This is a genomic window from Stenotrophomonas sp. YJH_SMC_8 (assembly GCF_059371315.1).
Genome location: NZ_JCAFUL010000002.1, coordinates 113,223 through 226,347, shown reverse-complemented (window position 1 = coordinate 226,347; position 113,125 = coordinate 113,223). Strand labels below are relative to the sequence as shown.

General features: G+C 67.2%; 98 protein-coding genes and 5 tRNA genes (2 of these 103 only partly in view). 51 read left to right on the top strand and 52 right to left on the bottom strand.

What is annotated here, in order from left to right:
• The 5 genes from AC5P88_RS02955 to AC5P88_RS02935 form a co-directional block, all read right to left on the bottom strand.
• Positions 1 to 1,224, bottom strand: partial view of an acyl-CoA dehydrogenase C-terminal domain-containing protein gene (locus AC5P88_RS02955; RefSeq protein ID WP_106548805.1) — the 5' portion only. The gene continues 567 nt to the left of window position 1, outside the view; the window shows 1,224 of its 1,791 coding nt (coding positions 1-1,224); it begins with the start codon at positions 1,222 to 1,224; its stop codon lies off the left edge, out of view.
• A gap of 65 nt (positions 1,225 to 1,289) precedes the next feature.
• Positions 1,290 to 1,766, bottom strand: a complete 477-nt coding sequence (locus AC5P88_RS02950; protein ID WP_049430351.1) for an LEA/WHy family protein — start codon at positions 1,764 to 1,766, stop codon at positions 1,290 to 1,292.
• Between the two features lie 169 nt (positions 1,767 to 1,935).
• On the bottom strand, positions 1,936 to 2,487 hold the full coding sequence (locus AC5P88_RS02945; RefSeq protein WP_106548804.1) for a lipocalin family protein: 552 nt from the start codon (positions 2,485 to 2,487) through the stop codon (positions 1,936 to 1,938).
• Between the two features lie 194 nt (positions 2,488 to 2,681).
• Positions 2,682 to 2,757 (bottom strand) — tRNA-Phe (locus tag AC5P88_RS02940).
• 72 nt (positions 2,758 to 2,829) lie between these two features.
• Positions 2,830 to 2,905: transfer RNA gene (locus AC5P88_RS02935), tRNA-Phe, on the bottom strand.
• 367 nt (positions 2,906 to 3,272) lie between these two features.
• On the opposite strand from AC5P88_RS02935, the gene curA reads away from it, so the two are divergent.
• Entirely contained in the window at positions 3,273 to 4,298 is a 1,026-nt protein-coding gene (gene curA / locus AC5P88_RS02930) for an NADPH-dependent curcumin/dihydrocurcumin reductase (protein WP_495224270.1), read from the top strand.
• A gap of 61 nt (positions 4,299 to 4,359) precedes the next feature.
• Here the strand turns inward: curA and AC5P88_RS02925 are convergent, their stop codons facing one another.
• Positions 4,360 to 5,202: a bifunctional transcriptional activator/DNA repair enzyme AdaA gene (locus AC5P88_RS02925; protein WP_049429319.1), complete on the bottom strand. Its 843-nt coding sequence runs from the start codon at positions 5,200 to 5,202 to the stop codon at positions 4,360 to 4,362.
• Positions 5,203 to 5,334: 132 nt separating this feature from the next.
• On the opposite strand from AC5P88_RS02925, the gene AC5P88_RS02920 reads away from it, so the two are divergent.
• Positions 5,335 to 6,096: an SDR family oxidoreductase gene (locus AC5P88_RS02920; RefSeq protein ID WP_495224269.1), complete on the top strand. Its 762-nt coding sequence runs from the start codon at positions 5,335 to 5,337 to the stop codon at positions 6,094 to 6,096.
• A gap of 6 nt (positions 6,097 to 6,102) precedes the next feature.
• On the opposite strand, the gene AC5P88_RS02915 is transcribed toward AC5P88_RS02920, so the two are convergent.
• Positions 6,103 to 6,588, bottom strand: a complete 486-nt coding sequence (locus tag AC5P88_RS02915) for a hypothetical protein (RefSeq protein WP_495224268.1) — start codon at positions 6,586 to 6,588, stop codon at positions 6,103 to 6,105.
• A 160-nt stretch (positions 6,589 to 6,748) separates the two neighbouring features.
• Here AC5P88_RS02915 and AC5P88_RS02910 point away from each other — a divergent pair, with 160 nt between their 5' ends.
• Complete coding sequence (locus tag AC5P88_RS02910) at positions 6,749 to 6,922, top strand: hypothetical protein (protein WP_495224267.1); 174 nt, start codon at positions 6,749 to 6,751, stop codon at positions 6,920 to 6,922.
• Positions 6,923 to 6,984: 62 nt separating this feature from the next.
• Here AC5P88_RS02910 and AC5P88_RS02905 read toward each other — a convergent pair.
• The 4 genes from AC5P88_RS02905 to AC5P88_RS02890 form a co-directional block, all read right to left on the bottom strand.
• Positions 6,985 to 7,060, bottom strand: a tRNA-Ala gene (locus AC5P88_RS02905).
• 94 nt (positions 7,061 to 7,154) lie between these two features.
• On the bottom strand, positions 7,155 to 8,081 hold the full coding sequence (locus AC5P88_RS02900; RefSeq protein ID WP_495224266.1) for an alpha/beta hydrolase: 927 nt from the start codon (positions 8,079 to 8,081) through the stop codon (positions 7,155 to 7,157).
• Entirely contained in the window at positions 8,071 to 8,964 is an 894-nt protein-coding gene (locus tag AC5P88_RS02895) for an alpha/beta fold hydrolase (protein ID WP_495224264.1), read from the bottom strand. The genes AC5P88_RS02900 and AC5P88_RS02895 overlap by 11 nt, the downstream gene beginning before the upstream one ends.
• Before the next feature lie 21 nt (positions 8,965 to 8,985).
• The gene (locus AC5P88_RS02890; protein ID WP_457805454.1) at positions 8,986 to 10,041 is read right to left on the bottom strand and encodes a sugar phosphate isomerase/epimerase family protein; all 1,056 of its coding nucleotides are present in this window, start codon (positions 10,039 to 10,041) and stop codon (positions 8,986 to 8,988) included.
• A gap of 101 nt (positions 10,042 to 10,142) precedes the next feature.
• Between AC5P88_RS02890 and AC5P88_RS02885 the strand changes: the two genes are divergently transcribed.
• Both AC5P88_RS02885 and AC5P88_RS02880 read left to right on the top strand, forming a co-directional pair.
• The gene (locus AC5P88_RS02885; protein ID WP_495224263.1) at positions 10,143 to 10,724 is read left to right on the top strand and encodes a TetR/AcrR family transcriptional regulator; all 582 of its coding nucleotides are present in this window, start codon (positions 10,143 to 10,145) and stop codon (positions 10,722 to 10,724) included.
• 208 nt (positions 10,725 to 10,932) lie between these two features.
• Positions 10,933 to 13,263 carry a TonB-dependent receptor gene (locus AC5P88_RS02880; RefSeq protein WP_495224262.1) on the top strand — a complete coding sequence of 777 codons (2,331 nt, stop codon included), beginning with the start codon at positions 10,933 to 10,935 and terminating at the stop codon, positions 13,261 to 13,263.
• An 88-nt stretch (positions 13,264 to 13,351) separates the two neighbouring features.
• Here the strand turns inward: AC5P88_RS02880 and AC5P88_RS02875 are convergent, their stop codons facing one another.
• Together AC5P88_RS02875 and rnd are read right to left on the bottom strand one after the other, a co-directional pair.
• Positions 13,352 to 15,391 (bottom strand): DUF4034 domain-containing protein, encoded by a 2,040-nt coding sequence (locus AC5P88_RS02875; RefSeq protein WP_258179429.1) that lies wholly within the window; start codon positions 15,389 to 15,391, stop codon positions 13,352 to 13,354.
• Positions 15,392 to 15,541: 150 nt separating this feature from the next.
• Positions 15,542 to 16,621, bottom strand: coding sequence for a ribonuclease D (rnd, locus tag AC5P88_RS02870; RefSeq protein ID WP_106548795.1), 1,080 nt, complete (start codon positions 16,619 to 16,621; stop codon positions 15,542 to 15,544).
• Positions 16,622 to 16,705: 84 nt separating this feature from the next.
• Between rnd and AC5P88_RS02865 the strand changes: the two genes are divergently transcribed.
• Both AC5P88_RS02865 and AC5P88_RS02860 read left to right on the top strand, forming a co-directional pair.
• Positions 16,706 to 18,598 (top strand): formylglycine-generating enzyme family protein, encoded by a 1,893-nt coding sequence (locus AC5P88_RS02865; protein ID WP_106548794.1) that lies wholly within the window; start codon positions 16,706 to 16,708, stop codon positions 18,596 to 18,598.
• A gap of 89 nt (positions 18,599 to 18,687) precedes the next feature.
• Positions 18,688 to 19,584, top strand: a complete 897-nt coding sequence (locus tag AC5P88_RS02860; RefSeq protein WP_100443791.1) for a M48 family metallopeptidase — start codon at positions 18,688 to 18,690, stop codon at positions 19,582 to 19,584.
• Between the two features lie 540 nt (positions 19,585 to 20,124).
• Here AC5P88_RS02860 and xseA read toward each other — a convergent pair.
• Together xseA and queG are read right to left on the bottom strand one after the other, a co-directional pair.
• Positions 20,125 to 21,456: an exodeoxyribonuclease VII large subunit gene (xseA, locus tag AC5P88_RS02855; protein ID WP_495224260.1), complete on the bottom strand. Its 1,332-nt coding sequence runs from the start codon at positions 21,454 to 21,456 to the stop codon at positions 20,125 to 20,127.
• 44 nt (positions 21,457 to 21,500) lie between these two features.
• Positions 21,501 to 22,571: a tRNA epoxyqueuosine(34) reductase QueG gene (gene queG / locus AC5P88_RS02850; RefSeq protein WP_495224259.1), complete on the bottom strand. Its 1,071-nt coding sequence runs from the start codon at positions 22,569 to 22,571 to the stop codon at positions 21,501 to 21,503.
• A 23-nt stretch (positions 22,572 to 22,594) separates the two neighbouring features.
• On the opposite strand from queG, the gene AC5P88_RS02845 reads away from it, so the two are divergent.
• The 6 genes from AC5P88_RS02845 to AC5P88_RS02820 all read left to right on the top strand — a co-directional run bounded on the left by AC5P88_RS02845 (position 22,595) and on the right by AC5P88_RS02820 (position 30,238).
• On the top strand, positions 22,595 to 24,079 hold the full coding sequence (locus tag AC5P88_RS02845; protein WP_495224258.1) for an NAD(P)H-hydrate dehydratase: 1,485 nt from the start codon (positions 22,595 to 22,597) through the stop codon (positions 24,077 to 24,079).
• Positions 24,076 to 24,558 carry a tRNA (adenosine(37)-N6)-threonylcarbamoyltransferase complex ATPase subunit type 1 TsaE gene (tsaE, locus tag AC5P88_RS02840; protein ID WP_099497572.1) on the top strand — a complete coding sequence of 161 codons (483 nt, stop codon included), beginning with the start codon at positions 24,076 to 24,078 and terminating at the stop codon, positions 24,556 to 24,558. The genes AC5P88_RS02845 and tsaE overlap by 4 nt, the downstream gene beginning before the upstream one ends.
• Positions 24,559 to 24,640: 82 nt before the next feature.
• Positions 24,641 to 26,203 (top strand): N-acetylmuramoyl-L-alanine amidase, encoded by a 1,563-nt coding sequence (locus AC5P88_RS02835; protein ID WP_049428585.1) that lies wholly within the window; start codon positions 24,641 to 24,643, stop codon positions 26,201 to 26,203.
• Between the two features lie 222 nt (positions 26,204 to 26,425).
• Positions 26,426 to 28,339, top strand: coding sequence for a DNA mismatch repair endonuclease MutL (gene mutL / locus AC5P88_RS02830; protein WP_495224257.1), 1,914 nt, complete (start codon positions 26,426 to 26,428; stop codon positions 28,337 to 28,339).
• Positions 28,340 to 28,350: 11 nt separating this feature from the next.
• A complete protein-coding gene (locus tag AC5P88_RS02825; protein WP_495224256.1) occupies positions 28,351 to 29,280 on the top strand; it encodes a DUF1684 domain-containing protein in 930 nt (309 codons plus the stop codon).
• Between the two features lies 1 nt (position 29,281).
• Positions 29,282 to 30,238, top strand: a complete 957-nt coding sequence (locus AC5P88_RS02820) for a TraB/GumN family protein (RefSeq protein WP_164146667.1) — start codon at positions 29,282 to 29,284, stop codon at positions 30,236 to 30,238.
• A gap of 74 nt (positions 30,239 to 30,312) precedes the next feature.
• On the opposite strand, the gene phaR is transcribed toward AC5P88_RS02820, so the two are convergent.
• From phaR to gluQRS, 3 genes are all read right to left on the bottom strand, one after another.
• The gene (phaR, locus tag AC5P88_RS02815; protein WP_049428593.1) at positions 30,313 to 30,852 is read right to left on the bottom strand and encodes a polyhydroxyalkanoate synthesis repressor PhaR; all 540 of its coding nucleotides are present in this window, start codon (positions 30,850 to 30,852) and stop codon (positions 30,313 to 30,315) included.
• A gap of 185 nt (positions 30,853 to 31,037) precedes the next feature.
• Entirely contained in the window at positions 31,038 to 31,778 is a 741-nt protein-coding gene (gene phbB / locus AC5P88_RS02810; RefSeq protein WP_111202896.1) for an acetoacetyl-CoA reductase, read from the bottom strand.
• Between the two features lie 17 nt (positions 31,779 to 31,795).
• Positions 31,796 to 32,716, bottom strand: a complete 921-nt coding sequence (gluQRS, locus tag AC5P88_RS02805) for a tRNA glutamyl-Q(34) synthetase GluQRS (RefSeq protein WP_495224255.1) — start codon at positions 32,714 to 32,716, stop codon at positions 31,796 to 31,798.
• A gap of 93 nt (positions 32,717 to 32,809) precedes the next feature.
• Between gluQRS and htpX the strand changes: the two genes are divergently transcribed.
• On the top strand, positions 32,810 to 33,676 hold the full coding sequence (htpX, locus tag AC5P88_RS02800; protein ID WP_106551375.1) for a protease HtpX: 867 nt from the start codon (positions 32,810 to 32,812) through the stop codon (positions 33,674 to 33,676).
• Positions 33,677 to 34,345: 669 nt separating this feature from the next.
• Here htpX and AC5P88_RS02795 read toward each other — a convergent pair.
• Positions 34,346 to 35,173, bottom strand: coding sequence for an inositol monophosphatase family protein (locus AC5P88_RS02795; protein ID WP_005417749.1), 828 nt, complete (start codon positions 35,171 to 35,173; stop codon positions 34,346 to 34,348).
• Between the two features lie 120 nt (positions 35,174 to 35,293).
• On the opposite strand from AC5P88_RS02795, the gene AC5P88_RS02790 reads away from it, so the two are divergent.
• The 3 genes from AC5P88_RS02790 to AC5P88_RS02780 are packed head-to-tail and all read left to right on the top strand — an operon-like array spanning position 35,294 to position 39,166.
• Positions 35,294 to 36,064: an RNA methyltransferase gene (locus AC5P88_RS02790; protein ID WP_049426846.1), complete on the top strand. Its 771-nt coding sequence runs from the start codon at positions 35,294 to 35,296 to the stop codon at positions 36,062 to 36,064.
• A gap of 46 nt (positions 36,065 to 36,110) precedes the next feature.
• The gene (locus tag AC5P88_RS02785) at positions 36,111 to 37,043 is read left to right on the top strand and encodes a phosphate/phosphite/phosphonate ABC transporter substrate-binding protein (protein WP_111202894.1); all 933 of its coding nucleotides are present in this window, start codon (positions 36,111 to 36,113) and stop codon (positions 37,041 to 37,043) included.
• Positions 37,040 to 39,166, top strand: coding sequence for a putative bifunctional diguanylate cyclase/phosphodiesterase (locus AC5P88_RS02780; protein WP_106551232.1), 2,127 nt, complete (start codon positions 37,040 to 37,042; stop codon positions 39,164 to 39,166). Before AC5P88_RS02785 ends, AC5P88_RS02780 begins: the two co-directional genes overlap by 4 nt.
• 68 nt (positions 39,167 to 39,234) lie before the next feature.
• On the opposite strand, the gene epmB is transcribed toward AC5P88_RS02780, so the two are convergent.
• Positions 39,235 to 40,275 carry an EF-P beta-lysylation protein EpmB gene (gene epmB / locus AC5P88_RS02775; RefSeq protein WP_106551231.1) on the bottom strand — a complete coding sequence of 347 codons (1,041 nt, stop codon included), beginning with the start codon at positions 40,273 to 40,275 and terminating at the stop codon, positions 39,235 to 39,237.
• 96 nt (positions 40,276 to 40,371) lie between these two features.
• Here epmB and efp point away from each other — a divergent pair, with 96 nt between their 5' ends.
• The 5 genes from efp (at position 40,372) to AC5P88_RS02750 (ending at position 44,595) form a co-directional block, all read left to right on the top strand.
• On the top strand, positions 40,372 to 40,938 hold the full coding sequence (gene efp, locus AC5P88_RS02770) for an elongation factor P (RefSeq protein ID WP_014037874.1): 567 nt from the start codon (positions 40,372 to 40,374) through the stop codon (positions 40,936 to 40,938).
• A 163-nt stretch (positions 40,939 to 41,101) separates the two neighbouring features.
• Positions 41,102 to 42,445 carry a TRZ/ATZ family hydrolase gene (locus AC5P88_RS02765; protein WP_286073919.1) on the top strand — a complete coding sequence of 448 codons (1,344 nt, stop codon included), beginning with the start codon at positions 41,102 to 41,104 and terminating at the stop codon, positions 42,443 to 42,445.
• A 25-nt stretch (positions 42,446 to 42,470) separates the two neighbouring features.
• Positions 42,471 to 43,187: a bifunctional 2-polyprenyl-6-hydroxyphenol methylase/3-demethylubiquinol 3-O-methyltransferase UbiG gene (ubiG, locus tag AC5P88_RS02760; protein ID WP_049429626.1), complete on the top strand. Its 717-nt coding sequence runs from the start codon at positions 42,471 to 42,473 to the stop codon at positions 43,185 to 43,187.
• A complete protein-coding gene (locus AC5P88_RS02755) occupies positions 43,184 to 43,879 on the top strand; it encodes a phosphoglycolate phosphatase (RefSeq protein ID WP_495224254.1) in 696 nt (231 codons plus the stop codon). Before ubiG ends, AC5P88_RS02755 begins: the two co-directional genes overlap by 4 nt.
• An 11-nt stretch (positions 43,880 to 43,890) precedes the next feature.
• Positions 43,891 to 44,595 (top strand): squalene/phytoene synthase family protein, encoded by a 705-nt coding sequence (locus tag AC5P88_RS02750; protein ID WP_106551228.1) that lies wholly within the window; start codon positions 43,891 to 43,893, stop codon positions 44,593 to 44,595.
• A 175-nt stretch (positions 44,596 to 44,770) separates the two neighbouring features.
• Here AC5P88_RS02750 and AC5P88_RS02745 read toward each other — a convergent pair whose 3' ends face one another.
• Genes AC5P88_RS02745 through yidD form a run of 3 tightly spaced genes read right to left on the bottom strand, consistent with a single transcriptional unit; the run spans position 44,771 to position 47,221 of the window.
• Complete coding sequence (locus AC5P88_RS02745; RefSeq protein ID WP_495224253.1) at positions 44,771 to 45,619, bottom strand: M23 family metallopeptidase; 849 nt, start codon at positions 45,617 to 45,619, stop codon at positions 44,771 to 44,773.
• Positions 45,619 to 46,965: a dihydroorotase gene (locus AC5P88_RS02740; protein WP_111112349.1), complete on the bottom strand. Its 1,347-nt coding sequence runs from the start codon at positions 46,963 to 46,965 to the stop codon at positions 45,619 to 45,621. Before AC5P88_RS02740 ends, AC5P88_RS02745 begins: the two co-directional genes overlap by 1 nt.
• Before the next feature lies 1 nt (position 46,966).
• A complete protein-coding gene (yidD, locus tag AC5P88_RS02735; RefSeq protein ID WP_005417723.1) occupies positions 46,967 to 47,221 on the bottom strand; it encodes a membrane protein insertion efficiency factor YidD in 255 nt (84 codons plus the stop codon).
• A gap of 271 nt (positions 47,222 to 47,492) precedes the next feature.
• On the opposite strand from yidD, the gene dksA reads away from it, so the two are divergent.
• Positions 47,493 to 48,722, top strand: a complete 1,230-nt coding sequence (dksA, locus tag AC5P88_RS02730) for an RNA polymerase-binding protein DksA (RefSeq protein WP_495224252.1) — start codon at positions 47,493 to 47,495, stop codon at positions 48,720 to 48,722.
• 561 nt (positions 48,723 to 49,283) lie between these two features.
• Here the strand turns inward: dksA and AC5P88_RS02725 are convergent.
• Genes AC5P88_RS02725 through cysS form a run of 3 tightly spaced genes read right to left on the bottom strand, consistent with a single transcriptional unit; the run spans position 49,284 to position 52,412 of the window.
• A complete protein-coding gene (locus tag AC5P88_RS02725) occupies positions 49,284 to 50,531 on the bottom strand; it encodes an MFS transporter (RefSeq protein WP_005414014.1) in 1,248 nt (415 codons plus the stop codon).
• Positions 50,528 to 50,980 carry a SufE family protein gene (locus tag AC5P88_RS02720; RefSeq protein ID WP_049435092.1) on the bottom strand — a complete coding sequence of 151 codons (453 nt, stop codon included), beginning with the start codon at positions 50,978 to 50,980 and terminating at the stop codon, positions 50,528 to 50,530. The genes AC5P88_RS02725 and AC5P88_RS02720 overlap by 4 nt, the downstream gene beginning before the upstream one ends.
• A 55-nt stretch (positions 50,981 to 51,035) precedes the next feature.
• Positions 51,036 to 52,412 carry a cysteine--tRNA ligase gene (gene cysS, locus AC5P88_RS02715; RefSeq protein ID WP_111202880.1) on the bottom strand — a complete coding sequence of 459 codons (1,377 nt, stop codon included), beginning with the start codon at positions 52,410 to 52,412 and terminating at the stop codon, positions 51,036 to 51,038.
• Between the two features lie 188 nt (positions 52,413 to 52,600).
• Between cysS and AC5P88_RS02710 the strand changes: the two genes are divergently transcribed.
• From AC5P88_RS02710 to AC5P88_RS02660, 11 genes are all read left to right on the top strand, one after another.
• Entirely contained in the window at positions 52,601 to 53,164 is a 564-nt protein-coding gene (locus AC5P88_RS02710) for a hypothetical protein (protein ID WP_495224336.1), read from the top strand.
• 319 nt (positions 53,165 to 53,483) lie between these two features.
• Positions 53,484 to 54,494 (top strand): N-acetylornithine carbamoyltransferase, encoded by a 1,011-nt coding sequence (locus AC5P88_RS02705; protein WP_111202879.1) that lies wholly within the window; start codon positions 53,484 to 53,486, stop codon positions 54,492 to 54,494.
• Positions 54,495 to 54,557: 63 nt separating this feature from the next.
• Positions 54,558 to 55,754: an argininosuccinate synthase gene (locus AC5P88_RS02700; protein WP_111202877.1), complete on the top strand. Its 1,197-nt coding sequence runs from the start codon at positions 54,558 to 54,560 to the stop codon at positions 55,752 to 55,754.
• 109 nt (positions 55,755 to 55,863) lie between these two features.
• Positions 55,864 to 56,952: an acetylornithine deacetylase gene (locus AC5P88_RS02695; protein ID WP_111202875.1), complete on the top strand. Its 1,089-nt coding sequence runs from the start codon at positions 55,864 to 55,866 to the stop codon at positions 56,950 to 56,952.
• Between the two features lie 25 nt (positions 56,953 to 56,977).
• Positions 56,978 to 58,306, top strand: a complete 1,329-nt coding sequence (locus AC5P88_RS02690; RefSeq protein ID WP_286073914.1) for an acetylglutamate kinase — start codon at positions 56,978 to 56,980, stop codon at positions 58,304 to 58,306.
• A gap of 3 nt (positions 58,307 to 58,309) precedes the next feature.
• Positions 58,310 to 58,912 (top strand): GNAT family N-acetyltransferase, encoded by a 603-nt coding sequence (locus tag AC5P88_RS02685; protein ID WP_111112343.1) that lies wholly within the window; start codon positions 58,310 to 58,312, stop codon positions 58,910 to 58,912.
• Positions 58,909 to 59,862 carry an N-acetyl-gamma-glutamyl-phosphate reductase gene (gene argC, locus AC5P88_RS02680; RefSeq protein ID WP_495224250.1) on the top strand — a complete coding sequence of 318 codons (954 nt, stop codon included), beginning with the start codon at positions 58,909 to 58,911 and terminating at the stop codon, positions 59,860 to 59,862. The genes AC5P88_RS02685 and argC overlap by 4 nt, the downstream gene beginning before the upstream one ends.
• 20 nt (positions 59,863 to 59,882) lie before the next feature.
• Positions 59,883 to 61,178, top strand: a complete 1,296-nt coding sequence (gene argH / locus AC5P88_RS02675) for an argininosuccinate lyase (protein WP_106550064.1) — start codon at positions 59,883 to 59,885, stop codon at positions 61,176 to 61,178.
• A complete protein-coding gene (locus AC5P88_RS02670; protein WP_103281852.1) occupies positions 61,178 to 61,441 on the top strand; it encodes a YciI family protein in 264 nt (87 codons plus the stop codon). Before argH ends, AC5P88_RS02670 begins: the two co-directional genes overlap by 1 nt.
• Before the next feature lie 11 nt (positions 61,442 to 61,452).
• Entirely contained in the window at positions 61,453 to 62,610 is a 1,158-nt protein-coding gene (proB, locus tag AC5P88_RS02665; RefSeq protein WP_495224248.1) for a glutamate 5-kinase, read from the top strand.
• Positions 62,607 to 63,878 carry a glutamate-5-semialdehyde dehydrogenase gene (locus tag AC5P88_RS02660; RefSeq protein ID WP_495224247.1) on the top strand — a complete coding sequence of 424 codons (1,272 nt, stop codon included), beginning with the start codon at positions 62,607 to 62,609 and terminating at the stop codon, positions 63,876 to 63,878. The genes proB and AC5P88_RS02660 overlap by 4 nt, the downstream gene beginning before the upstream one ends.
• A 135-nt stretch (positions 63,879 to 64,013) precedes the next feature.
• Here AC5P88_RS02660 and pgaD read toward each other — a convergent pair whose 3' ends face one another.
• The 10 genes from pgaD to AC5P88_RS02610 all read right to left on the bottom strand — a co-directional run bounded on the left by pgaD (position 64,014) and on the right by AC5P88_RS02610 (position 74,703).
• Positions 64,014 to 64,484, bottom strand: a complete 471-nt coding sequence (pgaD, locus tag AC5P88_RS02655) for a poly-beta-1,6-N-acetyl-D-glucosamine biosynthesis protein PgaD (protein ID WP_106550061.1) — start codon at positions 64,482 to 64,484, stop codon at positions 64,014 to 64,016.
• Positions 64,481 to 65,737 carry a poly-beta-1,6-N-acetyl-D-glucosamine synthase gene (gene pgaC, locus AC5P88_RS02650; RefSeq protein ID WP_111202860.1) on the bottom strand — a complete coding sequence of 419 codons (1,257 nt, stop codon included), beginning with the start codon at positions 65,735 to 65,737 and terminating at the stop codon, positions 64,481 to 64,483. Before pgaC ends, pgaD begins: the two co-directional genes overlap by 4 nt.
• A gap of 1 nt (position 65,738) precedes the next feature.
• The gene (gene pgaB / locus AC5P88_RS02645; protein ID WP_495224246.1) at positions 65,739 to 67,625 is read right to left on the bottom strand and encodes a poly-beta-1,6-N-acetyl-D-glucosamine N-deacetylase PgaB; all 1,887 of its coding nucleotides are present in this window, start codon (positions 67,623 to 67,625) and stop codon (positions 65,739 to 65,741) included.
• 1 nt (position 67,626) lies between these two features.
• Complete coding sequence (pgaA, locus tag AC5P88_RS02640; protein WP_495224245.1) at positions 67,627 to 69,654, bottom strand: poly-beta-1,6 N-acetyl-D-glucosamine export porin PgaA; 2,028 nt, start codon at positions 69,652 to 69,654, stop codon at positions 67,627 to 67,629.
• Positions 69,655 to 69,998: 344 nt separating this feature from the next.
• A complete protein-coding gene (locus tag AC5P88_RS02635; protein ID WP_049429605.1) occupies positions 69,999 to 71,204 on the bottom strand; it encodes a CynX/NimT family MFS transporter in 1,206 nt (401 codons plus the stop codon).
• Positions 71,205 to 71,426: 222 nt separating this feature from the next.
• Positions 71,427 to 71,503: transfer RNA gene (locus tag AC5P88_RS02630), tRNA-Pro, on the bottom strand.
• 140 nt (positions 71,504 to 71,643) lie between these two features.
• A tRNA-Pro gene (locus AC5P88_RS02625) sits at positions 71,644 to 71,720 on the bottom strand.
• A gap of 55 nt (positions 71,721 to 71,775) precedes the next feature.
• A complete protein-coding gene (gene cydX, locus AC5P88_RS02620) occupies positions 71,776 to 71,892 on the bottom strand; it encodes a cytochrome bd-I oxidase subunit CydX (RefSeq protein ID WP_005410354.1) in 117 nt (38 codons plus the stop codon).
• Between the two features lie 54 nt (positions 71,893 to 71,946).
• Entirely contained in the window at positions 71,947 to 73,098 is a 1,152-nt protein-coding gene (cydB, locus tag AC5P88_RS02615; RefSeq protein ID WP_005410353.1) for a cytochrome d ubiquinol oxidase subunit II, read from the bottom strand.
• A gap of 15 nt (positions 73,099 to 73,113) precedes the next feature.
• Positions 73,114 to 74,703 carry a cytochrome ubiquinol oxidase subunit I gene (locus AC5P88_RS02610; RefSeq protein ID WP_049431332.1) on the bottom strand — a complete coding sequence of 530 codons (1,590 nt, stop codon included), beginning with the start codon at positions 74,701 to 74,703 and terminating at the stop codon, positions 73,114 to 73,116.
• A 228-nt stretch (positions 74,704 to 74,931) separates the two neighbouring features.
• Between AC5P88_RS02610 and cydD the strand changes: the two genes are divergently transcribed.
• Together cydD and cydC are read left to right on the top strand one after the other, a co-directional pair.
• Entirely contained in the window at positions 74,932 to 76,677 is a 1,746-nt protein-coding gene (gene cydD / locus AC5P88_RS02605; protein WP_111202855.1) for a thiol reductant ABC exporter subunit CydD, read from the top strand.
• Positions 76,674 to 78,347 carry a thiol reductant ABC exporter subunit CydC gene (gene cydC / locus AC5P88_RS02600; RefSeq protein WP_495224243.1) on the top strand — a complete coding sequence of 558 codons (1,674 nt, stop codon included), beginning with the start codon at positions 76,674 to 76,676 and terminating at the stop codon, positions 78,345 to 78,347. The genes cydD and cydC overlap by 4 nt, the downstream gene beginning before the upstream one ends.
• Positions 78,348 to 78,447: 100 nt before the next feature.
• Here the strand turns inward: cydC and AC5P88_RS02595 are convergent, their stop codons facing one another.
• The 11 genes from AC5P88_RS02595 to ccmA form a co-directional block, all read right to left on the bottom strand.
• The gene (locus tag AC5P88_RS02595) at positions 78,448 to 78,792 is read right to left on the bottom strand and encodes a DUF1294 domain-containing protein (protein WP_495224242.1); all 345 of its coding nucleotides are present in this window, start codon (positions 78,790 to 78,792) and stop codon (positions 78,448 to 78,450) included.
• A complete protein-coding gene (gene metX, locus AC5P88_RS02590; protein WP_495224240.1) occupies positions 78,793 to 79,905 on the bottom strand; it encodes a homoserine O-acetyltransferase MetX in 1,113 nt (370 codons plus the stop codon).
• A gap of 136 nt (positions 79,906 to 80,041) precedes the next feature.
• Entirely contained in the window at positions 80,042 to 81,031 is a 990-nt protein-coding gene (locus AC5P88_RS02585) for a tetratricopeptide repeat protein (protein ID WP_495224238.1), read from the bottom strand.
• A complete protein-coding gene (locus AC5P88_RS02580) occupies positions 81,025 to 81,474 on the bottom strand; it encodes a cytochrome c-type biogenesis protein (RefSeq protein ID WP_106550050.1) in 450 nt (149 codons plus the stop codon). Before AC5P88_RS02580 ends, AC5P88_RS02585 begins: the two co-directional genes overlap by 7 nt.
• Positions 81,475 to 81,478: 4 nt before the next feature.
• A complete protein-coding gene (locus AC5P88_RS02575; protein WP_049430564.1) occupies positions 81,479 to 82,096 on the bottom strand; it encodes a DsbE family thiol:disulfide interchange protein in 618 nt (205 codons plus the stop codon).
• A gap of 8 nt (positions 82,097 to 82,104) precedes the next feature.
• The gene (locus AC5P88_RS02570) at positions 82,105 to 84,024 is read right to left on the bottom strand and encodes a heme lyase CcmF/NrfE family subunit (protein ID WP_111112330.1); all 1,920 of its coding nucleotides are present in this window, start codon (positions 84,022 to 84,024) and stop codon (positions 82,105 to 82,107) included.
• Positions 84,025 to 84,486, bottom strand: a complete 462-nt coding sequence (gene ccmE, locus AC5P88_RS02565) for a cytochrome c maturation protein CcmE (protein WP_049430568.1) — start codon at positions 84,484 to 84,486, stop codon at positions 84,025 to 84,027.
• A complete protein-coding gene (gene ccmD, locus AC5P88_RS02560; RefSeq protein WP_106550047.1) occupies positions 84,483 to 84,671 on the bottom strand; it encodes a heme exporter protein CcmD in 189 nt (62 codons plus the stop codon). Before ccmD ends, ccmE begins: the two co-directional genes overlap by 4 nt.
• Positions 84,668 to 85,438, bottom strand: coding sequence for a heme ABC transporter permease CcmC (gene ccmC / locus AC5P88_RS02555; protein WP_111202842.1), 771 nt, complete (start codon positions 85,436 to 85,438; stop codon positions 84,668 to 84,670). The genes ccmD and ccmC overlap by 4 nt, the downstream gene beginning before the upstream one ends.
• A 43-nt stretch (positions 85,439 to 85,481) precedes the next feature.
• A complete protein-coding gene (gene ccmB, locus AC5P88_RS02550) occupies positions 85,482 to 86,177 on the bottom strand; it encodes a heme exporter protein CcmB (protein ID WP_049430573.1) in 696 nt (231 codons plus the stop codon).
• Positions 86,174 to 86,926 carry a heme ABC exporter ATP-binding protein CcmA gene (ccmA, locus tag AC5P88_RS02545; protein WP_428993033.1) on the bottom strand — a complete coding sequence of 251 codons (753 nt, stop codon included), beginning with the start codon at positions 86,924 to 86,926 and terminating at the stop codon, positions 86,174 to 86,176. Before ccmA ends, ccmB begins: the two co-directional genes overlap by 4 nt.
• A 57-nt stretch (positions 86,927 to 86,983) precedes the next feature.
• Between ccmA and AC5P88_RS02540 the strand changes: the two genes are divergently transcribed.
• The 3 genes from AC5P88_RS02540 (at position 86,984) to AC5P88_RS02530 (ending at position 89,491) form a co-directional block, all read left to right on the top strand.
• Positions 86,984 to 88,132, top strand: coding sequence for a pyridoxal phosphate-dependent aminotransferase (locus AC5P88_RS02540; RefSeq protein WP_495224236.1), 1,149 nt, complete (start codon positions 86,984 to 86,986; stop codon positions 88,130 to 88,132).
• Positions 88,133 to 88,146: 14 nt separating this feature from the next.
• Positions 88,147 to 88,953, top strand: a complete 807-nt coding sequence (locus tag AC5P88_RS02535; RefSeq protein ID WP_495224234.1) for an amidohydrolase — start codon at positions 88,147 to 88,149, stop codon at positions 88,951 to 88,953.
• A 103-nt stretch (positions 88,954 to 89,056) separates the two neighbouring features.
• Positions 89,057 to 89,491, top strand: a complete 435-nt coding sequence (locus AC5P88_RS02530; RefSeq protein WP_295548648.1) for a hypothetical protein — start codon at positions 89,057 to 89,059, stop codon at positions 89,489 to 89,491.
• On the opposite strand, the gene AC5P88_RS02525 is transcribed toward AC5P88_RS02530, so the two are convergent.
• Positions 89,478 to 90,608, bottom strand: coding sequence for an MFS transporter (locus AC5P88_RS02525; RefSeq protein WP_495224232.1), 1,131 nt, complete (start codon positions 90,606 to 90,608; stop codon positions 89,478 to 89,480). The two genes, AC5P88_RS02530 and AC5P88_RS02525, sit on opposite strands and share 14 nt — an antisense overlap.
• Before the next feature lie 90 nt (positions 90,609 to 90,698).
• On the opposite strand from AC5P88_RS02525, the gene AC5P88_RS02520 reads away from it, so the two are divergent.
• A complete protein-coding gene (locus AC5P88_RS02520) occupies positions 90,699 to 91,487 on the top strand; it encodes an AraC family transcriptional regulator (RefSeq protein WP_495224230.1) in 789 nt (262 codons plus the stop codon).
• 116 nt (positions 91,488 to 91,603) lie between these two features.
• Here the strand turns inward: AC5P88_RS02520 and AC5P88_RS02515 are convergent, their stop codons facing one another.
• The 3 genes from AC5P88_RS02515 to AC5P88_RS02505 are packed head-to-tail and all read right to left on the bottom strand — an operon-like array spanning position 91,604 to position 95,037.
• Positions 91,604 to 93,250: a pseudouridine synthase gene (locus AC5P88_RS02515; protein ID WP_495224228.1), complete on the bottom strand. Its 1,647-nt coding sequence runs from the start codon at positions 93,248 to 93,250 to the stop codon at positions 91,604 to 91,606.
• Complete coding sequence (scpB, locus tag AC5P88_RS02510; RefSeq protein WP_286073892.1) at positions 93,243 to 94,118, bottom strand: SMC-Scp complex subunit ScpB; 876 nt, start codon at positions 94,116 to 94,118, stop codon at positions 93,243 to 93,245. The genes AC5P88_RS02515 and scpB overlap by 8 nt, the downstream gene beginning before the upstream one ends.
• Before the next feature lie 13 nt (positions 94,119 to 94,131).
• Positions 94,132 to 95,037, bottom strand: coding sequence for a segregation and condensation protein A (locus AC5P88_RS02505; RefSeq protein ID WP_495224226.1), 906 nt, complete (start codon positions 95,035 to 95,037; stop codon positions 94,132 to 94,134).
• Positions 95,038 to 95,411: 374 nt separating this feature from the next.
• Between AC5P88_RS02505 and AC5P88_RS02500 the strand changes: the two genes are divergently transcribed.
• The 10 genes from AC5P88_RS02500 (at position 95,412) to AC5P88_RS02455 (ending at position 109,265) form a co-directional block, all read left to right on the top strand.
• Entirely contained in the window at positions 95,412 to 95,711 is a 300-nt protein-coding gene (locus AC5P88_RS02500; RefSeq protein WP_005410329.1) for a YciI family protein, read from the top strand.
• 20 nt (positions 95,712 to 95,731) lie between these two features.
• Positions 95,732 to 95,983: a BolA family protein gene (locus AC5P88_RS02495; protein ID WP_049430589.1), complete on the top strand. Its 252-nt coding sequence runs from the start codon at positions 95,732 to 95,734 to the stop codon at positions 95,981 to 95,983.
• 149 nt (positions 95,984 to 96,132) lie between these two features.
• Positions 96,133 to 97,170: a LacI family DNA-binding transcriptional regulator gene (locus AC5P88_RS02490; protein ID WP_012480808.1), complete on the top strand. Its 1,038-nt coding sequence runs from the start codon at positions 96,133 to 96,135 to the stop codon at positions 97,168 to 97,170.
• Between the two features lie 76 nt (positions 97,171 to 97,246).
• A complete protein-coding gene (locus AC5P88_RS02485) occupies positions 97,247 to 100,303 on the top strand; it encodes a TonB-dependent receptor (RefSeq protein WP_106550036.1) in 3,057 nt (1,018 codons plus the stop codon).
• Positions 100,304 to 100,553: 250 nt separating this feature from the next.
• A complete protein-coding gene (locus AC5P88_RS02480) occupies positions 100,554 to 102,158 on the top strand; it encodes a glucoamylase family protein (RefSeq protein ID WP_049430595.1) in 1,605 nt (534 codons plus the stop codon).
• Positions 102,159 to 102,162: 4 nt separating this feature from the next.
• Entirely contained in the window at positions 102,163 to 103,503 is a 1,341-nt protein-coding gene (locus AC5P88_RS02475; protein ID WP_495224223.1) for a sugar ABC transporter substrate-binding protein, read from the top strand.
• On the top strand, positions 103,500 to 104,381 hold the full coding sequence (locus tag AC5P88_RS02470; RefSeq protein WP_005410323.1) for a carbohydrate ABC transporter permease: 882 nt from the start codon (positions 103,500 to 103,502) through the stop codon (positions 104,379 to 104,381). Before AC5P88_RS02475 ends, AC5P88_RS02470 begins: the two co-directional genes overlap by 4 nt.
• Positions 104,378 to 105,214 (top strand): carbohydrate ABC transporter permease, encoded by an 837-nt coding sequence (locus tag AC5P88_RS02465; RefSeq protein WP_049430599.1) that lies wholly within the window; start codon positions 104,378 to 104,380, stop codon positions 105,212 to 105,214. The genes AC5P88_RS02470 and AC5P88_RS02465 overlap by 4 nt, the downstream gene beginning before the upstream one ends.
• A complete protein-coding gene (locus AC5P88_RS02460; protein WP_495224221.1) occupies positions 105,211 to 108,378 on the top strand; it encodes a discoidin domain-containing protein in 3,168 nt (1,055 codons plus the stop codon). Before AC5P88_RS02465 ends, AC5P88_RS02460 begins: the two co-directional genes overlap by 4 nt.
• 2 nt (positions 108,379 to 108,380) lie before the next feature.
• Positions 108,381 to 109,265: an endonuclease/exonuclease/phosphatase family protein gene (locus tag AC5P88_RS02455; protein WP_495224219.1), complete on the top strand. Its 885-nt coding sequence runs from the start codon at positions 108,381 to 108,383 to the stop codon at positions 109,263 to 109,265.
• A 144-nt stretch (positions 109,266 to 109,409) separates the two neighbouring features.
• On the opposite strand, the gene AC5P88_RS02450 is transcribed toward AC5P88_RS02455, so the two are convergent.
• A complete protein-coding gene (locus tag AC5P88_RS02450; RefSeq protein WP_495224218.1) occupies positions 109,410 to 112,679 on the bottom strand; it encodes an Rne/Rng family ribonuclease in 3,270 nt (1,089 codons plus the stop codon).
• A gap of 407 nt (positions 112,680 to 113,086) precedes the next feature.
• Here AC5P88_RS02450 and AC5P88_RS02445 point away from each other — a divergent pair, with 407 nt between their 5' ends.
• A protein-coding gene (locus AC5P88_RS02445) for an RluA family pseudouridine synthase (protein WP_029550681.1) crosses the window boundary here: on the top strand, positions 113,087 to 113,125 show its start. 936 nt of this gene lie beyond the right edge of the window; only the first 39 of its 975 coding nucleotides appear in the window; it begins with the start codon at positions 113,087 to 113,089; the stop codon falls past the right edge of the window.

Genomic DNA, 113,125 nt, shown 5'->3' with positions numbered 1-113,125 from the left:
CTCGATACCCCACTCGGTCTGGCAGGCCTTGGAGATCGGGGTGAGGAAGCTCACCAGGGTGTCGGCGCGCTCGCGCTCGGCGGCGTCCTCGGCGTGGTGGGCGACATCGATCAGGGTGGCGGCGTGCAGGGCCAGCAGGCGGCTGCCCTCGACCAGCGACTTCACCGTCAGCAGCATGCGGCGCACATCCGGGTGGACCAGGATCGGGTCGGCCGGCTTGTCCGGGAACTTGGCGCCGCTGAGGGCGCGCGACTGCAGGCGTTCACGGCTGTACTTCAGCGCGTTCTGGTAGGCGCGCTCGGAGAGGCCGATGCCCTGCAGGCCGACACCCAGGCGTGCGGTGTTCATCATGGTGAACATCGCCTGCAGGCCCTTGTGCGGCTGGCCGACCAGGTAGCCTTGTGCGCCATCGAAGTTCATCACGCAGGTGACCGAGCCCTTGATGCCCATCTTGTGCTCGATCGAACCGCAGCGCAGCGCGTTGCGCTCGCCGACGTTGCCGTCGCGGTCGACCTTGAACTTGGGAGTGACGAACAGCGAGATGCCCTTGGCGCCCGGAGGGGCGTCGGGCAGCTTGGCCAGCACCAGGTGCACGATGTTGCCGGTCAGGTCGTGCTCGCCGGCGGTGATGAAGATCTTGGTGCCGGTGATCGAATAGCTGCCGTCGGCGTTCGGCTCGGCCTTGGTCTTGAGCAGGCCCAGGTCGGTGCCGCAGTGCGGCTCGGTCAGGCACATGGTGCCGGTCCAGCGGCCCTCGATCAGCGGCTTGAGGAAGGCCTCGTGCTGCCAGGCCTCGCCGTGCTGCTTCAGTGCTTCGATGGCGCCGTGCGAGAGCAGCGGGAAGTTGCCCCACGCCAGGTTGGCGGCGTTGATCATTTCGTTGAGCGGCACGCCCAGGGTGTGCGGCAGGCCCTGGCCACCCAGTTCCGGCGAGGCGGTCAGGCCGGTCCAGCCGCCATCGACGAACTGGTCGTAGGCCTGCTTGAAGCCGGGCGGGGTGGTCACTTCACCGGTGGCCTGGTCGAGCACGCAGCCGATCTCATCGCCAACGCTGTTGAGCGGGGCCAGCACGGTGGCGCTGAAACGGCCGGCTTCTTCCAGCACGGCATCGACCACGTCGGCGGTGGCGTCGGTGAAGCCCAGGCGGGCGAACAGGGGTTCGACCTTGAGCACGTCGTGCAGGGCGAAACGGAGGTCGGAAAGCGGGGCGGTGTAGCTGCTCATCGGTACGTCTCGATTTGATCAGGGCAGGGGAGAGCGGCGCCAAGCGCCGCGACGGAGGGTGGGAATCAGCGCAGCACGCCCGGCAGGCCCGGGGCCTGGTTGAGGGTGCTGCGGCTGCTGATATCGAAGCTGCGCTGCTTCTTTTCCTGCGGCGTGGCCGCGACTGTTCCCTTCAGGCCATAGGCCAGGGTGCGGTTGCCGGCCAGTGCATCGGCCACCACCAGGCGTGCGGCCGAACTGGGTACCAGGTCGACGTTGATGACGTCGGCCGAGGTGCCGCCGATGGAAATGCCCGGCTTGGCCTGCAGGGTGCCGGCGTCGCTGTCGCCGACGGTCAGCGCCAGCGAGACATCGTCGAAGGTCATCGGCATCGAGCTGAAGTTCTGCAGGCGCAGGGCCACGGTCCAGTTGCCGTCGGCGCGCACGGTCAGCTGCTGCAGGCTGGCCGCCGGTTCCGAAACACGCTTGACGATGCCGTTGCCACAGGCGGCAAGGGCGAGGGTACTCAGGACGATCAAGGCGATACGGAAACGGTGGAGCATGGGCGCAGGTCCTCTGGAGGCGGTGCGTTGGAATAAGCATACTACGGCGTATGGTCGTTTGGATCGCCTGTGGCGACCCGTCGCAGAGGGTAGCGCGTGAAGATGGCGGCTGGGCGTGCGCAGCGCTGGATCTTCGGGCGAACTGTGCGCGTGCGGATTGAATTGCAGTTCAATCGGCAGGCGTATCGCGAAGCGGGGCCATCAGGCGCAACGGGCCCAGGTCGTAGCCCATGGCTTCGGCTTTTTCTTTCAACTGTTCGAACCGGGCGCGCTCCATTTCCGGCAGGCGCGAGAGAATCCACAGGTATTTCCGGCCCGGTTCACCAACCAGCGCCCACTGGTAGTCCGGGTCCAGCGCCAGCACCCAGTAGTCGGCCCAGACCAGCGGCACCCAGCTCAGCCAGTCCGGAACGAAGCGCACCTGCAGCTGGCCGGGATGGCCGGCCACCGGGCGTGCCACGCCTTCAGCGACCACGCGTTCGCCGTCGCCGTTGCGGCAGGCATTGGTGACACTGATGCGGCCATCGCGGCGCAGCCCGTAGTTGGCGGTGATCTCGCCGACGCATTGCTTCTGGAACGACACCGGCAGGTGCGCGATCTCGTGCCATTGGCCTGCGTAGCGATCGATGTCCAGACTGTCGACCGCCCGCAATGGCTCGGCGGCGATCACCGGGGCGGCGGCCAACAGCAGGCAGGCGAGCAGGGTGGGGCGCAGTTGCATCGGCAGGCTCCGGCAGGAATCTGCAGCGTAGGTGCCGCGCCGGCTACCGGTGTAAATGTTTCGTCAACCAAACGGCGGTGGCCTGGCATGGATCGACGCCATGGAAGGGGCCAGCGCCAGGTAGATCCACGCCATGCGTGGATGGCAGGTCGCAGGCAAAAAAAAAGACCTGCATTTCTGCAGGTCTCTGAAGATGGTGGCCGAAGACGGAATCGAACCGCCGACACGGGGATTTTCAATCCCCTGCTCTACCAACTGAGCTACTCGGCCAAATTGTGTGGCGACCGCGGTGAATGCGGTTTCCGGAAAAAAAAGACCCGCATTTCTGCAGGCCTTCGAAAGTGGTGGCCGAAGACGGAATCGAACCGCCGACACGGGGATTTTCAATCCCCTGCTCTACCAACTGAGCTACTCGGCCACATGTTTCGTAGCAGCGAGGTCGCTGCCAAGGAGGCGTATATTACGGAGGTCGGCAGTCTTCGGCAAGCGTTTTGCCAAGAATTCTTCACATTGCCGTCTGCGCGCCTGCAAGTACTTGATCCGCCGTCGCGGTGCAGGGCGGGAAGGGCCTGGAATCGATCCGGGCGCCCCGGCGCGATCCTGATCATCCCCTGTGGCGGAAATCAGCAGGCCGCGGTGATCGGCAATGCCGCAACGGCAAGGCCTTTGTCGGTGCCGCGTCTGGGCGGGCGATGGAACGCTGTTTTCGTGGCCGTTTCCGGCGATCGTTGCGGCGTAGTGTCGGCATTCCTTTCCTGATGCTGGCAACAGCAGAGCCGGTCACCATGTCCGATTCCCTCGTTACCTCCCGTATCGTGCTGGCCTCGCGTCCGCAGGGCGCGCCCACGGCAGCCGACTTCCGCCTTGAACAGGCGACACTGCCGGCCTTGGCGAAGGGCGAGGTGCTGCTGCGCAACCGCTACCTGTCGCTGGACCCGTACATGCGTGGACGCATGGACGAGGGCCCCTCGTATGCCGCGCCGGTGGCCATCGATGCGGTGATGGAAGGCCAGACCGTGGCCGAGGTGCTGCAGTCGAAGGCAGACGGCGTGTCGGTGGGTGACCTGGTACTGGCGCCAGGCGGATGGCAGACCCATGCGGTACTGCCGGGCAAGGCACTGGGGCGTCGCCTCGATCCGGCCGGGCTGCCACTGAGCACGGCGCTGGGCGTGTATGGCATGCCCGGATTCACTGCGTATTCCAGCCTGCATGAGATCGCCCGCCTGAAGCCGGGCGAGACGCTGGTGGTCGCGGCCGCGACCGGTCCGGTGGGCGCAACTGTTGCGCAGCTGGCGAAGCTGCAGGGCGCGCGCGTGGTCGCCATCGCCGGTAGTGAAGCCAAGCGTGCCTACCTGCAGACGCTGGGCGTGGACGTGGCGCTGGATCATCGTGCGGCCGACTTTGCCGAACAGCTGCGCGCGGCGGTGCCCGCGGGCATCGACGTGTATTTCGAGAACGTGGGCGGGCACGTGCTGGATACGGTGCTGCCGCTGCTCAACGACTTCGCCCGCATTCCGGTGTGCGGCACCATCGCCACCTACAACGAACGCGGCGTTGAACAGCCCGGGCCGGACCGGCTGCCAGCGCTGTTCAGCCAGATCCTGCGCCAGCGCCTGACCGTGCGCGGTTTCATCGTGCACGACTTCAACCATCTGTGGCCGGACTTCGAGCGCGAGATGCCGCAGTGGCTGCGCGAGGGCCGCATCCAGTACCGCGAGGATGTGGTGGAAGGGCTGGAGAATGCGCCGGAGGCGTTCTTCGGGCTGCTGAAGGGGCAGAACTTCGGCAAGCTGGTGGTGAAGCTGGATTGAGTGTCCGCCGGGCATGGCCCGGCGCTACCTCCGGGCGTGCCGACCAAGGTCGGCACCCACTTCAGGCAGTCGAGGCCTTCTCCCGGCGCAGCAGTTCGCGCTTGCGCGCCACGCCCCAGGCGTAGCCGGACAGGTCGCCGTCGCGGCGTACGACGCGGTGGCAAGGGACGGCCACCGCCAGTGGATTGCTGGCGCAGGCGCGAGCCACCGCGCGGCTTGATCGCGGGGCGCCGATGCGCGTGGCGATGTCGGCATACGAGGCGGTCTGCCCACGTGGGATCTGCTGCAACGCCTGCCACACGCGCTGCTGGAAGGCGGTGCCGCGGATATCCAGCGGCAACGTGGCGCCCCGCGTCGGGTCCTCGACCAGACCTACCACCTGTGCCACCAGTTGTTCATAACCGCTGTCGGCACCGACCAGCTTGGCCTGGCGGAAGCGGTGCTGCAGCGATTGCAGCAGCGCTTCCGGATCGTCGCCGAGCAGGATCGCGACCACGCCGGTGGCACTGCTGGCCACCAGCACGCTGCCCAGTGAGCTTTCGGCAAGCGCGAAGTGGATGACTTCGCCGCGCCCCCCTGCGCGCCATTGCTTCGGGGTCATGCCCAGCAACTTCGGTGCGTTCTCGTAGAAACGCCCGCTGGAACCGAAGCCGGCATCGTGGAAGGCATCGGTGATGCGTTCCTGCTGTTGCAGCCCAGTGCGCAGGCGGTCGGCTCGCAGTGCCGCAGCGTACTGCTTCGGGGTCAGCCCGGTTGCCTCCTTGAACAGGCGATGCAGGCGGGTCGGGCTGCAGCCTGCGATGTCGGCCAGTTCCTGCAGCGAGGGTTCGTCGAGGCTGGCCTGCAGGTGGCGGCAGACCCGTTCGACGCGGGCGTCGGTGGTGGGGGAGGCGGTGCTGTCCATGGGCGGATTCTGGCACGTGCCGCAGCCACGAAAACTCCGTTTCCTGCACTTGCCAGCGAGGCCCGGAAACGGAGTGTTGGCAGGCGAGAGGCGCGGCATCGTGGCGGCCACTTCACAACGGATGCCACGATCATGCGCTTGAACAACAAGATTGCACTCATCACCGGAGCCAGCGCCGGTATCGGCCGCGCCAGCGCGCTGCGCTTCGCTGCCGAAGGGGCAAAGCTGGTGCTCAACGCACGGCGGCCGGAGCCGCTGCAGGCGCTGGCCGAGCAGATTCGCGCCGCCGGTGGCGACGCCGTGGTGCGTGCCGCCGACGTCGCCGACCCGGGCACGGCGCAGGCGCTGGTCGATCTGGCCCAGCAGTCGTTCGGCGGCTTGGACATCGCCCTCAACAATGCCGGCATGCTCGGCCCGGGCGTGCCGGCGGCGGAGTTCCCGGTGGACGCCTGGCGCGAGGTGATGGCGACCAATCTGGATGCCGCCTTCCATGCTGCACGCGCGCAGTTGCCGGCACTGCTGGCGCGCGGCGGCGGCTCGCTGGTGTTCGTTGGCACGTTCGTCGGCCATACCGTGGGCTTCCCGGGCATGGCGGCCTATGCGTCGAGCAAGGCAGGGCTGATCGGCCTGAGCCAGGTGATCGCTGCCGAGTATGGCGCGTGCGGCGTACGCAGCAACGTGTTGTTGCCTGGTGGCACCGATACCGAAATGGGACGGCAGGCCGCACCGACCGGCGATGCCCGCGACTTCGTGCGCTCGCTGCACGCGCTGAAGCGGATGGCCGAGCCGGAGGAGATCGCCAACGCGGCGCTGTTCCTGGCCAGCGATGAAAGCAGTTTCGTTACCGGTACCGCGATGCGCGTGGAGGGTGGAGTGTCGATCACCCGCACCTGAGTGGGGTCATGAGCGCGGAACGTAGCGGATTCCGCTGCTGGCCATGAAGCCCTTCGGATCGAAACGGGCCCAGGCTTCACCCCAGTCGAACCGCGCGCGGCCACCCGCCAGCTTGCGGCCCAGTGCCGCGCTGAGCGTGCGCTTCATGAAGGCGACTTCGGCGTCGATGGCCGCCTGGGTCGGCCAGCCGTCTTCCAGCGTCGCACCGGGCAGATTGACACCCATTGTCACCATGTCCAGCTGTTGCCCGTGGAAACACAGGCTGATGTCGGCGGGCGCGCCGCCCAGGCTGAGCCGGCGCAGGCTCAGCCAGTGATAGCCGGTGCCGACATCGCGCTCTTCCCGCACAAGTGTGGCAAAGGCGACACGCGCCTCATCCCGTGACAGGGCGGGGCCGATCAGCGTCGGCAGGTTGCCGAGGCGGATGCTGCCGTCGGTCGCATCGAGGAGCATCGGCAACGCCTGGGCTGCGTGCTGGGGAGGAGAGGGCATGGCATACCGGTGAAACGGGTGCATCGGATTCTGGAGCCGTGGGGACAGTGTCGGCAAGCCGAGGCTGCACGCTGCGTTGGCGGCAGGTTGACCTGCGGCTTACCCGGCAGTCTCTAGCGTGGAGGCAAGCGCGGGCTTTCCGCCGGCGAGGGAGTGTTCGATGAGCGTGCGCAGCAACGACCAGAACGATCCGAAGCAAGGCGTGCAGGAAAGCCGCCAGGACAGGAAGCAGGACGATGTGGCCAAGCATCGGCCGGGGCACCGCGATCAGCAGGTGCGCGACGCGCATTCGCGCACTCCGCAACGTAAGGATGGCAGTCAGGAGTCCGTCTGAGGCGGAACCCAGAAAAGAAAAAACCCGCAGATCACAGAGATCTACGGGTTCTTTCCTAATAGTGGTGGAGCCAAGGAGGATCGAACTCCTGACCTCGTCATTGCGAACGACGCGCTCTCCCAGCTGAGCTATGGCCCCACGGCAGGGTTTCAGTGTAGCGCTGCCTGCCGGGCTTGCCAAGCGCCGGGCCGGGACGGTGGTCGCGTCGCGTCGGCTACCGCCCCTGACCGGTTCAGGACAGGGCCCGGCGCAGCAGCGCGCCGGCACGTTGTGCTGCCACGTCGGTGCTGGCACTGACCGCGTGCAGATGGATGCAGGCGTGGATCATCCCCGGCAGCCGTTCCAGCGTGCAGTCGACACCTGCCGCCTGCAGCCGCAGCGCGTACTGTTCGGCCTCGTCACGCAGCGGATCATGCTCGCAGCTGAGCACCGAGGCTGGTGCCAGTCCATGCAGATCCGTTGCATGGGCAGGCAAGGCCAGTGCCGGCGGTGTGGCCGGATCACCGAGATAGGCCTGCCAGCAACGCTGCATCAGTTCGGCGCTGAGGTAGTAGCCACTGGCGTACTCGCGATAGGAATCGCTGTCCATCCCGGCATCGAGTGCCGGGTACAGCAGCAACTGGTGGCACGGTTGCGGCAGGCCGAGATCGCGCAGCAGCAGGCAGCACGCGGCGGCCAGATTGCCGCCGGCGCTGTCGCCACCGATCGCCAGCCGTTGCGGGTCCAAGCCAAGGCGTTCGGCGTTGGCCTGCAGCCACGACCAGGCATCGGCAACGTCGTGCAGCGGCAGCGGGAACGGGTGTTCCGGCGCCAGCCGGTAGCCCACGGCGACAATCACGCAGCCGCTGGCATTGGCCAGCGCGCGGCAGGGGCCGTCATAGACCGCCAGCGAACACTGGAACCATCCGCCGCCATGCGCGAACAACAACGCCGGTGCCGGTCCATCGGGCAGCCCTTCCGGTGTGTAAAGGCGCACTTCCAACGCGTGGCCGTCGCGTGCGATCACCGCATGCTCGATCACATGCGCAACCGGCTGCGGCGCGCCCTGCAGCTGAGGCAGCGCGCTCTCGCTGATCGCACGCAGCTCGCGCAGGTCCTCCGGCAGCGGATGGACCGCAACGGCATCGACGAACTGCTGCAGCGCGGGTTCAAGCTGCATGGCGCGCCTCCTGCAGGAACGGCAGCAGCTGCGCCAGGAACGCCTGCGGCGCTTCTTCCATGATGAAGTGGCCGCAGCCCGGCACGATGCTGCCGCGCACGTTGTCGGCATGCGGTTGCAGGGTCAGCATCGGCGCATCGGCGGTGGCGTGCTCGGCGCCGATGGCCAGCACCGGCATCGCCAGCCGGCGTTGCGCACGCTGCTTGTTCTGGCGGATGGTTTCCGGAATCGCGCGGTACCAGGCAAAGCCGGCCCGCAGCGCGCCGGGGCGGCTGTAGGCGGCGATGTAGGTGTCGGCGGCCACTGCATCGCGGCGATACGACCAGCGGTCGAACATGAATTCCAGGTAGGCGCGCTCGCGACCGCTGATGAGTGCCTCGGGCAGGTCGGCCACCTGGTTGAACATGAAATGCCAGAGGAAGATGTTGTCGGCCGGTGCGGCGAAGATGCCCGGTTCCGGCGCCAGACCTGGAATCACCGCTTCGGTCACGGCCAACTGGCGCACGGCCTGTGGCTGGTCGCTGGCCAGTGCATAGGCGATCCACATGCCGATGTCATGGCCAACCACCTGGTAGCGCTCGTGGCCCAGCGCCCGCATGGTCTGGTGCAGCACGGCGGCGGCACTGCCGGTGTCGTAGCCGTGGCTGGGGCGATCGGATTCGCCGATGCCCGGCGGATCGACCGCGATGGCTTCGAAACCGGCCTCGGCCAGGGCGTGGAGTACGTGGCGCCAGGCGTACCAGGTCTGCGGCCAGCCGGGAATCAGCAGCACCGGGTCACCGCGGCCGGCGGAGACGCAATGCACGCGCTGGCCATCGATGCGCAGGTAGTGGTGGCGCAGGGCGTCGTCGCCGGCAGCGCCAGCGGGAAGGGAAGTGGTCATGGGGGAGTGCTCCGTGGGGGCTCAGGCGATGCCGAGCATGTGCTGCATCTGCGCAGTGCTGATCGGTGCACCGGCGAAGTCGTCGAAGATCTTGTCGGTGACCGGAATGATGTGGTCGCGGATGAATGCAGCGCCTTCGCGTGCACCGGCTTCCTGGTCCTTCAGGCAGCACTCCCACTCCAGCGTCGCCCACCCCTGGTAGTCGTACTGGGCCAGCTTGGAGAAGATCGACTTGAAGTTGACTTGGCCATCGCCCAGCGAGCGGAAGCGACCGGCCCGTTCGGTCCAGTCGGCGTAGCCGCCATAGATGCCCTGGCGGCCGCTGGGACGGAACTCCGCATCCTTGACATGGAACATGCGGATCAGCGGGTGATAGATGTCCAGGTACTCCAGGTAGTCCAGCTGCTGCAGCACGAAGTGGCTGGGATCGAACAGGATGCGGCAGCGCTGGTGCTGGCCGACGCGCTCGAAGAAGCGCTCGAAGCTGGTGCCGTCATGCAGGTCTTCGCTGGGATGGATCTCGTAACAGAGGTTGATGCCGTTGTCCTCGCAGGTATCGAGGATCGGCCGCCAGCGGCGCGCCAGTTCGTCGAAGGCGGCATCGATCAGGCCCGGCGGGCGCTGCGGGAACGGGAAGAGGTAGGGCCAGGCGAACGAGCCGGAGAAGGTACCCATGTCCTGCAGGCCCAGCCGGCGGGAGGCACGGGCGGCCAGGTGCAGTTGCTGCTGCGCCCATTCGCTGCGTGCCTTCGGGTTGCCGCGCAGTGCTTCCGGCGCGAAGCCATCGCAGAGTTCATCGTAGGCCGGATGCACCGCCACCAGCTGGCCGAGGATGTGGGTGGTGAGCTCGCTGACCTGCAGGCCGTGCTCGGCCAGGGTGCCGCGGATGTCGTCGCAGTAGTCCTGGCTGTCGGCGGCAGTGGCCAGGTCGAACAAGCGTGCATCCCAGGCCGGGATCTGCAGTGCCTTGAAACCGTGGCCAGCGGCCCACTCGGCAATGCTGGCAAGTGAGTTGAACGGGGCCTGGTCGCCGGCGAACTGCGCCAGGTGCAGGCTGGGGCCCTTGAGGGTCTGCATGTGTTGCTCCAATTGTTGGTCGATCGACAAAGAATAGGCGCGACCCTCGCGATGGTCAACACCCGCGTTACACTGCGCGCCTCACTGGAGCAGGCAGGCAGATGGCAGGGCGACCGCGCGAATTCGACAGGGACCAGGCGTTGCGCAAGGCGATGCTGCTGTTCTGGCAGCACGGCTACGAAGGCACGTCTATGTCGGCACTGGTCGAAACGCTGGGCATTGCCTCTGCACGCATCTACGCAGCGTTCGGCAGCAAGGAGCAGCTGTTCCGCGAAGCCGTTGCGCTGTACGAAGAGGGCGAGGGTGGTTTCGCGCCGCGCGCGCTGGAGCAGGCCACGCTGCGTGAGGCGATCGGGTCCATGCTGCGCGAGGCGGTGCTGACCTACACCCGTCGTGGGCGTCCGCATGGCTGCCTGGTGGTGTCTTCGGCCAGCAGCGTGTCGCCCGATGGCGAAGGCGTGCGGGACTGGCTGGCCAGCCATCGTCGCCAGCGCACGGCGGCGATCATCGCGCGGCTGCAGCAGGCGCAGGCCGAGGGTGAGCTGACCGACGACGCGGCGGTGCAGGCGCTGGGTGACCACTTCGCCACGGTGCTGCATGGCATCTCGGTGCAGGCGCGTGACGGCATCAGCCGCGAGCGCCTGCTGGCGATGGTCGATGTCGCGCTGACCCCGCTGCCCTGAGATCCGGGGTCAGATCCGTTTTCCCTTGGGAAACGGATCTGACCCAAGGCGGTGCTGGCTGACTGTGCCGAAACCGCTTGTTTCGCCGGGTTTGGGTGCTGCGCAACGAAATCGTAACAATTTGGGGGATAATGGCCGCTTGCGCAGTTTTCCCCCTTTCTGCCGCCCGGCCCGCGCAGGCCGCACGGACGCCTCCTCAGAGCATTGCATGCCCTCCCATACCGATTCCCGCTGCCTGTCGGGTCTGTCGTCTTCCCTTGTTTCCTTCCGCCGCCACCCGCTGGCACTGGCCTGTGCCGGTCTGGCCCTGGTCGGCAGCTTCGGTGCCGCCGCGCAGGACAGCGCGCCGACCCCGACCGGGCTGGACACGATCACCGTGACCGCCGAACACCGCGAGCAGAACCTGCAGGAAGTGCCGGTCTCGGTCGGTGTGGTGCAGGGCGAGCGCATGCGCGACTTCACCGCCGGCGGCGACGACACCCTGCTGGCGCTGTCCGGCCGCGTGCCGAGCCTGTATGCGGAAACCACCACCGGCCGCATCTTCCCGCGCTTCTACATCCGCGGCCTGGGCAACATCGACTTCTACCTGGGTGCCTCGCAGCCGGTGTCGATCATCCAGGACGACGTGGTGCTGGAGCACGTGGTGCTGAAGTCCAACCCGGTCTATGACGTGGACCAGGTGGAAGTGCTGCGCGGCCCGCAGGGTTCGCTGTTCGGCCGCAACACCACCGCCGGCATTGTCAAGTTCGACACCCTGAAGCCGACCCAGGACTACACCGGCCGCGTCAGTGCCAGCTATGCGACCTACAACAGCGTGTCGATCGACGGCGGCTTCGGCGGCCCGATCAACGACATTGCCTCGTTCCGCGTGTCGGCCCTGTACCAGCACCGCGACGACTACGTCGACAACACCTACAAGGGCCCGAGCGCCGATGGCACGGTCAGCCCAAAGAAGAACGCCATGGGTGGCTTCGATGACCGCAACGTGCGCGCGCAGCTGCTGCTGACGCCGAGCGACCAGTTCTCGATCCTGGCCTCGGCCCATGCCCGCGATTATGAAGGCACCTCGACCCTGTTCCTGCGCGGTGCGCTGACCAAGGGCTCGAACAAGGCCGACGTGCCGCGCGACAAGGTTGCCTACGACGAAGCCGACAACAACCCGCAGGCGTACAAGACCTACGGCGGCTCGGTGAAGGCACGCTACGACTTCGGTGCGATCGACTTCACCTCGATCACCGCCTACGAGACCACCTCCGGTTACAGCCGTGGCGACACCGACGGTGGCGCAGCGGCGAGCTTCCCGGTGAACGGCGTGCCGAACGGCTACGGCCAGTCGATGGGCCGCATCCGCGACCTGGACCAGTGGACCCAGGAATTCCGCCTGGCCAGCCATGACGACAGCGCGCTGCAGTGGCAGGCCGGTGCGTTCTACTTCAACGGCAGCGACACCACCGACTTCTACCAGCGCGCGTGGTTCCTGCAGGGCGCGGCGCGTAACCCGAACAACTGGGTGCGCCTGCGCAACAAGAACACCTCGTGGGCCGGTTTCGGCCAGCTGAGCTACGCCTTCACCGACAAGTTCACCGTCACCGCCGGCCTGCGCCAGACCAAGGACGAGAAGCACACCCGCCTGCTGAAGACCGCCGATACCGCCGCCGGCGTGGTCACCTACAAGGGCCGTACGGACGTGAAGATGTCCGACACCACCCCGAGCTGGGACCTGAGCGCGATGTACCAGTTCACCCCGAACGTAAGCGTGTACGCGAAGGTCGCTCGCGGCTTCCGCGGCCCGACCATCCAGGGCCGTTCGGCGGTGTTCAATGCCGATTTCACCACCGCCGATTCCGAGACGATCCTGTCCTGGGAAGCGGGCGTGAAGAGCAGCCTGTGGGACAACCGCCTGCGCCTGAACGCCACCACGTTCACCTACACCGTCAACGACATCCAGCTCAACGGCAACGATTCGGACGGCAACGGCGTGCTGTTCAACGCCGACAAGGCCAAGGCCTACGGCTTCGAAGCGGACATGGAACTGCGCCCGATCCCGAACCTGACCCTGAGCGCTGGCCTGAGCCTGCTGCACAGCGAGATCAAGGACAAGCGCGTGTACGCGCAGGTCTGCGGCCTCAACGGCCAGGTGGTCTGCACGGTGAATGACCCGACCATCAAGGTCGGCGCCAACACCTTCGCGCAGATCGACGGCAACCCGCTGCCGAACGCACCGAAGTACAACGTCAACCTGGCCGCCCGTTACGACTTCCCGGTCAGCGACGCCGGCACCATGTTCGTCTCCACCGACTGGAACAAGCAGGGTTACACCAGCTTCGTGCTGTACGACAGCAAGGAGTTCAACTCCAAGGGTGACTTCGAGGGCGGCCTGAAGATCGGCTACTCGGGCAACTACGGTGCCTACGAAGTGGCGCTGTTCGCGCGCAACATCACCAACGAGAAGAACCTCAAGGGCGTGATCGAGAATTACATGGCCGCGGTCTACAACGAACCGCGCACCGTGGGTGTCTCGCTGAACATGAACTGGTAAGGCTCTGGCGCGGTGGCGGGTTTTCCCGTCATCGCACCGCTGGAATGCAAAGGGCGGCCCGGAGTTCCGGGCCGCCCTTTTCGTTGTTTCAGACTGCGGTAAGGTCGCTGTCCTGGCTGCGCTGGCCGAAGGTCAGGGCCCAGGTGGCGCTGTCCACCTGCTGGCGGTCCTGCGCCTGCTGCTTGCGCGCGCGGCTGGCGCCGAACCAGCGGCCTTCGCCGTTGATCAGCGGCGCCATGCGCACCACATCCACGTACTCCGTATCGATCTCGCTGGCGCGCTGCAGCCAGGTCAGGGCCAGGAAGGCGTTGGCCGGCACGCCGTTGCCGAAGTGGTAGATGTCGGCCAGGTAGCCGGCGGCCCACAGTTTGTCGTTGTCCTCACCGCGCCACCATAGCGGAATCAGGGCGCGTTCGACCGCTTCGCGCTTGTGTGCGTCGTTCTGGCCATCGAAGGCCAGGCAGGCCAGGTTGCGGCAGGTCGGGCCCCACACGCGTTCACCGGCGTCGGCTTCGCGCAGGCAGCGCAGGTACAGTTCGCGCGCACGCGCTTCGTTGTCAGCGCCACCAGCGGCAACCAGGCGCACGCCAAGGTTGTACGTGGCGATCAGGTCGCCGCCTTCGACGGCACGCTCCTGCCAGTACAGGGCCTTCTGGGCATCAACGAAGTCCGGCTGGTCGCGGCCGCCCAGCCGGCCCTTGTACAGGTCGCACAGCGCGGCCATCGCACCGGCGTCGCCGTCGTCGGCCATGCGCTGCAACAACGACAGGCCCGCGTCCTGCGAGACATCGCAGAACAGGTTGGACGCAAAGGTGACCGTGGACGTCTTCTGCTGCGCCGCCAGTTTCAGGGCGCGCTGCAGCATGGGCTGCGCACGTGCCGGATCGGCGGTCTGGCCGAGCATCCCATGCTCGATGGCGGTAGCCGCCCAGAGCAGGCCGAGCGCCGAATCGCCTTCGCGCGCTGCGTAGTCCACGACCTGCGCGAACAGCGCTTCGGCGCCGTCAACATGGGCGAACCAGGTGCAGGCCTCCAGGCTGCTGAAACCACCGTGCAGGACCATGTCACGATCCAGTGCCCACGCATGCTGCAGGTCCTCAAGCGCGGCCTGCATGCAAACGGCATCCCATTGCACCTGGTCTTCGATCTCCTCGATGCGCCCGAGATGAAAGCGGAGTGCGGCGCGCTGGATCAGGACTTCAGCGCGCACGTAGCCCTCCAGGTGCCAGTCCAGGATCTGCGCATACGCACGCTCGTGCACGGCCACCGCTTCGGCATCGCCGCGGCGCGGCAGCTCGCCCATCCAGTCCTGTTCCTTGCACCAGCGCAATGCATTGCGCTGTGCCAGCTCCAGGCCGCGGCACCAGCTGCCTTCGATGAAATCCTCCATCGCCTCGTGGCTGCCGCCCCAGCGCGGGTACAGGTAGTAGAGGGTGTCTTCCAGCGTCCCCAGGTCGTCCGGACGCTGTTCCAGCACCAGGCGCATCCAGTACGCGAGGGGGGCATCGAATTCGTCCTCGCTGCGATCGCGCAACAGCGGCGGCAGGCATTCCGGCAGGTGCTGCAGGGGCGCACCGAAGCGCGACAGCAACTGCAATGCCTGCGGCCACGCCTGCGGATAGTGCTCGGCCAGGGCGGCTTCATCGGACTCCGGCGATTGCCCTGCCTGGAGCGCGCGCAACCAGTTTGGTTCGCGCAGGTAGCTGGTGATGCGCTTGATGCCATCCAGCGCCAGCGCCGGTCGCTGCGACAGCGCGATCGCCTGCAGATAGGCATGCACGGCGTGGTCGCGCGCCTGCTGTGCGGCCAGCCACTGGCTGTCTTCCACCAGTGCGGCCACGTCGGCGCTGCGCAGGGCGCCAGCGGCCGATTCCCAGCAGGCACCCAGGCGCAGGCGTGCGTAATAGCTGTGCGGATCGGCGGCAACCCACCGTTGCGCCTGCTGCAGGCGCTCATCCAGGGGCAGCGCCGTGTCCTGCAGGTTGCGCAGGCGCCAGCGGATGCCGGGCAGTGGCCGAGCGCCGTTCAGCCAGGCCTGTTCGTGTGGTGCCAGCAGTGCATCCAGCGCTGCGTAGTCCTGTTCCTGCAATGCGCTGCGCGCCTGCGCGCGCCAGGCCAGGTCATCCATGGAAAGACCGCCTTTCGCAAGTCCATTTGTCATCTGATGCAATCCAACAATAGCGGGGACGCTATTGGACAGGTCCACGCGCGCGCCGGCAAGCGTGGCAGATGCTCATGTCTGCGGTGCCGGCGCCGGTTTGCCCGGCGCCGGTTGATCTCAGTGCGCGGGCAACAGTGCCTGCAGCCGCGACTCCAGTTCCTGCTGGCGCCAGCCGGCCAGTGCGGCCGGCCACTGGCGACGTTCCAGATAGCTTTCCAGATGCTTGCGCGAGGCGAGAATGCCATCCGGCAGCCCCAGCTCACGGCTGCGCTCGGCCACCGCATCCTGCAGCTTCTTCAGGGCCTGCTTGTTGCTGTCGTTGGCCGGCAGCGCCAGCGGCGCGTCGGCTTCATCGGCCAGCGGCGTGGACAGCGCCTGCCAGACAGCGCCGGCCAGCTTGCGCGGTGCCTTCGGGAACTGCTCGAACAGCTTGCCCAGCGCAGCCTCGTCGGCCGGTGGCGTGCGCGCGAGGGTGGCGGCCAGTTCGTTGTCCAGGATCCAGCTTCGCGGGCGGTCGCTGTTGCGTGCCTGCACGTCGCGCCAGCGCAGCAGGCGCAGCAGGCGGTGCTGGGCGGCAGCATCAAGGAACTGTGCCGAGCGCATCGCCAGGTGCGGCCAGCGGTCTTCATCGTTGGCGACGCTGGCCAGCAGCCGCTCGCCATCGTCGTGCAGCCACTGCTGGCGGCCGAGCGCCTGCAGCCTGGCATCGATGGCGTCGTGCAGTGCGAACAGATGCTCGACGTCATCGGCGGCGTACTGCAGCTGCGACTCGGACAGCGGGCGGCGCATCCAGTCCGAGCGGGTCTCGCCCTTGGCCAGCGCTACGCCAGTGATCTCCGCCACCAGCTTCTGGTAGCCCATGCCGCCGCCGATGCCGGCCAGCGAGGCACCGATCTGGGTGTCGAACAGCGGTCGCGGGAGGACGCCGCAGGCCCACTTGAAGGCAACCAGGTCTTCGCTGGCGCTGTGCATCACCTTGGTGATGGATTCATCGGCCAGCCACGGCGCCAGCGCCTCGGTCATGCCGGGAATCAGCGGGTCGATCAGCAGGATGTCCTGCCCAACGGCCATCTGCACCAGTGCCAGCTGCGGCCAGAACGTGCGTTCACGGATGAATTCGGTGTCCAGGCCGATGCGGGTCGGGCGCTGCTGGAAGTACGCATCCAGCTCGGCGGGGGTGGTGATCCAGGTTGCCACGGGTCAGGGCCTACTACTCGGGTTTGCTCAGGCAGGGGAGAATAGCCTAACGTCGGTCCGCGTCCGTGCCGAAGGAGGCTCTGCTTGCGTTTTCCGTTGTCGCCCGTGCTGTGCACCGCCCTGGCCGTGGCCCTGGCCGGCTGCACGCCGTCGCCGTCCGCGCCGGCGGACAGGGCCGCCAGCAGAGAGGCGCCCGCGGCCGAAGGGGCCGACACCGGCACCGATGCCAGTCCGCAGGCCGGGCAGGGCAGCGTGACCATCGCCGGTGAAGATGCCGCCGAGGACGTACAGCAGTGGACGCCGCCACGGGTGGACCGCCAGGGCCGCAGCCTGGCCCAGTTGCGTCGCGCCGCCGAGCAGGCGTTTGCCGAAGGGCGGCTCTATGAAGATGCGGACGCTGCCATTCCGCTGTGGCTGGCGGTGCAGGAAGAAGACCCGGATGACCGCCAGGCCCGGCTGGGCCTGCAGCGTGCCCGGCAGCGACTGCAGCAGCTGGCCGATGCCCTGCTGGTGCGGCCGCTGAAGCAGCGCGAGGCACTGGCCGAGGCCAGCCGCCAGGCATTGGTGTTGCTGACCCTGGCGCCGAAGGATGAGAAGGTGCGTGCGCTGCAGGCGCGGGTGGAGCTGGCGCAGCGCGTGGTGGCCTACAACCGCGCCGGCGAGGAGGACCTGCGCTCGGACCGGATCGGTGAGGATGGCGACGGTGCCATCGGCAATTTCCGTGAGGCGCTGGCGCTGGATGAAGACAACAGCCGCGCACGGCAGGGCCTGGCTGCAGCCGAGAGCGGGTTGATCCGCCGGGCCGAGGATGCCGCGCGGGCGCGCGATTTCGCCAGCGCGGGTACCTGGCTGGCCGAAGCCAGCAAAGTGCGCGATTCGTCGCCGACGATTGCCGACGCGTTCGAGCGCATCGAGCAGATCCGCGCCGCCACGCTGCTGCAGCTGCGTGATGACGGCCTGCGCGACCTCGCTACGCCGCAGGGCCTGAAACCGGCGCGCGAGAAACTGGCCGAAGCGCTGCGCATCGCCCTGCCGGGTGATGCCGTGGTGGGGCAGTTGCGCGAGCGCATCGACCTGGCCACCCATTACGGCAGCTTCCGGCCAGGACAGGTGTTCAGCGACGCCATGCGCGATGGCGGGCGCGGGCCACAGATGGTGGTGGTGCCCCACGGTGGTTTCCAGATGGGCGCGGGCGATGCCGAGCCGGGCTCGAGTGATGCCGAGCGTCCGTCGCACTATGTGCGCTTTGATCGCGGCTTTGCCATGGCGATCACCGAGATCACCGTCAGCGATTTCGAGCGCTACGTGAAAGCGTCCAATGCGCGTCCACGCGCGACCCGGCGCGGCCATTCGGTGGTCTACGACGAACGCAGCGGCAATTTCATCCGCCGCAGTGGCGTGGACTGGCGCTCGGACTACGACGGCGGCCGCGCGCTGGGCAACTCGCCGGTGATGCATGTCAGTGTGCGTGATGCCGAGAACTATGCGGCGTGGCTGTCCGAGCAGACCGGCCGCAGCTACCGGCTGCCCAGCGAAGCCGAGTTCGAGTACGCGCTGCGCGCGGGCAGCAGTGGCCGCTATCCCTGGGGCGATGCCGGCGTGCCGCCGCCGGGTAGCGGCAACTTCACCGGCAGCAAGGACGTTTCGCCTTCGGGCCGGCACTGGCACAACGCGTTTATCGGGTACGGCGATGGCTGGTGGGGGCCGGCGCCGGTGGCCAGCTTCCAGGCCAATGCCTTCGGGCTGCACGACATGGGCGGCAACCTCAGTGAATGGGTGGCCGACTGCTGGCATGCCAGCTATCGCCGCGCACCGTCCGACGGCGTCGCCTGGTTCAACCCGGGCTGTCGGTCGCGGGTGATCCGCGGTGGCAACTGGGCCAATGCCCCCGAGCAGACCCGTGCGGCCTGGCGGCAGTCCCAGGATTCGGATACCACCAACGCCCGCATCGGCTTCCGCCTGGTGCGCGGCATCTGAGCGGCACCCGGCTTCACCCGCTGCGGGCAGTGGCGCACTAAGATTGCGCCGTGCCCGCCGGCCGGCGGGGCCAGCAGGAAGTCCCCCCGATGCGCAACGATCCCTTCTCCCGCTCGTCGCAAGGCCCGCAGCGGCGTGGCCTGTTCGGCAACATCCGCTGGTGGGTGCTGCTGCTGGCCGCCGGCTATGCGCTGTTCTACTGGTTCTCCAACCGCACGGTCGATCCGTATACCGGCGAGAAGGTGATGATCGACAGCAGCCTGGACGCGCGCCAGGAAACCGCGCTGGGGCTGCAGGCCTACCAGCAGATCCTGTCGCAGGAACGGCCGATGGACCCCAATGCACCGATCGCGCGCGATGTGCGCGACATCGCCCAGCGGTTGATCGCCAAGGTGGACGTGGTGGAGACGGCGCTGGCGCAGGAGCATGGCGTGCAGCCGGCGCATTTCGCGCGGGATTTCCAGTGGGAAGTGAACGTGATCCCGTCCGAGCAGGCCAATGCGTTCTGCCTGCCGGGCGGCAAGATGGCGGTCTACACCGGGCTGGTGCCGGTAGCGCGCACCCGCGATGCGATGGCGGTGGTGATGGGCCATGAGATCGCCCACGCGCTGCTGCGCCATGGTGCACAGCGCATGGCCCAGCAGAAGCTGACCCAGATCGGGCAGGTGGCCGGCGCCGCCAGTGGCATGGATGCGCAGCAGCAACAGATGATGATGTCGGCGATGGGCTATGGGTATCTGCTGCCCTATGCGCGCAGCCACGAGACGCAGGCGGATGAAGTGGGGCTGATGCTGGCCGCAGCGGCTTGCTTCGATCCCCGCGAGGCGGTGCCGCTGTGGCAGCGCATGGGCCAGGCCAGCGGCGGCCAGGCGCCGCCGGAGTTCGCCTCCACCCACCCGAACCCGGGCACCCGCATCCAGAACCTGCAGGCGCTGATGCCGAAGGCGCTCGAGTACCGGCAGAAGTTCTGCGAGCAGGCAAAGTAGGGGGTTGGTCGGCAGGGCTTGCAGCCCTGCACCTGCCGAAGCCAGAGCAACAGCAACAGCAACAGCAACAGTGTGCATTCCGTGGGGTGGCGGGGTGGGTCCGGTTGCGGGAGACGCCGTAAACCCATCCATGGGGGCTTGGCCGCGGCATCCATGCCGCGGACACCCCCGCAACCGGACCCACCCCGCCTTCGACAGATTTCTGCTGCTGTTGGTAGGTGTCGACCTTGGTCGACACGGTAGATCCACGCCATGCGTGGATGCTTTTCGATCTTGATTCGAAATATTTGATTCCGATGGAGATTCATCCACGCATGGCGTGGATCTACCCGATCGCGGAAAACTGTCAGAGGTGGGGCGGTGTCGGAGTGCGGGGTGTCAGCCGCATGGATGCGGCTGCCAAGCCTACAAGGATGTACTTGCGGCGTCCCCGCACTCCGGCACCGCCCCGCCAACCCACGGAATGCCAGCTTTCGCTGTTGCCGTTGCCTTGGCTTGAAGCCTCTGCGGGTGCAGGGCGCAGCCCTGCCGAACAACCCTCTACTTGACCTGCACGTCGATCACGCCGTCGCCGACGCGTGCCTGCAGCGCATCGCCTGGCTGCACCTGGTCGACCTTCCTCACCAGGGTGCCATCGTCGCTGCGGGTGAGGATGCTGTAGCCACGGGCCACGGTGGCCAGCGGGCTGACCGCCTCCAGCGAACGCGCCAGCCCGCGCAGGCGCAGTGCATCGCGTTCCAGCAGGCGTTGCATTGCAGCCTGCGGACGCCCACGCAGGGCGGCGAGGCGGCGCTGCATCGTGTCGAGCTGGCGCTGCGGATGGTGCCCGCGCAACACCGCCGCTGCATGACGCAGGCGCGCGGCACGACGCTCCTGCTGCTGGTTGAAGGCCGCATGCAGGCGCCGGCCCAGGTCCAGCTGGCGGCGACGCAGCAGATCCAGTCGCGCCTGTGGGCTCTGCGCGTTCAGGCGCAGCAGTGCACGGTCGGCACGCTGCATCGCCTGCTGCATCGCGTGCCGTTGCAGCTGCACCATGCGTGCCGCCGTACGGCGCAGGCGCAGTGCCAGTTCGCGCTGGTCCGGCACCAGAAGTTCGGCGGCCACCGACGGTGTCGGCGCGCGCAGGTCGGCGGCGAAGTCGCTCAGGCTGAAGTCGGTTTCATGGCCAACGGCCGATACGACCGGCGTGTGGCTGGCCGCAATCGCGCGGGCCAGCGCTTCATCGTTGAACGCCCACAGGTCTTCCAGCGAACCGCCACCGCGGGTCAGCAGGATCACGTCGTAGCGGCCACTGGCATCGGCGGCCTGCAGCAGGCGGGTGATCTGCGCGGCGGCCGTGCTGCCCTGTACCAGGGTCGGCAGCAGGTCCACTTCCAGCAGCGGGAAGCGGCGGGACAGCACGCTCAGCACATCGCGCACGGCGGCGCCGGTGGGAGAGGTGATCACCGCCAGGCGTTGCACATGTGCGGGCAGCGGCCGCTTGCGCGCCGGGTCGAACAGGCCCTCGGCCTCCAGCCGTGCCTTCAGTTCCTCGAATGCGCGGCGCAGCGCGCCTTCGCCGGCTTCCTCCATGTGGTCCAGAACCATCTGATACTCGCCACGGGCGTCGTACAGGGTCACCTTGCCGCGCACCAGCACGCGCATGCCTTCGCGCGGCACGAACTTCAGGTACTGCGCCTTCATCCGGAACATCGCCGCCCGCAGCTGGGCGCGCGCGTCCTTCAGCGTGAAGTAGAGATGCCCGGAAGCGGGGCGCGCCACGCTGCCCAGCTCAGCCTCGACCCAGATCGCCGGGAAGCTGCCTTCCAGCAGGTCACGGGCCAGGGTATTGAGCTGGCTGGGGGTGAGGATGTCGTTGTTGCGTGGCTGCATGGGAACGGCGTGCGGCAGGTGGAACGGGTGCTCAGGATCGCACGTCAGCGCGGTGCGTGCTGGCCCAGCGCCCACAGCACGTGTTCGCGTACCAGTGGTGAGGGATCGTCGGCGCGAGTGTGCAGCGCGGCCAGCGTTTCGGCCGTGGTCGGCGCATTGCCCAGTGCCACGGCGATGTTGCGCAGCCAGCGCTCATGGCCGCTGCGCCGGATCGGGCTGCCTTCGGTGCGGTGCAGGAACTCGGCTTCGTCCCAGGCGAACAGCTGGTCCAGGCGGGCAGTGTCGAGATTGTTGCGTGCGCGGAAGTCGGCTTCGTCGGTGCGCTTGGCGAACTTGTTCCAGGGGCAGACCAGCTGGCAGTCGTCGCAGCCGTAGATGCGGTTGCCCATCAATGGCCGCATGTCTTCGGGAATGGCGCCATCGTGCTCGATGGTCAGGTAGGAAATGCAGCGCCGTGCGTCCAGTCGCTGCGGTCCGGTGATCGCACGGGTGGGGCAGACATCGATGCAGCGCGTGCAGGTGCCGCAGTGCGCAGTGGCCGGCGTATCGATCGGCAGCGGGATGTCGATGTAGATCTCGCCGATGAAGAACCACGAACCGCCGTGGCGATCGATCAGGCAGGTGTGCTTGCCGATCCAGCCCAGCCCGGCGTTGCGCGCCAGTGCACGTTCCAGCACGGGGGCCGAATCGACGAACACGCGGTACCCCAGCGGCGCCACTTCATCGTTGATCTGCGTGGCCAGCTTCTGCAGCCGGTTGCGCATCAGCTTGTGGTAGTCGCGGCCCAGCGCATAGCGCGCCACGTAGGCGCGGCCGGGATCGGCCAGGGTGGCCCAGGCTTCGGTGTCGTCCTTGTGGCTGTAGTCCATGCCTACCGAGATCACCCGCACCGTGCCGGGCAGCAGCTCGGCCGGGCGGGCGCGCAGGGTGCCGTGGCGTGCCATCCAGTCCATCGTGCCGTACAGGCCTTGGCCCAGCCAGTCGGCCAGGTGCGCCTCATCCTCGCCCAGCTCGATGCCGGCGATACCGCAGCGCTGGAAGCCATGCGCACGCGCCAGTTCGCGGATGCGCTGCACGGCCTGGGCCGGATCGACAGGGAGGGGGGCGGGGGACATGTGCACCAGTATAAAATCCCTGCATGGCCAACCTTGCCGATCTTTTCGATTCCGCAGCCGCACGAGCGCTCGATGCGCAGGCCTCGGCACTGGCTGCCGACGGCGGTTGGGGCCTGATGGCGCAGGCCGGCCAGGCCGCCTGGCAGTGCCTGCTGCAGCACTGGCCGCAGGCGCGGCGGATCGGCGTGGTGGTCGGAGCGGGCAACAACGGCGGCGACGGCCTGGTGCTGGCCCGCCATGCACGGCAGGCCGGACGCGAGGTTTTGGTGATCGCCTTGCCGGGGAAGCCACCGTCAACCGCGCTGGCACAGCGTGCAGCATCGGAATTCACGTCCGATGGCGGCACCATCACCGATTTCGACGGCGCGCTGCCCGAGGTCGATATCTGGGTTGATGCCCTGTTCGGGCTGGGCTTCGACCGCGCGCCCGAAGGCGCGGCGCAGGCGCTGATCGCCGCCGTCAATGCGCAGGCAGCACCGGTGCTGGCGCTGGACGTCCCCAGTGGCGTGGATGCCGACCGCGGCGCGGTGCCGGGTGTGGCGGTGAACGCCGCGCTGACCCTGCAGTTCATCGTGGCGCATCGCGGCCTGTATACCGGGGATGCGCTGGATCATTGCGGGCAGAAGGCGCTGGCACCGCTGCAGCTGCCAGCGGCTGCATGGCAGGGCGCATCGCCCGCCGCGGAGCACTGGACACAGGCGCGTTTGCCGGCACTGCTGCCACCACGCCGCGCCAATACCCACAAGGGCGAATCCGGGCACGTGCTGTGCGTCGGCGGCAACCATGGCAGCGGTGGGGCCATCGCGATGGCAGCCGAAGCGGCACTGCGTGCCGGTGCGGGGTTGTTGAGCCTGGGCACCCGGCGCGATCACGTCGGCCCGTTGCTGGCGCGGCTGCCCGAGGCCATGACCCATGCGCTTGAAGATGGCGATGTGCTGCCGGCGCTGCTGGACAAGGCCAGGGTGGTGGCGATCGGCCCCGGCCTGGGCCAGGACGAATGGGCGCACGCACTGTTTGCGCGGGTGCTGGCCGGCGACAAACCGCTGGTGGTTGATGCCGATGCACTGAATCTGCTGGCGCAGGACCCGCGCGCGCTACCGGACGCCATCCTTACGCCACACCCGGGCGAGGCCGCGCGCCTGCTCGGCTGCAGTACCGCTGACATCCAGGCCGATCGCTACCGCTGTGCGCAGGCGTTGGCCGAACGCTTCCACGCCGTGGTGGTGCTGAAGGGCGCGGGCAGCATCGTGACGGCGCCCGGGCAGGCGCCACGGCTGATCGCTGCAGGCAATCCCGGCATGGCCGTGGGAGGCATGGGCGACCTGCTCACCGGCATCATTGCCAGCCTGCGCGCGCAGGGGCTGGCCGCCTTCGACGCTGCCGCCGCTGGTGCACTGCTGCATGCGCTCGCTGGCGACGCTGCGGCCGCCGACGGCGCACGCGGCCTGCTTCCCACTGATCTGCTGGTGCCGCTGCGGCGACTGGCCAACCCGGAACGCTCTTCATGACTGATTTCTTCCTTGCCGACAGCGACGCAACCGAGCTGCTCGGGCAGTGGCTGGCGGCGACCCGGCCGCCGCAGGCGCTGATCGAACTGCGCGGCGATCTTGGTGCCGGCAAGTCCACCACGGCCCGTGCGCTGCTGCGCGCGCTGGGTGTGCAGGGTGCCATCCGCAGCCCGACCTATACCCTGGTCGAGCGCTATCCGCTGGCCAGTGGCGGCGAGGCCTGGCACCTGGACCTGTATCGCATCGGCCAGGCCGGCGAGCTGGATTTCCTTGGCCTGGATGAGGGCAGCGCGGTGTTGTGGCTGGTTGAATGGCCCGAGCGGGGCGCCGGCGCGTTGCCACCGACCGACCTGGTGGTAGCGCTGGAAATCGAGGGTCAGGGACGCCGCGTGCGTCTCACTGGGGCCAGCGACGTAGGGAATGAATGGCTGAAACGGCTCCCTCAAGGGGGCGACTTGCAGGCCATTTCTGTCGGCTGACGAGAACAAACACCGGCAGGTTACGGATTATTAAGGAAAAAGGTGTTGCATTCCGTTCAGCGCGGTGATTGAATCCTGAGCCATGCGCCCGGGGAACCGTCTCATCGCCATCTGTGCCGCCGTCGGACTGGGTCTGGCGAGCGTCAGTGCGTGGGCCGGTGAAGTCCGCCAGGTCCTGCTGAATACGGGCGCCACCGGCACCCGTGCCGAGATTTCGCTGGTCGGCAGTGGCGGTTACAAGACCCTGTCGCTGGCCGGACCGAACCGCCTGGTGGTCGATTTCCCGGACTCCAGCGCCATACGCAACCTGAAGATGCCGGCCGCGCAGGGCGTGGTTACGGCGGTGCGTACCGGACAGCCGGTGCCGGGGACCTTCCGTGTTGTTTTCGACCTCGCTGAATCGGTGGCGCCGTTCCGCCCGCAGATGCAGCGCGAGGGCAATGAATCCAAGCTGGTGATCGAATGGCCGGGCGATGGCCCGGCCGTGGCCGCCAGCCGTCCTGCAGTGACGCCGGCGGTGCAGCCGCAGGCACCGGTGGCCACGCCCGCGCCGACCCCGGCCGAAAGCGCGCAGTCGCGTACCGATGCCGCGCGTGCGACCGCGCTGCTGACCGCGCAGGTGCGGCAGCAGGCCAGTGCCACCGCCGCCGCACCGGCCACGCCGACCCCGGCGCCGTCCACCGCACCGGCCCAGGTTGCGGCTGCCGGTACCGTGGCCAGCAGCTCGCCTTCTTCCTCGCCGGCCGCGATCCTCGCCGGCCAGCGCACCGCCGCCGTGGTGACCACGCCGCCGGCGACCGTACCGGCACCGGCACCGACGCCGGTGGAACCGCCGCGTCCGGCCATGCCCAGTGATGCCTCGCGCATCCGCATGCAGGCCGGCATGCGTCATCTGGTGGTCGCCATCGATCCCGGCCACGGTGGCCAGGATCCGGGCGCGATCGGCCCGACCGGCAAGCGCGAAAAGGATGTCACCCTCGCGGTGGCCCGTGAGCTTGCCCGCCAGGTCAATGCCACGCCGGGCCTGAAGGCGTACCTGACCCGCGACAGCGACGTGTTCATCCCGCTGCCGATGCGCGCGCAGAAGGCGCGTGCGAACAAGGCCGACATCTTCATTTCGATCCACGCCGATGCCGCTGAAAACCGTTCGGCCACCGGGTCGTCGGTCTATGTACTGTCGACCAAGGGTGCTTCTTCGCAGCGCGCCCGTTGGCTGGCAGACAAGGAAAACGCGGCCGATCTGGTGGGTGGCGTACGCCTGCAGCAGACCGAGGGCACGCTCGCCAACGTGCTGCTGGACCTGGCCCAGAGCGGTTACATGAAGGCGTCTGAAGATGCCGCCGGCCACGTGCTGGGCGGCCTGAAGCGCATCGGCAACAACCACAAGCCGAACATCGAACGCGCCAACTTCGCCGTGCTGCGCACCTCGGACATGCCGGCGATGCTGGTGGAGACCGCGTTCATCTCCAACCCGGACGAAGAGCGCCGCCTGATCGACCCGGCCTACCAGCGCAAGATCGCCGGTGCCGTGCTCGATGGCGTGCACACCTTCTTCAGCCGCCAGCCACCGCCGGGCACGCTGTACGCGGCCCGTGCCCAGGCCGAGATCGACGCTGCTGGCACCATGGCCGGCGGCAGCAAATAACCCGCTTCTCGTAGGGCGCGGTAGAGTCGACTGTTAGTCGACTACGCGCGCAGCGCGGGGTTTTCGGTGCCCGGTGAGGAGCAGTCGACTGACAGTCGACTCTACCGCGCAGCGCGGGGGGGGGGGGGCGGTGCCCGGCGAAGGGCAGTCGACTGACAGTCGACTCTACATGGGGCGGCTCCGCTATCATCGACCCATGAAGTCTGCTGCCCATCCTCTCCCATGAGTGCGCCCGGCCCGCGTCCGATCCGGCCGTTGCCGGAAATCCTGATCAACCAGATCGCCGCCGGCGAAGTGGTCGAACGTCCTGCATCGGTGGTCAAGGAACTGGTCGAGAACGCGATCGATGCCGGCGCCAGCCGTGTCGACATCGACCTGGAAGAGGGCGGTGTCCGCCTGATCCGTATCCGCGACAACGGCAGTGGCATCGCACCGGAACAGCTGCCACTGGCGGTATCGCGGCATGCCACCAGCAAGATCGCCGACCTCGACGACCTCGAATCGGTGGCCACGCTCGGTTTCCGTGGCGAAGCACTGCCCTCGATCGCCTCGGTCAGCCGCTTTACCCTGTCCTCGCGTCGCGCGCATGACGAACACGGTTCGGCGCTGCAGATCGAAGGCGGCAAGATCGGCGACGTCACGCCACGTGCGCATGCACCGGGTACCACGGTGGAAGTGCGCGAGCTGTTCTACAACGTACCTGCGCGACGCAAGTTCCTGCGCGCCGAGCGTACCGAACTGGGCCATATCGAAGAATGGTTGCGTTCGCTGGCGCTGGCACGACCGGATGTCGAGCTGCGCGTGTCGCACAATGGCAAGGCCTCGCGCCGCTACAAGCCGGGCGACCTGTATTCCGATGCGCGGCTGGCCGAAACGCTGGGCGAGGACTTCGCCAACCAGGCTGTGCGCGTGGACCACAGCGGCGCGGGCCTGCGCCTGCATGGCTGGATCGCGCAACCGCATTACTCGCGGGCCAGCGCTGATCAGCAGTACCTGTACGTCAACGGCCGTTCGGTGCGCGATCGAAGTGTCGCCCATGCGGTGAAGATGGCGTACGGCGATGTGCTGTACCACGGCCGGCAGCCGGCCTATGTGCTTTTTCTGGAGCTGGACCCGACCCGCGTCGATGTCAACGTGCACCCGGCCAAGCATGAAGTGCGCTTCCGTGATTCGCGGCTGGTGCACGACTTCGTCTACCGCACACTGAAGGACGCGCTGGCTGATACCCGCGCCGGCATGTCGGTGCAGGAGATCGGTGCGGGTCCGGTGCATCCGGTGGACGCCGCTGCTGCATCGATGGCATCGATGGCATCGAGCGCGGGCGCGTCGGGTTTCGGGCTGGTGCGTGGGCCTGCGCCGGGTGCTGGATCAGGCGGCGCTGGTGGTGGCTTTTCCGGCTGGCGCCCGCAGCAGCCCCTTGGGCTGCAGGTGGCTGATGCGCCGGCGGCCTACGCCGCGCTGTATGCCACGCCGGCCGGTGCCGAACGCGGGGCGGCGCTGCCGCCGATGCCCACCGAGAACGGACTGCCGGTCACCAGTGCCGATGCCGGTGTGCCGCCGCTGGGCTATGCGATCGCGCAGCTGCATGGCATCTACATCCTGGCCGAGAACGCAGAAGGCCTGATCGTGGTCGACATGCATGCCGCGCACGAGCGCATCGGCTACGAGCGCCTGAAGAACGCGCACGACGGTATCGGCCTGCAGTCGCAGCCGCTGCTGGTGCCGATCACGCTGGCAGTGGGCGAGCGCGAGGCCGACACTGCCGAAAGTGAAGCCGAAACGTTGGCGGCGCTCGGTTTCGAGGTGACCCGTGCCGGTCCCGGATCGCTGCACGTGCGCAGCATTCCAGCGCTGTTGGCGCATGCCGAGCCTGAGGGGCTGCTGCGCGACGTGCTGACCGACCTGCGCGAGCATGGCCAGAGCCGCCGCGTGGCCAGCGCACGTGACGAACTGCTGTCGACCATGGCCTGCCACGGTGCGGTGCGTGCCAACCGGCGCCTGACCGTGCCGGAAATGAACGCGCTGCTGCGCGACATGGAAATCACCGAGCGGTCCGGCCAGTGCAACCACGGCCGGCCGACCTGGGCCCGTTTTTCGCTGGCGGAAATCGACCGCTGGTTCCTGCGCGGACGTTGAGGGGAGCATCGATGCGTTATCGGGGAATGGGCGGCCTGCTGGCCGCCTTGCTGTTGGCCGCGTGCAGCCCGGCGACACCGCCGGCGCCGAAGGTCGCTGAAGATCCGGCCTATGCGGCCGCGCAGCAGCAATGGCGGGTGGCCCGTTACCAGGACCTGACCCGGCCCGATGGCTGGACGGCCCTGGTCGGCCTGCACTGGCTGCAGAACAAATCACACTTCGTCGGCAGTGGTGCCACCAATGGCATCCGCCTGACGGTCGGCCCGGACAAGCTGGGCCTGCTGCGTCGCGAGGGCAGCCAGTGGTGGTTCACGCCCGAAGCCGGTGTGGATGTCAGCCATGATGGCCAGCCGGTGCGCGGTCGTATCCGCATCGACACCGACAAGGACCCGCAGCCGACCCTGTTGGCCTTCGACGGTGGCAAGGGCCAGCTCAGCATCATCCGGCGCGGGCCGCGCGATGCGCTGCGGGTCAAGCATGCCGATGCGCCGGCGCGCCGTGATTTCGCCGGGCTGGAGTACTGGCCGGGTGGCCCGGACTGGCAGGTGCAGGCACGTTTCATCCCGCATCCGGCGGGCAAGACCCTGTCCATTGTCGACATCACCGGCCTGACCACCGAGATGCCCAATGCGGGCGCGGTCGAATTCGAACGCGACGGCCGCACATGGCGGCTGGAGGCGATCGGAGCCACCGGGCAGCCGCTGTTCCTGATCTTTGCCGACCGTACCAGTGGCCGCGGCAGTTATCCGGCCGGGCGCTATCTGGATACCGATGCGCCCGCTGCCGACGGCACGGTACGCATCGATTTCAACCATGCCTACAACCCGCCGTGCGCATTCACCGCCTATGCCACGTGCCCGCTGGCGCCGCCGGAAAACCGGCTGGACCTGCGCATGGAAGCGGGCGAGAAGGCCTACCACCTGTCTGAAGGAGAAGGCTGAGATGCCGTTGAAGCGACTGTTCCGTGCAACGCTGTTGATGGCAGCGTTTGCAATCGCACCGCTGGCACCGGCGCGCAATGCACCGGCCGCCGACGCCGCTGCCGCCGCGGCAGCCAAGCCGCCGGCCCCACTGCTGTGGAAGGTGACCGGCCCGGGTGATTCACGCGTATACCTGCTTGGATCATTCCACCTGTTGAAGCCACAGGACTACCCGCTGTCGCCCGATGTCGAGCAGGCCTTCGAGGCTTCGCAGCGGGTCGTGTTCGAACTGTCGCCGGAGGACATGCAGTCGCCGCAGCTGGCCAGCCGCATGGTGCAGGCTGCAGTGCGCACCGATGGCAGCGAGCTCAAGCGCGATCTTGACGCGGCCACCTGGCAGAAGCTGCAGGCGTTTGCATCCGGGAACAAGCTTCCGCTGGCACAGATGCAGGGCATGAAGCCCTGGTTCGTTGGCCTGAGCATTTCGGTCGGGCAGATGCAGAAGATGGGCCTGGACCCGGCGCTGGGCCTGGACCGTCATTTCATGGAGCGCGCGCAGAAGACCGGCCGCAAGACCGCGGGGTTGGAAGACATCGATACCCAGATCGGCATGCTCGACGGCATGACCGTGCAGGAGCAGCGGCAGATGCTGTCCGAGGCGCTGGACCAGGCAGGCAAGGGCGATGAGCAGGCACGCCAGCTGCACGACGCATGGCGGCGCGGCGATGAGCGCGTGTTGTGGACGAAGATGGCCGCGGAAATGCGCCAGCAGTACCCGCAGCTTTACCAGCGCATCAACACCGGGCGCAACGATGCGTGGGTACCGAAGCTGCTGCCGTACCTGCAGGCCGGGCAGGGTGGCACGCTGGTGGTGGTCGGCACGCTGCACCTGCTGGGCAGTGACGGCGTGGTCGAGAAGCTGAAGGCGAAGGGCTACAAGGTCGAACGCGTATGCACGGGGTGCAAAGCGAAACGTTGATGCTCCGCCGGGGGGCACAAAACAAAACGGCGCGCCATCGGGCGCGCCGTTTTCGTATCCGACGGTACAGCGGCTCAGCGGCGGGTCTTGCCGCCGGTGCCAGTACCGGTGCCGGGTTCGTTGGGCTTGTTGCCGGTACCGGTGCCGGTACCCGTGCCACCCGGCCGCGGACCACCGAAACCGGTGCCCATGCTGCGCTGGAATTCCTGCCACAGCTCCAGGTTGCGCTCGGTCAGCTGGTTCATCATCGCCCACGGGGTCTGGCCCAGCAGGTTGCCCATCTGCTGGCGGAACTGCTGCTGCTGGTCGAGGAAGACCTGCATGCTGCGCTCCAGGTAGTTGCCCATGAAGCCCTGCAGGGAGTCGCCATAGAAGCGGATCAGCTGGCTCAGCAGCTGGGTGGACAGCATCGGTTCGCCGTCCTGTTCCTGGTCGGCGATGATCTGCAGCAGGACCGAACGGGTGAGGTCGTCGCCGCTCTTGGCGTCACGGACTTCGAAGTCTTCACCGTCCAGGATCAGCTGGCGCACGTCCTCGATGGTGATGTAGCTGGAGATCTCGGTGTCGTAGAGACGGCGGTTCGGATACTTCTTGATGATGCGGGTCGCAGCCATTGAAGCGGTCACTCGTCACAGTAGATGCGCAGCATGGCGCAGTGCAGCAGCCGTTGCAACCGCCCCAGCCCCCGCCAGGCTTGGCTTTCACAGGGGATCATGTTGCGCAACAAGGGTTTGCGTGCTGCGCAGCATGACCATCGGCAGGGGCGGTGGGTGTGCGTCGCTCCGGCCGCCGGCGTGGCTTACCAGCCCATATGGTGGCCGCCATTGATGTCCAGGTTGCTGCCGGTGATCCACGAGGCTTCCTCCGCCACCAGGAAGGACACGCCGTAAGCGATTTCCTCCGGCTTGCCGAGGCGCCCGGTGGGAATGTCGGCGACGATCTTGGCGCGCACTTCTTCCGGCACCGCCATCACCATGTCGGTGGCCACGTAGCCGGGCGAAATGGTGTTGACGGTAATGCCGAAGCCGGCGTTCTCGCGGGCCAGCGAGATGGTGAAGCCATGCATGCCGGCCTTAGCGGCCGCGTAGTTGGCCTGGCCGTACTGGCCCTTCAGGCCGTTGATCGAGCTGATCTGGATGACCCGGCCCCAGCCCCGCCGGCGCATGCCCTCGATGACCGGGCGGGTGACGTTGAACACCGAATTGAGGTTGGTGTTGATCACATCGTGCCACTGGTCCGCGCGCATGCGATGGAAGGTGGTGTCGCGGGTGATGCCGGCATTGTTGACCAGGATCTCGACCGGGCCCAGTTCGGCCTCGACTGCACGCACCAGTGCTTCGGCACTGTCTGGATCGGAGACATCACCCGGGAAGATCGACACGCTGTAACCGCGTTCGGCCATCGCCTGCTGCCAGGCGCGGGCTTTGGCCTCGTCGCGGTAATTGGTGGCGACCCGGTGGCCCTGGTCGGCCAGGCGCTGGCAGATGGCGGTGCCGATGCCGCCGGTTCCGCCGGTGACCAGTGCGACGCGAGATGTCATGGAATGCTGTCCGGAAATCAGGTGGGGGAGGGGTGATTCTGCAACATCGGCGCGGAAAGTGCGCCGGGTGGCAGCAGGATGTCGGTACGAGGCAGCCGCGCTGGGTCGAAGGCTTGCCGGGCGGCCGCCAGCAGGGTGTCCAGATCGTGCTTGTTTTCCAGCGCGGCAGGCGCTTGGCCCAGCAGCTGCCAGAGTGCGCGCAGCACCGGCACCGGCCGTGTGCTGTCCACGGGCAGCGATGCCAGCGACTTCGACAGTTTGTGGCCCGGCGCATCCAGCAGCAGCGGCAGGTGCCAGTAGTGCGGCACGGCCAGCCCCAATGCCTGTTGCAGCAGGATCTGCCGCGCGGTGGAGTCGAGCAGGTCGGCACCGCGCACCACTTCGGTCACGCCCTGTGCGGCGTCATCGACCACGACTGCCAGCTGGTAGGCCCAGCAGCCATCCGCACGGCGCAGCACGAAGTCGCCGACCTCGGCGTGCACATCCTGCTGCTGCGGTCCACGCAGGCCATCGGTGAAGCGCACGATGCTGCCGCGTGGGACACGGAAGCGGACGGCGGGGTCCGGCCGAGGTTGCCGGGCGACGCAACGGTGATGGATGCCGCCGCTGGCGGCAAGGTCGCTGCGGCTGCAGTGGCAGACGAAGGCCTGGTCGCTGGCCAGCAGCACGTCCAGCGCAGCCTGGTAGGCCTCGCCGCGCGCGCTCTGCCAGAGGATCGCACCATCGTGGGCGAGCCCGAACGCAGCCAGCGCCTGTAGTTGTGACTCGGCGGCGCCGGGCACGGTGCGCGGTGGGTCGACGTCTTCGATGCGCAGTCGCCACAGGCCGCCATGATGGCGCGCGAGCAGCCAGCTGCCGAAGGCGGCGAGCAGGGATCCGGGGTGGAGCAGGCCGGTCGGCGAGGGTGCGAAGCGCCCGCAGGGAATGGGGGAGGTCATGCTGGCTGAATCGTCGGTCAGGTTGGCGCTTGAATTCAAGCTGACCACACCGCAAATTGACCGGTATCGACCCCTTCCGAGCCGGATTTTCCCATGTTTACCCGCATTGCCCTGTTCCTGGCGACCAACTTCGCGGTCCTGATCCTCGCCAGCATCGTGATGTCGCTGGCGGGAACCGACCCGAGCAAGATGAGCGGTCTGCTGATCATGGCCGGTATCTTCGGTTTCGGTGGTTCCTTCATCTCGCTGCTGCTGTCCAAGTGGATGGCCAAGCGTTCCACCGGTGCCGTGGTGATCACCGAGCCGCGCAACCAGACCGAACGCTGGCTGCTGGCCACCGTCGAGCGCCAGGCCAAGGCGGCCGGTATCGGCATGCCGGAGGTGGCGGTGTATGAAGGCCCGGAAATCAATGCCTTCGCCACCGGCGCCAACCGCAACAACGCGCTGGTGGCGGTGTCCACCGGCCTGCTGCACAACATGAGCGAGGACGAGGCCGAAGCGGTGCTGGGCCACGAGATCGCCCACGTCGCCAACGGTGACATGATCACCATGGCGCTGCTGCAGGGCGTGCTGAACACCTTCGTGATCGTGTTGGCCCGCGTGGTCGGCGGCATCATCGACAGCGCGCTGTCGGGCAACCGCGAAGGCGGTGGCCGTGGCTTCGCCTACTACATCATCGTGTTCGTGCTGGAGATGGTGTTCGGCCTGTTCGCCACGATGATCGCGATGTGGTTCTCGCGCCACCGCGAATTCCGTGCCGATGCCGGTGGTGCCTCGCTGGCTGGTCGCCAGAAGATGATCGCCGCGCTGGAGCGCCTGCAGCTCAACCACGGCCAGAGCACGCTGCCGACGCAGATTGCTGCATTCGGTATTGCTGGTTCGACCGCGAAGAAGCTGTTCATGAGCCATCCGCCGCTGGAAGAGCGCATTGCTGCGCTGCGGGCTTCTACGGTGGCGTAAAGCCTCGGCTTTCAAGGTAGTACAGGAACGCCTGGCCTCACGCCGGGCGTTTTTGTTTACGGGGATGCATGCATCGGTAGCGCCGGGCCATGCCCGGCGTATCGTTTCCGCGACCGCGGAGGGGTGTCACTTTCTTTGCACGCAAAGAAAGTAACCAAAGAAACGCTCCGCCGACCGCGAGCCGACGTGCTGTGCACGCCGGTGCCCTGTGCTTCTCGGCGAATCAGGGGACGGCGCGCAGAAGTCAGCCGACTAACAGTCGGCTCTACAGGACATCGGTGCCTCTTCGCCCCTGCTTCACCTGCGATGCTCGGCTCGCTCAAGGCGGACTGCAAGGTCAAGATCAACGGCAACAGCATCCACGCGTGGCGTGGATCTACCGGGTGCAGCTGTGGCATTTGACCTTGGGTCCGCCTTGAGCGAGCCGAGCACCACAGGTCCGGCGAGGGCGAAGAGGTGCGGGTGTCTGAGCGCAGCGAGTTCCCGCACCGTCCCTCGGCGGGCCGAGGAGCACAGGGTACCGATGCGCAGCATCGGCTCGCGCCGTGGCGGCGTGTTTCTTTGGTTACTTTCTTTGCACGAGCAAAGAAAGTGACAAGCACGATCATCGCGGATACGAAAACGGCACCTTCGCAGGTGCCATTCCCATGAACCGCTTTACGCGGAAGCTCAGAACTTCGCGTCGAACTCGGCGGCGTAACCGGTGTTGACCAGCACCTTCTGCAGCGACTCGGCCACCTTCAGGTTGCCGGCCACGATCTGGTGGGTCTCCGGACCGCGGTTGTCCATGCGGCCCAGGGTGGCACCCTTGAAATCGCAGACCTTGCCGCCCGCTTCGCGGACCAGCAGCAGGCCGGCGGCGATGTCCCACGCCTTCACACCGGCCTCGAAGTAGGCGTCGGCACGGCCGCATGCCACGTAGGCCAGGTCCAGCGCGGCCGAACCGGTGCGGCGAATGTCCTCGCCGTGCACCAGCAGGGCGTCGACCGCCTTCAGCTGGGCACTGGCGCGGCTGCGCTCGCGCGGGGCGAAGCCGGTGTGGATCATGGTGCCTTCCAGGTCCTTGCGGTCGGCCACGCGGATGCGGCGGTCGTTCAGCACGGCACCGGCGCCGCGGCTGGCGGTGAACAGCTCATTGCGCAGCGGGTCGAAGATGACCGCGTCGGTCGGCTCGCCGTTCTCGACCAGGGCGATCGACACGCAGTAGTGCGGCACGCCGCGCAGGTAGTTGCTGGTGCCATCCAGCGGGTCGATGACCCACATCTGGCGGCGCTCGCCCTGCACGCCACCTTCTTCACCGAAGATGCCGTAGTCCGGGTAGGCGCGCTTGAGTTCCTTGACGATGACCTTTTCCGCGTCCGCATCCACTTCGCTGGCGTAGTCCATCCGGCCCTTCTGCACCACATTCAGTGCCTCGAGCTTGTTGATGTTGCGCAACAGGACGTTGCCGGCGAGGCGGGCGGCCTTGACCATGACGGTGACGGCGGGTTTCTGCATGGCGTGGGCTCCCGGAAAGGCAGAAGAGATGGACTGGCGGGGGAAAAGAGCGGGTCCGGCGCAGTGGCCGGCCGCACAGTTTACCATTGGTCATCGTCCAGCTCGACCTTTTCCCTGTTCATGTCCCAGTTTCCTGCCGCAACCCGCCTCCGATTCGTCCTGGTCGGTACCCAGCACCCCGGCAACATGGGGGCTGCCGCCCGCGCCCTGAAGACCATGGGCCTGGCCCGCCTGGTGCTGGTCGCCCCCGAAAAGCCGCTCGACGAAGAGGCCTTCCGCCGCTCGGCCGGTGCCGAAGACGTGCTGGGGGACGCCCCGGTGGTGGCTACCCTGGCCGAGGCCGTGGCTGACTGCCGCCTGGTACTGGGCTGCACGGCCCGTGCCCGCCGCGTCCAGCTGGAGGAGTACCTGCCGGCCGATGCTGCCGCCCGTGCGGTGGCCAAGGCGGGCGAAGGTGCCGAGGTGGCACTGGTGTTCGGCCGCGAGCGCACCGGCTTGACCAACGAGGAGCTGCAGCTCTGCCACGCCGCGGTGCACATCCCGTCAGACCCGGAGTTCAGTTCGCTCAACCTGGCCGCCGCCGTGCAGGTGCTGGCGTACGAAACGCGCATGCAACTGCTTGGGGCGCAGCCGGTTGCAGAAACCGAACCCGGCTTCCGCGAACAGGCGGCCAGCCACGAGCAGATGGAGAGCTTCTTCGCCCAGCTGGGTGACACGCTGGACGAGATCGATTTCCACAAGGGCCGCGCCCCCGAGTCGGCGATGCGCAAGCTGCGCCGCCTGTTCCTGCGCAGCGAGCCCACCGAACAAGAAGTGCGCCTGCTGCGCGGCATCCTCGCCGACACCCAGCGCATGGCGCGACTGGCCCAGGCAGGCGGCAAGGACAGCTGACGAGGTTCTCATTTTTTCGGGTAGTCTGTCTGGATACCCAGGGGGGATGAAGCCTGTGTCGGGTCTGCGAAAGGCAATGCAGGGGGGACTGCTGAGCCTGGCCATGGTCCTGCTGGCCGGGACGGTGCGTGCAGCACCGGACCCGGTGCTGGTGCTGGGCCGGATCAGCGATGATCCAAAGGCCCACTACGAGCAGCTGCAGCCCTTGCTGGACTACGTTGTGGCTCGCATGCATGACGTGGGCATCCAGGAGGGGCGGATACTGATGGCCCGCGACCCGCAGCAGATGGCGAGCTATCTGCGGCGGGGACGGGTCGACTGGGTCACGGAAACCTCCGGTACGGCAGTGGCGTTGGGCCAGCGCAGCGGCGCTCGCCCCTTGCTGCTGACCGAACGCAACGGGGTGCGCGAGTACCAGACGGTGTTCTTCGTGCGCAGCGACAGTCCCATCCAGCGGGTGCAGGATCTGCGCGGCCATCGCCTGGCCCTGCAGAACACGGCGTCCACCAGCGCCTACCTGGTGCCGGTGATGACCCTGCTGAACCATGGCCTGTCGCCACAGATCCTGGCCGGGGTCTGGGACGTGCCAGGGCGTGACAGCGTGGGGTATGTGTTCGCGCGCAGCGAGTTGAACATCGCGACGTACGTGCACAAGGGGATGGCGGATGTGGGGGCGGTGAGCAGCGTGGACTGGAATGACGAGCGGCGGGTGCCGGCTGCATTCCGGCGCGATTTCCGCGAACTGCTGCGCACCGAGCCGTACCCGCGTGCGGTGGAGATGGTCCGCGCCGACCTCGATGCCCGGGTGCGTGATCGCCTGCAGGAGGTCCTGCTCCAGGCAGCCAGCGACCCGCAGGCGCAGGGCGCGTTGCATCGGTTTTTTGGCACTTCTGGTTTCCACCGTGTCGATGCGCATGCGCAGCAGCGGTTGGATGAATTGAAACAAGGATTGACGCGCGTGCGGATGGAAGTGGAATGAAGTGGCTCGGCTCGGGGATGCAGGCCCGGTTCCTGCTGGCGATGGGCGGAGCGATGGTCGTGGTGGTCGCGATCCTGGCGGTGCTGCTGGGGCGCCAGACGGCGATGCAGAGCGAGGTGCGCACCCTCAGCGGTGGCGTCATCCATGAATTGTTCGACCGCAGCGTGCGCAGCCGCGGCGAGGCGATGGCGCGCGAGTTGTCCGATGCGCTGGCCAACCCGCTGTACTACCGCGACCTGGACCAGGTCGGCGTACTCGTGCGCAGCACCGCGCGGCAGCCGGTGGTGCGTTATGTACTGGTGTTCGACGAGCGTGGCCGGCTGGTGCACGACGGCTCGGTCGAGGTCTCGGGATTCGGCCAGCCGATGGCCGATCCCCTGGCGCCCAAGGCTGCGGCAGCGCAGGCATTGCTGGTGCAGGAATCACCGAAGGTGCTGGACAACACGATGCCGATCATGGTCGGCAACCAGCGCATCGGCGGTGTCCGCGTCGGCATGGCGCTGGACGAGGTGCAGCAGCGCGAACAGGCGGCCAATGCCACCCTCGGCGAGCGCCTGCAGCTGGTCGGCAGCCGCCACCTCGGATGGTTGCTGCTGATGCTGGGGTTGCTGGTGGTGATTGGCGTGGTGGTGATCCTGTACGTGCAGCGCACGCTGGTCGCGCCGATCCGCGACCTGGCCGCGGCCGCGCGTCGCATCGAGGCGGGGGATTATCAGACACCCCTGGCTGAGAACACCCGTGACGACGAAGTGGGTGAGCTGGTGCGCGGCTTCGCCCGCATGCGCGATGCGATCGCCCGCCATGACCGTGAAGTGCGGCACATGGCCTATACCGATGCCTTGACCGGGCTGACCAACCGGCTGGCGTTCCGCGAAGCGCTGGATCATCGGCTGATGGCGGCGCGTGCCGCCAATCACCGGTTGGGACTGCTGTTTGCCGACATCGACGATTTCAAGCGGGTCAACGACACGCTTGGCCATGAGGCCGGTGACGAGGCGTTGCTACAGTTCGCACAGCGCATCGGTCGCGCGGTCGCGGAAGCGGGCGGTGACGAGGCCCTGCTGGCCCGCTTCGGTGGCGATGAATTCGTGATTCTGGTCGGCGACGGTGACGTGGCCGCCAACGCGCGGCTGCTGGCCGAGGTGCTGGTGCGTGAGCTGGGCAGGCCGCTGGTGGTGCAGGGCCGGGAGCTGTTCCTCGGTACCTCGATCGGCGTGACCCTGTTCCCCGATGATGCGGCCGACGCGACGACGCTGCTGAAGAACGGCGACATCGCCATGTACCAGGCGAAGATGGCGGGCAAGAACTGCTACCGCTACTACAGCCGGGCGATGGACCATGCGGTGGAGCGTCGTGTACACATGGAGCAGGAGCTGCGCGGGGCCTGGGAGCGCGGCGAACTGCGCCTGGCTTACCAGCCGATCTTCCGCATGCGCGACCGTCGCATGGTCGGCGTCGAAGTGCTGCTGCGCTGGCAGCATCCGACGCTGGGCACGATTCCGCCGTCGGTGTTCATCGAAGTGGCCGAGCAGAGCGGGCTGATCGAAATCATCGGCCCGAAGGTGCTGCGTGCGGCCTGCATGGAGGCCTCGCAATGGCCACGTGGCGTGGCAGGCGACGACCTGTTCGTATCGGTCAACGTGTCACCGCGGCAGCTGCGCGGCGGCGAGCTGCCGGCGCTGGTCGCGCAATGCCTGCATGAATCCGGGCTGCCAGCGTCGCGCCTGCATCTGGAGCTGACCGAGACCGCGGTGATCGGTGACGAGATGGTCGCCGCGCAGCTGCTGGACAAGCTGCATCGCACCGGCGTGAAGGTATGGCTGGACGATTTCGGCACCGGCTTCTCCGGCCTGAGCCACCTGCGCCAGGTGCCGGTGGACGGCGTGAAGATCGACAAGAGCTTCGTGGCCGACATGCAGCGTGATCCCGATGACCTTGCGCTGACCACGGCGATCATCGCCATGGCCCACGCGCTGGGCATCACGGTGGTGGCCGAGGGCATCGAGCAGCAGGCACAGTTCGAACTGCTGGCGCAGCGCGGCTGCGATCTGGGGCAGGGCTACTGGCTGAGCCACCCGGTCACCGCCACCGAAGTGGTACGGATGATCGAGTCGGGGCTCTGACCTGCTGCCGTTGTCCTGGGGTCAGATCCCTTTTCCGCAGGAAAAGGGATCTGACCCCCGCCCCCGGATTACAGCGGGCGCTTGCTCGGGTCGCCCGGCAGTTCGCGCACCAGCTTGGGAACCAGGTAACCGGACAGGCGCGCGGTCAACCCGGCAATCAATGCCTTGGCCTGGGTGTCGTCCACTTCGAAGTGGGCCACGCCTTCGACCCGGTCCAGCTGGTGCAGGTAGTAGGGCAGCACGCCGGCAGCGAAACTGCGTTCGCTCAGGTCCTGCAGGGCCTGCACGCTGTCGTTGACCCCGCGCAGCAGCACCGCCTGGTTCAGCAGCTGGGCGCCGGTGCCGCGCAGGCGCGCCATCGCGGCGTCCACGCTGGCGTCGAATTCGTTGGCGTGGTTGGCGTGGACCACGATGGCCAGCGGCCACGGCAGGCCGCCCAGCCAGGCCAGCAGCTCCTCGTCCACGCGCTCGGGCAGCACGATCGGCAGGCGGCTGTGGATGCGCAGGCGGCGGATGTGCGGAATCGCGCGCAGGGCATCGGTCAGCTCGACCAGCTTGTGCGTGGCCAGGGACAGTGGATCGCCGCCGGACAGGATCACCTCGTCGATGTCCGGGTCGGCGGCGATGGCGGCTACGGCCTCCTGCCAGCCACCCTTGGCGGCGTTCTCCGCGCCATAGTCGAAGTGGCGGCGGAAGCAGTAGCGGCAGTTGATCGCGCAGCTGCCGGTGGCGACCAGCAGGGCGCGGCCACGGTACTTCTGGATGACGCCGGTGGCCTTCTTGGCCGCGCCATCGCCCACCGCATCGAAACTGAACCCGGGCGCGGGACGCATTTCCTCGTCGATCGGCAGCACCTGCCGCAGCAGCGGATCGGCCGGATCACCCTTGCGCATGCGGGCCACGAACCCCTCCGGCACGCGCAGCGCGAACTGGGCCATGGCCGCGTCCGAAACGCCCAGCGCGGCCGGGTCCAGCTGCAGCCGGGCCAACAGGGCCTGCGGGTCGCGCAGTGCCTGGCGCCAGAGCTGCTGCCAGCGCGCGGGCGCGCCTGGCGACTGGGGCCGGGGGAAGGCGGAAAGCTGCATGGAGAGGGGGCCTGCGGTTATCATGGGGGCAGAAAAACAGTCGCCCACCGGCATCCGGTGGGCTTTCCATTCTAACGGCTCGCCGCACCCGCGGCGTTTTTGCCACTCAGGAGTTTACGCATGGCCAGCTACGGCATGAACGACGTCAAGAACGGGATGAAGATCCTGGTCAACAACCAACCGGCCGTCATCATCGACACCGAATACGTCAAGCCGGGCAAGGGCCAGGCCTTCACCCGCGTGAAGTACCGCCTGATCAAGGACGGCCGCACCCAGGAAGTGACCATGAAGTCGACCGACTCGCTGGATGCAGCCGACGTCGTCGACACCGACATGAACTTCATGTACAGCGATGGCGAGTACTGGCACTTCATGGACCCGGAATCCTTCGAGCAGGTCCAGGCCACCAAGGCCGGCATGGGCGGCGCCGAGAAGTGGCTGAAGGGCGAAGAGTCCTGCGTGGTCACCCTGTGGAACGGTGAGCCGATCTTCGTGCAGCCGCCGAACTTCGTCGAGCTGAAGATCACCGAAACCGATCCGGGCGTCCGTGGCGACACCTCGGGCGGCGGCGGCAAGCCGGCCACCCTGGAAACCGGCGCCGTGGTCCGCGTGCCGCTGTTCGTCAACCAGGAAGAAGTGATCCGCGTCGACACCCGTTCGGGTGAGTACTCCGCACGCGTCAAGTAATCCGGCGCAGCCGGATTACCTGTAGAGCCGAGCCATGCTCGGCTTTCCGGGCATAACCCGGAACCCGTTGCCGGCGCCCATGGCGCCGCAGCGGACAGCCGCCGGGCATGGCCCGGCGCTGCCGCCTCCCGCCAGGCCCTTCTCCAATAGCCAGTGAGCCCGCATGAGCGATAGCCCGCACCTCCCCGAAGCCTGCGACCTGCTCATCGAAGCCGGTTATGTCGTTCCGATCGAGCCGCATGCGGTGGTGCTGGAAGACCATGCCGTTGCCGTGCGTGGCAGCGAGATCGTCGCCATCCTGCCGCGTGCCGAGGCGCGTGCGCGCTTCCGTGCCGCGCAGGTGGTCAGCCGCCCAGAAGCGGCGCTGATGCCGGGCCTGGTCAACGCGCACACGCACAATCCGATGACCCTGCTGCGCGGCGTCGCCGACGACCTGCCGCTGATGACCTGGCTGCAGCAGCACATCTGGCCGGTGGAAGCGGCGGTGATCGGCCCCGAATTCGTCGCCGACGGCACCACCCTGGCCATCGCCGAGATGCTGCGTGGCGGCACCACCTGCGCCAACGAGAACTACTTCTTCGGCGACGTGCAGGCCGCGGTCTACAAGAAGCATGGATTCCGCGCGCTGGTCGGCGCGGTCATCATCGATTTCCCCACCGCCTGGGCCAGGACCGACGACGAGTACTTCGCCAAGGCCGGTGAACTGCATGACCAGTGGCGCACGGATCCGCTGATCGGCACCGCGTTCGCGCCGCACGCGCCGTACACCGTCAACGATGCCAATTTCGAGCGGGTGCGGATGCTGTCCGACCAGCTCGACATGCAGGTCCACCTGCACACCCACGAGACCGCGCAGGAAATCACCGATTCGATCAAACTGCACGGCCAGCGTCCGCTGGCGCGGCTGGATCGGCTCGGCCTGGTCAACGACCGCCTGATCGCGGTGCACATGACCCAGCTGACCGACGCGGAAATCCACCTGTGCGCCGAACGCGGGGTCAGCGTGGTGCACTGCCCGGAATCGAACCTGAAGCTGGCCTCCGGTTTCTGCCCGGCCTGCGCCCTGCAGCGCGCAGGCGTGAACCTGGCCATCGGCACCGATGGCTGCGCCAGCAACAACGACCTGGACATGTTCAGCGAGAACCGCACCGCGGCGATCCTGGCCAAGGCCGTGGCCGACGATGCCACCGCGCTGGATGCGGCCACCACGTTGCGCGCCTCCACGCTGGGCGGCGCCCGCGCGCTGGGCTTCGGCGACCGCATCGGTTCGATCGAAGTCGGCAAGCAGGCCGACCTGGTCTGCGTCGACCTGTCCGCGCTGGAAACCCAGCCGCTGCACAACGTGCTGTCGCAGCTGGTGTACGCCACCGGCCGGCAGCAGGTCAGCGATGTCTGGATTGCCGGCAAGCCGAAGCTGGTGCAGCGCGAGCTGGTCGGCATGGACCTGCCGGGCATCATCGCCAACGCGCGCCAGTGGCGCGAGCGTATCCGTCATATCCGCGCCTGAAACCTGGCGCTGCAAGGACTTCCCCATGACTGCCCCCCACGCTTCCTCCAATTTCGATCAGGCCGAGCTGGACAAGTTCGCCGCGCTGGCCAACCGCTGGTGGGACGCTGACGGCCCGCAGAAGCCGCTGCATGCGCTGAACCCGGTGCGGCTGAAGTACGTGGCCGACCGCGTGCCGCTGCGCGGTGCACGCGTGCTGGACATCGGCTGCGGTGGCGGCCTGCTGAGCGAGGCGCTGGCGCAGTCCGGTGCCGACGTCACCGCGATTGATCTTGCCCCGGAACTGGTCAAGGTCGCGCGCCTGCACGCGCTGGAAAGCGGTGCCAAGGTCGATTATCGCGTCCAGGCCGCCGAGGACCTGGCTGCCGAGCAGCCGGGCAGTTTCGATGTGGTCACCTGCATGGAAATGCTCGAGCACGTGCCGGATCCGGGCGCGATCATCGAAGCCTGCAAGCGCCTGCTGAAGCCGGGCGGTCACCTGTTCCTGTCGACCATCAACCGCACCGCTGCTGCCTTCGCGGTGGCGATTGTCGGCGCCGAGTACGTGGCGCGGCTGCTGCCCAAGGGCACGCATCACTACCAGGAATTCATCAAGCCGGCCGAGCTGGCGCGCTGGCTGCGCGAGGCCGACATGCAGCTGGTGGATGTCAGCGGCATGGCCTACGAGCCGTGGCGCAACCACGCCCGCCTGAGCAGCCGCACCGACATCAACTACCTGGCCTACGCGGTCAAGCCGGCATGACCTCCACAGGTTTCCCGCGTGCGGTGCTGTTCGACCTGGACGGCACCCTGCTGGACAGTGCACCGGACTTCGTTGCCACCTGCGATGCGATGCTGGCCGAGCGTGGCCGTGCACCGATCGATCCGGCGTTGTTGCGCCCGGTGGTGTCGAAGGGCTCGCGTGCGATGGTCTCGGCAGCCTTCCCCGAACTGGACACGGCGGCGCGTGATGCGCTGATTCCGGAGTTCCTGCAGCGCTACGAGGGGTTGATCGGCCAGCACGCGGTACTGTTCGATGGCGTCGCAGACATGCTTGCTGCACTGGATGCCGCCGGTACGGTGTGGGGCATCGTCACCAACAAGCCGGAGTACCTGGCGCGGCTGATCGTGCCGCAGTACCGCTGGCAGCAACGCTGTGCGGTGCTGGTCGGCGGTGACAGCCTGGCCGAGCGCAAGCCGCATCCGCTGCCCCTGCTGCACGCCGCGCAGGCGATTGCCGTTGCCGCCGAAGACTGCGTGTACGTGGGCGACGACGAGCGCGACATCATCGCTGCGCGGGCCGCAGCGATGCCGTCGGTGGCGGCGCTGTGGGGCTATCGCCTGCACAGTGACGACCCGCTGGCCTGGCAGGCCGACGTGCTGGTCGAGAACGCCGGACTTCTGCAACTGGCCAGCCTCTGGCCGACCCGGCCGGCAACCCCGGCCCAGCCGTAAGGAATGACGTAGTGAGCAGTACCGCGCTGGACAGTTTCCTCGACAAGTGGCGCAGCCGTTGGCCGGAATGGTCGGTGGCCGCCCCGTTCGTGGCCGAATCGCAACGCGAGCTTGCAGTGGCGTGGTTCGCGCTGCTGCAGGAATTCGACGACATGCTCAACACCAGTGGCGACCCGCTGCCAGCCGATGCCAAGCTGGCATGGTGGGGCGAGGAACTGCGCAGCTGGGCTGCGCACCGGTCGCGTCACCCGTTGGGCCGCCTGCTGGAGCCGGTGCGTGCGCCGTGGGCGCAGCTGGCCGAGGCTCTGCCGGATCTGGTGGAAGCGCGCACGGTTGCGCTGGATGCGGCCAGCGCCGAGCGCGCGCTGGCCAACTACGCCGACGCGGTTGCCGCGGTGGAAGCGGCGCTGTTCAACGACAAGCCGCGCACCGGCGCCGGTCGCGCGGTGCAGCTGCAGACCCTGGCCCAGCGCCTGCAGGACGCCGGCGTGGCCGGTGTACCGCGCAGCCTGCTGGATGAGGATTCCAGCACCGCTGCGCAGCGCTGGGCGCAGTACCTGCTGAAGGGGTGGGGCAGCCGCGTGCCCGGCCCGCGCCCGCGCCGCGTGTGGTCCAGCCTGGCGCGCGCACGCGTGGCCGCGCAGGCCGCAGGCAAGCCGATTGAAGCCACACCGGTGCGCACGCTGTTGCGCGTGTGGTGGGCGGCGCGCGGTTGATCGATTCTGGTGGGTGCGGACCTTGGTCCGCACGCTCTGTGAGGTTGTGCCGACCAAGGTCGGCACCCACCTAAGGACATTGCCGGCATTCATCCACGCCATGCGTGGATGAATGCCGGGTTCGCGCGCAATCGTGCCGACCAAGGTCGTCACCCACCAAAGCGCATTGCGCGCGTTACTTCCGTTCCAGCACCAGCAGCGGGTCGATGCGGGTGTCGAACCAGTTCATGCCCCAGTGCAGGTGTGGGCCGGTGGCGCGGCCGGTGGCGCCGACGGCGGCGATCACCTGGCCCTGCTCGACGCGATCACCGACCTTCACGTCGATGCGTGACAGGTGCAGGAAGTTGGAACTGACGCCGAAGCCGTGGTCGAGCAGCAGCGTGCCGCCGGTCAGGTACAGGTCCGGGCCGGCGAAGGTGACGATGCCGGCGGCCGGTGCCTTCACCGGAGTGCCGGTCGGCGCCGCGATGTCCATGCCGGAATGACCGGCGCCGGGCTGGCCGTTGTAGACGCGCGCATTGCCGAAGCGGCCACTGATACGGCCCTGCACCGGCCAGATGAAGGTCTGGGTGAAGTCGGTACGGTCGTCATCGCGGGCGCGGGCAGCAGTCACCTGCGCCTGTTCGCGCTTGATCCGCTCGGCAATCGCCGGCGGCGGGTTGACCGTCTTCGGCGGCACGCCGTTGACCCGCTCGGTCGGCCAGTCGCGCGGCGTCACCGCGATGGTCACGGTTTCGCTGCTGCCGTCGGCGCGCTGCACCTGCACGCGCAACGGGCCCTTCTCGTCGCGGCCGATGCCGAACACCACGCTGCCATAGCCGCTCACCCGCAGCTGGCGGCCGGCGTACTGTACGCGGCTGCCAGCGGGTACTTTGCCGATCACCAGCGCGCCCTGCGACGCGCTGGCCGGAAACACCACGCGGCTGTCGATCAGGCTGCCGATGGCATCCTGCGCGTTGGCCGAAGATGTGCAGAGCAGGGGCGCCGCCAGCAGCAGCGCCCCGGTCAGGAGAGCCGCGCGCATCAGCGGTCGTAGGTCATGCGCTGGCCGGCCGGTTCGCCGACCAGCTTGCTGCCGTCCCACACCAACTGGCCGTTGACCCAGGTCGAGGCCACGCGCGAACGGAAGGTGGTACCTTCAAACGGCGACCAGCCACACTTGGACAGCACGTCCTCGCGCTTGACGGTGAACGGCACGTCCTCCACCAGCACCAGGTCGGCGAAGTAGCCTTCGCGCAGGAAGCCGCGCTCTTCCACGTCGAACAGCTGTGCCGGCGCATGCGCGAACTTCTGCACCACCTGCTCGCGGGTCAGCTTGCCTTCGTGCACGCGCTCCAGCGCGGCCACCAGTGCGTACTGCACCAGCGGCAGGCCCGACGGCGCCTGCGCGTAGGGCTTCTGCTTCTCTTCCCAGGTGTGCGGCGCGTGGTCGGTGGCCAGCACGTCCAGCACGTCGTCGGCCAGCGCGGCGGTGATCGCCTCGCGGTCGGACACTTCCTTGATCGCCGGGTTGCACTTGATCAGGTTGCCCTTGGTCGCGTAATCCGGGCGCGCGAAGTGCAGGAAGTGCACGCAGGTTTCGGCGGTGATCTGCTTGCGGCTGCCGTCGGCGCGGATCAGCGGGCCCTTCTCGAACAGTGCCAGCTCATCGGCGGTGGAGATGTGCAGCACGTGCAGGCGGGTGCCGTGCTTGCGTGCCAGCGACATCGCCAGGCGGGTCGACTTGATGCACGCTTCGCGCGAACGGATATCCGGGTGCATGTCCGGGGTCAGCGCGTCGCCGTACTTTTCCTGGAAGGCCTTCAGGTTGGCATCGATCATCGGCGTGTCTTCGCAGTGCGTGATGATCGGGGTCGGGCATTCGCGGAAGATCGCATCCAGCGTTTCAGGGTTGTCCACCAGCATGTTGCCGGTGGAGGCGCCCATGAACACCTTCACGCCCGGGGCCTTCTTCGGGTCCAGCGCACGGATCGCTTCGAGGTTGTCATTGCTGGCGCCGTGGTAGAAGCCGTAGTTGGCCCAGGCGCGGCCGCGCGCCAGTTCGTACTTGGCTTCCAGGATGGTCGAATCCAGGGTCGGCGGGTTGGTGTTGGGCATGTCCATGAAGCTGGTCAGGCCACCGGCCACGGCCGCCGCCGATTCGCTGGCGATATCGCCCTTGTGGGTCAGGCCCGGTTCGCGGAAGTGCACCTGGTCGTCGATCATGCCGGGCAGCAGCCAGCGCCCGGCCGCGTCCACCACCTGTTCGCCGTCGCGCGGCGTCAACCCGCTGCCGATCTGCGCGATGCGGCCGTTCTCGATGCGCAGGTCGCCGTCGAAGGTGCGGCCTTCGTTGACCATCCGGGCGTTGGTGATGAGGGTGGAGGACATGTCAGTGTTTTCCTGTGCAACGGCAAGAGGGGGCGTGGGTGGATTCGGGCACCGGGTCGAAGCCGCCGGGATGGAACGGATGGCAGCGGCCCAGCCGGCGCGCAGCCAGCCAGCTGCCGCGCAGCGGACCGTGTCGGGAGATGGCGTCCATCGCGTATTCAGAACAGCTCGGCACGAAACGGCAACGCGGCCCCAGCAGGGGGCTGATGAAGCGCTTGTAGAAGCGCAGCAGGGCAATGAGCAGGCGCGAGATCACCCAGTCATCTTATGCCAGTTGGCATGAAGGCCGCATTTGTGCAGGATGGGCCGTTGGTCGCATGTCGCCGATGGCCTGCGACCGGTACCAGCACCCGCGGGTGCTGGCCAGGTTCCGTACCGCGCAAGGCGGTCCGTGTTCGTCGGACTGCCCCTTGGGCACCTTGACTCCAGGACTGAATGGAGCAGGGTGCCGAGGTTGCTGCTGCGGGTCGGGTAGGCTATAAAGGCCCGCTTTCCCGGGCCCCGGGGAATCCAAGGAAGAGCGTTTCGTGGCTGCTAAAAAAACTGCAAAGAAGGCCGCAACGGCCGCCAAGAAAACCGCCAAGCCTGTTGTGAAGAAGTTGGCGGCAAAGCCCGTTGCCAAGAAACCGGCGAGCAAGCCGGCGACCAAGGCAGCGTCCTCGCAACCGGCGGCCAGGAAGGCCACCGCAAAGAAAACGCCGGTCAAGGCAACCAAGCCGGTGGCGAAGAAGGCCGCTGCGCCTGCCAAGGCCAAGCCCGCCGCTGCCAGCAAGAAGGTGCCGGTGGTAAAGAAGGCCGCCAGCAAGGCCGCGCCGGTCAAGAAGGCCGCCGTCAAGCCGGTGGCGAAGAAGGCAGCAGCCAAGCCGGCGCCGAAGGCGGCGGTGACGAAGGCTGCGGTCAAGCCGGTCGCCAAGCCCGTAGCAAAGAAGGTCGCTGCGGCTAAACCGGTCGCCACGCCTGCCGCTGTAAAGAAGGTTGCCAAGAATGTTGCCGCGCCGGCCGCGAAGCCGACCCCGGCCCCAGTAGTGAAGTCCGCACCGAAGCCTGCTGCCAAGCCGGCTCCGGCCAAGCCTGTCCCGGCCAAGACCGTGGCAGTGGCGGCAGCCCAACCGGCCTCAAAGCCGGCCCCGGCCGCCGCTCCTGCCGCTTCGAAGGCCCCGCAATCCAAGAATCCCGTGCCCGTTTCGAAATCGCCTGCCAAAACCGCCGTGAAATCCGATTCCGCCCCGAAGACCGTGTCGCGCCCTGTCGGCAAGGTTGCCGTGGCCGTCGCCGCCCGCTCGGCTGCACCGGCCCCGCGCAGCAAGTACAAGGTGGTCGAGTACAAGACCGACGAGGCCACCGGCCGCCCGATCCTGCCGGCTGGCTACAAGCCGTCCTCGGAAGAGGAATACATGAGCTCGCTGCAGCAGGAATACTTCCGCCAGCGCCTGCAGAACTGGCGTGCGGACCTGGTGGAAGAGTCCAAGCAGACCATCGAGAACCTGCGCGAGGAAGTGCGTGACATCGGCGACGAAGCCGAGCGCGCGACCCGCGAGACCGAGAACTCGCTGGAACTGCGTACCCGCGACCGCTACCGCAAGCTGATCGGCAAGATCGACAGCACCCTCAAGCGCCTGGAAGCAGGCGACTACGGCTACTGCGTCGACACCGGCGAAGAGATCGGCCTGGAGCGCCTGGAGGCGCGCCTGACCGCCGAGCGCACCATCGACGCCCAGGAGCGTTGGGAGCACCTGCAGAAGCAGCAGGGCGACTGATTCCCGATCGTTGTCTGGTCATGCAGAAAACCCGGCTTCAGCCGGGTTTTTTGTTGGGTTCGGGTTGGCTGCGAAGAGCAGCGCCTTCCGGGTATCGGGGTGAGCCTGCGGGTGGGTCCGGGCAGGACACGCTGCAAGTACATCCCTGTAAGCTCGGCCGCGGCATCCATGCCGCGGACGGTCCTGCCCGGACCCACCCGCAGGCTCTCGACGCTTCCCTGCGTGCGCGGCTGATGTAGAGCCGAGCCCACGCTCGGCTCAGGCCGAAGCCGGAGGGTAGGGAAGAGCAAGAACAGCCAAGCATGGCTTGGCTCTACCAGGAGCGGTCATGCGTGCGCTCGCGGCTGTGTTGGGTCCGCCTTGTAGCGAGCCGAGCGCCGCAGGCTACCGGTGCGAAGCACCGGCTCGCGGATGGCGGCGCGTTTCTTTGGTTACTTTCTATGCGCGTGCAAAGAAAGTGACACCCCGCCGCGGTCGCGGAAAAGGGCCGCCGGGCATGGCCCGGCGCTACCAATGCGTCGGCGCAGGTAAAGCGGCTGTCGCGGAAACGACGAGCCGACGCTACTGCAGATCACGCAGATTCAGTTTCCGCAGCGTCGGGTTCTTCCACGCGGTGATCCCGGCCACGCTCAGCACCGCGAACCCACCCAGCACAACGGCCGGTACCAGGCCGAGCAGGCGGGCCATGGTGCCGGCATAGAACGCGCCCAGCTCGTTGGACGAACTGATGAAGATGCCGTTGATCGACGATACCCGCCCGCGCATTTCCTCCGGCGTGGCCAGCTGCAGGATGGTCGAGCGGATCACCACCGACACGCCATCGAACGCCCCGTAGAACAGCAGGATCAGCGCCGACAGCCAGAAGTGCTGCGACAGCCCGAAGCCGATCACGCACAGGCCGAACCCCGCCACCGCGAACAGCAGCACGCGGCCGGCATTGCGGTGCAGCGGGTGGCGCGCCAGCCACAGGCCCACGCACACCGAACCCAGCGCCGGCATCGCGCGCAGGATGCCCAGGCCTTCCGGGCCGTGGTGCAGGATTTCGTGCAGGAAGGCGGGCAGCATCGCCACCACGCCGCCCAGCAGCACCGAGAACATGTCCAGCGCCATCGCACCGACCATGATCCGGTTGCCGACCACGAAGCGCGCGCCTTCGGCGATGCTCTTGAAGATCGGCGCGGCCGGACCGGTGTGCACTGGCTCTTCCACTTTCAGCGTGGCCAGGCAGGCCATCGCCACCAGCGCGAAGGCAGTCGCCACGGCATAGGACAGGCCCTTGCCGCCGAAGCCGACCAGCACGCCGCCCAGCGCCGGGCCGGCGACCATGCCGGCCTGGAACACCACCGCGCCGAGTCCGGCGCCACGCGCGAACTGGTCGCGGGCCAGCACGCGGGCAAACAGTGCGTTGTAGATCGGCGACAGGAACGCACGGACCATGCCGGTCAGGGCGATGGCCGCATAGATCGGCCATACCCCTTCAAACGGCAGCCAGCCCGTGGCGACACCGGTCAGCACCAGCGCCGTGGCGATCAGCCCGGAACAGGCCACCATGCCCAGCCGGCGCCGTGGCAGGTGGTCGACCAGATAGCCGGCGAACGGCGCCACGCAGAAGAACGGCAGCACCTCGGCCAGGCCGACCAGGCCCAGCGAGAACGGATTGCGGGTGACTTCGTAGATGTGCCAGCCGACGGTGACCGCGACCACCTGGTAGGACAGCATCGCGAAGATGCGGTAGGCCAGCAGCTTGGCGAAACCGGGCCGGGACAGCAGGCCCAGCGCGGTGTCTTCGGCTGTGGCAGGCTCGCTCACGACGGGTCGCGCTGCAGCTGGGCCTGCGCGGTCTCGCGGATGAAGGCCAGCATGGCCGCCACGCCGTTGCTGCGGGTGGGGGAGAGGTGACGGGCCAGACCGATGTCCTGGATGTAGCTGGGCTCGGTATCCAGGATCTCCTGCGCCGAGCGCCCGGAGTACACGCGCAGGGCCAGGAAGATCAGGCCGGAGACGATGGCCGAATCACTGATGGCGTGGAAGCGCAGCGACTGTGCGTTGCCTTCCGGCACGATCCAGACCATCGACTGGCAGCCGAGCAGGCGGTGCTCTTCGGTCTTCCATTCGTCCGGGAAGGCGGGCAGCTTGCGGCCGAGATCGATCAGGTACTGATAGCGCTCGGACCAGTCGCCGAAGAAGCCGAATTCCTCGGCGATGGCGGCCTGGGCCTCGGCGGCGGTGGGTTCAAGCGGGAACGGGGAGTCGGTCACAACAGTCTCTACAGTGGGGGCGTGGCCGGCGGACCGGCCACGGGGCAGGGGCGGGTCAGCCGCGCTTGCGCGACCAGCGAACGCCCTGCGGAGTGTCGTCCAGCACGATGCCTTCGGCGGCCAGCTGGTCGCGGATGGCGTCGGCACGGGCGAAGTCACGCGCCTTCTTGGCCGCAGCGCGCTCGTCGATCAGGCCCTGGATGCGCGCATCGTCACCATCATCGCCGGCGGCGGTACCGAACCACTGCGCCGGATCGGCCTGCAGCAGGCCCAGTGCCAGGCCCGCACCGAGCAGCTCGCCCTTCAGGCGCGCCTGTTCGGCCGGATCGGTGGCACGACGCGCGTCGGCGGCGATGCGGGCCACTTCGGCCAGCGCCTGCGGGGTGTTCAGGTCGTCATCCAGGGTCGCCTCGACGGTGGCCGGGATCACCGCGCTGGCTTCGATCGACGCCAGCTCGCGCAGGGTGCCGTACAGGCGGTCCAGGGTGCGCACCGACTGCTCGATCAGGCCATCGGACCAGTCCAGCGGCTGCCGGTAATGGGCCGACAGCAGGGCCAGGCGCAGGGCCTCCGGCGGATGCTGGCGCACCAGGTCATGCACGCGCTCGATGTTGCCCAGCGACTTGCTCATCTTGGCGCCGCCGAAGTTGAGCATGCCGTTGTGCAGCCAGTAGCGGGCGAAGATCTTGCCGCCATGCGCGCATTCGCTCTGCGCGATCTCGTTCTCGTGGTGCGGGAACTGCAGGTCGACACCGCCGGCATGGATGTCGATGGTCTCGCCCAGATGGGCGGCGGCCATCGCCGAGCATTCGATGTGCCAGCCCGGGCGGCCACGGCCCCAGGGCGATTCCCAGCCGGGCAGGTCGTCGGTGGACGGCTTCCACAGCACGAAATCGCCCGGATCGCGCTTATAGGGGGCGACATCGACACGGGCGCCGGCCAGCATCTCTTCCGGATCACGGCGCGAGAGCTTGCCGTAGCCGTCGAAGCTGGCCACCGCAAACAGCACATGGCCCTCGGCGGCATAGGCATGGCCGTTGGCGATCAGCTGCTCGATCATGGTGATGATCTGCGGCATGTGCGCGGTCACCTCCGGCTCGATGTCCGGCGGCACCACGCCCAGCGCGGCCATGTCTTCACGGTAGGCGGCGGCGAACTTGTCGGTGATGGTGCTGATCGGCACCCCCTGCTCGCGCGCGGCGGTGTTGATCTTGTCGTCCACGTCGGTGATGTTGCGGGCGTAGCGCAGTGCGCCAAAACGCCGCCGCAGCAGGTCGGCCAGCACCCCGAACACCACCGGGCCACGGGCGTTGCCGATGTGCACGTAGTTGTAGACCGTGGGGCCGCACACATACAGGGTCGGACAGGCCGGATCGAGCGGGGTGAACGGTTCGAGCTGGCGAGTCAGGTTGTTGTGCAGGCGCAGGGTCATGGGGGTGTGGATGGGGGACAAGCCTGTGATTTTAGAACGTGTCGGCCCCCTTTGGGGGCACCGGTTGCCACCGGTGGACGCCGGCTTCACCCAAGGTGGGGTGGGCAGGAGCAGCGTGGACGGGTAATGTTCAGCCCCTTGCGCTCGTCACTGCCTACACTATTGCCGTGTCCTTGCTCCCGTCGCCACTGAAATCCACCGTGTTGCTGACCCTGGCCTGCCTGTCGGCGACGGCCACCGTGGCCCAGGCGCAGGACGCCGAGCCGCGCAACCGTGTGGTGATCGTCGAGAACGTGAAGTTCGACTATGCGCAGGTGCTGAACGTCGAACCGGTGTTCCAGACCCTGCGCGCGACCCGTACCGAGGAGCACTGCGAGCCGATCTCGACCCGTACCCTGGCCCCTGTCAACGTGACCGGGGAAGAGCCTGTCGAGGACAAGGGCCGGATCGGCCGCTTCTGGGATTCGGTGCGCTCGATGTTCAAGCGCAGTGACGAGGAGATCCCCGAGGAGGCCGCGACCGAGACGCCGGCCCCGGCGCCAGCCAACAATGGCCCGATGCTGACCCGTGACTGCCGCATCGTGCCGGTCGGGCGTGAATTCCGCCGCCCCATCGCCTACGACGTGGACTACGTCTACAAGGGCACCAAGTACCGCTCGCGCCTGCCGGAAGACCCCGGCAACCGGCTGAAGATCCGGGTCTCGATCACCCCCTGGGTCGGCCCCGAGCAGGGCGCCGCCGGCAATCCCTGATTCTGGGACCCCGGCCCCTTGCGCCGGCCCCGGCCGCATGCAAAGATTGTCGGCCATGAAGCTCACCGACTTCCAGCACGACAGCAGCGCAGCCCGACAGGCGTCGGGCATGACCTCGCGTGCGCGTCGACCGGAACCCCACATCCTCGCTGGGTAACCGGAGCTTTCTGCTGTTCGTCCGAAAAAAACCCAGCCCGCCGGCTGGGTTTTTTCGTTTTCGCGTTCTGAAAGCTTCAACTGCAACTTTTTCGATCCACCTTTGGTTCCTGTTTTTCCCTTCCACCGCGTCGAACCCGGCGCCGCTACGCAAGGAAAGATGATGTCCCCCAAGCACTTCCTGAACACCCAGGACTGGAGCCGCAGCGAACTTGACGCGCTGCTGACCCAGGCCGCGCTGTTCAAGCGCAACAAGCTCGGCGACCAGCTCAAGGGCAAGTCGATCGCGCTGGTGTTCTTCAACCCGTCCATGCGCACCCGCACCAGCTTCGAACTGGGCGCGTTCCAGCTCGGCGCCCACGCGGTGGTGCTGCAGCCGGGCAAGGATGCGTGGCCGATCGAGTTCAACCTCGGTACGGTGATGGACGGCGACACCGAAGAGCACATCGCTGAAGTGGCCAAGGTGCTGGGCCGTTACTGCGACATCATCGCCGTGCGTGCGTTCCCCAAGTTCATCGACTGGGCCTACGACCGCCAGGACATCGTCCTCAACAGCTTCGCCAGGTATTCGCCGGTGCCGGTCATCAACATGGAGACCATCACCCACCCGTGCCAGGAGCTGGCGCACGTGATGGCCCTGCAGGAGCACTTCGGCACCCAGGACCTGCGTGGCAAGAAGTACGTGCTGACCTGGACCTACCACCCCAAGCCGCTGAACACCGCCGTGGCCAACTCGGCGCTGACCATCGCCACCCGCATGGGCATGGACGTGACCCTGCTGTGCCCGACCGCCGACTACATCCTCGACGACCGCTACATGGGCTGGGCCGAGCAGAACGTGGCCGAGAGCGGCGGTTCGCTGAAGATCAGCCATGACATCGACAGTGCCTACGCCGGCGCCGACGTGGTCTATGCCAAGAGCTGGGGTGCGTTGCCGTTCTTCGGCAACTGGGAACCGGAAAAGCCGATCCGCGACCAGTTCAAGCACTTCATCGTCGACGAGCGGAAGATGGCGCTGACCAACAACGGTGTGTTCAGCCACTGCCTGCCGCTGCGCCGGAACGTGAAGGCCACCGATGGCGTGATGGATTCGCCGCAGTGCATCGCCATCAACGAAGCCGAGAACCGCCTGCACGTGCAGAAGGCGATCATGGCCGCGGTTGCCGGGCACTGATTTTTTTCCGATTCAATCATTCCCGCCGGGCACGGCCCGGCGCTACCAGGACATACCCTCCCCATGAGCAACAAAGACGTCGTTCTCGCCTTCTCCGGCGGCCTGGATACCAGCTTCTGCGTGCCGTACCTGCAGGAGCGTGGCTACAACGTGCACACCGTGTTCGCCGACACCGGCGGCGTGGATGATGAAGAGCGCGATTTCATCGAGAAGCGCGCTGCCGAACTGGGCGTGGCCAGCCATGTCACCGTCAACGGTGGCCCGGCCATCTGGGAAGGCTTCGTCAAGCCGTTCGTGTGGGCTGGCGAGGGCTACCAGGGCCAGTACCCGCTGCTGGTGTCCGACCGTTACCTGATCGTCGATGCCGCGCTGAAGCGTGCCGCCGAACTGGGCACCAACATCATCGCCCACGGCTGCACCGGCATGGGCAACGACCAGGTCCGTTTCGACCTGGCCGTGAAGGCGCTGGGTGACTACCAGATCATCGCGCCGATCCGCGAGATCCAGAAGGAACACACCCAGACCCGCGCCTACGAGCAGAAGTACCTGGAAGAGCGCGGCTTCGGCGTGCGTGCCAAGCAGCAGGCCTACACCATCAACGAGAACCTGCTGGGCCTGACCATGTCCGGTGGCGAGATCGACCGTTGGGAAGCCCCGGGCGAGGGTGCGCGGGGCTGGTGCTCGCCGCGCAGCGAGTGGCCGGAACAGGCGTTGACCGTCACCCTGAAGTTCGTCGAAGGCGAAGCCGTTGAACTGAACGGCAAGGCGCTGCCGGGCGACCAGATCCTGGCCCAGCTCAACAAGCTGTTCGCCCCGTATGGCGTTGGTCGTGGCGTGTACACCGGCGACACCGTGATCGGCCTGAAGGGCCGCATCGTGTTCGAGGCCCCGGGCCTGGTCTCGCTGCTGGCCGCACACCGCGCGCTGGAAGATGCCGTGCTGACCAAGCAGCAGAACCGCTTCAAGCCGGACGTGGCGCGCAAGTGGGTGGAGCTGGTGTACGAAGGCTTCTACCACGACCCGCTGAAGACCGACATCGAGGCCTTCCTGAAGTCCTCGCAGGCCAAGGTCAACGGTGAAGTGGTGCTGGAAACCCGCGGTGGCCGCGTCGATGCCGTGGCGGTGAAGTCGCCGCACCTGCTCAACACCAAGGGTGCCACCTACGCGCAGTCGGCCGACTGGGGCGTGGAAGAGGCGGAGGGCTTCATCAAGCTGTTCGGCATGAGCTCCACCGTTTACGCGCAGGTCAACCGCGGTTGACCTGTGACGGTAGTGCCGGCCGCTGGCCGGCTCGTGGCACGGCTGGATCATTGCGGAGCCGGCCAGCGGCCGGCACTACCGATTTCGAACCCTACGGATATTCAGACACATGCTTGAACAGACGCTCGATCACCTGCAGGCCCTGGTGTCCTTCGACACCCGCAACCCGCCGCGTGCGATCACCACCGGCGGCATCTTCGATTACCTGCGCGCGAACCTGCCGGGCTTCAACGTCGAGGTGATCGACCACGGCGCGGGCGCGGTCAGCCTGTACGCGGTGCGTGGTACGCCGAAGTACCTGTTCAACGTGCACCTGGACACCGTGCCGGACTCGCCGCACTGGAGTGCCGACCCGCACGTGATGCGGCGCCTGGACGACCGCGTGGTCGGCCTGGGCGTGTGCGACATCAAGGGCGCGGCGGCCGCGCTGGTGGCCGCAGCCAATGCCAGCGATGGTGACGCCGCGTTCCTGTTCTCCAGCGACGAGGAAGCCAACGATCCGCGCTGCATCGCCGCGTTCCTGGCCCGCGGCATTCCGTACGAAGCGGTGCTTGTGGCCGAGCCGACCATGAGCGAAGCGGTGCTGGCGCATCGCGGCATCAGCTCGGTGCTGATGCAGTTCGCCGGCCGCGCCGGGCATGCCTCGGGCAAGCAGGATGCCGCCGCCAGCGCGCTGCACCAGGCCATGCGCTGGGGCAACCGTGCGCTGGACCATGTGGAATCGTTGGCGTCGGCGCGCTTTGGCGGACTGACCGGCCTGCGCTTCAACATCGGCCGCGTCGAAGGTGGCATCAAGGCCAACATGATCGCGCCCGCCGCCGAAGTGCGCTTCGGTTTCCGGCCGCTGCCGTCGATGAACATCGACGCGTTGCTGGCCACCTTCGCCGGTTTCGCCGAACCGGAAGCGGCGGTATTCACCGAAACCTTCCGTGGCCCCAGCCTGCCGGCCGGCGACATCGCCGAAGCCGAGAACCGCCGCCTGCTGGCGCGCGACGTGGCCGATGCGCTGGACCTGCCGATCGGCAACGCGGTGGACTTCTGGACCGAAGCCTCGCTGTTCTCGGCCGGTGGCTATACCACGCTGGTGTTCGGCCCGGGTGACATCGCCCAGGCCCACACTGCCGACGAGTTCGTGACGCTGGAACAGCTGCAGCGCTACACCGACGCCGTGCACCGCATCATCGCCGCCGGCGCCTGATTCTTCCCTTTCCGACGAAACCGAAATGTCTCCTGCCCTCCAGCCCCATCGCCAGACCCGCCAGACCATCGTGCGCCTGCTTTCCAGCATGGCCAGCGCGAAGGAGATCAGCCAGTACCTCAAGCGCTTTTCGCAGCTGGATGCCAAGCGCTTCGCCGTGGTCAAGGTCGGCGGCGCAGTGCTGCGCGATGACCTCGACGCACTGACCTCCTCGCTGTCGTTCCTGCAGGAAGTCGGGCTGACCCCGATCGTGCTGCACGGCGCCGGCCCGCAGCTGGATGCCGAGCTGTCGGCGGCCGGCATCGAGAAGCAGACCGTGGCCGGCCTGCGCGTGACCTCGCCGGAAGCGCTGGCGATCGTGCGCCGGGTGTTCCAGCAGTCCAACCTGCGGCTGGTCGAGGCGCTGCAGCAGAACGGCGCGCGCGCCACCTCGATCACCGGTGGCGTGTTCGAGGCCGAGTACCTGGACGTGGATACCTACGGCCTGGTCGGCGAAGTGAAGAAGGTCAACCTGGCGCCGATCGAGGCCAGCCTGCGTGCAGGCTCGATCCCGGTCATCACCAGCCTGGGTGAAACCGCCGGTGGCCAGATCCTCAACGTCAACGCCGACTTCGCCGCCAACGAGCTGGTGCAGGAACTGCAGCCGTACAAGATCATCTTCCTGACCGGTACCGGCGGCCTGCTGGACGAGGCGGGCAACGTGATCGATTCGATCAACCTGTCCACCGAGTACGACCACCTGATCGCGCAGCCGTGGATCCACGGCGGCATGAAAGTGAAGATCGAACAGATCAAGGACCTGCTCGACCGGCTGCCGCTGGAATCGTCGGTGTCGATCACCCGCCCGGCCGACCTGGCCAAGGAACTGTTCACCCACAAGGGCTCGGGCACGCTGGTGCGCAAGGGCGAGAAGGTGCTGCGCGCCACCGCCTGGAACGAACTGGACCTGCCGCGCCTGAAGGGCCTGATCGAATCCAGCTTCGGCCGCACCCTGGTGCCGGACTACTTCGAGAAGACCAGACTGCTGCGCGCCTATGTCAGCGAGAACTACCGCACCGCGGTGATCCTCACCGACGAGGCCGAAGGCGTGTACCTGGACAAGTTCGCCGTGCTGGACGACGCGCAGGGTGAAGGCTTGGGCCGTGCAGTCTGGAACGTGATGCTGGAGGAAACCCCGCAGCTGTTCTGGCGCTCGCGCCATGGCAACCCGATCAATCACTTCTATTACGCCGAGTCCGATGGCTGCTACAAGCAGGATCAGTGGAAGGTGTTCTGGTTCGGTGCCGATGGCATCGATCGCATCCGCACCTATGTCGACCACTGCGCCAAGCGCACACCAAGCCTGCAGGGCTGAGCGATGAGCAATCCCGACGCCTGGAATTCGGTACCCACCCTGCGCGGCCAGCACGTGATGCTGCAGCCGCTGCAGATGGAACATGTGCCGGGCCTGCGCGCTGCGCTGGACGGCAGCGGGCTGGACCAGCTCTGGTACACGCAGGTGCCGCCGCCGGAGCGGGCCGAGGCCTATGTGCAGGCCGCGCTGCAGGCGCAGGCCGAAGGCAAGGTGCTTCCGTTCGTGATCCGCGATGCCGCCGGTGAGATCATCGGCAGCACGCGCTTCTACGACATGGACGCGAGCGTGCCGAAACTCAGCCTCGGCTACACCTGGTACACGCCGCGCGTGCAGCGCACCGGTGCCAATACCGAAGCCAAGCTGTTGTTGCTGCAGCACGCCTTTGAAACGATGGGCTGCATCAGCGTGGTACTGGAAACCAGCTGGTTCAACGCCACTTCACGCACCGCCATTGCCCGCCTCGGCGCCAAGCAGGATGGCGTGCTGCGCAACCACAAGCGGCACGCCGACGGCACGCCGCGCGACACCGTCATCTTCTCCATCATCGACGCGGAATGGCAGGGCGTGAAGCGCCACCTGCAGCACCGCCTGGACAGTCACGCATGAACGATCCGACTTTCACCCTGGGCATCGTCGGTGCCCGCGGCCATACCGGCGCCGAGCTGATCAAGCTGGTGGCCGCCCACCCGCGGCTGAAACTGGCCTTCGTGTCTTCGCGCGAGCGCGCCGGGCAGCGCCTGTCCGATCACCATCCGGAGTTCCAGGGTGACCTGCAGTACGAGAACCTGGACGCCGACGCGATGGCCGCCAAGGGCGTGGATGCGGTGATCCTGGCCCTGCCCAATGGCCTGGCCGCGCCGTTCGTGGCCGCGCTTGAGGCAGCGAAACCGGACACCGTCATCGTCGACCTCTCGGCCGACTACCGCTTCGACAACAGCTGGTATTACGGCCTGCCGGAACTGACCCGCGGCCGCTACAACGGCCAGAAGCACATCAGCAACCCGGGCTGCTATGCCACCGCGATGCAGCTGGCGGTGCATCCGCTGCTGGACCTGCTGGCCGGTCCGCCGCAGTGCTTCGGTGTCTCCGGCTACTCCGGTGCCGGTACCACCCCGTCGGACAAGAACAACGTTGAACTGCTGGCCGACAACCTGATGCCCTACGCGCTGACCAACCACGTGCACGAGCGCGAAGTGTCGGTGCAGCTGGGTGTGGCCGTCGAGTTCATGCCGCACGTCGCCCCGCATTTCCGTGGCATCACGCTGACCGCCAACCTGTGGTTGAACCGGGTGCAGACCCGCGAGCAGATCGTCGAGCGCTTCCAGCAGGCCTATGCCGGTGAACCGCTGATCGAGGTGGTGGATGAAGCGCCGTGGGTCAGCCGCATTGCCGGTCGCCACGGCGCCCAGGTCGGAGGCTTCACCCTGGCCCCGGGCGGCAAGCGCGTGGTCGTGGTGGCGACGCTGGACAACCTGCTGAAGGGCGCGGCCACCCAGGCCATGCAGAACCTCAACCTTGCGCTGGGCATCGACGAACTGACGTCGATCCCGCACTGAACACGTATTCCGGAGCCCCCATGGCAGACCTTCTTTGGCAGAAGCCCGGCGTCGCTGTCGACGCCCAGATCCAGACCTTCCTCGCCGGCGACGACGTGATCCTCGACCGCGAGTTCTTCCTGCACGACATCGCCGCCAGCGCCGCGCATGCGCAGGGCCTGCAGCACATCGGCATCCTCAGTGCCGATGAGCTGGCTGGCCTGCTGCGCGAACTGGAGGTGCTGGCGCAGGACTTCCGCGAAGGCCGCTTCGTGCTGGATACCCAGTACGAAGATGGCCACTCGGCGATCGAAGCGCGCCTGACCGAACGCCTCGGTGATGCCGGCCGCAAGATCCACACCGGCCGCAGCCGCAACGACCAGATCCTGGTCGCCACCCGCCTGTGGCTGAAAGAGAAGCTGCAGCGCGTGGCCCGGCTCAGCGCCGAAGTGGCCAAGGTCGCGCTGGACCGTGCGCAGGCCGAAAAGGACCTGCCGATTCCCGGCTACACCCACATCCAGCGCGCCGTGGTGTCCTCGGCCGGCATGTGGTGGGCGGGCTGGGCCGAGGCCTTCATCGACAATGCCATCCGCGCCCGTGACACCCATGCACTGGTCGATGCCAACCCGCTCGGCACTGCCGCCGGCTACGGCGTGAACCTGCCGCTGGACCGAGAGCACACCACGGCGGCGCTCGGCTTCGCACGCATGCAGATCTCGCCGATCTACGCGCAGCTGTCGCGCGGCAAGTTCGAGCTGGCTGCACTGGAAGCACTGGGTGGTGCCACGCTGGACCTGCGCCGCATCGCCTGGGACCTGTCGCTGTTCACCAGCGCGGAGTTCGGCTTCGTCGCCTTGCCGGCGCAGTACACCACCGGCAGCTCGATCATGCCCAACAAGCGCAACCCAGATGTGATCGAGCTGATGCGTGCGACCCATGCCAGCGTGGCCGCCGCGCGCACCGAGATCGAGCAGCTGCTGTCGCTGCCGTCGGGCTACCACCGCGACCTGCAGTCTTCCAAGGGCGCCATCTTCCACGGCTTCGGCCGCGGCCTGGCTGCGCTGGAACTGCTGCCGGCGCTGCTGGCCAACCTGGAATGGCGTGACGACAAGCTGCGCGTGGCGATCGATTCGGGCATGTATGCCACCGACGTCGCCGTGGAAGCGGCCGTGGCCGGCGTGCCGTTCCGCGAGGCCTACAAGGCCGCCGCGGCCGGTGCCGACAGTGCAGGGCAGGGGCGCACGCCGGAAGGCAGCCTGGCCGCACGCGTTTCGCCGGGCTCGGCGGCCGACCTGCGCCTGGATGAACTGCGTGCGCGCTGGCAGGCGCTGGCCTGATGGCGGGCACGGTCTACCTGGTGCTGGCCATGCGCCGGCCCGATTTCAACGCCGCCGCCGTGCAGCCGCACCGTGATTTCCTCGATGCGTTGCAGGCCCAGGGCAAGCTGCAGCTGACCGGCGGCTTCGCCGATGGCAGTGGTGGCGCCTACGTGCTGTGCAACGTGGACAGCCTGGCGCAGGCACAGGCCATCGTCGCCACCGATCCGCTGGTGACGATGCAGGCCTCCGACCTGACCGTGCACGAATGGAACACCCGCTGAGGCCCTGACCGATGACCCTGCACGCTGCCAACGCCGCTTCGCCGTTCCCGCAACAGGCGCTGCCGCCGTGGCGGCGCGCGGTGCTGAAAGTCGGCAGCAGCCTGCTGGCGGCCGATGGCGGCGGCCTGTCGCCACGCCACGCACTGGGCCTGGCCCAATTCGTCTCGGCCAACGTGCTGGGCGGGCGCGAGGTGGTGATTGTGTCATCCGGCGCAGTGGCGGCCGGACGCGCGATCCTGCCGCGCGCCGATGAGCCGGGCGCAGCGATGGCGGCGCGGCAGGCCTTGGCGGCGCTTGGTCAGGCCCAGTTGATCGGCCTCTGGCAGCGCTTCTTCGAGCGCCCGGTGGCGCAGGTGCTGCTGACCCATGACGACCTGCGCGACCGCCGCCGTTACCTCAACGCCCGCGCCACCCTCAACGAACTGCTGCGGCTGGGCGCGCTGCCGGTGGTCAACGAGAACGACACCGTGTCGGTGGACGAACTCAAGCTTGGCGACAACGATAATCTGGCGGCGACGGTGGCGGCGCTGGTCGATGCCGATGCGCTGTTCATTGCCACCGACATCGACGGCCTGTACAGCGCCGACCCGCGCTCGCATGCCGACGCACGGCCGCTGCACGACGTTGCGGAACTGAATGATGAAGTGCTGGCGATGGCGGGGGGCGCGGGATCACGTGCCGGTACCGGTGGCATGCGCACCAAGCTGGAAGCGGCGGCCAAGGCGGGTCGCCTCGGCATCGAGACCTACCTGTTCAATGGACGCAGTGGGGAGGTGGTGCGCGCGCTGGCACAGGATCGCCTGTTCGGCACCCGCATCCACGCCGCGCGCAGCCGCGAGGCCGCACGCAAGCACTGGCTGCGGCACGCACCGCTGGCCGAAGGCGCGATTCTGATCGATGCCGGTGCTGCACAGGCGATGCGCGAGAAGGGCGCTTCGCTGTTGCCTGGCGGCATCACCGGTGCGGAAGGGACGTTCCGCCGTGGCGACATGGTGCAGGTGTGCTGGGACGCATCGCAGGGGCGCGTATGCATCGCCCGCGGTGTCAGTCAGTACGCGGCGGACGACGTGCGCCGCATCGCTGGCCGCCATTCGCGCGACATCCAGGCCGTGCTCGGCTACAACTACGGTGGCAGCGTCGTCCATCGTGACGACCTGGTGCTGCCATGACCGCATTGAAGGATATTCCGATGAGTGACATCGAAGCGCAGGCGCGGGCCTGCCGTGACGCGGCCCAGGTGGTCGCCGGTCTCGACAGTGACGCCCGGCGCGCGCTGCTGCTGGCGATGGCACAGGCACTGGAAGTGAATGCCGGGCTGATCCTGGCCGGTAACGCGCGCGACCTTGCCGCTGCACGCGGGAAAGGCGTGGGCAGCGCCATGCTCGATCGCCTGGCACTGGATCCGCCGCGCCTGTTCGCGATGGCCGAGGCCGTGCGCGAAGTGGCCGGATTGCCAGATCCGGTCGGCCAGGTGACCCGCGACGACGTGCGCCCGAACGGGATCCGCGTGCAGAAGGTGCGCGTGCCGCTGGGCGTGATCGCGATGATCTACGAGGCGCGCCCGAACGTGACCGCCGAAGCGGCCGCGCTGTGCCTGAAGGCTGGCAATGGCGTGATCCTGCGCGGTGGCTCCGAAGCGATCCATTCCAACACCGCCATCGCACAGGCGCTGGCGGGGGCGCTCAAGGCCAACGGCGTGCCACCGGCAGCAGTGACGGTGCTGACCGACCTGCGCCGCGAAGCGATGCTGGAACTGCTGCAGCTGCACGAGCTGATCGACCTGGCGATTCCGCGCGGTGGCGAAGGCCTGATCCGTTTCGTCGCCGAACATGCGCGGGTGCCGGTGATCAAGCACTACAAGGGCGTCTGCCACCTGTTCGTCGATGCCAGCGCCGATCTGGACAAGGCCCTCGATCTGCTGGTGGATGGCAAGTGCAGTCGTCCTGCGGCGTGCAATTCGCTGGAGACCCTGCTGGTGCACCGTGATGTGGCCGAAACCTTCCTGCCGCGCGTGGCGCAGGTACTCGGCGAGCGCGGCGTGGAGCTGCGCGCCGATACGAACGCACAGCCGCTGCTGCCGGGCAGCGCGGAAGCCACCGAAGAGGACTACGCCGCCGAGTTCCTCGACCTGTTACTTGCGGTGCGCGTGGTCGACGATCTCGATGCGGCCATCACGCACATTCGCGCCTACACCTCTGACCATACCGAAGTGATCGCCACCGAAGATACCGGCAATGCCGAACGCTTCGTCAACGCGCTGCGCTCGGCGGTGGTGATGGTGAATGCCTCATCGCGCTTTTCCGATGGCGGCCAGCTTGGCCTGGGCAGCGAAATCGGCATCTCCACCACGCGCCTGCATGCCTACGGCCCGATGGGATTGGAGGCGCTCACCGTCGAGCGTTTCGTGGTGCGTGGCGAAGGGCAGACGCGCAAGTAGATCCACGCCATGCGTGGATGCTCTGCGCGGCAGGCCGCAGTGCCGACCAAGGTTGGCACCCACCAACCCCTGGTGCCGGCCAAGGTCGGCATCCACCAAGGCAAATGCCGACCAAGGTCGGCGACTACCGGGGCGTCACACCACCTCGCGGCGGATGCCCACCGGCCGCGCATGCTCATCCATGTGCAGCGTAGCGGACTTGCAGCCCAGCAACCGCTCGGCCAAGCCGGTGCTGGCGCCGAGATCGGCGGCTACTTCATTGAGGCTGGCCAGTGGCCGTGGCAGGCGCCGTTCGTGGCCACGGAAACGCGCACGGTTGTATTCGGCCCAACCGATCAGCAGCACGCTTGCGCACAGCAGCATCAGCGGCAGCGCGACCAGCACATAGGGGTCGAACTGGTTCTTGCGTTCGTACAGCTGCTGCCAGGCCATCTGCCCGCCGATCAGCCACGAGAGCAGGGTCACCAACGGTGCCCACAGGTAGAAGTAGAACCCCCAGAACGCCAGGGTGACGAAGCCCCAGGCGGTGCGCTGGAAGCGCGGTTGATGATGTGGCTTGCGGATCATCCGCGAGTCGAAGCGGTTGGACGGGTGTTGTGCGTTCATCGGATTCCCCGGTCAGGGCTGGTCCAGGTAGCGCGCTTGCTGCGACGGCGCAGCAGAGTCTTGGGAAGCGCCACCAGGGTGGTGGAAAGGCTGATCAGCCAGTACGCCATCGGGTACCAGATGACCCAGAAGTAGTTGCGTCCAATCTGTGTTTCGTAACGACGGTCGATGATCAGGCTGCTGGCGAACTGCAGCAGGCAGACCAGGGCCAGGATCACGCCATGCCATTGCGGCAGCAGGCTGGCGATATACAGCTGCGGCGGCATGTCGATGAGCTTGCCCAGCACCCACAACACCACGATGAACAGCATGGTGTAGGCCCAGATCACGCTCAGCACATACTCCAGCAGCACGCCCCACATGCGCCGCTCCTTCCAGTTCAGCAGTGAACGCGCATGCCGCAGCATCACTTCCACGCCGCCCTGCGCCCAGCGCAGCCGTTGCCGCCACAGGCCCTTCAGCGTTTCCGGCATCAGGATGAAGCACAGCGCGTTGGGTTCGTAGCGGATGTCCCAATGCGCACGCTGCAGGCGCCAGCTGATGTCGATGTCCTCGGTCACCATGTCGTCCGACCACCAGCCGACCTCGTGCAGCGCGGTACGGCGGAAGCCGGCGATGACCCCGGAGATCGTGAAGATGCGCCCGTAGACACGTTGCGCGCGCTTGATCATGCCGATGATCGAAGAGAACTCGGCCACCTGCAGGCGCCCGAGCAGGGTGGAACGGTTGCGGATGCGTGGGTTGCCGGTGACCGCGCCGACCCGGTTGCCACTGACCAGGTGCCAGACCATCCAGTGCAGGGCGTGTTCCTCCAGCATGGCATCGCCATCGATGCACACCAGGTACTCCGAGCGTGCCGCCAGCGCCCCCATGCGCAGCGCATTGGCCTTGCCGAGGTTGCGGTCCAGGTGCAGCACGCGCAGCCGTGGATGCTTCGCCGCCAGCACATCGAGCCGGGCGCCGGTGTCGTCACTGCTGCCATCATCGATGGCGATCACCTCGTAGTCGGCCGGATAGCGCTGCGCCAGCGCGGCCCCCAGGGTGTCGTCCAGGTTCTCCGATTCGTTGTGGCAGGGAATCAGCAGGCTTGCGAACGGTGGATCGACCATCAACGGAGGATCATTGCGCGGGCGCGAATGGCGTTCGCGCCGGAAGTAGTAGTACAGGCCACCCGACATCCAGAAGAACGCCATCACCATCGGGTAGTAGAAGGCGAACTGGAACAGGACCTGCAGCAGCGGATGCATGTCCATGTCACTTCTCCGGGTACGGGAAGTTGCCGGCGGACATCGCCGCACGGGCATCATGGGTGGAAGGCTGGCCGGCGATGAAGTCATCCGGGTACCAGGCGAAATGGTGGACGCCCTGCGCCTGCAGCTGGCGGATCTGCGCGCGCAGGCGTTCGGCGGGAATCGGCTGGCCGCTGCGCCAATCCACGGTCTGCAGTTCGAACAGGGTGTGCTGCAGCTGGGGATCGTGCGCGCGCACCGCGGCCAGCAGCTGGTCCAGCCAGTGTTCCGGGTGCCTGCTGCCTTCCATCCATGGCATCGCCATCAGCGCGGTCTGGTCGTAAGCCTTGTTGAACAGGTCCAGGCGCTGTGCAAACCAGGCTTCACTCTGCGGGCGCAACACCGGCTCGGCATACAGGTTGCGCACTGTCGCCAGCTTCGGTCGCCAACGCTGCGCACTGTCGCGCAGGGCCAGGGTGAAGTCGATCAGCGCCCGGGTGCGTGCGCTGCCATCGTCACCGGCCGCCAGCGCCGGCAGTTCCGTGTCGCGCAGGTAACCATCATCATGGAAGAGCAGGCCTTCGAAGTACGAGTTGACGGCCAGATCCTCGTAGATGTCGAGCATGATCTGGCGTGCCTTCGGGTTGGTGAAGTCCAGCCGGTACATGCCGTCGGCATCGCCGTTGTGGATCGCCAATGCCTTCCGCTGTACCGGATCGGGCAGCTCGAACCCGAGCACCGGCAGCCAGGCGTATACCTTCACCCCCGCGCGCGACTTCAGCTGCCAGGCGACCCGGCTGAACAGGTCCGCGCGCATCGGCATGTGCCGGTTGGGGAAGTACAGTGCGTCGGCGGTGTTGTTGCCGTCGGGGTCGGCGAAAGCCTGCAGGTAGACGTGGGTGGGCGAGATGCGCTTGACCCGCTCGATCAGCGCATCGAGGTTGCGCGCCTGCTGCGCCGGGTCCGGGTCGTACACATCATCCAGGTCGACCTGCAACGCGCGGATGCCGTCGAGCGCAACGTCGCGGCGCAGCTCGTAGGCCAAGCCCTCCACGGTCGGGTTGTCGCTGACCAGGAAGCGCGCCAGCCCGTGCAGGTCGCTGGCCACCGGCGTGCTGCGGCCTTCCAGATCGAAGGATACCGGCATGCCCAGCTGCTCGGCGATGTCGTTGCTCAGCTGGTTGTAGGCGGCATAGGGCCAGACGATGGCGCGCGGGCGTATGCCCAGGTGCTGCTGGATGCGCTGCACGCTACGGCCGAGGTCGGCGCGCAGGCGCTGCTCGTACTGCGCCTCGCTCTCGTAGCTGTGCGTGGCTGGACGGTAGATGCGGGTGACCACCGCTGGCGTCGAATTACCCTGCGGATTGGCAAGCACACCGTGATGCAGGTCGTCGGTATGGCTGGCCACTTCGATCAGGCCGCTGTCGTGCATCTGCTTCAGCTGCGCCCAGGTAACGAAGTCATCGTGGCCGAACGGCCGGTAGCCATAGTCGATGGTGCGCCCCGGTGCCATGTCCACGTAATCGGTGATCACCGCCACCAGCGCCGGGTAGCGGTAGGCCTGCAGCAGCGGGAACGCCTTGTCGTAGACGCTGCGCAGGCCGTCATCGAAGGTCAGCAGCACGGGCTTTGGCGGCAGCGTGGCGCGCCCCTGTGAGGCGTCGATCACCTGCGACAAGGACACCGGGTGATAGCCGTGCGCACCCAGCCAGTCCAGGTGCGCGGCGAAGTTCTGCGTGCTCACCGCGTAGGTATCGGCGTCGCCCTTGGCCGCGACCTGGTCGCGGATGTCGTGGTAGCTGAGGATCAGCAGGCCGTTGTCAATGGCATCGAGATGCAGGGCCTGCTGGGCGAACGCCGGCGGCGCGGCGGACAGCAGCAGGAGCACGATCAGTCGCAGGATGCGGGCCATGTCACTCTCCCCAGCGCAGTGCGGCTTCGAAGCCGATATGACGCTCGCGGTGGCCGTCGTAGACCGGCCGCGACCAGCGCACGCCGTACTCGAACACGCGGCCCTGGCCCAGCTGCCATTCGTGCATGTAGGACACCGAAGGGACCAGCGCGCTGCCGAAGCCGTCCTGCCAGTAGTCACCCAGCGAGACCGTCAGCCGGTGCCGGAAGTGGCGCTCGTAGTGCCGCCACAACTGCTGGTCGATGCGCATTCCGATCTCGACCATGCGGTCGCGCTTCGGGTTGAAGTAGGGCGCGTCGTCTCGGCTGCCGCGGCTGGTGTAGGCACTGGCGAGGCCATCGATCAGCCAGCGCGGGCGGGTCAGCAGGCGCTGTTCAACGCTGGTGCTGAACAGTTCGCGGTGGTTGCCGTCGTCGTAGCGGAAGCGGCTGGCGCCGAACATCCAGTGAGTCAGCTCGCTGCGCCGGTAGTCGACCTGCGCGCTCACGCTGTCAGCGGTGATGCCGGCCACGCGCGCCTGCATCGAGGCTTCCGGATCGTTGCGTGCGGCCACCAGCCCGGCGTGCCAGTAATCGTTGAACTGCCAGCCGACACCGAGACGCAGGCCGGTATCGCCGACGTGGTCGTTGGCACGCAGCGCGGCGGCTTCGGCATCCAGTCGGCCGAAGCGATAGCGCACGCCTGCACCCAGCCACAGCGGGTCGATGCGCTGGTCCTGGAAATCGACCGAGCGCCTGTCGGCGAAAGCGAACAACCGCCAGCGGTCGTCGAGCACCGGCGTCTGCACTTCCATGCCGTAGTGACGGTCGTTGTTGCCCAGCGGCGATGTGCCGCCACCGCCGGAGCTGCGGCCAATGTCGGTCCATGCCTTCAGTTGCCAACCGCGATGTACGCGCCAGGCCTGGTCCATGCGCTCGACGGCGGGTTGGGTCGGGTAGCGTGCCACCAGATCGTCGTGCAGCGGCCGCGCCAGATCATCGCGTTGCAGCGCTACGTACGCCTCTTCCATGCCGAGCCGTGGCTCGATGTCGCGTGGGTCCAGCGCATGTGCCATCTGCTGGCGCTGCAGGGCCATGCGTGGCCATCCGCGCATCATGTACACGCTGCCCAGTGCGCTCTGCAGGCCGCCGTTGCCCGGTGCGATGTCGACCATCGATTCCAGGTCGTGCTGTGCGGTGCGCAGGTCGCCGCTGTAGGCGCGCACCATTGCCAGGTTCAGGTCGGCCTCGTAGCGCGACCAGTTCGCGTACGGCGACTTGCCGTTGCTCCAGCGCCACGCGGGTTCCTTGTCGCGCCATGCCTGCAGCAGGTCGATGGCCTTTTCCTGCTGTTCGCTTTCCAGATAGGCGTACGCCAGCTCCGAGTGCGAGGCATCGCGCGAGGGATCGCCAGCGACGGCTGCCTGCAGCACCGGAATCGCTTCCTCCGGGTGCAGGGTGCCCATCAACGAATCGCCTACTGCGGGCAGCACGTAGTCGGGCAGCGTGTGGCCTTCGGCCTGCAGGGCCCGTGCTTCCTCGCGCACCTGCGCATGGCGGCCCAGGCGGTTGAGCAGGATCAGCCGGTCCATGCGGATCCGCAGCGGGGCCTGGGCGGACGGCGTGCCTTCGCTGCCGAGGTAGCGCTGCATGCGTGCCAGGGTCGATTCAGCCTCTTCCAGGCGGCTGTCCTCGCTGCTGCTGTAGGCCAGGCTCCACACCACCAGCTTGGCCAGGTAGTCGCCCTCCAGGCGTTGCTTCTGGGCAGCGTCGAACAGCTGCGGACGCTGCTGGTACAGCTCCCATGCGCGCCATGCATTGCCGATGTCGCCCAGGGTCAGCACGCGCAGCTTGAACAGCAGATCGTCATTGGGCTGTTGCTGGCTGGCACGCTCGATGGCGCCCAGCGCATCCAGCCATCGGGCCTGGTCGCGGTAGCGGCCGATCTCGGCCAGGGCCGCCTCGCGATCGGGCGGGGCAGCGCTGCTGGCCCAGGCCAGGGCAGTGCAGGCGAGGCCGACGCAAAGCGCCAGCCGACGGTGGACAACCATTGGGGACCCCCTTGGCTTCCTGACCAGACAACCGTGAAAAATGTGACGCACATCACATGCCAGCTTTTGGGGTGGCCGTGCCCTGCGTCACTCCCTTCGTGCACTCCCGCCCAGCAAGGACGGGTACAACCCGGACAGCGACCTGCAATGTGTTGTCTGAAGCGAGAATCCCCCGCACACCGAGTGGTGGCCTGGGCGGCCAGGCCGCCCCCATGCCCAATGCCGGCACGCGGCAAGGATGGGCATTCGTGGGCACTATCCGCCCGGAATTGTCAGTCCGGCGTCAATTTTCCTGGAATGGCTGACGAGCGGCGGGCGGGGCCGGCGTGCGGTCCCTCGATGGCTTACCAGAGGTCTTCCAGTTTGCGTGGCTTGCAGGCCACCCAGGAGGCGCACAGCATCAGGGTGGCGCAGCCGAACAGGAAGCTGAACGGGAGCGTCCAGCCATTGCTGACCGTATGCAGCCAGCCGACGAGGAACGGCCCCAGGCAGCTGAAGCTGTAGCCCACGCCCTGCATGAAGCCGGACAGCGCCGCCGAGCCGGTGGGGGTGCGCGTGCGCAGGTTGATCAGGGTCAGCGCCAGCGGGAAGGTGGACGGACCGACGCCGAGCAGGCAGGCCCACAGCAGCGGGGCCTTCATCGGTGCCAGCAGCAGGCCGGTGAAGGCGATCACGAACGAGAAGAAGCCGATCAGCACCAGCGGGAACGGGTTCTGCATGCGAACCGCCATCGACGGGATGACCAGTGAAGGCAGCAGCCCCAATGCCGAGAACACCGCCACCATCACGCCACCGAAGGCCGGCGTGCCACCGGCCTCGACCACGATGCGTGGCAGCCAGGTGAACATCGAATAGGTCATCAGCGAGGTCATGCCGAACATCAGCGTCATGCTCCAGCCCAGCGAGGTGCGCCAGACTTTCCCATGCGGCTGCGCGGTCGGATCGGTGGCGTCCGCCTGCGGCTTCGGTGCGCGCCTGGCCAGCACCAGCCACGGCAGTGCCGCGGCCAGCGCGAGCAGCGCCCACATGCCCAGCGAGACGCGCCAGCCAGCGGCGTTGGCCACTGGCACCGCCAGCAGCGCCGGCAGCATCGTGCCCAGCTGCAGCACGCTGATGTAGAGCGTGCTCATGGTGCCGACCTTGTTGGCGAAGTAGCGCTTCACCAGCGGCGGTACCACCACGTTGCCGATGCCCATGCCGGCCAGCGCCAGCACCGACCCCAGCAGCAGCGTGCCGACATTGCCGGCGCTGGAGCGCAGCAGCAGGCCGGCCATCGCCATCACCATCGCCAGCAGGGTGGTGCGCTCCAGGCCGAGGCGCCGTGCCAGTGCCGGCGTGGCCACGCCGAACAGCGCGAACGAGGCGGTCGGCAACATGCCCAGCACACCGGTCATGGTGGTGCCGAAGCCGAACTGCTGGCCCAGTACGTCGAGCAGCGGGGTGATCGAGGTGACGGCGGTGCGCAGGTTGATCGCCGCCAGCAGGATGGCGGCGAAAGCGAGGACACGACCGTGCAGCAGCGACGGCGAATCGGAAGTGGAGGAACTCATCGGTGGTCCTTGCAGGTGTCGCACGCCGGAGCAATGGCATGCAGCGCCGGCATCGGTCTACGCCGAAGCGGCAGGTGGGGGAGTGGCTGCAGGCGGGCCGGCAGCGCGGCCATTGTACGTGTGCGGTCCGGCAAGGTCCCGTCATGCGGGCGCGCCGGGCGCTGGATACAAAAAAACCCGGAGGACAGTGATGTCTTCCAGGCTTCTTGGTGACCACCGAAGTGGTCGGGGAGACAGGATTCGAACCTGCGACCTCTACGTCCCGAACGTAGCGCTCTACCAGACTGAGCTACACCCCGAAGGGAGCCGCCTATTCTAGCGATTCACCCCGATGGCGGCAAGGGGTAAATGCTGTTTTCTTCACACTGCCGAAGCAGTGCCACTTCAGGGAACAAAAAAGCCTGGATGACTTCACCAGGCTTCAATGCGACCACGTGAGTGGTCGGGGAGACAGGATTCGAACCTGCGACCTCTACGTCCCGAACGTAGCGCTCTACCAGACTGAGCTACACCCCGAAGGAGCCGCCTAAGATACCGTGTGAAGGCCAAGGCGGCAAGGTTTTTTTACAGCTCAGCGACGATTTTCCTTCTCGATGCGGTTCTGCTCGCGGGCTTCGAACCACATGCCGTTGAGGATGGCCACCGTCGAGGCGAGGCCGGCACCGAGAATCCAGGCGAAATACCACATGGTCGATCTCCTTTGTTCAAGGGATGTGCCGGCCGTGGGCCGGCACACCGTCAATCAGTAAGCGTTCGGGTTGTTGCCCATCTCTTCGGTGGTGGTCTTGCCCTTCAGCACGCGGTACACCCAGGTGGTGTAGGCGAGGATGATCGGCAGGAACACCGCCGTGGCCAGCAGCATGATCCACAGGGTCAGGTGGCTGGACGAGGCGTCCCACACGGTCAGGCTGGAGGTGGGCTGGCTCGAGGACGGCAGCAGGAACGGGAAGATGGCGAAACCGACGGTCAGGATGATGCCGGCGATGGCCGCACCGGAAGCGATGAAGGCCAGCCCGCCGCGACGGGCACGCAGCAGCACCGCACTGGCCAGCAGGCCGGCCAGGCCCAGCAGCGGTGCCAGGATCGTGGCCGGCATCGCGCTGTAATTGCGCATCCAGCCACCGGCGGCGCCGAGTTCGGCGGTCTTCAGCAGCGGATTGGTGGCGCCATCGGTAACCACCTGCGAGGTGATCTGGTAACCCGGCAGGCCAAAGGCCACCCAGGCACCGCCCACGGCGAACAGCACGAAGGCGATGATCGCGGCGATGCTGCCGAAACGGGCTGCACGTTCGGCCACCGGGCCGTCGGTCTTCAGTACCAGCATGGCGGCACCGTGGGCGACCAGCATCGACACGCTGAGCAGGCCGGCCAGCAGCGCGAAGGGCATCAGCAGGCCGAAGAACGAGCCGGTGTAGAAGATGCGCATGCTGTCATCGAAGTGGAACGGCACGCCCAGCACCACGTTGCCCACCGCCACGCCCATGATCAGCGCCGGGATGAAGCCACCGATGAACAGCGCCCAGTCCCAGGTGTTGCGCCAGCGTTCGCTGGGCATCTTGCTGCGGAACTTGAAACCGACCGGACGCAGGATCAGCGCGAACAGGATCACGAACATCGCCAGGTAGAACCCGGAGAAACTGACCGCATACAGCGGCGGCCAGGCGGCGAAGATCGCGCCGCCGCCCAGGATCAGCCACACCTGGTTGCCTTCCCACACCGGGCCGATGGTGTTGATCACCAGCCGGCGCTCGGCGTCGTTGCGGGCGACGAAGGGCAGCAGGGTGCCCACGCCCAGGTCGAAACCATCCATCACGGCGAAACCGATCAGCAGGATGCCGAGCAGCAGCCACCAGATCACGCGCAGCGTGGTGTAGTCCAGAAGAATGAAATCCATCTTGGTTCTCCTGCCTCAGGCCTGGCCGGCGGCCGGCGCCGAGGCATTGTGGGAAGCATGCGGCTGGGGCGACTGCAGCGACGGCAGCACCTCGTCCGGACCCTTGCGGATCGCCTTGAGCATCAGCTTGATCTCGACCACGATCAGCGCGGTGTAGATTGCGGTGAAGCCTGCCAGGGTCAGCACGATTTCATGCAGGGCCAGGCCCGATGCCGCATAGAAGGTCGGCAGCACGCCATCGACCGCCCACGGCTGGCGACCATACTCGGCCACGAACCAGCCGCACTCGATCGCGATCCACGGTGCCGGCAGCGTCCACAGGGCCAGCGTGAGGAACCAGCGCTTGTCCTGGAAGTTGTTGCGGCAGGAGTAGTAGAAGGCCAGTGCGAAGAAGGCGATCAGGTAGAAGCCGAGGCCGGCCATCACGCGGAAGGTCCAGAACAGCGGCATCACGCGCGGCACGGTGTCCATCGCCGCCTGCGAGATTTCCTGCGGGGTGGCGTTGAGGATGTCGTCGCGGTAGCGCTTGAGCAGCAGGCCGTGGCCCAGGTCCTGCCAGTGGCGGTCGAACATCTCGCGTGCTTCAACGTCGTTCTTGTTGGCGCGCAGGCGTTCCAATGCACCGTAGGCCAGCTGGCCGCCACGCACGCGGTGTTCGGCGCGCTCGACCAGCTCCAGGATGCCCGGAATCGGCTGGTTCAACGAGCGGGTGGCGATCAGGCCCATCAGGTAGGGGATCTTCACCGCATAGTCGTTCTGGTGGGTTTCCTGGTTCGGGATGCCGAAGGCGGTGAAGTCGGCCGGCGCACGCTCGGTCTCCCACATCGCTTCGATCGCGGCCAGCTTCATCTTCTGGTGTTCGCTGGCGGCGTAGCCGCTCTCGTCACCCAGCACGACCACCGACAGCGATGACAGCAGGCCGAACGCCGCGGCCACCGCGAACGAACGACGGGCCAGGTCCTTGTGCTTGTTGCGCAGCAGGAACAGCGCGCTGATCGCCATCACGAACACCGCACCGGTCACGTAGCCGGCGCTGACGGTGTGCACGAACTTGGCCTGCGCCACCGGGTTGAACACCACCGCCATGAAGTCGACCACTTCCATGCGCATGGTTTCCGGGTTGAACACCGCACCGGTCGGGTTCTGCATCCAGCCATTGGCCACCAGGATCCAGATTGCCGACAGGTTGGTGCCCAGCGCCATCAGCCAGGTCACCATCAGGTGCTTGACCTTGGTGAGGCGGTTCCAGCCGAAGAAGAACAGGCCGACGAAGGTGGCCTCCAGGAAGAAGGCCATCAGGCCTTCGATCGCCAGCGGCGCACCGAAGATGTCACCCACGTAGTGGCTGTAGTAGGACCAGTTCATGCCGAACTGGAATTCCATGACGATGCCGGTGGCAACGCCCATGGCGAAGTTGATGCCGAACAGGACGCCCCAGAACAGGGTCATCCTGCGCCAGATCTCCTTGCCGGTCATCACGTACACGCTCTCCATGATGGCCACCATGAAGGACAGGCCGAGGGTGAGCGGTACGAATAGGAAGTGGTACATCGCGGTCAGCGCGAATTGCAGCCGCGACAGTTCTACGACTGTCTGATCAATCATGGCCTGGCTACCTCGTTGGATAGTGCCGTTGCAGGTGGCGGGAAGGGTGGTCTACGACGTGAATGATGTGACCGACTACTTCAAACAGCCTTGATCCAGATCAATGTATGAACAGGTATGCGAAGGGATCGTATGCGAACCTGATGAAGACTGCGACCGCCGGCCGCAGGGGCGGGCTGTTGCCTGCGCCTACAATGCCGTGTCTCCCCCGATGCCCGTGAAGACCCCTTGAGCGCTGCCGAAACGACCCCTGACGGCCTTTCCCCGGAAGCTGAAACCGCCCGCCAGCGGCGCGTACGCACGGCTTGGCTGGCTGACCTGGCACGCACCGCTCGAGGCCGCCAGCGCCTGGCGGCGCTGTGCATCAGCCTGTCCGGAGCGCTGTTGATCGGCCAGGCTGCCGCCATTGCCTGGCTGGTGCAGCAGGTGCTGGTGGAGCGCGCACCGTTGGCATCGGGCCTGCCGGTGCTGGGTGGGCTGGCGCTGGTCCTGGTGCTGCGCACGCTGCTCGGCAGCGCCACCCAGGCTGCCGCCGGTGATGTGGCCGATGCCGCACGGCTGGCCCTGCGCGAGCGCGTGTTCGCGCGACTGCTCGGGCATGGCCCGCTGTGGCTGCGGCAACGCCGCACCGGTGAGCTGGGCGAACTGATGCTGCATCACGGCGATGCGATCGAGAACTATTACAGTGGCTTCCTGCCGGTGCGCACCGAAGTGGTGGTGGTGCCACTGCTGATCCTGGCCGCGGTGGCGTGGGTTGATTGGGTGGTGGCGCTGATCCTGCTGTTCACCGCACCACTGGTGCCGTTCTTCATGATGCTGGTGGGCTGGGGCGCCGAAGCCGCCGGTCGTGCCCAGCTGGGCGAACTGGCGAGGATGAGCGGCCACTTCGCTGATCGCATCAAGGGCCTGGGCCTGCTGCGCCTGTATGGCCGTGGCGAGGCCGAGCTGGAAGGTATCGAGGCCGCCGCCGAAGGGGTGCGCGTGCGCACCCTGAAGGTGCTGCGCATCGCCTTCCTGTCGTCCACGGTGCTGGAATTCTTCGCCTCGGTGAGCGTGGCGATGGTCGCGCTGTACCTGGGCCTGAGCTACCTGGGCATGATGTCGCTGCACTCGATGGTGCCGACGCTGGGCGCGGGCCTGTTCTGCCTGCTGCTGGCGCCGGAGTTCTACGCGCCGCTGCGGCGCCTGGCCGCGCACTACCACGATCGTGCCAACGCACTGGCCGCTGCTGCCGAGGTGGAACGGCTGCTGCAGTCTCTGCCCGAGGAGCAGGGCCTGATCGAGAACGAGATCGCACCGCTGGCGGTGGAACCGGCCGAAGCTGCATTGCCGCCGCTGCAGGCACAGGGCCTGGTGCTTCGCCCGTTGGGCGCGCCGCATGATGTGCTGCACGATCTGGACGTGCTGCTGGAGCCGGGCCAGCGCCTGGCCCTGGTCGGTCCCAGCGGGTCCGGCAAAAGCACCTTGCTGGAAGCGCTGGCCGGCTGGCTGCCACCGCGCGCCGGCAAACTGCAGCTGCGTCCTGGCGTGCAGGTGGCCTATGCCAGCCAGCGCCCGTACCTGTTCCACGGCAGCATTGCCGACAACCTGCGCCTAGCCGATCCGGGTGCCAGCGATGCGCGCCTGCGTGCGGTGGCCGAGGCCGCGCAGGTGCTTCAGTTCGCACAGCGCCTGCCACAGGGACTGGATACGGTGATCGGCGAACGTGGCTTCGGCCTGTCCGGCGGCGAAGCCCGTCGCATCGGCCTGGCCCGGTTGTTGCTGCGCGACCCGCAGGTGCTGTTGCTGGACGAACCCACCGCGTTTCTCGATGCCGATACCGAAGCGGCCCTGCTGCGCAGCCTGGCGGCCTATGCACGAGGCCGCAGCGTGGTGGTCGCCACCCACAGCCCGGCGGTGATCGCCTGGGCCGACCGTTGCCTGCTGTTGCCGGAAGGTCGCCTGGTGGAACCGGCGCAGGCGGTGCGCGCATGAGCCGCTCGCCTGATTCGCTGCGTGCGGTGTTCCTGCGTCATCGGCCGCGCCTGCTGCTGACGATCCTGCTGTTGTGGACCACCATGCTGGCCGGCACTGCATTGCTGGGCCTGTCCGGTGGCTTCCTCACCGCCGCCGCATTGGCTGGTGCGGCCGGCCTCGGCCAGGGCTTCAACTTCTTCTCGCCGTCCGCGGGTATCCGCGGGCTGACGATGGCACGCATCGTGTCGCGCTACTTCGAGAAGCTGGTCGGCCACGATGCCACCCTGCGCATCGCCCGCGACCTGCGCGTGTGGTTCTTCCGCCGCGCGTTGCCGCTGGCACCCGCACGGTTGGGGGCTACGCGCACCGGCGAACTTCTGGCGCGCCTGCTCGGTGACATCGGTGAAGTGGATGGCCTGCTGGTACGTGCGATCGGGCCACTGGTGGCGTTGGGCGCGCTGTCGCTGGTGGCGGTTGCATCGGCGGCGCTGATACTGCCCTCGGCAGCGGTGCTGCTGGCGGTGCTGGCGCTGCTGATCGCCTTCGGCGTGCCGTGGCTGGGTGTGCGTGGCCGCGACGATGAAGAGGCCGACCGTGCCGCGCATCGTGCTGCACTGCGCACCGCCGCCTTTGAAGGGTTGGAGGGTGCGGGCGATCTGGCCGCGCTGCATGCCGATGCGGCCTGGCAGCTGAAGGTGCGCGTGGCCGCCAAGCAGCTGGCCGCGCGTGATCGTCGTCGGCGCTGGCGCCTGATCGCAGCCTCGACCCTGCATGGCGTGGTCGCGGGGCTGGGGCTGGTGGCGATGCTGGCGCTGGCGCTCCTCGCGGCCGAACAGCAGCGCATCGCGCCGGAAATGGCGGCGGGCCTGGTGTTCCTCACCGTGGCACTGATCGAACTGTGGGCGGGCATGGGCCTGGCCTGGCAGTCGCTGCAGGCCGGGCGCATCGCCGCCGATCGCCTGCAGGCCATCGTCGAGCAACCGCCGACGGTGGAGGATCCGCAGGCGCCGCAGGCAGTGCCGCAGGCCGCGCGCGTGCATTGGGATGACGTGCATTTCCAGTGGCCGGGCGCGGCGCGACCGGTGTTGTCCGGCCTGCAGTTGACCCTCGCGCCGGGCGAACGAATCGCCATCCGCGGCGACAGCGGCAGTGGCAAGACCACCCTGTCCAGCCTGCTGCTGCGGCTATGGGATCCTCAGCAGGGACGACTGACCTATGGCGGCCGCGACCTGCGTGATTTCTGTCAGGCTGATTGGCACCAGCAACTGGCATGGCTGCCGCAGAACGCGCCGGTGTTTGCCGGCAGCGTGGCCGAGAACCTGCGATTGGGTGATCCCGATGCCAGCGATGCCGCCTTGTGGGCGGTGCTGCGCCGCGTGCGCCTGGGTGAATGGGCCGAGCGGAATGGTGGCCTGCAGACCTGGGTGGGCGAGAACGGCGCGACGATGTCGGCCGGCCAGGCGCGGCGCCTGGCGCTGGCGCGCGCGCTGCTGCGCAATGCGCCGATCCTGCTGCTGGACGAGCCCACCGAAGGCCTGGACGTGGATACGGCACGTGCGCTGCTGCAGGATCTTTCCGGGTTGCTGGACGGGCGCAGCCTGCTGATGATCACCCACGACGACCTGCCCGACGGCGTGGTTGACGCGCAGTACCGGTTGCGTGATGGCGCCCTGGTCCGCGAACTTTGACCGATGCACATCCACGCGTGGCGTGGATCTACTGTAGAGCCGAGCCCATGCTCGGCTTCGTAAAGAGGCAGCCGAGCATGGGCCCGGCCCTACAGGTTGGCTATCGCGAGAACTCGCGCAGCATCACCGCGATCGAGGCCACGTTGGCCAGCACGCACAGCCAGAACACCCACTGGAATGCCGCCTTGCGATGCTTGTGGCGGAACACGGCCTGGCCCAGCAGCGCGCCGGGCCAGCCGCCGGCGAACGCCAGCAGCTGCAGGGTACGTTCGGGAATCCGCCACTGCTTTCGCTGTGCCGCGCGCTTGTCGTGACCGTACAGGCCGAAGGACACCGCGCAGGCCAGCAGGCACCAGCCGCCCAGCCACAGCGGCAGCACGCCGCTGATCATCAGCGCGATCAACGCGCCGAACGCGGCCAGCGCCAGGTTGCGCCGCCAGCCCACTTACAGCGCGTCGAGGAAGCCGCGCACGGCCGGGCCGAAACGATCGAAGTCGACCAGGAAGGCGTCGTGGCCCTGCGGTGACTCCAATCCGATGAAATGCGCTTCAGCGCCTCCGGCACGCAGGCCGTCGGCGACCTGTTGCTGCTGCTGCACCGGGAACAGGATGTCGGTGTTGGCGCCAATGGCCAGCGCCTTCTCCACCCGGATCTTCGCCAGCCCCGCCAGCACATCGCCATCGGCGTACTCGGCCAGGTCGAACCAGTCCATCGATCGGCTCAGGTACAGATAGCAGTTCGGGTCGAAGAAACGCACGAAGCGCCGCGCGTGCCCTTCCAGATAGCTTTCCACCTGGAATTCCAGGCCGAACGGATCATCATCGGTCTGGTCCGAATCCAGCCGCACGCGGCCGAAACGGCCGTCCCATTCCAGTGCCGAGCGATAGGTGATCACGCCCAGCTTGCGCGCCATGCGCATGCCGGACTCGGGATACGCGTCGTCGTCGTAGTGGCCGCCGTTCCAGCGCGGATCAAGGCGGATCGCTTCGCGCTGCAGCGAGCGGATCGCGATCGAGAACGGCAACGCCTGCGCGCTGCCGGAAATGTTGACGTGGCTGCGCGCGATTCCCGGATGCAGCATCAGCACCGCCAGGGCGGTCATGCCGCCCATCGAATTGCCGATCACGCAGGCCAGCTGCTCGATGCCCAGCGCATGCACGACCTCGATGGCGGCGCGTGCGCCGTCTTCAATCGACAGCTCGGGGAAGTCGAGGCGATACGGTTCGCCCGTGGCCGGATTGAGCGAGGCGGGGCCGGTGGAGCCTTTGCAGCTGCCCAGCGAGTTCACGCACACCACGAACCAGCGGTTGGTATCGATCGGCTTGCCGGGACCAACCATGCCTTCCCACCAGCCCGGTGCCGGATTGGCGTCGTTGGCCGCTGCGTGCGCATCCGGCGAAAGACCGGTCACGATCAGGATCGCGTTGCCTGCGTCGGCAGTCAGCGTTCCCCAGGTTTCATAGGCCACGCGGGCGCCGTGCAGGGCGCCACCGCGCTTGAACGGGAACGGCGAGGGCAGGGCATGGAAACGGGTGCCGGGCGGGATGAATTCAGTCATGCGGGCATTCTAGCGGGGCCGGATGTGCAGCTGGCGACATGCTGGTTTCCATCGGTGGCCGTATCCACGCATGGCGTGGATCTACTGTAGCGCCGAGCCCATGTTCGGCTGCCGAGCATGGGCTCGGCGCTACAGGTCAGGGAAACCGCAGCTCAACCACGCCGTCATGCGGCAGGCTCACCTTCACCGGCACGCTCTGCAGGTCGCCCTCGCTGCGGTTGGCGCTACCGGTACGCGAGATGCGTGCCAGCACTTCCACTTCGCGATGTGCCGACAGCGGTGCGGTCGGCATTGGACTGTCACCGTCGCCCAGCCCGACCGTGGCCGGGAAGCCGGCCAGCGGCAGCTTGCGAGCGGCCACTGGCATAGGCGGGCCGCCGACGGCACGGGCCAGCACGAACACCTGGGTGCTGGCTGGCCACTCGTTCGCCTTCAGTGCAGGCAGCTGCACGCGCACCTGCAGCAGCGCCTGCGGCGTCGCAGCGGCAGCATCAGGTGCCTGGCCGGCAGCTTCGCGGGCGATTGCGATCTGTGCCTGCAGTGCCTGCGCGGCACCCGATTCCAGCCGCGGCAGCAGGCTGCTCCAGACGTCGGCGGCTTCGGCATTCCGGCCCCGCTGGCGCAGGGCGATGCCGAGCAGCCAGCTTGCGCGCTCGGCATCGGGTGCCAGCGTGCGCGCCTGCTGCAACCAGGCCATTGCGGTGTCATCGAATTGTTTGCCGGCGTCGGCCTGCGCACGTGCCTGCGCGGCTTCCACCAGTACGCCCGGATCATCCGGTGCCAATGCTGCGGCCCGCGCGAACGCGCCCGCCGCAGCTGAGGCATTGCCCAGTTCGGCCTGCGAACGACCCAGCAGGGTCCAGCCATCGGCCCGCTGTGGGTCACGCTCCAACGCATCCTGCAGGGCCTGCACGCCATCGCGCAGGGTTGCCACCGACGGCGGCGGCTGCACCTGCGCAGCCCGTGGATCACCGACCAGCAGGTAAAGGCAGGCGCCGGCCACGCCAAGTGCAATCACGCCCACCGCGAAACCGCGGCGACCGTGGTGGCGCAGCGGCCACAGCACCAGCGCTGCCACCAGCGCAGCGACCAGGCCGGCCAGCATCGGCAGCCAGTGGCTCACCATCCATCTCCTTCATCGGCCTTGCCGGCCGGCGCGGCGCCGACCGTGCGTCCACGACGGCGGACGATCCCCAGCACCACCAGGGCGCCCGCACCCAATACCAGAAGCGGGCCCCCCCACAACAGCCAGGTGCCTGGTTGCAGCGGTGGCTGGTAGAGAACGAACTCACCATAGCGCGCGACCAGGAACTGCTTGATCTGCGCATCGTCGTGGCCCTGCTGCATCAGCTGCAGCACCTCGCGGCGCAGGTCCTGGGCGATCTGTGCGTTGGAATCGGCCAGCGACTGGTTCTGGCACTGCACGCAGCGCAGCTGCGCGGCCAGGTCATGGAAGCGGCGTTCCTCGGCGCCATCGCGGAACTGAAGCGGCTGCGGATCGTGCAGCGGCTGCTGGGCCGGCACGGCCAGTGGCAGCATCAGGAGCAGCAGCGCCAGCAGCCAGCGCATGGGCTCAAGGCGCCGTGTGCAGGGTGTTGCCGGCATTGCCCTGGGCCTTCTCGATCTTCTCCAGCGCCGGGATCAGCTTCTCGTCGACCACGCGCTGGGTCATCGCGCCGCTGTATTTCCAGCGCACGATCCCGCTACCGTCTACCAGGAAGGTTTCCGGTGCAGCGGTCACGCCCCAGTCGATCGCGGTGCGGCCTTCGACATCGCTGAGCACCACCATGAACGGGTTGCCCAGCTGTTCCAGCCAGTGCAGCGCGTCGGTGGGGTCATCCTTCCAGTTGTAGCCGATCACGCGCACGCGCTTGCTCTCGGCGAAGCGGGTCAGCACCGGGTGTTCCTCGCGGCAGGCCGCGCACCAGCTGCCCCATACGTTCAGCAGGTAGGGCGCACCGCGCAGGTCGTCGCTGTGCACGATCATTTCCGGGTCGTGCAGCACCGGCAGCGCGAACGCCGGCGCCGGCTTGTCGATCAGCGCCGAGGGCAGCACGTCGCGCTGCGGATCGCCCGATTTCATCACCCCGTAGATCATCAGCCCAAGCAGGCCGAAGAAGAACAGCACGCCGATCACGATGGCTACCGGCGGCAGCGGGCGGGAAGGGCGAGGGGCGGGGGACTCGGACATGGGAACTCCTACGGACGACGGAAACGGCGGTCGGCGGCGGTGATGAATCCGCCCAGGGCCATCAGCAGCGCGCCCAGCCAGATCCAGCGCACGAACGGCTTGATGTGCACCCGTACCGCCCATGCATTGTTGCCCAGCGGCTCGCCCAATGCCACGTAGACATCACCGTCGAAGCGTGCATCGATGCCGGCCTCGGTCATCACCTGGCCGCCACTGGCGTACTGGCGCTTCTCGGGATGCAGCAGGGCCTGCTCGCGGCCGTTGCGGAACACCCGCAGATGGCCTCGATCAGCGATGAAATTCGGCCCTTCGCGATGGTCCACGCCTTCGAAGCGGACTTCGTAGCGACCGACCACCAGCTGCTGGCCCGGCGCCAGCGCTACTTCGCGCTGTACGTTCAAGGCTTCCACCAGCAGTGCGCCGGCCAGGAACACGGCGATGCCGGCGTGGGCGACGATCATGCCGAGCATTTCGGCGGTGAAGCGGCCGTTGCCGCGCAGGCGCTGCCAGACGAAGCGCGCGGTGCCGATTCCAACCCAGGCCGCCGCGGCGACGCCAAGGCCGGCCTTCCAGCCGTTCTGCGGCGCCTGCCACCAGGCCAGGGCGCCCAGCAGCACGGCCAGCGCCAGCCATGGCGCCAGCAGCGCGAATGCACGCGAAGGTTGGTCGCGTTGCCACTTCACCAGCGGGCCGAACGGCAGCAGCAGCACCATCGGGGCCATCAGCAGCAGGAACAGGCTGCCGAAGTAGGGCGGCCCGACGGAAATCTTGCCCAGCGACAGCGCATCGGCCAGCAGTGGATACAGTGTGCCGAGCAGGACCATCGCGCAGGCGGTGGCCAGCAGCAGGTTGTTGGCCAGCAGCAGGGTCTCGCGCGAGGTGGCGGTGAAGCCACGGCGCGGATCGTCGGCGTCCACGCTGAGCTGGTTGGCACGCAGCGCGTACAGCAGCAGGCTGCCGCCGACCAGTACCGACAGGAACACCAGGATGAACAGGCCGCGCGACGGATCGGCGGCGAACGAATGCACGCTGGTCAGCACGCCGGAGCGCACCAGGAAGGTGCCCAGCAGCGACAGTGCGAAGGCGGCGATCGCCAGCAGCAGGGTCCAGCTGCCGAAGGTGCCGCGCTTTTCAGTGACGGCCTGCGAATGGATCAGTGCCGCACCGACCAGCCATGGCATGAAGCTGGCGTTCTCCACCGGGTCCCAGAACCACCAGCCACCCCAGCCCAGCTCGTAGTAGGCCCACCAGCTGCCCAGGGCGATGCCCAGGGTCAGGAAGCCCCACGCAACGTTGGTCCAGGGCCGCGTCCAGCGCAGCCAGCGCGCATCCACGCGACCTTCCAGCAGCGCGGCCACCGCGAACGCGAACGGCACCGCGAAGCCGACATAACCGATATAGAGCATCGGTGGATGGATGATCAGGCCCGGGTCCTGCAGCAGCGGGTTGAGATCGCGCCCTTCCAGCGGCGCCGGGTTGAGGCGCAGGAACGGGTTGGAGGTGAAGATCAGGAAGGCGAGGAAGCCGACGCTGACGATGCCCATCACCGCCAGTACGCGCGCCTGCACCGGTGCAGGCAGGTGCCGGGAGAACAGCGCCACCGCGCCGGTCCACAATGCCAGCACCAGCGCCCACATCAGCAGCGAGCCCTCATGCGCGCCCCATACCGCCGAATAGCGGTAGATCATCGGCAGCAGCGAATTGGAGTTCTCGGCCACGTAGCGCACCGAGAAGTCCTGCTGCACGAACGCGGCGGTGAGCGCCGCGAACGCACCGGCGAGCAGCAGCAGCTGCGCGAAGGCGGCCGGTCGTGCCACCGCCATCCACGCCGTGTTGTTGCGATGCGCGCCCACCAGCGGCAGGCCAGCCTGCAGCAGCGAGGCCAGCAACGCACACAACAGCAGGATCTGACCCAGTTCGGGCAGCACTCAGCGCACCTCGGGTGCCGTCACCGGCACGTCGTGCTTGCGATGGGCATCGCCCATCTTGTCCGCCACTTCCTTCGGCACGTACTTTTCATCGTGCTTGGCCAGCACTTCGTCGGCGACGAAGACACCGTCCTGCAGGCGGCCACTGGCGACCACGGCGGTGCCTTCGGCAAACATGTCCGGCAGGATCCGCGAGGTGGTCACCGCCAGCTGTGCATCGCCGTCGGTCACTTCAAAGCGTGCCTCCAACGAGCCGACCGGCCGATTGAAGGAACCCTTCACCACCATGCCGCCCAAGCGGAAGCGCGACTGCGCATCGACATCGCCGCGCAGTACTTCTGCGGGCGTGTACAGGTAGGCAATGTTGCGCTCCAGCGCCATCGCCACCAGTGCGGTGGCCAGGCCGGAGGCGAGCAGGGCCAGCAGCACCCAGGCCAGGCGGCGACGCTGCACCGGCGTCATCGTTCCAGCTCCGCCGGTAGCGAGGCCGCCGCATCCTGTTTGCCGGCGCGGGTCTGCTGGCGCTGCTGGCGGGCCAGAGCGAGCCGGCGCGCCACGCGCAGGCGCAGCCACGAGCCGATGGCATCGGCGCCGAGCACCAGCACGAACACGGCGTAGGCGCCGATCACATAAGGCAGGTGGGTCACGGCTGGGCCTCCCCGGTCGGGCGTGCGGCATCCACGCGGCTACCGACCCAGGCCTTGCCGGCCTCGCGGTCGAGGTTGTCGGCGCGTGCCTTGGCCAGCACCGAACCGGCGAACCAGAACTTGGTGCCGATCACCATCCACCACAGCGGCGCGATCATCGCGCTGCTGATCGCCGATTCACCGAATACGTTGATCGACTGGCGCTGATGCAGGCCACCCCACCAGTCCACCGAATACCGGATCACCGGCAGCAGGCTGACGCCGACGATGGCCAGCAGGCCGGCTGCACGCGCGGCGCTGCGGCGGTCCTCGATGGCGTGGTACAGGCCGATCACGCCCAGGTACAGGAACAGCAGCACCAGCTCACTGGTCATGCGCGGGTCCCAGTCCCACCAGGTGCCCCAGGTGCCCTTGCCCCAGATGCTGCCGGTCAGCAGGGTGATCAGGGTGAAGCCGGCGCCCATCGGCGCACAGGCCATGGCCAGGATCTCGCAGACCTTGATCCGCCAGATCAGCGCGATGGCCGCATACAGCGCCATCAGCGCGAACACGAACAGGCTCATCCAGGCACTGGGCACGTGGATGTAGAGGATGCGGAAGCTGTCCAGCTGCTTGGCTTCCGGCGGCACCACCAGCAGCGCCTGCCACATGCCGACCAGCAGCACCGGCACCGCGGCGAGGTAGAACACCCGCGACCAGCGGGCAGCGAAACGGTCGAACGTGGGCGGTGAACCGAGTTGGTGGAACCAGCGGACAATCGGATTCATGCGTGGCGGCTATCCAGCAGGGGTGGATTGGCTCTCAGCTCGGTCAACTCAGAGAAATGCGTATTGCAGCAGCAGTGGCCAGTGGTGCCAGCACCAGTGCGACCAGCAGGCCGGCGCCCAGCATCAGCAGCGCACCGACCGGATCCTGTCCGCGTCCGGCTGCCGCCAGACTGCCTGCGCCGAACACCAGCACCGGCACGTACAGCGGCAACGACAGCAACGCCACGAGAATACCAGAGCGCCGGATGCCTACGGTCAGTGCTGCGACCACGCCACCGATCAGGCTCAGCAACGGTGTTCCCAGCAGCAACGATGCCAGCAACATCGGCAGCTGGTCATGCGGCAGATGCAGCATTTCCGCCAGCAACGGGCTGACGATGATCAGCGGCAGGGCGGTGGTGGCCCAGTGCAGCAGCACGCGCACCAGCACCAGCCACGCCAGCGGCACCGGCGCCAGCAGCCATTGCTCCAGCGAACCATCCTCGGCATCGGAACGGAACAGCGAATCCAGCGACAGCTGCCCGGCCAGCAGCACCGCCAGCCACAGCACCGCGCCAGCGGTGGCGCTCAGCAGTTTCGGTTCGCGGCCCTGGGCCAGCGCGAACAGCACCACCACCAGCACCGCGAACAGCAGCGGCTGCAGCGCATCGCCGCGACGGCGCCAGAGCAGGCGCAGGTCGCGCTTGAGCAGCGCACCCGCGGTCTGCCACAGGCCCGGTTCGGTGCCCGGCGCGATCATGCGGCACCGCCGAGGTCGAGCTGGCGGGTACGCACCGGCGGTGCGGCATAGGCGCCGTGGGTGGTGACCAGTGCCGCGCCACCGGCGCGCAGGTGCGCCGAGATCATCCGGTTGACCAGGGTGATGCCCTCCAGGTCGAGGTTGGCATAGGGTTCGTCGAGCAGCCACAGCGGCGCCGGCGACAGCCAGATGCGCGCCAGTGCCAGCCGGCGCTTCTGCCCGGCCGACAGGTGGCGTACCAGAGTGTCCTCGTAGCCGGCCAGGCCGACGATGGCCAGCGCGTTGCCCGGCATCTGCCGCGCACGGCGGCCGTGCAGGCCACACAGGAAATGCAGGTTCTCCAGCGTATCCAGGTCCGGCTTCAAGGCCGGCAGGTGGCTGAGGTAGGCCACGTAGCGTGCACGCTCGGCATTGCTGGCCGGCTTGCCGTCGATCCGCACCTGGCCGGCGCCGGGCCGGGCCAGGCCGGCCAGCACGCGCAGCAGCGTGGTCTTGCCGGCGCCATTGCCGCCCTGCACCAGCAGGGCTTCGCCGGCGTCCACATGGAAGTCCAGCGGGCCGAACACCGGCTCGTCATTGCGGGAGAAGCTCAGGCCGCTGGCGGCCAGCAATGCAGGGGTGTTCAAGGGCCAGGGGTCTTCATGCCGGAGTGCGGCGGCAATTGTAGCGGTGAATGCTGGTGGTAGTGCCGGCCGCTGGCCGGCAATTTCGCCATCTGCCCGTTGGGGTTGCCGGCCAGCGGCCGGCACTACCGAAGCAGGGATTGCGTAAACTCAGGGGTCCGTCTCCCCATACTCCCCAGGCCGATGCAACCCAACACCAAGCTGCCCAAGGTCGGTACCACGATCTTCACCGTGATGTCCCAGCTCGCCGCCGAACACGGCGCGGTCAACCTGGGCCAGGGTTTCCCGGACTTTTCCGCGCCGCAGCGCCTGATCGATGAGACCGCCAGGGCGATGGCCGCCGGGTTCAACCAGTACCCGCCGATGACCGGCGTGGCGCCGCTGCGCCAGGCCATCGCGCAGAAGGCGCTGGACTGCTATGGCGCGCAGATCGATGCGGACAGCGAGATCACTGTCACCAGCGGCGGTACCGAGGCCATCTTCAACGCCATCCACGCCGTGGTGCGTGCGGGCGAGGAAGTGATCGTGCTCGACCCGGCCTACGACTGCTACGAGCCGGCGATCGACCTGGCTGGCGCCAAGGCCGTGCATGTGTCGCTCGATCCGCAGACGTTCGCGGTCGACTGGGACCGCGTGCGTGCAGCGATCACCCCGCGTACCCGCATGCTGATCGTCAACACCCCGCACAATCCGTCCGGTGCGATGCTGTCGGCCCAGGACATGCAGGCGCTGGCCGAACTGCTGCGCGGCACGCAGATCTACCTGATTTCCGATGAAGTGTATGAGCACATCATCTATGACGGCCGTCGCCATGAATCGGCGTTGCGCTACCCGGAACTGCGCGAACGCGCGTTCGTCATTTCCAGCTTCGGCAAGACCTACCACTGCACCGGCTGGAAGATCGGCTATGCAATCGCGCCGCCGGCGCTGACCGCCGAGTTCCGCAAGGTGCACCAGTACAACACCTTCACCAGCTTCGGCCCGGCGCAGTATGGTTTCGCCGCGATGATCCGCGACGAGCCGGAACACCATCTGGAGCTGGGCGCGTTCTACCAGGCCAAGCGCGACCGTTTCCGCGAGCAGCTGGCCAGCACCCGCCTGAAGGCGCTGCCGGTGCCGGGCGGCTATTTCCAGCTGGTCGACTACTCGGCCATCAGTGACCTGCCGGACCACGAGTTCGTGAAATGGCTGACCATCGAGAAGGGCGTGACTGCCATCCCGCTGTCGCCGTTCTACGAGAATCCGCCGGTCGGCCAGCGCCTGGTGCGCCTGTGCTTCGCCAAGAACGAAGCCACCATGGACGCGGCGATCGAACGCCTGCGCCTGCTGTGAGCGGATCAGTGACCATGCAGGACCTGAGCATTTCCCTCGTCCAGGGCGACACCCGCTGGCATGACCCGGCGGGCAACCGCGCCTACTACGGCGCGCTGATGGCACCGCTGGCCGGCACCACCGATCTGGTGATCCTGCCGGAGACCTTCACCAGTGGCTTCTCCAACGACGCCATCGCCCAGGCCGAAGGCATGGACGGCCCGACCGTGGCCTGGGTGCGCGAGCAGGCACGGGCATTGAATGCGGCGGTGATCGGCAGCGTGCAGTTGCGCGATGGTGAAGGCGTCTACAACCGCCTGCTGTTTGCCACGCCTGATGGCGGGCTGCAGTACTACGACAAGCGCCACCTGTTCCGCTATGGCGGCGAGCACGAGCGTTATGCCGCTGGCCGTGAGCGCCTGAGCGTGGAATGGAAAGGCTGGCGGATCAATCCACAGGTCTGCTACGACCTGCGTTTCCCGGTGTTCTGCCGCAACCGCTACAACGTCGAGCGTCCCGGGCAATTGGACTTCGACCTGCAGATCTTCGTCGCCAACTGGCCGTCGGCACGCGCCTACGCGTGGAAGACCCTGTTGCGTGCACGGGCGATCGAGAACCTGTGCTTCGTGGCGGCGGTGAACCGCGTTGGTGTCGACGGCAACCAGCTGCATTACGCCGGCGACAGCGCGGTTCTGGATTTCCTTGGCCAGCCTCAGGTGGAAATCCGTGAGCGGGAACAGGTGGTCACCACCACCATTTCGGCCGAGGCGCTGGCCGCGCATCGCGCGCGCTTCCCGGCCATGCTTGACGCCGATGCTTTCCACCTCGACGAGCAGGCCTGAACGACGGCCTGAACGCTGCCGCACCAGCGCGCGCGCCTGCATCCAACCTGCACGCGCGCGCTGCTAGATTCGCCGCCAGTCCGACCGAACTGGAAGTCCTGCCATGAACAAGTCCTTCGCCCTGCTGCTGGCCCTGTCCGCCGCATCGTTGGCGCCGGCCGCACACGCTGCCGGCAACCTCGATTGCGAGCTGCGTTACAACCTGTCCGGTTGGTCGCTGATCTACAAGACCGCATCCGGCAATGGCACGGTCACCTGCAGCAATGGCGCCAGCATGCCGGTGCGCATCGAGATGAAGGGCGGCGGCCTGACGGTCGGCAAGTCGAAGATCACCAATGGCCGCGGCAGCTTCACCGGCGCCGTGAGCGTCAACGAGCTGCTGGGCACTTACGCGTCGGTCGGTGCGCACGCCGGTGCGGTGAAGTCCAGCAATGCGCAGGTGATGACCAAGGGCGACATCTCGCTGGCCCTGTCCGGCACCGGCAAGGGCTGGGATCTGGGCGTGGACGGCGCCGCCTTCACCATCAGCCGGCGCTGAGCCGTGCCGGCCGCTGCAGCCACAGGGCCAGCAGGCCGCACACGATGAGTGTCGGTGCCAGCAGTTGCAGTGCACCGACCACGGCCATCGCTGCGCCGATCAGCAGGTAGTAGAGCAGGCCGAACAGGGCGCCTGCGCTGCCCAGGCAGTGCGGGTATCCGCGCAGGGCCTGGCCCAGCACATTGGGAATGGCCAGGCCGAAACCGGCCACCACCGGTACCATCGCCGCGACCAGTGCCGGTTGATTGCGCAGCAATGCAGCCAACAGCCCGCCGGCCAGCACCAGTCCCGCGGCGAGCCGGATGCGCGTGGCCGAGGCAATGCCTGCGCGCAGCAGGCGAGCATTGCCCCAAGCACCCAGCGCCGAGCCCAGTGCCAGCACCGCGCCGCTGGCACCGAACCAGGCCAGCGGCCAGTGCAGGCGCTCGAACACGAATGGGCCCAGCGCGTACCAGCTGTACATGGCCACGTTGAATGCCATCACCAGCAGCGCCTGTGACCAGATCCAGCGATCACGCAGCAGTTGCCGCAGCAGTGGCAGCAGGGGCGTGTGCACGACTTCGGCAGGGCGGCTCTCCTGCAGGCCGGATGCGCATCCGAGCATCAGCAGGATGACGATCAGCAGCAGGCCGGCCTGCACGCCGGCATAGCCATGGCGGTCCACCAGCAGCACGCCCAGCGCCAGCCCGATCGCCGGGCTCAAGGCCAACGCCATGCCGATCCATGAGAACGCCTGCGCCAACGCGGGACCCTTCAGGTGGTCGCGCAGTACGGTCTGGGTTACCACCGAGGCCGCCGCCGCACCCAGCGCGGCCAGTGCCTGGGCCAGCAGGACGTGGCCGAACGTGCTGGCCAGCAGGCCGCCGCAGGCCGCCAGTGCGAACACGGCCAGGCCGCAGAGCAGGGTGGGACGACGGCCGATATGGTCGGCCAGCCGCCCCCATAGCAGGACACCGGCGGCGAAACCGAACAGGTACAGGCTCATGGCCTGGCTGGCGGCGGCGGGGGGCAGTGCGAAGCGCCCGGCGAGGTCGGCCAGGGCAGGGCTGTACAGGGTCTGCGCCAGCTGGGGGAACATCAGCAGCGCGATGGTAAGCAACAACAGGCGACGCGACATGCGGGCGCTCCAGGAACAGGGCCGCGCATTGTGGTGGTGCCTGCAATGGCGCACTCTCTCCACTCTGTCGTTGAATGTATGAAATCAGACATGGCCTGGTTGCAACCGGACGCGTACTTCGACGCCGATGCCTGGAGCGCTCCGGTGCTGGGGATCGCGGCCTCATTGGCGGATCACGACTCGGGTTGGCACCAGCATGCACGCGCGCAATTGCTGTACACCCGGCAGGGCTGTACGCGCCTCACCTACGGTGATCGCATCAGCCTGCTGCCGCCGTCGCGCGCGGCATGGATTCCCGGCGGCCTGCGCCATCGCGCACAGATGCGCCAGGCCGTGGACTACCGCTCGCTGTATTTCGATGCCACGTTGTCGGCACGTCTGCCTCAGCAGCCGGCGATCATCGGCGTCGGCCCCCTGCTGCAGGCATTGCTGGAACCGATCGCGCAGGCGCCGTTCGACCATGACTGGCGGGCGCCGCGCGCGCACCATCAACTGGCGTTGTGCGTGCTGGAGATCGCTGCTGCACCGGTGGCGCCGATGGACCTGCCTCTGCCGCGTGATCCACGGATCGCACGTTGCCTGCCGTTGGCCGAGCAGTTGCCGCCCGAACTGGGTGAGCTCGCCGCGCGTGCGGGCCTGGGCGTGCGCACGATCGGTCGGTTGATGCAACGCGATACCGGCATGGGCTATCAGGCCTGGCGCCAGCAATGGCGACTGATGCGGGCCATGGAGTTGCTGCTGCTCGGCCATCGCGTGGCGCATGTGGCGCAGGACACTGGCTTCTCCGCTGAGAGTCCGTTCATCGCCTTCTTCCGCAGCATGACCGGCACCACACCCGCCGCTTTCCAGCGCCACGCAAAAGGGGACGGAGGGGATTAAGTCGCTTTCGCCCCTTCGACACGCGGCGCGGCAAAAGCGACTTAATCCCCTCCGTCCCCTTCTTAAAGAAAAACCCCGGCCTGCGCCGGGGTTTTTCATTTCATGCGTGCCAGCGATCAGCCGCCGCGCGGGCCGCTGCGGCGCGGGCCGCCCGGACCGCGGTTGCCGCCGGGGCCACCCGGGCCACCCGGGCCACGGTTGCCACCCGGACCGCCGGGGCCGCGATTGCCGCCCGGGCCACGGTTGTTGCCACCGCCCGGACCGCGACCGCCCGGACGGGCACCGTGTGCCGGCTTGGGGCTGCCATACGGGTTGAAGCCCGGGGTGGCGTGGTCGGACGGGAAGCTCGGGGCGTTGCCCGGATGGCCGTACGGGTGCTTGTTGCCCTGGCCCTGCGAGCGGTTGCCGCCACCGGCCGGACGACCCTGGCCGCCTGCGCCGCCACGGCCTTCACCACCAAAACCGCCACGGCCCTGGCCGCCACCGGCGCCAGCGCCCGGACCCTTCGGCTTGCCGTACGGACGGCCCTGGCCGCCCGCGCCCGGACCACGGGCACCCGGGCCACGTGCGCCCGGACCCGCATTGCGATGGCCGCTCGGGCCGGTGCTCACGCCATCCGGCACGTACCAGGTGCGGAACGCGGCCGGGTTGCCTTCCGGCAGCGAACGGTCGTTCTTCTGGGTGCGCTGCTTGAACGGCTTCTGCGACTGCTTGGCTGCTGCTTCACCGCTGACCGTCAGGCCACCCTTGAAACCGCCGCCCTTGCCGCCGCGGCCACGGCCGCGATCTTCGCGCACGTTGTCGAAACGACGCAGCTCGCGGCCTTCGTCGGCCGTGTTATGGCCGTTGACGTAGGCATTGCCACGGCCACCTTCGCGCACGCGCACGGTGGTCTTGGCGGCGCGACGCTGGCCGATCACCGGCTGCAGGGTCAGTGCCGACGGCGCGCCTTCTTCCAGCTTCAGCTGCGCACGCAGGGCTTCCACCTGGGTGGTGCCCAGTTCCACCGAATGGCCACGGGCCAGTTCGCGCGGCAGGCTCACCTTGCCGTAGCGGGTGCGCTTCAGGCGGCTGACCTGGCAGCCCTGCGACTCCCACAGGCGACGCACTTCGCGGTTGCGGCCTTCCTTCACCACGACGCGGAACCAGTCGTGCGAGTCGGTGCCGCCGATGCGTTCGATCTCGTCGAACTTGGCCGGGCCGTCTTCCAGTGCCACGCCGCGGGCGAGGCGGTCGACGATGGCGTCGGAGACCTTCTCCTCGCCTTCCGGGGCACGCACGCGCACCACGTACTCGCGCTCGACCTCGAACGACGGGTGCATCATGGCGTTGGCCAGTTCACCGTCGGTGGTGGCCAGCAGCAGGCCGGTGGTGTTGATGTCCAGGCGGCCGATCGCGATCCAGCGCGCGCCCTTCAGCGGCGGCAGCGATTCGAACACGGTCGGGCGGCCTTCGGGGTCTTCGCGGGTGGTCACTTCGCCTTCCGGCTTGTTGTAGACCAGCACGCGCGACGGTTCGGCCAGGGCGGTGGCGACGAAGCCGCGGCCATCCAGCTCGATCTTGTCGCCGCTCTTGACCGACATGCCGGTCTGCGCGACTTCACCGTTGACCTTGACCAGGCCTTCGGCGATGCGCTGTTCCAGCGCGCGGCGCGAACCCAGGCCGGCCTGGGCCAGCACCTTGTGCAGGCGCTCTTCCAGCTTGAACTGTTCGGAGGTGGCTTCGCGCTTGAGCGAGAGCTTGTTACGGGGGGTGTCACTCATCAGTTTTGCTCCGGCCGACGGTTTCGAGGTCGGCCTCTGGTTCGGAATCGGCTTGGTCAACAGCCACGGTCGTCATCGCGACGGCGTTGTCTTCGCGTTCGTTCAGGGTCACCGCGCGCTCGCCCGGCGCGGAATCGGGGTGCCCATCATCGAGGGGCGAAGGTGCTTGCTCATCGGAAGCCGACGCAGACGCTGCATCGGCGGAATCGGGGGTGTCGCTGCCGGCCAGGCCGGTGTCATCGTTTGCGGCAGCGCCGTCGGCGCCAGCCGAAATGTCCGGACCATCTGCACTGGCGGCGGCCGGTGCGTCGCGGTCCAGGGCCAGCTGGGGTTCCAGCTCGCCCAGGTCCTTCAGTTCCGACAGCGGCGGCAGCTCGTCCAGGCGCTTCAGGCCGAAGTAGTCCAGGAAGCCCTTGGTGGTGCCGAACAGGGCAGGCTTGCCGGGCACGTCGCGGTGGCCGACCACGCGGATCCACTCGCGCTCTTCCAGTGCCTGGATGATGTTGCTGCTGACCGCCACGCCGCGCACCTGCTCGATCTCGCCACGGGTGATCGGCTGCCGGTAGGCAATCAGCGCCAGGGTTTCCAGGGTGGCACGGGTATAGCGGGTCTTGCGTTCGGTCCACAGCCGGCTGATCCAGCCATGCACTTCGCCGGTTACCTGGTAGCGGAAGCCTGAGGCGACCTCGACCAGTTCCACGCCACGGCCTTCGCAGGCTTCGCGCAGGCGCTCAAGCGCACGTTCGATGCTGCCCGGCGGTGCCGGCTCCTCTTCCGGGAACAGGTCTTTCAGCTGGGCCAGGGTGAGCGGCTGGCTGGAGGCCAGCAGGGCGCCCTCTACAATGCGGTTGATCAGCGTTTGGTCCATCGGCAGTCAGCGCTCACTCGTTCTCGTTGGCGGCGTCGTTGTCGTCGAACTCGCTGCTGAACTGCAGCGGGGCATTGGTGTTGCCGGCCGCCAGCGACTTCACATAGATCGGCGCCAGCGGTTCTTCCTGGACGATGTCCAGCAACTGTTCCTTGGCCAGTTCCAGCACCGCCAGGAACGTGACCAGCACGCCCAGCTTGCCTTCTTCAGCAGTGAACAGCCCTTCAAAACGATAGAACTTGCCGTCTTCCAGGCGCCCCAGCACTTCGCCCATGCGTTGCCGCACGCTCAGTGCTTCACGCTTGATGGCGTGGCCGCTGAACAGCTCGGCGCGCTTGAGCACGTCGTGCAGGGCCAGCAGCATTTCCTTCAGGTCCACCGGTGGCGGCAGCTTCACCGCAGCGCGTTCGGGCATGAAGGCATGGGCCACGCTGGTGTCGCGGTCCTGGCGGGGCAGGGCGTCGATGTCCTCGGCGGCCTGCTTGAAGCGTTCGTACTCCTGCAGCCGGCGCACCAGCTCGGCGCGCGGATCGGCCTCATCGCCGTCTTCGCTGACCGGGCGCGGCAGCAGCATGCGCGACTTCACTTCGGCCAGGATCGCGGCCATCACCAGGTACTCGGCGGCCAGCTCGAAGCGCAGCTCGCGCATCACGGTGATGTATTCCACGTACTGCCGGGTGATCTCGGCCACGGGAATGTCCAGTACGTCCAGGTTCTGGCGGCGGATCAGGTACAGCAGCAGGTCCAGCGGGCCTTCGAAGGCATCCAGGATGACTTCCAGCGCGTCCGGCGGAATGTACAGGTCCTGCGGGATCTGCAGGACCGGTTGCCCATGCACCACGGCCAGCGGCATTTCCTGCTGCTGGGGGGCGGGCGGCCGGGTTGGCGGGTTCGCGTCGAGCGCGAGTTCGGAAGTCATCTAATGGACATCAGGATTGCAACGGACCAGTCGCGGCACCGGGTTCGCCGGGCCAGCGCCACGGAGCCCCAGGGCACCAGACACGCCGGGATCGGCGCGATTCCACACAGGTAAAACAGCAGGACGCGCCGCAGGAAACGGCAGCGACGGAACTACGGGGAGGTCGTCTACGTGGCCCGGCCGGGTGGTCCGGTTTGAAGCAGCGGGACGGTCGTCGGGGGCTGCGTTGGCCGCAAAAACCGACGGGCTGCTGCATCCAGCCACGTGCAATGGAGCCTAGGGTAAGCCTTTGTCGCGCCAGTGTCCAGCCGGGCCGGGGCGGGGGCCGCATTGGCTAGAATCTGCGCACCCGACAACGCAAGCGAGGAAATGCCGTGTGGTATGTGATTGAAGGCTATGACGGCCAGGATGTGCTGGCGCAGCGGCTGCAGGCGCGGCCGGAACACCTGGCGCGCCTGCACGCGCTGCGCGACGAAGGCCGCCTGCTGCTGGCCGGGCCGTGCCCGGCAGTGGACAGCGAGGACCCGGGCCCGGCCGGTTTCAGTGGTTCGGTGGTGATCGCGCAGTTCGAGTCGCTCGTGCAGGCCCAGGCCTGGGCCGATGCCGACCCTTACGTAGCCGCGGGCGTCTACACCCATGTACAGGTGCGTCCGTTCCGCAAGGTCCTGCCGTGAACGCGGAGCGGATCGAGCGGATGCGTGACGCACTGCAACAGGCGCTGGCCCCCAGCGTGCTGGAAATCGAAGACGACAGCCATCGGCATGCCGGCCACGCGGGTGCGAGGGATGGCCGCGGTCACTTCAACCTGCATATCGTCAGCGAACGCTTCGCGGGACTGGGTCCGCTGGCCCGGCATCGCGCGGTCTATGCCGCGCTGGGGGCGATGATGGAGACCGACATCCACGCGCTGTCCATTCGCGCATTGACCCCGTCAGAACAGGGCTGAGCCCTTGTCCCACGCTGTCCTGGCGGGTCCCTCTGCGGGCCCGCCGCAGACAGATTTCCATGTCCATTTCAGGACATTCGCCTAACGGACTGTTTACAAGCCCAGATGGAAACGCTTACATTCCGCGCCAATGCTGGTAGGTCCAAGCCGTGGAGGGCGGCTTCGTGAACAAGGCAGCTATCACAATCAAAGACGTCGCACGCGAAGCCCGGGTCTCCGTGGCCACGGTTTCCCGCGCGCTCAACGGGCATGAAAATGTCGCCGAACCGGTCCGCCAGCTTGTGCTGGAGGTGGCCGCTCGGCTGCGTTACACCCCGCACGCCGCCGCCCGCAGCCTGAGCAGCCGCCGCACCAATACGGTGGGCGTGGTGCTGCCTGACCTGTACGGCGAATTCTTCTCCGAGCTGATGCGCGGCATCGACAACGTCGCCCGCAACCGCCGCCAGCACCTGCTGGTGTCCAGCTACCACGGTGACCAGGAACAGCAGGGCGCGGCCCTGCGTGCCATGCGCGGCCGCGTCGACGGCCTGCTGGTGCTTTCCCCCTATGCGGAGAGCCCCGGCTTCCTGACCGACAACCTGCCGCAGTCGTTGCCGACGGTGTTGATCAACACCTATCTGCCCGGGCAGGACCACCCGGTGCTGAGCATCGATGACCATGCCGGTGCGATGGCGATGACCCGCCATCTGCTCGACGCCGGTCACCGCCGTATCGCTTTCATTTCTGGCCCGGACCTCAACTTCGACGCGCGCGAGCGCCTGCGCGGCTTCCGTGACGCGCTGGCGGCTTTCGGCAGTGACGCCGAAGGCATCGAGCTGCCCGGTGATTTCGACGAAGCTTCCGGCCATCGCGCCGGTCAGGAGTTGCTGGCAGCCGGAGCGCTGCCCGATGCCGTGTTCGCCGCCAACGACATGATGGCCTTGGGTTGCCTGTACGCCTTCACGCAGGCAGGGGTCCATGTGCCGTCCGATGTCGCCCTGGCGGGTTTCGATGACATTCCACTGGCGCGTTTCGTCCACCCGTCGCTGACCACCATGCAGGTCAGCATCGCCGAGCTCGGCGATCGGGCCATGACGCGCCTGATGCAGTTGATGGACGGCACCTCCACGGATGGGACAGGGGACAAGCAGACCCTGGTTCCCCGCTTGATAGTTCGCGATTCCACCACTCCGCCATCGGGCCGTTGAAGCCAGAGGCGTTCCTTCTTTTTTGATTGATCGCAGGGACCGCGCGAGCGGTCACCGCCACCCGGAGATTGAGTTGATGATGCATACCACCTTCCGCACGCCGGCGCGCCGGCTGCTGAGCACCGCACTGGTCAGCTGCCTGATGCTGGCCGCTGCTCCGAACGTCATGGCGCAGTCGGCCAACGCCAGCCTGCGCGGCCAGGTTGCCGGCGCCCAGGCTGGCTCTGAAGTCACCGCCACCAACGTGGCTACTGGTACCGTCCGTCGCGGTACCGTGCGCGCCGATGGCAGCTACTCGCTGATGGGCCTGGACCCGGGCACCTACGACGTGGTCGCCAACGGCCAGACCCAGAAGGTCACCGTCACCGTGGCCTCGACCGCCACCCTGAACTTTGCCGGTGCCGCCAGCAGCACGCCGGGTTCGACCGCGGCGACCAACCTGGACACCGTCAACGTCGTCGCGCCGACGCTGTTGCAGGAAGTGCGCACGTCGGAAGTCGGCAAGACCGTCAGCCTGCAGCAGATCCAGACCACGCCGCAGGTCTCGCGCAACTTCCTGGAGTTCGCCGACGCGGTGCCGGGCCTGATCTTCACCCGTGACGCCAAGGGCAACACCTCGCTGCGCGGCGGTGCCACCAATGCCGATGGCACCAATGTGTACATCGACGGCGTGGGCCAGAAGAGCTACGTGAAGGGTGGCGGCGTGGCCGGCCAGTCCGGCAGTGCCGGCAACCCGTTCCCGCAGCTGGCCATTGGCGAGTACAAGGTCATCAGCGGCAACTACAAGGCCGAGTACGGCCAGGTGTCCAGTGCTGCCGTCACCGCTGCGACCAAGTCGGGTACCAACGAGTTCAAGGGTGAAGCCTTCTACCGTTACACCAACGACAGCATGCGCGCGATGACCCCGGCCGAACGCCAGCCGAACAAGGGCAAGGAAGATTCGGCCGAGAAGGAATACGGCTTCGCGCTGGGTGGCCCGATCATCCAGGACAAGGCCCACTTCTTCGTGACCTACGAAGCCAAGCGCTTCGACCTGCCGGTGACCATTGCGCCGGATGGTGCGGTCACCGCTGCTGCCGGCCTGCTGCCGGCCGCCGGCGCCGCCGGCCTTGGCCCGGCCAGCCAGCCGTTCCAGCAGGATCTGATCTTCGCCAAGATCGACTTCGAGCCGACCGACAATGACCGCATCGAGCTGACCTTCCAGGACCGCGACGAAACCCAGTCGCAGTTCAGTGGCCAGACCTCGCCGCAGGCCGGGCGCGAAGTGGTCAATACCGACCGTCGCTACGCCCTGCGCTGGAACCACAGCGGTGAGCGTTACTACAACGAACTGATGCTCACCCACGAGGATTCGTTCAACAACCCGACCCCGCTGACCCTGGCCAACGGCATCACCTACACCGCACCGGACGGTCCCGAAGACCGCACCGTGGTGAAGATCGGCGGTGCATCGGCACTGGATTCGCAGGTGAAGGGCCAGAAGGGCTGGTCGATCGAAGACAACCTGACCCTGGATGGCATCCAGTGGGCCGGCGACCACACCATCAAGATGGGCGTGAAGTACAAGCAGATCGACCTGTACGCTTCCGATGCGGCGCAGATCAACCCGACCTTCACCTATTCCCTGGGCGATCCGGACTTCCCGGATTCGATTCCGTACAAGGCTCAGTTCGTCAAGCCGGTGACCGGCGTGTCGGGCGTGTCCGGCGAAGTGCGTTCGAAGTCCAAGCAGTACGGCGTGTTCATCCAGGACGACTGGCAGGTCAACGACCACCTGCAGTTGAACATCGGCCTGCGCTGGGACTACGAAAAGACCCCGACCTACCTGAACTTCGTCACCCCGCAGCAGGTGGTCGACGCCATCTATTCGCAGGATCCGCGTGCGCCTGCCGGCCAGACCTACGCCGATTCGCTGGCACTGGGTGGCCTGGACATCAGCGACTACATCAGCAACGGTCACAACCGCAAGGCGTTCAAGGATGCCTGGCAGCCGCGCCTGGGCTTCTCGTATGACATCAACGCCGACGAGCAGCACGTGATCCACGGTGGTGCCGGCCGTTCCTACGACCGCGACCTGTTCGACAACCTGCAGCTGGAAACCACCAAGCTGGCCCTGCCGCAGCCGACCATCTACTTCCGCAACCCGGCCACCGGCACCTGCATCAACGGCCAGGCCGCCTGCTATGACTGGAATCCGAACCTGCTCAACGGCATCGGCAACCTGCAGTCGCTGGTCGGCGCGACCAGCAATGCCGGCCTGGAAGTGGACCTGCTGAACAACAAGCTGAAGGCGCCGTACTCGGACCAGTTCAGCCTGGGCATGAGCAACCGGATCGGCGAGTGGCTGACCGATGCCACCATCGCTCGCACCCTGAGCTACGACGGCTTCGCCTTCACCCTGGGCAACCGTTACCCGACCGGCCAGTTCTTCGATGACCCGCGCCTGTGCGGCGGCACCGATCCGGGCCTGAGCCAGGCCTGGAGCTGCAACGTGCCGGGCTTCGGCAGCCTGATCATCGGCCAGCAGGGCATCAAGACCCGTGCGACCCAGGTGCTGCTGTCGGCGCAGAAGCCGTTCACCAAGGAAAGCGGCTGGGGCACCTCGATCGCCTACACCTGGACGACCGCGCGCCACAACCGCGACATCAACGAGAAGTACGCCTTTGACCGCGGCCTGATCGGTGACTACCCGACCATCCGTTCCAACGGCGCGCCGCGCCACCGCCTGGTGGTGACCGGTTCGTATGCGGGCTTCTGGGGCATCACCTTCGGCGGCAAGATCACCCTGGCAACCCCGACCGCCGTCAACGACTGGTACCCGGTGATGCAGGCCAGCGGCTACACCCTGCCGACGCCGCAGGCGGCCGTGCCCAACGCCACCGGCAAGTTCCTGGTGGGTGGCAAGATCTTCGGCTACCGTTCGGTCGACCTGCAGGCGACGAAGACGTTCAAGATGCCGGGCGATACCGAGCTGTACGCACGTATCGACATCATCAACGTGTTCAACTTCGACAACTTCTCCACTTACAACTACGTCAAGACCAACGGCAAGCTGCAGGCCAGCTACAACGAGACCGGCGAAATCATCGGTACGCCGCGTCAGATCAAGGCCGAAGTGGGCTTCCGCTTCTAAGTCCGGGTGTAGATGCACGACCCGATGCCGCCGGTCCGCCGGCGGCATCGGCTGAAGGGGTACATGGCAATGGCCGGCTTCGTGCCGGTCCATTGCCCACGCCGCTGCCGGCCAGGGGGCAGCGGCGTGGGCAATGATCGCGGTGTCAGGCCACGATTTCCGTGGTTTTTTAAGAACGCACCTTGTAAACGATTTCAGATCATTGGACGTTATGCTTTCCCATCGATCAGACCACCGGAGGAACCGCGCCATGCAGGCACGCCATCTGTTGTCCGCCGCAGCGTTGAGCCTGGCCGTGGCCGCCTGCCAGCCGGCCCAGCAGGAGCCTGCCAAGCCGCGCCCACCGGTGATCCTGATCGAGGCCGACGCGCCGCCGCGGCCGATGAAACCTGAGCTGCCGCCGCTGTTCGATGACATCGAGCGCCGCACCTTCCAGTTCTTCTGGGACACCACCAACGAGATCAACGGGCTGACCCCGGACCGCTACCCGTCGCGGCCGTTCGCCAGCATCGCCTCGGTCGGTTTCGCGCTGACTGCCTATCCGATCGGCATCGAGAACGGCTGGGTCAGCCGCAACCAGGCGATCGACCGCACCCTGACCACGCTGAAGTTTTTCCGCGACGTGCCGATGGGCCCGCAGCGCACCGGCAAGGCCGGCTACAAGGGCTTCTACTACCACTTCCTGGACATGCAGGAAGGCCGTCGCTACGACAGCTGGGTTGAACTGTCTTCGGTGGACACCGCGCTGCTGATGATGGGCGTGCTGTTCGCGCAGTCGTACTACGACGGCGACGATCCGCGCGAGAAGGAGATCCGCCAGATCGCCGACACCCTGTACAAGAAGGTCGACTGGCCCTGGCTGCAGCAGCGTGCGCCGCTGATCTCGATGGGCTGGTTCCCCGAGAGTGGCTTCATCGACCATGACTGGATGGGCTACAACGAGGCGATGATGGTCTACATCCTCGCCCTGGGGTCGCCGACGCACCCGGTCAGCCCGGACGCGTGGACGGTCTGGACGCGTACCTATGACAACGACTGGGGTGTCTACCAGGGCCAGGAATACCTGTCCTTCGGCCCGCTGTTCGGCCACCAGTACAGCCACGTCTGGATCGACTTCCGCGACATCCAGGACGCGTACATGCGCGAGCGCGGCAGCACCTACTTCCTCAACAGCCGCTCGGCCGCGCTGGCCCAGCGCGAGTACGCCATCGCCAACCCGATGCAGTGGAAGGATTACGGCGAGAACGTGTGGGGCCTGACCGCCAGCGATGGCCCGCAGAACACCACGCAGGAGTATCGTGGCGAGCAGCGCCAGTTCCGCCATTACTCTTCGCGCGGCGCCGGCCTGCGCGAGAACTTCGATGACGGCACCATCGCGCCGACTGCCGCGATCGCGTCTGTGGTGTTCGCACCGGAACAGGTGATCCCGGCCACGCTGGAAATGCACAAGCGCTACGGCGATTACATCTATTCCAGCTACGGCTTCCTGGATTCGTTCAACCCCAGCTTCAACTACGACATCCCGATCAAGACCGGCCGCGTGGTGCCTGATCGCGGCTGGGTCGCCAGCGATTACATCGCCATCGACCAGGGGCCGATCCTGACCATGATCGCCAACTACCGCAACGACTTCGTCTGGGAAGTGATGAAGAAGAACCCGTACATCCGCAAGGGGCTGGAACGGGCCGGATTCAGCGGTGGCTGGCTGGCGCCGGAGGGGTCGTTCCAGCCGCTGGAGCTGCAGAAAGACGAAAAGGCCGCGGCGGCACGCGCGGTGGGTATCGCCGAATCACGCGCGGCTGCCGCGCAGGAACAGAAGAACAATGCCAACCGCACCACAGGCCAGGGCAAGTAACCCGATGCCGAACTGGATCGACCGCCTGCGCCGCTGGGCGCTGCCTGCCCTGGCCGCACTGGCCGTGGCCGGCTGCGCCCGCACCGAACCGGGCACCACCACCGTGCGCTTCTGGGCGATGGGCCGCGAAGCCGAGGTGGTCAGCGAGCTGATCCATGAGTTCGAAGCCGAAAACCCCGGCATCAAGGTGGACGTGCAGAACATCCCGTGGACTGCCGCGCACGAGAAGCTGCTGACCGCGTTCGCCGCCGATGGCCTGCCGGATGTCTGCCAGCTCGGCAACACCTGGGTACCGGAGTTTGCCGAGCTCGATGCGCTGACCCCGTTGCAGCCGTTCGTCGATCATTCGGCCGTGGTCGATGAGAAGGATTATTTCCAGGGCATCTGGGATACCAACGTGATCCACCGCGAGCTGGTCGGCGTGCCGTGGTATGTCGACACCCGCCTGATCTACTACCGCAAGGACCTGCTGGCCAAGGCCGGCTACGACCACCCGCCGCGCACGTGGCAGGAGTGGGACGAGCAGATGGCGGCGATCAAGCGCATGCAGGGCCCGAACCGCTATGCGGTGCTGATGCCGATCAACGAGTTCGAGCAGCAGCTGTCGCTGGCGCTGCAGCAGCCCGACCCGCTGCTGCGCGACGATGACACCCGCGGCAACTTCGCCAGCCCGGGCTTCCGCCGCACGCTGGCCTTCTACGCCAACATGTTCGAGCAGGGCTGGGCGCCGAAGATGTCCGAGACGCAGATTTCCAACGTCTGGGACGAGTTCTTCCGTGGCTTCAATGTGTTCTACATCTCCGGCCCCTGGAACATCCGCGAGTTCAAGAAGCTGCAGCCCAAGGAACTGGAAGGGCAGTGGGGCACGGCCGCGCTGCCGGGGCCGGACGGCCCGGGTGCCGGCATCGCCGGAGGCACCAGCCTGGTGATCTTCCGCAAGTCGCAGCAGAAGGAAGCGTCGTGGAAGCTGATCGAGTTCCTGTCGCGCCCGCAGATCCAGGCACGTTTCCATTCGATCATCGGCGACCTGCCGCCACGTCGCAGCACCTGGAGCGCGCCGTCGCTGGCCAACGATCCACTGGCCGCAGCGTTCCGTGACCAGCTGGAGCGGGTCAAGCCGACGCCGAAGGTGCTCGAATGGGAGCGCATCGTGCAGGAAATGCGCATCGTCACCGAGAAGGTGGTGCGCGGTGGCCTGCCGCAGGACAAGGCCGTGGAAGAGCTCGACCAGCGCGTGGACAAGGTGCTGGCCAAGCGCCGCTGGATGCATGAACAACAACGCCTGCAGCAGCGCGTATCGTCGCCGCGATCCAGCAGTGCCGTCGCCGCCGGGAGCGCGCAATGAAACGTACTTCGCTTGCCGGCTGGATCTTCGCCGGCCCCTCGCTGATCGTGCTGGGCGTGTTCTTCGGCCTGCCGGTGGCATCGGCGCTGGCGCTGAGCGTGACCGACTTCGACCTGTATGCGCTGGCCGACAGCAGCAACCTGCGCTTCGTCGGGCTGGGCAACTACATCGACCTGCTGCAGACGCCGATGTTCTGGAAGTCGCTGTGGAATACCACCTACTTCGTGCTGATCGGCGTGCCGTTGTCGATCGGCGTGTCGCTGGGCGCGGCGATGCTGCTCAACGCACCGGCAGCGCGATTCAAGGCGTTGTTCCGCACCGCGCTGTTCGCGCCGGTGGTGACCACGCTGGTGGCGGTGGCGGTGATCTGGCGCTACCTGTTCCATACCAGCTACGGCCTGGTGAACTACGGGCTGGGTCATCTGGGCATCAGCCCGATCGACTGGCTGGGTGATCCCAACTGGGCGATGCCGACCATCATGCTGTTCGCGGTATGGAAGAACTTCGGCTACAACATGGTGATCTTCCTGGCCGGCCTGCAGGCGATCCCGCATGACCTGTACGAGGCCGCGCGCATCGATGGCGCCTCGCGCTGGAAGCAGTTCCTGCACATCACCCTGCCGATGCTCGGCCCGGTGCTGCTGGTGGTCGGGGTGATTACCGTGTCCGGCTACTTCCAGCTGTTCGCCGAACCGTACGTGATGACCCGCGGCGACCCACTGCAGAGCACCGTCAGCGTGCTGTATTTCATGTTCGAGGAAGGCTTCAAGTGGTGGAACCTGGGACGCGCCTCGGCTGTGGCGTTCCTGCTGTTCCTGATCATCCTGGCGGTGACCACCGTGATGCTGCGTTTCGGCCGCAAGAGGCAGTTGGTATGAGTCGTGAAATCGGCCAGTCGCGCTGGTACCCGTGGATGATCAATGGCGCGTTGCTGGTGCTGGCCCTGGTCAGCCTGGCGCCGCTGCTGTGGATGGTGTCGGTCTCGTTCATGCCGCAGGGCGAGGCCAGCCATTTCCCGCCGCCGCTGCTGCCTTCCAGCGTCACCACGCACAACTACCATGAGCTGTTCGCGCGCACCGGCATGGGCGGCAACTTCGCCAACAGCCTGCTGGTGTCGCTCGGCATCACGGTCGGTTCGCTGCTGCTCAACACCATGGCCGGCTATGCGTTCGCCAAGCTGAACTTCGTCGGCCGCGAGCGCTTGTTCCAGGTGCTGATGGCGGCACTGGTGATTCCGGCGCAGGTGGCGATGCTGCCGCTGTTCCTGCTGATGAAGCAGCTGGGGCTGGTCAACAGCTTCGGCGGCGTGATCGTGCCGGCGCTGGCCAGCGTGTTCGGTATCTTCCTTGTGCGCCAGTACGCGCGTTCGATTCCGGACGAACTGCTGGAGGCGGCGCGCATCGACGGGGCAGGGGAGCTGCGCATCTTCTTCCAGATCGTGCTGCCGATGCTCAAGCCGGTGCTGGTGACCCTGGCGATCTTCACCTTCATGGGCGCATGGAACGATTTCATGTGGCCGTTGATCGTGTTGACCGACCAGGAGCACTACACTTTGCCGGTGGCACTGGCCACCCTCTCGCGCGAGCACATCATGGACGTGGAAATGATGATGGCTGGCGCGGTGGTCACCGTGGTCCCGGTGCTGGCGCTGTTCCTGGTGCTGCAGCGGTACTACATCCAAGGTCTGTTGCTGGGGAGCGTCAAGGGATGAAGCGAGCGATCGCCGTTGGACTGGGCCTGTTGTGGACCTCCCTGGCGATCGCCGCACCTCCGGCGCTGCCGGCACCGAAGGTGCTGGACGACTTCGACGACATCGCGGCCTGGAAGCTGGTGCTGTCCGACCAGGTCAGCGGTTCGCTGCGTCCGGTCAGCGGCGCAGGCGGTGGCCGCGCGCTGTGCCTGGACTACGATTTCCACGATGTCTCCGGCTATGTTGGCATCCGTCGCGCGCTGGACATCGAGTACCCGGTCAATTACCGCTTCGGCTTCCAGCTGCGCGGTGATTCACCGGGCAACGACCTGCAGTTCAAGCTGATCGATGCCAGCGGCGACAACGTCTGGTGGGTCAACCGGCCCGGTTACAGCTTCCCCAAGGCGTGGACGCCGGTCGAGTACCGGCGTCGGCAGATCGACAAGGCATGGGGGCCATCGCCCGAGAAGGAGATGGCACGCAGCGCCGCGGTTGAATTCACCATCTACAGCAAGGTCGGCGGCCGCGGCACTGTGTGCTTCGACAAGCTGACCCTGCAGGGCCTGCCGCCGCAGGATGATTCGGCGCTGGTGCCGTCGGTGATCGCCGATACCGCCACCGCGCTGCAGGATCGCATGATCGATGGCAAGAGCGATACGTTCTGGATCAGCGGTGGCGTCAAGCAGCAGACCATCAGCCTGGACCTGCACAAGAGCCGCGAGATCGGCGGTGCGGTGATCGACTGGCTGCCGAACCTGGAAGCGCGCCGCTATACCGTGCGTACCTCCGAAGATGGCCGCGACTGGCGCACCGTGCGCGAGGTGACCAGCGGCGCCGGTGGCCGTGACTGGCTGGCGCTGCCGGATACCGATGCACGCTACGTGCGCTTCGATCTGCAGGATGGCCCGAACTGGCGCTACGGCATCCGTGACATCGCACTGAAGCCGCTGGCGTTCGCCGCCACGCCCAATGCCTTCCTGTCCTCGGTGGCCGCCGATCTGCCGCGTGGCTCGCTGCCGCGTGCCTATGTGGGCGAACAGCCGTACTGGACCCTGCTCGGTCTTGATGGCGGCCAGGAACAGGCGCTGATCAGCGAGGATGGCGCGCTGGAGCCGGCCAAGGGCAGCTTCAGCATCGAGCCGTTCATCCGCCTCGATGGCAAGCTGCTGGACTGGTCAAAGGTCGCCATCACCCAGTCGCTGCAGGATCACTACCTGCCGATCGCCAATGTCGATTGGGTGCATGAAAAGGCCGGCCTGGCGGTGACCGGTTTCGTGCAGGGCACGCCGGAGCGTGCGCAGCTGATCGGCCGCTACCGGCTGAGCAATCCGGACAAGGTGGCGCACGAATACACCCTGGCACTGGCGATCCGGCCGTGGCAGGTCAATCCGCCAACGCAGTTCCTCAATACCGTCGGTGGCTTCAGCCGCATCGATGCACTGGATGTCGGCGAGCAGCTGGTGAGGGTCAACGGTGAGCCGCGCATCTACCCGCTGCAGGTTCCGGATGCGCGCTTTGCCAGCACGTTCGATGGCAAGCTCGATGCGATGCATCTGGCGGACGGCAAGTACCCGGCGGCCACCGCAGTGAAGGACAGCACCGGCATGGCGTCGGGCGCGTTGATCTACACGATCAAGCTCGAGCCCGGCCAGAGCCGCGAGGTGGCGGTGGTACTGCCGCAGACCGGTGGCTGGGCGCCGAAGGCGCTGGACGTGGCCAAGGCGCAGGCGCAGGTGGCCGAGCAGTGGCGGCAGAAGCTGGGCGTGGTCTCGCTGCAGGTACCCGCTGCGGGCCAGCCGCTGGTCGACACCCTGCGCACGGCAGTCGCGCACATGCTGATCTCGCGCGTCGGGCCGCGCCTGCAGCCGGGCACGCGTTCCTATGCCCGCAGCTGGATCCGCGATGGCGCGATGATTTCCGAGGGCCTGCTGCGCATGGGGCGCAGCGATGCGGTGCGTGACTACATCAACTGGTATGCGCCGTACCAGTTCGAGAACGGCAAGGTACCGTGCTGCGTCGACGCGCGCGGCGGCGACCCGGTGCCGGAGAACGACAGCCACGGTGAGCTGATCTACAGCATCGCCGAGTACGGGCGCTATACCGGCGACAGCACTTTCACCGAGCTGATGTGGCCGCACGTGCAGGGCGCTTACACCTACATGGAGCAGCTGCGCGCCAGCGAGCGCACCGAAGAGAACCGCGCGCGCAACCCGGCCTTCTACGGGATGATGCCGGCCTCGATCAGCCACGAAGGCTATTCGGCCAAGCCGATGCATTCGTACTGGGACAACTTCTGGGCGCTGCGCGGCTACAAGGATGCGGCGCTGCTTGCGACCCAGCTGGGCAAGGTCGAGGCGATGCAGATCGCTGAATCGCGTGACCAGTTCCGTGGTGACCTGCAGGCTTCGCTGCTGTCGGCGATGCAGCAGCACAAGATCGACTACCTGCCGGGCTCGGCCGAGCTGGGCGATTTCGATGCGACCTCGACCACCATCGCACTGGCGCCGGGCGGCGAGCAGGGCCGACTGCCGCAGCAGGCGCTGGAGGCGACCTTCGAGCGCTACTGGAAGGAGTTCGTGGCCCGTCGCGATGGCAAGCGGGAGTGGAAGGACTACACCCCGTACGAGTGGCGCAACGTGGCGGCGTTCGTGCGCCTGGGCTGGCGTGACCGCGCCTGGCAGGCCACCGAATTCTTCTTCAAGGACCGTGCGCCGCAGGCCTGGAACCAGTGGGCCGAAGTGGTCTCGCGCACCCCGCGCAAGCCGTTCTTCGTCGGTGACCTGCCGCACGCGTGGGTGGCCTCGGATTTCGTGCGTTCGGCGCTGGACATGTTCGCTTACAACCGCGACATGGACGATGCGCTGGTGCTGGCCGCTGGCGTGCCGAGCGCGTGGCTGCAGGGCGAGGGCATCGCCGTTCAGGGCCTGCGCACGCCGCAGGGCCAGCTCAACTACCGCCTGCAGCGCAGCGACAAGCAGCTGGTGCTGGAGGTACAGCCGGGCCTGCTGCCACCGATCGGTGGCGTGGTGTTGCCGTGGCCGTACGCCGGTGATCCGGGCGAGGCGACCATCAACGGTGAAGCGGCCGAATGGGTCAACAAGGAACTGCACGTGCACCAGCTGCCGGCGCGGGTCGAGATCGATGTACCGAGCGCGGTGCGCCGCGCCGAGCGCAAGGGGCAGTAACGATGAAGCAGCAGGGGGCAAGGGTGCGCACGACCGTGCGTGCCCTGGGGCTGGCAATTGCATTGGCATTGCCGGGCGCGGTGATGGCGGCCGAGCCGGCCGCCGCGGCAGCGGCTGACGTTGCCACCGCGCCAGGCATGAGCATGGTCACCTTCAACCTGCATCATGACCGCGAGGACTGGCCAAGCCGCCGCCGCACCATCCTGGCCGAGCTCAAGCGCCTGCAGCCGGATGCGGTTGCCCTGCAGGAGGTGATCCAGCGCCGCAACGTGCGAAACCAGGCGCAATGGCTGGCCAGCCAGCTCGGCTACAAGTACGTGTTCGTGTCCACCGATCCGGTCGGCGCGCCCAAACGCTACGGCAATGCATTGCTGACCCGGCGGCCGATTCTTGCCCACGGCGATCATCTGCTGCAGCCATTGGATGACTACCGCACGGTTGCCCACCTGCGCATCGACGTCGACGGTACGCCGGTGAATGTCTACGCCACGCATCTCAACGAGCGCAGTGACGAGAACGGGCAACGCATCCGCCGCAGCCAGGTCGAGGACCTGCTGCGCTTCATCGCTGCAACGTCGGCCGGTGCACCGGTGGTGATTGCTGGCGACTTCAATGCACTGGTGGATGCCGGCGACCTGAGCGAGCTGCGCAGCCACTACGGCGACAGCTACGGCAGCGTGCACGTGAACACCGACCTTGCCGGGGTCAGTACGCTCAACCGCCACTATTACCAGGCGCCCTCACGGATCGACCACATCTTCTTCCAGCAGGGCGAGATGGTTGCGCGCGAGGCGAAGATCCTGTTCGACCAGCCCGACGACAGCGGTCGCTGGGCCTCGGACCACTACGGCGTGTGGACCCGCCTGCAGTTCGCGCCGAAACCCTGAGCACACCTGCTTTCGGTAGGTGCCAACCCTGGTTGGCGCGAACAACGGCACCGACCAAGGTCGGCAACCGCCACGGCGCGGCACAAACAGAAACGGCGGGGATCATCGATCCCCGCCGTTTCGTTTCACGCGATCAAAGATTGATCAGTTCGCCGGCGGCGTGCGCTTGGCGGCCTCTTCATCTTCTTCGTCGGCCTTGGCTTCGGCGGCCTGGGCGGCAGCGTCGGTGTGGCCATCGGCGACCGGGTCGATCGACGGCGTCACCACCGCCTCGGCGACCGGGGCAGCGGCTTCGACCGGAGCGGCTTCCACCACCACCGGGGCGACCGGCTGTTCGGCGACCACGACGGGCTCCACGACCGGCTTCGCTTCAACCACCGGAGCAACCTCCACGGCCACCGGTGGCTGGGCTTCGACTACCGGGGCGGCTTCAACCACCGGAGCAGCCTCGGTAACGGCGGGCCTGGCTTCTGCCACCGGTGCAGCCTCGACTGCCGCCGGCTTCGCTTCGATCACCGGAGCGACCTCAATCACCGGGGCTGCTTCAACCGCGACCGGCTTTGCTTCGAGCGCCGGAGCAGCAGCGGCCACCGGCTGCGCCGGGGTTGCTGCATCGATGGCGTCGAGCATGCTGGTCTGCACCGGCGAGGACACCGGCTCAGCCTTCGCTGCGGTATCGACCGGCGCCGGCACTTCGGCGGTGATCGGTGCGGCAGCCTCGACCACGGCGCTGCTCACCACCGCGACCGGCGCGGCGACAACAGCGGCGGCAGCGCGGGCCGGCTTCTCGGCTTCGACAGCGACCGGCTCGGCTTCGTCATCGAAGTCGAACTCCGGCTGCGAACGGGCCGGCTGTGCAACAGCGGCCGCCGCAGTGCCGGCAGTGCTGTCGATGTTCGGCTCGGCGCCATCGGCGTCATCACCGTCATCACCATCGTCCTGGTCATCACCCAGGGAATCGCTGCCGGCGGCGTTCTCGGCGCCACCGCGACGACGACGACGGCCACCACGACGGCCACGGCGACGGCGGGTCGCGCCTTCGCCTGCCTGCTCGCCATTGGCGTCGGTTGCAGCCTCCTCACCGGCAACCGCAATCACCTCGGCCTCGCTGGCAGCGTTGGCAGCGGTCTCGACCGGTGCTGCGGCGTCCACCGGAGCGGCGGCCATCGGCGCAACCGGAGCAGTGGCTTCCTGCGCGGTCACCACATTGGCGGCGACGGCGGTGGCGGCCACGGCTGCTGCCGCGGTCACGGCTTCGGCCGGTGCATCGACGGCGTTGCGCTGCGGCTTCTCGGCCGGCTTGTCACCGTCCTGCTGCTGCGGACGCGGCTGCTTGGGCTGCTTCAGCTTCGGCTGCTGCTGGTTCTGGCCCTGCTGCTCGTTGCGCGGCTTGTTCTGCTGCTGCGGCTGCTGCTGGCCATCCTTCTGCTGCGGTTCCTTCTGCTTGCCCTGCTGCGGCTGCTGCTGGGCATTGCCGTTGTTGCCGTTGCGGCCGTCCTTGTTGCGCTGCTCACCACGGTCCTTGCGGTTGCCGCCATCCTTCTGCTGCTGCGCGTTGCCGTTGCCACCGTTGCCACGGTTTTCGTCGCGACGGTCCTTGCGGTCCTTGTTGCGATCCTTGTTGCGGTCCTTGCGGCCGCCATCCTGCTGCTGGCGGGCGGCCGGAGCCGCCGGTGCCGGTGCCGGCGCCGGTTCGCCACCGAACACGCGCTTGAGCCAACCGATCACGCCGCCCGCCGGGGCCGGCGCAACAGGCGCTGCAGCGACCGGAGCCGGGGCCACTGCGGCCGGTTCCACTTCCTCGCGCACCGGGGCGGGGGAGGTGTGCTTGACCTGGGTCACCGCCGGCGGCGGGATGTTCAGCTGGCCCTTGGTCAGCGCGTGCACCGGCAGCTTGCGCGGGGTGCCGCGCTGGTAGCTGGGCTTGTTGCTCTCTTCACCCAGCTCGTTCTCGCGCAGGCGGGTGACGGTGTAGTGCGGGGTGTGCAGCTGCTCGTCGGCGACGATCACGATCGGCGCCTCGTGGCGCTGCTCGATCTCGCGCAGGGCGCTGCGCTTCTCGTTCAGCAGGTAATTGGCGATCTCCACCGGGGCCTGTACCAGCACCTGCCCGGTGTTCTCCTTCATCGCATGCTCTTCAGCCACGCGGATGATCGACAGCGACAGCGACTCGACGCTGCGCATGCGGCCATGGCCGTCACAACGCGGGCAGACGATCTGGCTGGATTCACCCAGGCTCGGGCGCAGGCGCTGGCGGCTCATTTCCAGCAGGCCGAAGCGCGAGATGCGGCCGACCTGGACGCGCGCGCGGTCGTACTTCAGCGCGTTGGCCAGGCGGTTCTCGACCTCACGCTGGTGCTTGTTGGAGGCCATGTCGATGAAGTCGATCACCACCAGGCCGCCCAGGTCACGCAGGCGCAGCTGGCGGGCCACTTCCTCGGCCGCTTCCAGGTTGGTCTGGAACGCGGTGTCCTCGATGTCGCTGCCCTTGGTGGCGCGCGAGGAGTTCACGTCGACCGCGGTCAGCGCTTCGGTCTGGTCGACCACGATCGAGCCGCCCGACGGCAGGCGCACGTTGCGCTCGTAGGCGCCTTCGATCTGCGATTCGATCTGGAAGCGGTTGAACAGCGGGATGTCGTCCTTGTAGTGCTTGAGCTTGCGCAGGGTCTGCGGCATCACCTGCTGCATGAACTCGCGGGCGTGCTCGTACATCTCCTCGGTGTCCACCAGGATCTCGCCGATGTCGGCGCGCAGGTAGTCACGCAGGGCGCGCACGATCAGGCGCGATTCCTGGTAGATCAGGAACGGGGCCGGCTTGCTCAGCGCGGCCTCGGCGATGGCGCGCCAGACGTTGAGCAGATAGTCCAGATCCCACTGCAGCTCTTCCGCATCGCGGCCGACGCCGGCGGTACGGATGATCACGCCCATGTCATCAGGGATGTTCAGCTTGTCCAGGGCGTCCTTCAGGGCGGCACGGTCTTCGCCCTCGATGCGACGGGAGACACCGCCGGCGCTGGGCGAGTTCGGCATCAGCACCATGTAGCGGCCGGCCAGCGAGATGAACGTGGTCAGGGCGGCGCCCTTGTTGCCACGCTCTTCCTTGTCGACCTGGACGACGATCTCCTGGCCTTCCTTCAGCAGTTCGCGGATGCCGGCCTTGTTGTGGTCGACGCCGGCCTGGAAGTAGTCGCGGGAGATTTCCTTCAGCGGCAGGAAGCCATGGCGGCCACCACCGTATTCGACGAAGGCCGCTTCCAGCGAGGGCTCGATGCGGAAGATCCGGCCCTTGTAGATGTTGGACTTCTTCTGTTCCTTCGACGGCTGTTCGATGTCGATGTCATACAACGACTGGCCATCCACGATGGCAACACGCAGCTCTTCAGCCTGCGTGGCGTTGATCAGCATTCGCTTCATTGTTGCGTTCCTCGCAAGCGGCTACCGCGCGGAACGCCATGGGGTTTCGCCTCTGGACACGGTTCGCCGCCCATTCGCGCAAGCGCGGGGAGGGCGGCTTGGGTTTCCAGCGCTACGACACCACGGCAGGCCGCGGGAGCGCTTCACTCTTATGGGTTTTGGGGTGTTACAGGCCGCAGGCAGCTGTCAGCCAGGCTGGAGCGCCACGCGGGACATGTTCAGCACGGTTGCGTGTCAGGCATCCGGCGATGGCCGGGAAGGCCGGTGAGCCGCTAACATGGCCGCCCCGCGGGCGGTGGTCGCGCACTGTGCCGGATTCGTCGGAAGCTGGGCTTCTGGCCCTGAGTAACTTCCAACGAAATCAATCCCTTATCTCGCCCCCCGAGTGTAACAGAATAAACAGCCTGATGACCGCCCAAGACCCGACCAAACCCGCTGGCGACAAG

What these genes read in the sequence shown, in the direction of transcription:
- AC5P88_RS02950 (WP_049430351.1), bottom strand. Translation starts at nt 1,766, where the DNA reads ATGCTCCACCGTTTCCGTATCGCCTTGATCGTCCTGAGTACCCTCGCC.
- AC5P88_RS02945 (WP_106548804.1), bottom strand. Translation starts at nt 2,487, where the DNA reads ATGCAACTGCGCCCCACCCTGCTCGCCTGCCTGCTGTTGGCCGCCGCC.
- curA (WP_495224270.1), top strand. Translation starts at nt 3,273, where the DNA reads ATGTCCGATTCCCTCGTTACCTCCCGTATCGTGCTGGCCTCGCGTCCG.
- AC5P88_RS02925 (WP_049429319.1), bottom strand. Translation starts at nt 5,202, where the DNA reads ATGGACAGCACCGCCTCCCCCACCACCGACGCCCGCGTCGAACGGGTC.
- AC5P88_RS02920 (WP_495224269.1), top strand. Translation starts at nt 5,335, where the DNA reads ATGCGCTTGAACAACAAGATTGCACTCATCACCGGAGCCAGCGCCGGT.
- AC5P88_RS02915 (WP_495224268.1), bottom strand. Translation starts at nt 6,588, where the DNA reads ATGCCCTCTCCTCCCCAGCACGCAGCCCAGGCGTTGCCGATGCTCCTC.
- AC5P88_RS02910 (WP_495224267.1), top strand. Translation starts at nt 6,749, where the DNA reads ATGAGCGTGCGCAGCAACGACCAGAACGATCCGAAGCAAGGCGTGCAG.
- AC5P88_RS02900 (WP_495224266.1), bottom strand. Translation starts at nt 8,081, where the DNA reads ATGCAGCTTGAACCCGCGCTGCAGCAGTTCGTCGATGCCGTTGCGGTC.
- AC5P88_RS02895 (WP_495224264.1), bottom strand. Translation starts at nt 8,964, where the DNA reads ATGACCACTTCCCTTCCCGCTGGCGCTGCCGGCGACGACGCCCTGCGC.
- AC5P88_RS02890 (WP_457805454.1), bottom strand. Translation starts at nt 10,041, where the DNA reads ATGCAGACCCTCAAGGGCCCCAGCCTGCACCTGGCGCAGTTCGCCGGC.
- AC5P88_RS02885 (WP_495224263.1), top strand. Translation starts at nt 10,143, where the DNA reads ATGGCAGGGCGACCGCGCGAATTCGACAGGGACCAGGCGTTGCGCAAG.
- AC5P88_RS02880 (WP_495224262.1), top strand. Translation starts at nt 10,933, where the DNA reads ATGCCCTCCCATACCGATTCCCGCTGCCTGTCGGGTCTGTCGTCTTCC.
- AC5P88_RS02875 (WP_258179429.1), bottom strand. Translation starts at nt 15,391, where the DNA reads ATGGATGACCTGGCCTGGCGCGCGCAGGCGCGCAGCGCATTGCAGGAA.
- AC5P88_RS02860 (WP_100443791.1), top strand. Translation starts at nt 18,688, where the DNA reads ATGCGCAACGATCCCTTCTCCCGCTCGTCGCAAGGCCCGCAGCGGCGT.
- xseA (WP_495224260.1), bottom strand. Translation starts at nt 21,456, where the DNA reads ATGCAGCCACGCAACAACGACATCCTCACCCCCAGCCAGCTCAATACC.
- queG (WP_495224259.1), bottom strand. Translation starts at nt 22,571, where the DNA reads ATGTCCCCCGCCCCCCTCCCTGTCGATCCGGCCCAGGCCGTGCAGCGC.
- AC5P88_RS02845 (WP_495224258.1), top strand. Translation starts at nt 22,595, where the DNA reads ATGGCCAACCTTGCCGATCTTTTCGATTCCGCAGCCGCACGAGCGCTC.
- tsaE (WP_099497572.1), top strand. Translation starts at nt 24,076, where the DNA reads ATGACTGATTTCTTCCTTGCCGACAGCGACGCAACCGAGCTGCTCGGG.
- AC5P88_RS02835 (WP_049428585.1), top strand. Translation starts at nt 24,641, where the DNA reads ATGCGCCCGGGGAACCGTCTCATCGCCATCTGTGCCGCCGTCGGACTG.
- mutL (WP_495224257.1), top strand. Translation starts at nt 26,426, where the DNA reads ATGAGTGCGCCCGGCCCGCGTCCGATCCGGCCGTTGCCGGAAATCCTG.
- AC5P88_RS02825 (WP_495224256.1), top strand. Translation starts at nt 28,351, where the DNA reads ATGCGTTATCGGGGAATGGGCGGCCTGCTGGCCGCCTTGCTGTTGGCC.
- AC5P88_RS02820 (WP_164146667.1), top strand. Translation starts at nt 29,282, where the DNA reads ATGCCGTTGAAGCGACTGTTCCGTGCAACGCTGTTGATGGCAGCGTTT.
- phaR (WP_049428593.1), bottom strand. Translation starts at nt 30,852, where the DNA reads ATGGCTGCGACCCGCATCATCAAGAAGTATCCGAACCGCCGTCTCTAC.
- phbB (WP_111202896.1), bottom strand. Translation starts at nt 31,778, where the DNA reads ATGACATCTCGCGTCGCACTGGTCACCGGCGGAACCGGCGGCATCGGC.
- gluQRS (WP_495224255.1), bottom strand. Translation starts at nt 32,716, where the DNA reads ATGACCTCCCCCATTCCCTGCGGGCGCTTCGCACCCTCGCCGACCGGC.
- htpX (WP_106551375.1), top strand. Translation starts at nt 32,810, where the DNA reads ATGTTTACCCGCATTGCCCTGTTCCTGGCGACCAACTTCGCGGTCCTG.
- AC5P88_RS02795 (WP_005417749.1), bottom strand. Translation starts at nt 35,173, where the DNA reads ATGCAGAAACCCGCCGTCACCGTCATGGTCAAGGCCGCCCGCCTCGCC.
- AC5P88_RS02790 (WP_049426846.1), top strand. Translation starts at nt 35,294, where the DNA reads ATGTCCCAGTTTCCTGCCGCAACCCGCCTCCGATTCGTCCTGGTCGGT.
- AC5P88_RS02785 (WP_111202894.1), top strand. Translation starts at nt 36,111, where the DNA reads ATGAAGCCTGTGTCGGGTCTGCGAAAGGCAATGCAGGGGGGACTGCTG.
- AC5P88_RS02780 (WP_106551232.1), top strand. Translation starts at nt 37,040, where the DNA reads ATGAAGTGGCTCGGCTCGGGGATGCAGGCCCGGTTCCTGCTGGCGATG.
- epmB (WP_106551231.1), bottom strand. Translation starts at nt 40,275, where the DNA reads ATGATAACCGCAGGCCCCCTCTCCATGCAGCTTTCCGCCTTCCCCCGG.
- efp (WP_014037874.1), top strand. Translation starts at nt 40,372, where the DNA reads ATGGCCAGCTACGGCATGAACGACGTCAAGAACGGGATGAAGATCCTG.
- AC5P88_RS02765 (WP_286073919.1), top strand. Translation starts at nt 41,102, where the DNA reads ATGAGCGATAGCCCGCACCTCCCCGAAGCCTGCGACCTGCTCATCGAA.
- ubiG (WP_049429626.1), top strand. Translation starts at nt 42,471, where the DNA reads ATGACTGCCCCCCACGCTTCCTCCAATTTCGATCAGGCCGAGCTGGAC.
- AC5P88_RS02755 (WP_495224254.1), top strand. Translation starts at nt 43,184, where the DNA reads ATGACCTCCACAGGTTTCCCGCGTGCGGTGCTGTTCGACCTGGACGGC.
- AC5P88_RS02745 (WP_495224253.1), bottom strand. Translation starts at nt 45,619, where the DNA reads ATGCGCGCGGCTCTCCTGACCGGGGCGCTGCTGCTGGCGGCGCCCCTG.
- AC5P88_RS02740 (WP_111112349.1), bottom strand. Translation starts at nt 46,965, where the DNA reads ATGTCCTCCACCCTCATCACCAACGCCCGGATGGTCAACGAAGGCCGC.
- cysS (WP_111202880.1), bottom strand. Translation starts at nt 52,412, where the DNA reads ATGACCCTGCGCCTGCACAACAACCTGACTCGCCAGCTCGAACCGTTC.
- AC5P88_RS02705 (WP_111202879.1), top strand. Translation starts at nt 53,484, where the DNA reads ATGTCCCCCAAGCACTTCCTGAACACCCAGGACTGGAGCCGCAGCGAA.
- AC5P88_RS02700 (WP_111202877.1), top strand. Translation starts at nt 54,558, where the DNA reads ATGAGCAACAAAGACGTCGTTCTCGCCTTCTCCGGCGGCCTGGATACC.
- AC5P88_RS02695 (WP_111202875.1), top strand. Translation starts at nt 55,864, where the DNA reads ATGCTTGAACAGACGCTCGATCACCTGCAGGCCCTGGTGTCCTTCGAC.
- AC5P88_RS02690 (WP_286073914.1), top strand. Translation starts at nt 56,978, where the DNA reads ATGTCTCCTGCCCTCCAGCCCCATCGCCAGACCCGCCAGACCATCGTG.
- AC5P88_RS02685 (WP_111112343.1), top strand. Translation starts at nt 58,310, where the DNA reads ATGAGCAATCCCGACGCCTGGAATTCGGTACCCACCCTGCGCGGCCAG.
- argC (WP_495224250.1), top strand. Translation starts at nt 58,909, where the DNA reads ATGAACGATCCGACTTTCACCCTGGGCATCGTCGGTGCCCGCGGCCAT.
- argH (WP_106550064.1), top strand. Translation starts at nt 59,883, where the DNA reads ATGGCAGACCTTCTTTGGCAGAAGCCCGGCGTCGCTGTCGACGCCCAG.
- AC5P88_RS02670 (WP_103281852.1), top strand. Translation starts at nt 61,178, where the DNA reads ATGGCGGGCACGGTCTACCTGGTGCTGGCCATGCGCCGGCCCGATTTC.
- proB (WP_495224248.1), top strand. Translation starts at nt 61,453, where the DNA reads ATGACCCTGCACGCTGCCAACGCCGCTTCGCCGTTCCCGCAACAGGCG.
- AC5P88_RS02660 (WP_495224247.1), top strand. Translation starts at nt 62,607, where the DNA reads ATGACCGCATTGAAGGATATTCCGATGAGTGACATCGAAGCGCAGGCG.
- pgaD (WP_106550061.1), bottom strand. Translation starts at nt 64,484, where the DNA reads ATGAACGCACAACACCCGTCCAACCGCTTCGACTCGCGGATGATCCGC.
- pgaC (WP_111202860.1), bottom strand. Translation starts at nt 65,737, where the DNA reads ATGGACATGCATCCGCTGCTGCAGGTCCTGTTCCAGTTCGCCTTCTAC.
- pgaB (WP_495224246.1), bottom strand. Translation starts at nt 67,625, where the DNA reads ATGGCCCGCATCCTGCGACTGATCGTGCTCCTGCTGCTGTCCGCCGCG.
- pgaA (WP_495224245.1), bottom strand. Translation starts at nt 69,654, where the DNA reads ATGGTTGTCCACCGTCGGCTGGCGCTTTGCGTCGGCCTCGCCTGCACT.
- AC5P88_RS02635 (WP_049429605.1), bottom strand. Translation starts at nt 71,204, where the DNA reads ATGAGTTCCTCCACTTCCGATTCGCCGTCGCTGCTGCACGGTCGTGTC.
- cydX (WP_005410354.1), bottom strand. Translation starts at nt 71,892, where the DNA reads ATGTGGTATTTCGCCTGGATTCTCGGTGCCGGCCTCGCCTCGACGGTG.
- cydB (WP_005410353.1), bottom strand. Translation starts at nt 73,098, where the DNA reads ATGGATTTCATTCTTCTGGACTACACCACGCTGCGCGTGATCTGGTGG.
- AC5P88_RS02610 (WP_049431332.1), bottom strand. Translation starts at nt 74,703, where the DNA reads ATGATTGATCAGACAGTCGTAGAACTGTCGCGGCTGCAATTCGCGCTG.
- cydC (WP_495224243.1), top strand. Translation starts at nt 76,674, where the DNA reads ATGAGCCGCTCGCCTGATTCGCTGCGTGCGGTGTTCCTGCGTCATCGG.
- metX (WP_495224240.1), bottom strand. Translation starts at nt 79,905, where the DNA reads ATGACTGAATTCATCCCGCCCGGCACCCGTTTCCATGCCCTGCCCTCG.
- AC5P88_RS02585 (WP_495224238.1), bottom strand. Translation starts at nt 81,031, where the DNA reads ATGGTGAGCCACTGGCTGCCGATGCTGGCCGGCCTGGTCGCTGCGCTG.
- AC5P88_RS02580 (WP_106550050.1), bottom strand. Translation starts at nt 81,474, where the DNA reads ATGCGCTGGCTGCTGGCGCTGCTGCTCCTGATGCTGCCACTGGCCGTG.
- AC5P88_RS02575 (WP_049430564.1), bottom strand. Translation starts at nt 82,096, where the DNA reads ATGTCCGAGTCCCCCGCCCCTCGCCCTTCCCGCCCGCTGCCGCCGGTA.
- ccmE (WP_049430568.1), bottom strand. Translation starts at nt 84,486, where the DNA reads ATGACGCCGGTGCAGCGTCGCCGCCTGGCCTGGGTGCTGCTGGCCCTG.
- ccmC (WP_111202842.1), bottom strand. Translation starts at nt 85,438, where the DNA reads ATGAATCCGATTGTCCGCTGGTTCCACCAACTCGGTTCACCGCCCACG.
- ccmB (WP_049430573.1), bottom strand. Translation starts at nt 86,177, where the DNA reads ATGATCGCGCCGGGCACCGAACCGGGCCTGTGGCAGACCGCGGGTGCG.
- AC5P88_RS02540 (WP_495224236.1), top strand. Translation starts at nt 86,984, where the DNA reads ATGCAACCCAACACCAAGCTGCCCAAGGTCGGTACCACGATCTTCACC.
- AC5P88_RS02535 (WP_495224234.1), top strand. Translation starts at nt 88,147, where the DNA reads ATGCAGGACCTGAGCATTTCCCTCGTCCAGGGCGACACCCGCTGGCAT.
- AC5P88_RS02530 (WP_295548648.1), top strand. Translation starts at nt 89,057, where the DNA reads ATGAACAAGTCCTTCGCCCTGCTGCTGGCCCTGTCCGCCGCATCGTTG.
- AC5P88_RS02525 (WP_495224232.1), bottom strand. Translation starts at nt 90,608, where the DNA reads ATGTCGCGTCGCCTGTTGTTGCTTACCATCGCGCTGCTGATGTTCCCC.
- AC5P88_RS02520 (WP_495224230.1), top strand. Translation starts at nt 90,699, where the DNA reads ATGGCCTGGTTGCAACCGGACGCGTACTTCGACGCCGATGCCTGGAGC.
- AC5P88_RS02515 (WP_495224228.1), bottom strand. Translation starts at nt 93,250, where the DNA reads ATGAGTGACACCCCCCGTAACAAGCTCTCGCTCAAGCGCGAAGCCACC.
- scpB (WP_286073892.1), bottom strand. Translation starts at nt 94,118, where the DNA reads ATGGACCAAACGCTGATCAACCGCATTGTAGAGGGCGCCCTGCTGGCC.
- AC5P88_RS02505 (WP_495224226.1), bottom strand. Translation starts at nt 95,037, where the DNA reads ATGACTTCCGAACTCGCGCTCGACGCGAACCCGCCAACCCGGCCGCCC.
- AC5P88_RS02495 (WP_049430589.1), top strand. Translation starts at nt 95,732, where the DNA reads ATGCGTGACGCACTGCAACAGGCGCTGGCCCCCAGCGTGCTGGAAATC.
- AC5P88_RS02485 (WP_106550036.1), top strand. Translation starts at nt 97,247, where the DNA reads ATGATGCATACCACCTTCCGCACGCCGGCGCGCCGGCTGCTGAGCACC.
- AC5P88_RS02480 (WP_049430595.1), top strand. Translation starts at nt 100,554, where the DNA reads ATGCAGGCACGCCATCTGTTGTCCGCCGCAGCGTTGAGCCTGGCCGTG.
- AC5P88_RS02475 (WP_495224223.1), top strand. Translation starts at nt 102,163, where the DNA reads ATGCCGAACTGGATCGACCGCCTGCGCCGCTGGGCGCTGCCTGCCCTG.
- AC5P88_RS02470 (WP_005410323.1), top strand. Translation starts at nt 103,500, where the DNA reads ATGAAACGTACTTCGCTTGCCGGCTGGATCTTCGCCGGCCCCTCGCTG.
- AC5P88_RS02465 (WP_049430599.1), top strand. Translation starts at nt 104,378, where the DNA reads ATGAGTCGTGAAATCGGCCAGTCGCGCTGGTACCCGTGGATGATCAAT.
- AC5P88_RS02460 (WP_495224221.1), top strand. Translation starts at nt 105,211, where the DNA reads ATGAAGCGAGCGATCGCCGTTGGACTGGGCCTGTTGTGGACCTCCCTG.
- AC5P88_RS02455 (WP_495224219.1), top strand. Translation starts at nt 108,381, where the DNA reads ATGAAGCAGCAGGGGGCAAGGGTGCGCACGACCGTGCGTGCCCTGGGG.
- AC5P88_RS02450 (WP_495224218.1), bottom strand. Translation starts at nt 112,679, where the DNA reads ATGAAGCGAATGCTGATCAACGCCACGCAGGCTGAAGAGCTGCGTGTT.